Below are 115,343 nucleotides of genomic sequence, written 5' to 3' on the forward strand. Positions count from 1 at the left end.
CGCAGACCCTCGGACTGGTGAAGCTGCTCTCCGTGTACGTGGAGCACCGGATTGATGTGGTGCGCCGGCGGACGGCCTTCCGGCTGGGCAAGAAGAAGGACCGCCTGCACCTGGTGGAGGGCCTGCTGATCGCCATCGTGGACATCGATGAGGTCATCCAGATCATCCGTTCCTCGGATGAGGTGGCGGCCGCCAGGGTCCGCTTGATGTCCATCTACGATCTTTCCGAAATCCAGGCCAACTACATCCTGGAACTGCGGCTGCGGCAGCTGACCAAGTACTCCCGGATCGAGCTTGAAAAGGAGCAGGAGGAGCTGCGCCGCGAGATCGCGGAGCTCGAAGCCATCCTCGGCTCCGAGGAGCGGCTGCGCGGACTTGTGTCCTCCGAGCTCGGCGAAATCGCCGAAAAATACGGGACGCCGCGGCGGACCGTCCTGCTCGAATCCGAGGCCGTCTCCCCCACAGTGGCCGCGGCCCTGGCGGCCGCCCCCAACGGCAAGGGCAAGGCAGCGCCGCTCGCCCTGGAGATCTCGGACGATCCCTGCTGGGCCATCCTGACGGCGTCGGGCCAGATCGCGCGCACGTCCAACCAGGAGCCCCTCGCCGAGTCCGGGCCGCGGGCCAAGCACGACGTTTTCCGCTCAGTGGTCAAGACCTCGGCCCGCGGGGAAATAGCGGCGGTCACCTCACAGGGCCGGATGCTGCGGCTTCAGGTCATGGACATGCCGGTGCTCCCGCCGATGTCCGGCCTGCCCAACCTCGCCGGCGGTGTTCCGGCCAAGGACTTCATCACGCTACTGAAGAATGAAACGCTGGTGGCGTTCGCCCCGCTGGATGAAGTCCTGGCCATCGGCACCGCCCAGGGTGTGGTCAAGCGGGTCCAGCCCGATTACCCCCTGAACCGCGAGGACTGGGAAGTCATCGCGCTCAAGGACAAGGACGAGGTGGTGGGTGTGGCGCCGGCCGGGTCTGAGGAGACCGACCTGGTGTTCCTGACCCGTGAGGCTCAACTGCTCCGTTTCAGCGCTGCCAACGTCCGGGCCCAGGGCAGGACAGCCGGCGGCATGGTGGGTATCAAGCTCGGCGCCGGGGACCAGGTGCTGTTCTTCGGGGCGGTCACCGCCGCCGACGACGACGCCGTGGTGGTCACCATTGCCGGCACGAACGGCGCCCTGCCGGGCACCGCTCCGGGTGCGGCGAAAGTGACGGCCTTCGCCGAATACCCTGCCAAGGGCCGTGCGACAGCTGGCGTTCGCGCCCACAGGTTCCTCAAGGGCGAAGACACGCTGCTGCTGGCGTGGGCCGGGCACGGACCCGCGAAGGCCTCATCGCTCGCCGGTATTGCCAGGTCGCTGCCGCAGGAGCACGGCCGGCGGGACGGTTCGGGGATTCCGCTGTCCCAGGCAGTGGACGCGGTGGGTCCGGCCATGGCCTGGAGCGATCCGTCCTAGACTGCTGCCATGCCTATCATTCCTGATGAAAAGGACTGGACCTGGGTCCTCTCCCGGCCGTGCCCCGAGTGCTCCTTCGACGCTTCCACCGCCACACCGGCCACGGTGCCGGGCAGCGTGGAAAACATGCTCCCGCGCTGGCGGGCCGTCCTCCGCCGGCCTGACGTTGCAGAACGCCCGGATGACAGGACGTGGTCGGCGCTGGAATATGCCTGCCACGTCCGCGACGTCTTCACGCTGTTCGACCAGCGGCTGAACCTTATGCTCGACGCCGACGGCGCCCGATTTGAGAACTGGGACCAGGACCGCACGGCAGTCGAAAAGGATTACGCCAATGCCGATCCCGCCGTGGTCAGCGCCGAACTGACGGCAGAGGGCAAGCAGATTGCCGAGTCCTTTGCCGGCGTCCGGGAGTCAGAGTGGGGACGGCGGGGCCTGCGCAGCAACGGTTCCGGATTCACGGTCCTGACGCTGGCCCAGTACTTCCTGCACGACGTCGTCCATCACCTCCACGATGTGGACGGCTGAGGGGACTCAACCCACCAGCGAAGCAGCCGTGCCCGTCCGGGACACTGCCGAGAGCTCCAGCCGGGCGTCATCCGGCTGGATGTCGGCCGGATTGTGGGTGACCATGACCACTGTGCGGTCTTTCAGGCCGGCGCGGAGGTCTGCCAGCATTTCCCGTCCCGACTGTGCGTCCAGATGAGCCGTGGGCTCGTCGAGCAGGATAACCTCGGCCCGCGTCAGCAGGGTCCGCGCCACGGCCAGCCGTTGCCGCTCGCCGCCGCTGAGGAAGGAACCACCCGGCCCGATCCGGGTGTCCAGCCCGGCCGGCAGCCGCGACACCAGGGCGCTGAGGCCGACGGCGGCCAATGCCGCTTCCAGCTCGGCGTCAACGGCGGCAGGCGCACCCGCGGCAGGCCCACCCGCTGCACCCAGCGCTCTTGCTGCAGCCGCACCAACGTCGTCGCGGACGCTGCGTACCGGGGACCCGCCCGGCACCGCTTCCCGGGAGGGGACGCCAAGCATCAGGTTGCCCCGCAGCGTGGAATCGAACAGGTGTGCCTCCTGCGGGCACCAGGCCGTCGTCCCGGTCACCGCCGCGCGGCCTGTGGCGGCCGGCAGGAATCCCAGCAGTACGGCGAGCAGCGTGGATTTCCCCGCGCCGGACGGTCCCGTGACCGCCAGCCAGGTGCCCGGTCCGGCCGTTGCGGAGACCCCGGAGAACACAGGTTCCCCGCCGGGCCACGCCGCCCCGACGCTTTCCAGTTCAACGCCCGCGGCGGCGCCCGAACGGGCGGGGACAGCATGCAGGCCGTCGCCGGCCCCGGTTTCCGTGGCGCCGCCATCCAGCACCCCTGACTCAGCGACCCGGCGCATAACGCTGCGAAGGGCCGGGTACTGGCGCGCCGCCGTCGTCATCGCTGCGTACGGTTCCACGAGTGCAAGCTGCAGCAGGACAACAACCGCCGCGGTGGCGGGCTCCAGGGTTACTGCCAGCACCTGGGGTGCGGTCAGCACGGCAGCAGCCAAAGCGGCGGTGCCGCAGGCGGCGACGGTGATGGCTTGGCCGAGGCCTTCGGCCCAGGCGGAACGCTGCGATGCCCGGGTGGCCAAACGGTCCTCGGAGCGCAGCGCGTCCAGGACGGTGCCCGCGATGCCGTTCGCGTGCAGCTCTGCCCGGGCATCCAGCGCAGCGGACGTGCGCCGCAGGACGCCTGCGCGCAGGCTCTGTTCCGCTGTGGCCGAGCGGCGGTCCCCCCACAGGGCGGCGGCCGGCGCCACGAACAGGCTGAGCGCTGCTGCCAAGGCAATGGCCGGCAACGCGGCAGGCGCCACGAGGGCGGTTGCCACCAGCGCTGAACCGGCCACGGCCAGCGCCGTGACGGGCGGCAGCACAACCCGCGGCAGCAGGTCCCGGACGGTGTCGACGTCGTCAATCACCGTGCCGAGGACATTGCCGCCCTGCAGGAGCCGCCGGAGTGAGAGTGCCTTGCGGCTCAGTGATTCCCAGAGCCGGCCGCGCAGGCGGGTGAGGGCGCCAAAGACGGCGTCGTGCAGCAGGAGCCGTTCCCAGTAGCGCAGGACGGCGCGCCCGATCCCAAAGAACCGCACGCCGACGATGGCAGTGAGCAGGTACAGGATGGGCGGCTGTTCGCTGGCCCTGATGATGAGCCAGCCTGAGAGGCCGGACAGGGCAACGGCGAAAAGGGCGGCAAAAGTCCCCACCACGGCGGCGCCGGTGAACCGGCCAGCGACCGGTGACAGCAGGCCGGCCAGGAGGCGGACAGTCCCGCTTGGGCGGGAATCCCCGGCCGCATGGTTCTGCGTTCTCGCCGGGCGACGCCCGGCAGTCTCCGGAGCCGTCTTATGCTCCACGGTGGACACGATTCCGGACGGCCCTGTCCCTGCTGACAGCACAGCTCGGTCGGAGGGCGCTGTGATGCCGTGGGCCGATACGGGCACCAGATGGTCAGCCAGCTCGCGGGTCTGCTGGTCGTGAGCCACCAGGATGACGGTGACCTGGCCCCGGAGCGCACGGATCGAGTCCTGCACCACCGCCGCCGACACCCCGTCAAGGTGTGCGGTGGGCTCGTCGAGCAGCAGAACCGTGGCACCGGACCTGATGCGGGCCAGGCCGCGCGCCAACGCAACGCGCCGCAGCTCGCCGGGGCTCAGTTCGGCCGGGTGGTGGCCGGCGAGGTGCCCGGCAGCCGCCGCCAACAGGCAATCCTCAGCCACTTCGGTTGCTGCCGGAGTATCAGAGCTCCTTCCGCCACCGAGGTACAGCATGACCTCCTCGAGCACGGAGTCCGCCACCATGACCGGGTGCTGCGGGACCCAGGCGATCGCGTTGCGTGCCAGGCCGGAGAGGCGGCCGGACACTGTGGTTCCGCCGCCGTCCCCGATGGTCCCGGCCAGCACACCAAGGACGGTGCTTTTGCCGGCGCCGCTGGGGCCGTCCAGGGCGGTGATCAGCCCGTGCGGGGCAGTGAACGTTAAGGGCCCGACGGCGGGCGCGGGCCGTCCGGAGTACGTGACGGTGAGGTCGGTGACCGTCACTCCCCCGGACCCGGGCACGGAACGCCGGCTGCCGTCGTCGTACGCGGCAGCTTCGCGTCCCTGTACGGGCAGCGGACGCGGCTCGGGTACTTCAGTGACTTTCCTGGTCTCGGCCAGGGCCGCCCGGCCGTCATCGCTGGCGTGGTGGGCCGTGCCCAGCTCGCGGAGCGGCAGGTAGCAGTCCGGCGCGAGGATCAACGCCAGCAGGCCGGCTTCAAGCGGCATGTCGCCGTGCACCAGGCGGACGCCGATGAATACGGCAACCACTGCGACGGAAATCGTAGCGATGAGTTCCAGCGCCAGTGCAGACAGGAATGCGGTCCGCAGTGTCCCCATGGTCCTGGCGCGGTATTCCTCCGAGATCTCTTCGAGGGCCTTGCGTTGCGCAGTGGCACGGCCCAGTCCCACCAGGACGGGCAGGCCTTTGGCCAGCTCCAGCATGTGTGCGGACAGCCGGGTCAGGGTTTCCTGGGCCTCGCGGACATGGTCCTCCGTGTACCGGCCAATCAGCACCATAAACAGCGGGACGAGCGGAACTGTCAGGACAATCACCGCCCCACTGACCCAGTCGGTGAACAGGATGCGTGCCCCGAGCAGCAGCGGGATCGCGGCGCAGTTCACCAGCGCGGGGAGGAACTGCGTGTAGTAGCTGTCCAGCGCATCCAGTCCGCGCGTGGCCAGGACAGCCAGCCCGCCGTCGGCCGGGCCGGTGCTGCGTGCACCGTTCCGCAGGGCCCGGGCCAGCAGTTCTGAGCGGAGTTCCTCCTTGATGCCCAGCGCGGCGCGGCGCGCGGCGATGCCCTGGGCCCACACGGTGGCGGACCTGAGGACAATGCCCGCCAGGCCCCAGGGCAGCTGCTCGGCCCAGGACCCGTTTCCGGTGGCCAGCCCGGCCAGCATAGCAGCCACGGCCTGCCCCATCAGGACCAGTGACACTGCCTTCAGCGCTGCCAGCAGGCCAAGCCAGTAGATGGCGGAGCGGGTGGCCGGTCCGGCCGGAAAATCTGGGCGCACGGCCGGTCAGCCCTTCGTGGTGAATGCCCTGACGGCAATGGCTGGCAGGAAGCTGTGGGCCGCGGGGATCTGGGACGCGCTGACCCGGCGCCGGAACACCCAGTAGGTCCACGCCTGGTAGGTGATCACGAGGGGCAGGCCAACGGCTGCCACCACGCTCATGAGCCCAAGCGTGTAATCGGATGACGACGCGTTGTCGATGGTGAGGTCAAACGCAGGGTCCAGGGTGGAGGGCAGCACCACCGGGAACGCGGCACCGAAGATTGACGCGCTGCCGAGGAGGAGGAAGACCCCCATCGCCATAAACGCCCTGCCTTCGGATCCCCGCCGCGCCAGGAACCACGCGGCTGCTGCGGCATTGACGGCCACGATCACGGCGGCCCAAGTCCACGGCTTGCCGTCCAGGAACTGGATGATGAGTGCCCAGCCCGCCAGAGGGAGCAACAGGACCGGAAGCAGCCGGACGAACCAGCGGCGCGCGCGGTGGCGCACATCGCCGTCGGTCTTCAATGCGAGGAACGCAAGCGCGTGCAGCAAGGAGAACCCCACCACGGCCAGCCCGCCCAGCACGGCGTAACCGCTGAACCAGGCGAACGGACCGCCTACGCGGTCACCGTTCGCGTTCAGCGGGAGGCCGGTAGTGGTCAGGGCCAGGGCGGCGCCGACGCCGAAGGCGGCAAAGAAGGAGCCGAGGGCTATGGCCCAGTCCCAGCGCGCCCGCCACTTGTCGGTGTCACCCTTGCCGCGGTATTCGAACGCCACGGCACGGAAGATGAGGGCAACCAGCACCACCAGGAGCGGGAGGTAGAGGGCGGAAAACAGCGAGGCGTACCACAGCGGGAATGCCGCAAACGTTGCGGCCCCGGCCGTGATCAGCCAGACCTCGTTGCCGTCCCAGACCGGGCCGACGGTGTTCAGCAGCACCCGGCGCTCGGTGTTGTTCCGCGCGAACAGCTTCATCAGCATTCCCACGCCGAGGTCAAAGCCTTCAAGGAAGAGGTAGCCGGTCCAAAGCACCGCGATGACGATGAACCAGATGGTGGGCAGCAGTTCCATGCTCGAGTATCCTCTGCTCTTCTTAGTAGGCGAATGCCAGGACGTCGTCGGCGGGCTTGCCAGTGCCGTGGCCCTTGTTGGCGTCCCCGTTTTCGTCGGCCGGGGTGTGGGCAAGTTCCGGCATCGCGGATACAACACCGCCCCGGATGAACTTGACCAGGAGCTTGACCTCAACCACCAGCAGTGCGGCGTAGACGGCGGTCAGGACGATCAATGACGTCAGCAGCTCACCGGCCGAGACTCCGGGCGAGACTGCGGCCGCGGTGAACATAAACACCTGGTCGATGCCGTTCAGGTCCGGGTTGGGGGCCACCACAAACGGCTGCCGGCCCATCTCGGTGAAGATCCAGCCGGCCGCGTTGGCGCCGAACGGGGCAAGGATGCCGAACACCGCCAGGCACATCAGCCAACGGGACGCGGGCACGGTGCCCTTCCGCGTCACCCACAGCGCGATGAGCGCCGCCAGCGCCGCAAGGCCACCGAAGCCGATCATCATCCGGAAGCCCCAGTACGTGACTTCCATAACCGGGACGTACTCGATTTCCTGGCCAGCCCGATCGCCGTAGATCGGGTTGTCCGGCAGGTGGGTTCCGTAGTCGGCCTTGTACTGGTCCAGGAGTCCGTTGACGCCCCTGACCTCCGTGGTGAAGTCGCCATTGGCCAGGAAGGAGAGGATGCCCGGAACCTCGATCAGGGCTACAATCTCATCGCAGTTCTTGGAGCCAAGGTTCCCGACGCTGAGCACGGAAAAGCCGGTGCCGTCATGGCAGGCACCCTCCGCCGCGGCCATCTTCATGGGTTGCTGCTCAAACATGAGTTTGCCCTGCAGGTCGCCAGTCAGGGCGGTGCCGGCGAACGAGATCATAGCGACGACGGCGCCGATCCGCAACGAGCGGATCCACACTTTGTAATCGGTCCGGTCCCGGCCGGGGATGGCGGCTTCGCCGGGAATCACCTTCCCGTCGGCACCGATGGTATCGATGCCGTCCGTGCGCCTGCGCCAGAGATGGTACCACGCGATGCCCAGGAGGAAACCGCCGGCAACGGCCAGCGCTCCCATCAGGGTGTGCGGAAAGGCCACCAGGGCGGTGTTGTTGGTGAACACGGCCCAGGCGTCCGTCATGACCGGCCGGCCGTCAATAATCTCCGCGCCCACCGGATGCTGCATCCAGCTGTTGGCCACGATTATGAAGTACGCGGAGAACACCGATCCCACTACGGCCACCCAGAGGCAGGCCAGGTGGATGGCCGGCTTCAGCTGCTTCCAGCCGAAGATCCACAAGCCCAGGAATGTGGACTCAACAAAGAAGGCCAGCAGCGACTCCAAGGCCAGCGGCGCTCCGAACACGTCTCCAACGAAGCGGCTGTACTCGCTCCAGGCCATGCCGAACTGGAACTCCTGCACAATGCCGGTGGCCACGCCCATGATGAAGTTGATCAGGAAGAGCTTGCCCCAGAACTTGGTCATCCGGAGGTATTCCACCTTGCCGGTGCGGTGCCAGAGCGTCTGCATCACGGCCACCACCAGGCCCAGTCCGATGGTGAGAGGCACCATCATGAAGTGGTAGACGGTGGTGATGCCGAATTGCCAGCGTGCGATTTCCAGAGCTTCCACAGCAGTCCCTCGGGTTGGCGGTGCAACTTTTCTACGATACGTAGAACTTTGACTTCTACAGAGTGTAGAACAATGCGGCGGGCACTGTAAACCAACAGTTCCACCTGGAAGTGGCTCCCACAAGGCCGCGGCGCGCCCAGTGTTCTACCGTACGTAGAAACTCAGGCGAAAAACAGGTAAATTTGTTTTGTATCTGTAGCGCAAAGTGCAGTCACCGCTGCCGTCCACGGCCCGGTGCGGGGAAATCGAAGGAAGTATTGCAATGGCAAGTCTTGGCGAACTGGAACGGGCAGTGATGGATCTGCTTTGGGCGGGCCACGAAGCAGCCACCGCGAATACCCTGCGCGACAGACTGGCAACAACCACCGAGGCAAAAGGGGATGCTGCCGGGCATGAGGGCAAGGAGCTCGCCGTCACCACGGTCCTGACCGTCCTCTCACGGCTTGAGAAGAAGGGCCTTGTGGAGCGGGAACGCGGTACGCGGCCGCACCGCTACCAGGCCGTTTCCAGCAGGGAAGACCACACGGCGGAGCTGATGCACGAAGTGCTGGGCTCAGCGCCTGACCGTGAAGCCGTGCTGGCACGGTTCATCGGCTCCGTGACGAACAGTGAAGCGGAAACACTGCGCAAACTGCTTGGCCACATCTAGCGGACCATGTTCTGGACCTCGTACCTGCTGGCGGTCCTCGCGGTAGTCTTGGCGTGGCCAGTGCCTATCCTGCTTTCCCGTGCCTCGTGGCCTGCCCGGTCACCGTTCACGGCCATGCTGCTGTGGCAGGCAATAGCACTTGCGGGCGGGCTGTCCATGATCGGCGCCATGCTGGTCTACGGGCTTGAACCGATCGGTGACAACCTCATCTCCGGGCTTCGCGGGCTGGCGGATATGGTCCTCTTCAACGCGCCCACCACGGCCTTGGGCTTCTGGCATCTGTTCGCCCTGTCCGCCGCGGCGCTGCTCACCGCCCACCTGGTCTTCACCCTCTTGCTGACCTACTACAAGATCGAACGGCAGCGGCGTAGGCACCGGGAACTCCTGGCCCTGTTGGCCGCCCCGTCCGTCGACGCGGCCCGCACGGTGGTCATCAGCCACGATTCACCCGTCGCCTATTGCCTGCCCGGCGGGGCCCGCTCCGTCACGGTGCTCTCGGACGGCCTGATGGCCGCGCTGGAGCCGGCTGAGTTGCGGGCCGTCCTGAGCCACGAGAATGCCCACCTCAACCAGCGCCACCATCTCCTGCTCTGGGCGTTTGCCGCGTGGCGCCAGGCGCTCCCCTGGCTGCCCACCACCCGCCTCGCTCAGGAGGCGGTGAACTCGCTCATCGAAATGCTGGCGGACGACGTCGCGCTGAAGACGGAAAGCAAGGCCACGCTCATCAAGGCGATCGCCATTGTTGCCAGCGGACCTACCGGAGGTATGACGGCAGGGATTGGGGCGGGGATGGCGGGAAGCATCGCGGCCGCCGCCATACCGTCCGCGCACCCCGGCCTTGCCCTAGACGGGCTTGAGGCGCCCACAGGCGCCGTCTCAGGTTCTGCCCGGACCACTATCTCCCGGGTCAGCCGGCTGCTGTCCCCTGAGCCGCAGCTGCCTGCCGCCGCCCGCGGGATGGTGCTTGCCGGCTCCGCCCTGCTCCTGGCCGTGCCCACCGCCCTGCTGATCGTGCCGGGCCTTCTGGACTGAACCGACGCCGTGGACTAAACCCGGCATGGGCTGTGCCGACGCCGGCCTAGCCATCACAGGGCTGTGCCGCTCCGGACATCAGGCGTCGATCCGCTCCCGGTCCAGGCTGGAGGCGCCGGCGATGATGAAGTCTTTGCGGGGGGCAACATCGGACCCCATCAGCAGGTCGAACGTGTCTTCCGCATGCTTGGCGTTCTCGATCCCCACCTTGCGCAGCGTCCGGTGCCGCGGGTCCATGGTGGTCTCGGCAAGCTGTCCGGCGTCCATCTCGCCCAGGCCCTTGTACCGCTGGATCGGTTCCTTGTAGCGCTTGCCTTCCTTGGCCAGCCGGGCCAGGAGCACGTGGAGTTCCGCCTCCGAGTAGGTGTAGATCATGTCGTTGGCTTTCTGCCCGGCGTTGATGACCTCCACCCGGTGCAGCGGCGGCACGGCAGCATAAACCCTTCCGGCGTCGATCATGGGGCGCATGTACCGGAAGAAGAGTGTCAGCAGCAGCGTCCGGATGTGGGCGCCGTCGACGTCGGCGTCGGTCATCAGAATGACTTTGCCATAGCGGGCCGCGTTGATATCGAAGCTGCGTCCGGATCCCGCACCCACCACCTGGATCAGCGCAGCGCACTCCGTGTTGGACAGCATGTCCCCCACGGACGCCTTCTGCACGTTCAGGATCTTGCCCCGGATGGGCAGCAGCGCCTGGAAGTCCGAGGACCGCGCCAGCTTGGCGGTTCCCAGTGCGGAGTCGCCTTCCACGATGAAGAGTTCGGAACGGACGACGTCGTCCGTCCGGCAGTCGGCAAGCTTGGTGGGCATGGACGAGGTTTCCAGGGCATTCTTGCGCCGCTGGGTTTCCTTGTGCACCCGCGCGGAAATCCTGGACTTCATCTCGCTGACGATTTTTTCCAGGAGCAGCGCGGAGTGGGCTTTGTCGTTCCGGTTGGCTGAATTCAGCTTTGCGGTGATCTCCTGCTCCACCACCTTCGAGACGATGGCGCGGACGGCGGAGGTGCCCAGGATTTCCTTCGTCTGGCCCTCGAACTGCGGTTCGGCCAACCGGACCGTCAGGACAGCCGTCAGGCCGGCGAAGATGTCATCCTTCTCGATCTTGTCGTTGCCGGCTTTCAGCTTGCGGGCGTTGGCCTCCACTGCTTTCCGGAACGTCTTGACCAGCGCCTGTTCGAAGCCCGACTGGTGGGTTCCGCCTTTGGGCGTGGCAATGATGTTGACGAAGCTGCGGACGGTGCTGTCATAGCCGATGCCCCACCGGAGAGCCACGTCCACTTCACAGTCACGTTCAACCTCGGCGAGCTGGCTGTGGCCCCGTTCGTCGAGTACCGGCACGGTTTCCTTGAATTTGCCTGAACCGTGCAGCCGCCAGACGTCGGTCACGGCGGGATCGGCGGCGAGGAACTCGACGAACTCGGACAGGCCGCCGTCGTGGTGGAACACCTCTTCGTGGCCTGCTGCCTCACCGGGAGTTCCGGGCAGCCTGCGCTCATCGCGGACGGTGAGCTTGAGTCCCGGTACCAGGAAGGACGTCTGTCGCGCCCGTGCGGCCAGTTCGTCGTAGGAGAACTTGGCGTCCGGCGTGAAAATCTGGCGGTCCGCCCAATAGCGGATCCGGGTCCCGGTCACACCACGCTTCGCCTTGCCCACCACATCCAGCACCGAGCCGTCCACAAACGGCGCAAACACTGCCGACGGGTCCAGCTTGGATCCCTGGTCCTTGAAGCGCCCAGGCTCGCCGCGGCGGAACGACATTTTGTAGGTCTTGCTGCCGCGGTCCACTTCAACGTCCAGGCGCGCGGACAGGGCGTTCACCACGGAGGCGCCCACGCCGTGCAGGCCGCCGGAGGCCGTATAGGACCCGCCGCCGAACTTGCCGCCCGCATGGAGCTTGGTGAAGACCACCTCGACGCCGGTGAGCCCCGTCTTGGGTTCCACGTCCACGGGGATGCCGCGGCCGTCGTCGTGAATTTCCACCGAGTTGTCCGCGTGCAGGATGATCTTGATGTCGTGCCCAAATCCGGCAAGCGCTTCGTCCACCGAGTTGTCGATAATCTCCCACAGGCAGTGCATCAGCCCGCGCGAATCGGTGGAACCGATGTACATGCCGGGGCGCTTGCGGACGGCCTCGAGGCCCTCCAGGACAGAAAGGTGCCGGGCGGTGTAATCAGAACTTGGTGCCACGGGTTGTGAACTCCTTCAGTGACGGAACAGCTGGCGCTGCGGGCGCTCCATCAAGTTTAGTCGGCGCGGCAGCTGACGGAGGGCTGCCACACTTCCCACGGCTGTGGGCAACGCCACTCGTTATCCTTCCGTGACCGAAACCGGAGGCTTGATCGATTCTTGTGGCTACGCGGACAGCGAACTTGACCCGTCCTTGCGATGCGACTGGTACGAATACTGGTTATATAGACATACAGATCTACTTAGGAGGCCGACATGACAACAGCAGTGGCAGACCGCACACTCAACGCACTGGACCGGTGCGATCGCTGCGGAGCTCAGGCATATGTCCGCGTTGTACTCGAGTCCTCCGGCGGTGAGCTGCTGTTCTGCGGCCACCATGCCCGTGCCATCGAGGCTACGCTGAGGCCGTTGAGCTCCGACTGGCACGACGAGACGGGCAGGCTTCACGAGAAGGCTCCCGTGGCCGTCGACTGACCAGGCGCACCACGGCCTGATACACCTCGAAGAGGACCCCTCCAGCCGGAGGGGTCCTCTTCTTTGTCATGAATTTGTTCATGCAGCCCAGACAGGAAAACGCGGGCCCCCTTCACATCCATCGATCCGAAGATGTTGGGCGGAAGGGGACCCGCGCTGCCTCAGTCCTGATCTAGTCCAGGTAGTCCCGCAGCACCTGCGACCGTGACGGGTGGCGGAGCTTGGACATGGTCTTGGATTCGATCTGGCGGATGCGCTCACGCGTAACACCGTAGACCTTGCCAATTTCGTCTAAAGTCTTCGGCTGGCCGTCGGTCAGGCCGAAACGCATGGCCACCACGCCGGCTTCGCGCTCGGACAGGGTGTCGAGGACGGAGTGCAGCTGTTCCTGCAGGAGCGTGAAGCTCACGGCATCGGCGGGAACCACGGCCTCGGAATCCTCGATGAGGTCACCGAACTCGGAGTCACCGTCTTCACCCAGCGGGGTATGCAGGGAGATCGGTTCGCGGCCGTACTTCTGGACCTCCACGACCTTCTCCGGAGTCATGTCCAGTTCGAGGGCCAGCTCTTCGGGTGTGGGTTCGCGGCCCAGGTCCTGTAGCATCTGGCGCTGCACGCGGGCCAGCTTGTTGATGACTTCAACCATGTGCACCGGGATGCGGATGGTGCGGGCCTGGTCCGCCATGGCGCGGGTAATGGCCTGGCGGATCCACCACGTGGCGTACGTGGAGAACTTGAAGCCCTTGGTGTAGTCGAACTTCTCGACAGCGCGGATCAGGCCCAGGTTGCCTTCCTGGATAAGGTCCAGGAACAGCATGCCGCGGCCGGTGTAGCGCTTGGCCAGCGAGACCACCAGGCGGAGGTTGGCTTCGAGCAGGTGGTTCTTGGCGCGCTTGCCGTCGTGGATGACGAACTCAAGTTCACGTTTGAACTTGGGGTCCATCGAGCCGTCGTCGGCATTGATTTTCTCTTCGGCGAAGAGTCCGGCTTCGATCCGGAGCGCGAGGTCAACTTCCTGCTCGGCATTGAGCAGCGCAACCTTACCGATCTGCTTGAGGTAGTCCTTGACAGGGTCAGCCGTGGCGCCGGCCGACATCACCTGCTGGACAGGGGCATCGTCATCATCGGCATCCGAGTAGACAAAACCCTTGCCCGTGGCTGCTGATGCGGCCTTAGCGGCGTTGATCTCGCTGTCATCCGCGATGTTGATGTCGTCGAGGTCTTCCTCTACGTCCTCATCATCGTCCGATGCGCCGCGGGCTGATTTTCCGGCTGCTTCGGCAGCGGCTTTGGCGCCGGGCTTGGGCCCGCGCTTCTTGGGCTCAGGCTTGCCGTCCAAACCGGTGTCACCGGCGGCATCCTTGATGGCTTTGTTGGCTGCCCGCGTCGCTGCTCGCTTGGCGTTCGTTGCAGCCTGCTTCGCCTCAGGGGACAAATCGTCCTGGGCGGCGGGTTCCTTCTTCGCGGAAGACGGGGTCACAGAAAACCTTTCTAGCGGCGGTCTGTGGAATCACCATACGGGCAACACCACTATGACCCTGTCAAGTCCGTGATGGATATCAGGTGCAACCACGGCCGGCAGATTCTATAAGTAGAACTGCCGGGGCGGCTGTAATGTTCCCGACTGGGCTTCACCACATGCACTTGATTCACGGACCCAACCGGGTCTCGGCAACCATTGTCTCACGGTTTTCCCAAACCCGACCTCAAGGCTGCCCCCATCCAAACCGGTCATGCGGAATCCGGTCAGGCGGAATCCGGTTCGAATTTCCGCCAGGCGGCCTCCTTCCGTGCAGCCCAGCCGCAAAGGGTGCCGCGCCGCACCAGCTCAAGCATGAGTTCGGCGAGCCGGTAGCCTGGCTCCTCGTCAAGGGCGCAGCCGAGGTACGCAGCAGCGTAGGAGCCCCTCCCCCTGCACCACGCGATCCACCCACGCCCGGTCAGCGCGGCTGCACCGGCCTGCCCGCCGCACGCCGACAGCTGTTCCAGCACTTCGTCCAGGCTGTTAAGGGTGTGCCATGCAGGAACCACCGGGTCCAGTCCCAACAGGACTTCGCCATATCCTGGAATGCCCGGCATGCCTTTGGTATCCGGTCCGGCAGGCTCCCGTCCTGGCAGTCCGGCTCCCGACGCTGGAAGTCCGGATGGTAAGGGCCCCGGGAGTGCGGGCCCCGCCGGATCCAAGATGCAGCCCGCGTCGAAGATGCCGAACATCTCGGCCCCCGCCAAGGCAGCCGCCTGACCGGCGGCGGCCATCACCAGGACGGCGTCACGCCAGGCGGGGACCCGGAGCGACGCGCGAAGGAAGGCAACGTCATTGACGGGCAGAGGCTGACCAGGCACGTTGGCCAGCAAGGCCTCCCACTGGACCATCAGCTGGCCGAACTGTTCCCTGCTCCCCCGTCGCCGGTCCAACTGCGCCGCCCACGTGGCCTCAGAGGCAAGGACGGCGGCCCTGTCCTCGCCGGAAAGCGAGGGCGGAGTGTGCGCGCCGTCCTCCGGCGCGGGCCCGACGCTGCTGCCGCGGAAGACCATCTCGGCATTAATCATGCTGTCCCGGATCGCCTGAACAGACCGGACCGGTGAGGGGCAGCAGGACGGATCGGTGCAAAAAGCATCACGCCAGAAGGAGTTACCGACATACCAGGCGTCCCGCACCGGCATCCCCGCGGCCCCTAGGACCGTCTGGAGTGCATCCAATAGCCCGCGGTAGGTTCCAGGTGGTTCCATCCAGCCGTCGTTGGTGAAGCATGCCAGCAAGGCGGCGTCGGCATTCTCGTCAGCCAGAAGATAATCGCGCACCGTGCGCGCGTACTCCCGCGGGTCCGCGAGGGTTTCCGGGCCTGGAAGATCCAGCCTCAGGGTTGCTCCCAGCCGGTTCCCCTGCAGGGTCATCGCAACCAGGCTGTCGGCAGGCCAGTAGCCCAGGGAATGCGGAATGAACCCGAGGATGTCTTCAGGGCCTCGGACGGTCAGGTGTTCTGAAGGTTTCATGATTCCAGCTTTGGCGAACCACCGGCGGGGCTGAAGTGGCAACTTCCGCTATGTCAACAACCGCCCCAGGAGGGCCGATGTGGAGGACAAGTGTCAGTCTTTGCCCGCGCGGTCGCGCTGACGCCGCTGTGCCAGGCTCACCCGCCGCTGCTGCGCCATGGCCCGAAGCAGCGGCGCCACCACAACACCCTGCGCGGCCATCTGTCGCCGTACTTTGCGCCGGCAAACAAGCGTCATGGCGGCGCCAAAGCCCAGCAGCAGGAACTGTACGCTGAGTGCGATCCGGAACGGTTCGAGCCCGTACAGGACGCCCTCGGAATAGCCGCTGGCAAGCAGGACGTCCAGCACCAGGCCAATCAGGAAGATGGCCACAAGGGCCGCGATGAAGCCGCCCACATTCACGATGCCCGTTGCGGTACCGATCCTGTGCGCCGGATTGAACGTCCGCGCGAAATCAAACCCGATCATCGATCCCGGCCCCCCGATGGCCAGGACTACCACCAGGCACGCCAGCAGCCACAGCGGGGAGCGGCCAGGCGTCAGCAGCACCGCGGCCCAGGCAGCGGCCGTGGCGCCGGCGATGAGCAGCACCATCGTTGACCGCCGAAGCGGGTGACGGGAAACAAACTGTCCAATGAAAGGGCCCACGGCCATCGCCGCCGCAACGTACAAGGTCATCAGGCCGGCCACGGTTGCGGCATCCATGCCCTGCCCCGAGATCAGGAACGGATATCCCCAGGTCATGGCGAAGACGGTGCCGCTGAACTGGATGGTGAAGTGGCTCCACATCCCCAGCCGGGTACCCGGCTGGCGCCAGGCCCGCGCGAGCGAGGCGCCCGTGGCTTTCAACCCCTGCTGCGCCTGCGGCGCGGGTGCACCGGGCGGGTGGTCCTTCAACAGCACCAGCACCAGGACAACCGCCACGCCCGCCATGCCCGCGAGCATCAGGAAACCGGGGGTCCAGCCGAAGGAATGCAGGACGAACGCGAAGGGAAGCACACTGAAAAGCTGCCCGAGCTGGCCCGACATGCCCGTCAGCTGGGTGACCAGGGGAACCCGGGCCGGCGCGAACCACAAGGGAATCAGGCGGATCACGGAAATAAAGGTCATGGCGTCCCCGGCGCCCACCAGAATCCGCCCCGCCACACCGCCGGGGATGGTGTCGGCGAAGGCCAACTGGAGCTGGCCAAGACCCATCAGGACGGCTCCGCCGGCGATCATGGCGCGCGAGCCGAACCTGTCCACCAGGAGGCCTACGGGGATCTGCAGGCCTGCGTAGACCAGCAGCTGCAGCACCGTGAAAAATGAGATGGCGGACGCGCCGGCATGGAACCGCTCGGTGGCCTCAAGTCCCACCACACCGAATGACGTACGCTGCGAGACGGCCACAAGGTAGGCGAAGATGCCGATGGTCCAGATCAGCCAGGCTCGGGGTGCAGTCACCCCCTCATTATGCCGGGCTGCTGCCCGGACCAGGGCAGGCGTCTGCCAGGCGGACGCCGTGGGGCGGGCTACGGGTGCGGGTTCTCGCGGGCCAGGTAGGCCTCCACGGCCGCGCCCAGCTCGTCCCCGTTGGGCAGTTCGTCATTTTCATCGGCCAGGAGCGAGCGCCGGACGGTGCCTTCGGCCTTCTCGTCGTAACGTTCCTCCAGCCGGGTGACCACCTGCTGCACATCTTCCGAGGCGGCCACCTGCTCGGCGATCTGGCGGCCCACTTCCCGGCCCGCTTCGCGCAGCCGGTCCGCAGGCAACATCAGGGACGTCGCGGCACCGAGGAATTCAAGTCCGGCTACAGCGGCTGGCGGGTATTCCGCCTCAGCAAGGTAGTGCGGAACGTGGATCACGTAGCCGGCAACATTGCGCTCAGCTTCCATCAGCCGCAGCTCCAGGATATGGCCCACGGCCGCCGGAACGTCAACCGTGGGCTTCCAGACCGAAATGCCCTCGATCAGTTCCGGACGGTTGCCGTGGACGGTCACACCCACTGGGCGAGTGTGCGGCACCGGCATGGGAATGGAGTGGATCCAGGTCACGAGGTTCACGTCCAGCTTTTCCACAATGCCGACGACGGCGCGCGCGAACCGCTCCCATTGAAGGTCAGGTTCAAAGCCGGCCAGCAGCAGGAAGGGGCTGCCGAGCCCGTCCGTCAGCTTGTACAGCGCCAGCTTCGGCTGCTGATAGTCCTGAAGATGATCCTCCACGAAGGAGATGTGGGGCCTCCGCGACCGGTAGTCGATGAGCTGGTCGGCGTCGAACACAGCCACCGTCTCGGCGTCGAGGGTATCCAGGAACTCCGCATTGATCTGCTTCACCACGTGGCCGGCATCGGCAAAGCCGGTGAAACCCATCACCAGGTTCAGCCCGCGGAGCGCCGGGCTGTGGAACAGCTCGATGTTGCTCGCATAGAGCGCATCGGGGTCCAGCAGGGAACCGGAAATCCGTTCAAGCACGGCGTTCGTCCTTTCAAGGAGTCGGGTGAATATCTTGTACAACGCGGCCAGGCACCCCGGAATTCCGCCAGCCGGTGTGGCGCAGGTCTCAGGAGATTCCGCTGCCTCGGCCCGCAGCGGCTACGATCGTGAATGGCCCGCCGGACGGGTTAACCGGCACCCCGGCGACGTCCCGATCGGACGGCCGCCGGATTTCCATGGCCGGGCGCCTGACATCCATACCAGCGCGAACAGCCTTTTCGAGAATTGAGGACTTACCCCGTGGTCAAGAATACTGAAATCAACCTTAGTACCCTCGCTAAGGACCTGAAGAGGACCCCCAGTGACGCCGTTGTCATCGGCGTGGGACAGGGATCGGACGGACCTGTCCTGCTTGAGAACCCGCTGACCGCAAAATCTGCTGAAGCGCTGACCGATTCCCTGAAGGTCCTGGGCGTCACCGGCGCCGCTGACCAGATCGTTCGGCTGCCCGGCCTGCCGGAAACGGGTGCCGGGGTCCTGGTTCTCGCCGGCGTTGGCAAGGTGGCCGCTGGCCGTCCGCTGACCGAAGAGGCCCTGCGGCGGGCCGCAGGTTCCGCCGTCCGCCAGCTCGGCGGCCTGCCCACTGTCGTCCTCGCGCTCCCGACGGCGGGAGTCGCCGACGTCGCGGCGGTCGCGGAGGGTGCCGCCCTGGGAGCCTATTCCTTTACCGAATACCGGTCGTCCAACGACGGGCTGAAGGAACCGGTCCGCAACGCAGTGATCTACACCGATGTTGCTGCCAATGATGCGCTTCGCTCTGCACTGACGCGTGCGGGCCTGATCGGCAAAGCCGTCAACGCGACTCGGTCCCTCGTCAACCAGCCGCCCAGCCACCTGTATCCCGAGTCCTTCGCCGAGGCCGCTAAGGAGCTGTCCAAGGGCCTGCCTGTTAAGGTGACGGTCTGGGACGAAAAGCGCCTCGAAAAGGAAGGCTTCGGCGGCATCATGGGCGTGGGCAAGGGGTCCACGCGCCAGCCCCGCCTTGTGAAGGTCGAGTACGCCCCCGCAAAGGCCACCGCAAAAATCGCACTGGTGGGCAAGGGCATCACGTTTGATACCGGCGGAATCTCGATCAAGCCGGCCCTTGGCATGGGTGACATGAAGAGCGATATGGCGGGCGCCGCCGTCGTCCTTAATACTGTGCTGGCGATCGCGGGACTTGGCCTTCCGGTGAAGGCGACCGCCTGGCTCTGCATCGCAGAAAACATGCCCTCCGGTGCGGCCTCACGGCCGGCGGATGTCCTCACCATGTTCGGCGGCAAGACCGTTGAGGTGCTGAACACCGATGCCGAGGGCCGCCTGGTTATGGCAGACGGCATTGTCGCGGCGAGCCTCGAATACCCTGACGCCATCATCGACGTCGCCACCCTCACCGGTGCGCAGCTCATCGCCCTCGGCAACAGGACCGCCGGCGTGATGGGCTCTGACAGTGTCACCGGGCCACTCAAGGCCGCCGCCGACCGTGCGGGCGAACTGGTGTGGCCCATGCCGCTGCCGGAGGAACTGCGCCCGAGCATCGACTCCCAGGTGGCCGACCTCGCCAATATTGGTGAGCGCCACGGCGGCATGATGACCGCGGCTGTTTTCCTGCGCGAGTTTGTGGGCAAGGGCAAGGACGGAGAGCAGATCCCCTGGGCCCACATCGACATCGCCGGCCCGTCCTTCAACAACGGAAGCCCTTACGGATACACCCACAAGCAGGGCACAGGCTGCACGGTCCGCACACTGGTGGCCTACGTGGAGGACATCCTGGCGGCTGCCGCCTGACCCCGGGGGAACCCGCCCTTTGCTGTTGAGTTGTCACGCGGCTGTTTGTCCTGCGACCGCAGAACCGGCCGTGATCCCTTGGCCACATGGCCGCGTGACACTCGACACAAGCGCCCCACAAAGGCGGCGCCAAGGTGGAGCATGGATGAGGGGTTCGCTAAGGTGAACCCCGGTAGTCACAAATGCACGAGAACCTGCCTGCTGGCATAATCACGGCAGTACAAGTTCAAGACCAGATGATGCGCACGATCGCGTCATCGTTCACGCGAGGGAGCGTCTAAGTGGCCGATCAGGCAACTGCGCAAGAATTCGACATCCTGGTACTAGGTGGCGGCAGCGGCGGATACGCCACAGCCCTGCGGGCCGTACAGCTTGGCTTGACCGTTGGTCTGGTTGAGAAAGCCAAACTGGGCGGCACCTGCCTGCACAACGGCTGTATCCCGACCAAGGCCCTGCTGCACTCCGCAGAAGTTGCCGACCACGCCCGCGACGGCGCCAAGTACGGCGTCAACGTGGAGCTCCAGTCCATCGACATGACCGCCGTGAACGCCTACAAGGACGGCATCATTGCCGGTAAGTTCAAGGGCCTGCAGGGTCTGATCAAGGGCAAGGGCATCACCGTCATTGAGGGCGAAGGCAAGCTCACCGCCCCGGACACCATCACCGTCAACGGCACGGCCTACAAGGGCAAAAACATCGTCCTCGCCACCGGCTCCTACTCCCGCTCCCTTCCGGGCCTGGAAATCGGCGGCCGCGTAATCACCTCTGACGAAGCCCTCAAGATGGACTACGTGCCCAAGAGCGTCATCGTCCTGGGCGGCGGCGTCATCGGCGTCGAATTCGCTTCAGTATGGAAGTCCTTCGGCGCGGACGTCACCATCGTTGAGGGTCTGCCGTCCCTGGTGCCCAACGAGGACGCATCGATCATCAAGGTCCTGGAGCGCACCTTCAAGAAGCGCGGCATCAAGTTCAACACCGGCACCTTCTTCCAGGGCGTCGAGCAGGACAACGACGGCGTCAAGGTCACCCTGGTGGACGGCAAGACCTTCGAAGCAGACCTCCTGCTCGTGGCTGTCGGACGCGGACCGTCCACGGCGGGCCTGGGGTTCGAAGAAGCGGGCGTCACTGTTGACCGTGGCTTTGTGATCACCAACGAACGCCTCCACACCGGCGTCGGCAACGTCTACGCCGTCGGCGACATCGTTCCCGGCGTGCAGCTGGCACACCGCGGATTCCAGCAGGGCATCTTCGTCGCCGAAGAAATCGCCGGCCTGAAGCCCGTGGTTGTCGACGACATCAACGTCCCCAAGGTCACCTACTGCGATCCCGAGATTGCCTCGGTGGGTTACTCCGAGAAGGCCGCCAAGGAGAAGTTCGGCGAGGACAAGGTTGAAAGCACGGAATACAACCTGGCCGGAAACGGCAAGAGCGCCATTCTGGGCACGGGCGGCATCATCAAGTTCGTCCGCGAAAAAGACGGCCCTGTTGTTGGCGTCCACATGATCGGCACCCGCGTCGGCGAGCAGATCGGCGAGGCCCAGCTGATCGTCAACTGGGAAGCCTACCCGGAAGATGTTGCCGGACTCATCCACGCGCACCCGACGCAGAACGAGGCACTCGGCGAGGCCGCAATGGCCCTGGCCGGTCGCCCGCTTCACGGCTAATTACAGCCAGCAGCACAGCAAGACAACAGGGCTTAGTGCACCCGGCGCGACCCGCCGGGTGCACTAAGCTCGAACAAGCCAGCCATCATCCGCACAAAAGATCAATAAGGAGAACGGGGACGACATGTCTGAATCCGTTAACTTGCCCGCCCTCGGTGAGAGCGTCACCGAAGGAACCGTCACCCGCTGGCTCAAGCAGGTAGGTGACCGGGTAGAGGTGGACGAACCGCTGCTCGAGGTCTCCACCGACAAAGTAGACACTGAAATCCCCTCTCCGATTGCCGGCATCATCGAGGAAATCCTCGTTGCCGAAGACGAGACCGCCGAAGTAGGCGCTCCCCTGGTCCGTATCGGCGACGGCTCCGGCGGCGGCGCAGCCCCCGAAGCAGCAGCGCCGGCCGAGGAAGCCCCCGCCGCACCGGCTGCAGAGGCACCGGCCGCAGAAGCACCGGCTGCAGAAGCTCCCGCAGCGGCAGCACCCGCCGCTTCGGACGGCGAAAGCCACGACGTCACCCTCCCGGCACTGGGCGAAAGCGTCACCGAAGGAACCGTTACCCGCTGGCTGAAGGCCGTGGGCGACACCGTTGCAGTGGACGAACCGCTGCTCGAGGTATCCACGGACAAGGTTGACACCGAAATCCCGTCCCCCGTCGCGGGAACGCTGCAGGAAATCCGGGTCAACGAAGACGAAACCGCCGAAGTTGGCGCCGTCCTCGCCGTCATCGGCTCCGGCGCGGCAGCCTCCGCACCGGCCCCAGCTGCAGCGCCGGCACCCGCCGCCGCGCCTGCCGCACCGGCGCCCGCAGCGGCAGCGGCACCGGCACCGGCACCCGAAGCACCCAAGGCAGAGCCTGCACCGGCGGCACCTGCCGCGGCAGCAGCACCTGCTCCCGCTACGGCCCCGGCACCCGCAGCCGAGCCTGCTGCCGGCGGCGAATCCGGCTACGTGACTCCCCTGGTCCGGAAGCTGGCCAACCAGCACGGCGTGGACGTCGCATCACTGTCCGGCACCGGCGTCGGTGGGCGCATCCGCAAGCAGGACGTCCTCGCCGCGGCAGAAGCCAAGGCCGCTCCCGCTGCAGCAGCACCGGCCAAGCCGGCCGCCGCTCCGGCCGGCCCGGCTGCCTCCTCCCTGCGTGGCACCACGCAGAAGGCACCCCGCATCCGCCAGGTCATCGCCCGCCGTATGCGCGAATCCCTCGAAATCTCCACGCAGCTCACGCAGGTGCACGAGGTGGACATGACCAAGGTGGCCAAGCTCCGCCTGAAGGCCAAGAACTCCTTCCTGGCCCAGAACGGCGTCAAGCTCACCTTCCTGCCGTTCATCGCCAAGGCCGTGGCCGAGGCCCTCAAGCAGCACCCCAAGCTCAACGCTGCGTACGACGAGGACAAGCAGGAGATCACGTACCACAACGCCGAGCACCTGGCGATCGCAGTGGACACCGACAAGGGCCTCCTGGTTCCGGTCATCTCCGATGCCGGCAACCTGAACCTGGCCGGACTGGCCGCCAAGATCGCCGACGTTGCCGGGCGCACCCGCGACGGCAAGATCGGCCCGGACGAACTGTCCGGCGGAACGTTCAGCATCACCAACATCGGTTCGGTCGGCGCCCTGTTCGACACCCCGATCATCAACCAGCCTCAGGTCGGCATCCTGGGCACCGGTGCGATCGTCAAGCGCCCCGTGGTGGTGGCCGATGAGAACGGTGACGACTCGATCGCCATCCGCTCCATGATGTACCTGTCCCTCACGTACGACCACCGTCTGGTGGACGGCGCGGATGCGGGCCGCTTCCTCCAGACCCTGAAGGCCCGCCTTGAAGAAGGCGCCTTCGAGGCCGACCTGGGACTCTAGCCCCAGGCCAGAACCGCACGACGGCGGTGCACGCGCCGGTGGGAAACCACCGGAAGGCGTGCACCGCCGTCGCGGTTTAAGGCGCAGCGATGTCTCCGCCGACACACAAACTCTGCGGCCGGCCTTACTACATGATGTAGAACCCCTGCGTAGACTGATCGCATGATTATCGTGTACAACTTCGTGGTCTTCCTGCACATCGTCGGCGCCGCCATGATCGTCGGAATCTGGATCGGGAACATGAAAACCCCCACTGTCCACCCCCGGCAGTTCGACGGCGCAGCTCTTCAGCTCATCACCGGCATTGTGCTGATGGGCCTGATCCCGTCCCTGGACATGGACGCGAATTACTTCAAGCTGGGCATCAAGTTCGCGATCGCCCTGGCCGTCGGCGTGCTGGCTTTCATCGGCCGCCGCAAATACAAAAAGGGCGGAGACATCAGCAAGGGCCTGGCCCACGGAGTTGGCGGACTTGCACTGCTCAACGTGGCCATCGCCACGCTGTGGAACTGAACGCCGGCTGAACCACTCACGACGGCGCCGCTCCCCTTCTTTGGGGTGCGGCGCCGTCGCTGTTTAACGGCCAAGCGGTGACCGCCACGCAGCCGCCAGGCGGCTGGGTTGCACAGTCACAATCCACTGAGAGCGGACACCCTGTGCACGGCCGCCGCTCAATCCCTAGGATTGGAACCGGCGGGGCCAGGCAACGGCCGGTCCCGGTTCGAACCGACTTTGAGGAGTGGACATGACAGCAACACGCACCGCGCACACAGTATGGAACGGCGACCTGATGACAGGGTCGGGTCAGACCACGCTGGACAGCTCCGGCCTGGGCACATTTGAGGTTACCTGGAAGGCACGCACCGAAGCGGCCGAGGGCAAGACCAGCCCGGAAGAACTGATCGCCGCAGCGCACGCGAGCTGCTTCTCGATGGCGTTCAGCAATATGCTCGCCCAGGCCGGACATGCTCCGGAAGAAGTCAACACCAAAGCCGACGTGACCTTCGTTCCCGGCACGGGCATCACGGGGAGCCACCTGACGATGTCGGCAAAGATTCCCGGCATCTCCGAAGAGGAGTTCCAGCGGATCGCCGGCGAGGCCAAGACCGGCTGCCCGGTTTCCGGCGCGCTGGCCAGCATCGAGATCACCCTGGACGCGTCCCTGGAATCCTGATCCGCTCCGGCGGCTGCCGCGTTCGCTATGGACGCTGACGGTTCCTGAGACAGAGCAGGCCCTGCCCCGCCCGGACTGACCGGGAGGGGCAGGGCCTTCTTTGTTCTGTTGCTGCCTGGCTGGCCCTATTCGCCGTGCCGGCGGGCCGGAAGCGGTGCGGGCTTGAGGCGACGGTAGCCTTCGCGGACCGGGGGCTTGTCCGTGGGCAGCTCCTGGATCATTTCCTTGAGCGCACCGATCCCGTATTCCAACTGGGGGTCCCTGCCGGCGGCATAAGCGTGCGGCGGGTAGAGCACTTCGATGTCGGGATCCACGCCGTAGTTTTCCACGGACCAGCCCACGCCGCCACCGAACCAGGTGGCATACCGCGGCTGGGTCACTCCGGTGCCGTCAGCCAGGGAGAACCTGTTATCGATCCCCACCACACCGCCCCACGTGCGCGTGCCGATCACCGGGCCGATCCCCCGCAGTTTGGAGACCTGGGTGATGATATCGCCGTCGGAGCCGGCAAATTCATCGGCGAGGATGATCACCGGACCCCGCGGCGCGTGGTGCGGGTACGTCCGCGGACGTTCGCCGCGGGGCATGCTCCAGCCGGTGACCTTCCGGCCAATCAGTTCCGCCACCAGCTGGGACGTGTGGCCGCCACGGTTCCGGCGGACGTCCACGATGAGGCCGTCCAGGGCAGTTTCGGTGTCCAGGTCGCGGTGCAGCTGCGCCCAGCCGTTGGCCATCATGTCCGGGATGTGCAGGTACCCGTAGCGGCCGCCGGAGGCCTCCCGGACGGTCAGGCGGTTCGCGGCCACCCACTCCTGGTAGCGCAGGCGTTCCTCGTCCTTGACCGGGATCACGGCGATCCGCCGCTGCTCCCCTGCCTCGGCTCCATGCGCGGCTCCGTTGCGCAGTGTCAGCTCCACAGCCCGTCCGGCGGCGCCCACCAGCTGCATCGCGGGGCTCAGCTTGGCGGACAGCGGCACTCCGTCAATGGCCAGAACTACATCCCCGGCCATGGCGGCAGCGCCGGGCCTGGTCAGCGGCGAAGTGGCCAGCGGGTCCGAGGACTCCCCGGCCAGGATCCGGGTGATCTCCCAGCCCGCCGCTGTGAAGGCAAAGTCTGCGCCAAGCCGTCCCTGGCCGTTGCTGCCGTTTTCCGTGACCGATGCGGGCCGGACGTAGGCGTGCGAGGTGCCCAGCTCCCCGTGCAGCTCCCAGAGCAGGTCCACCAGATCATCGTGGGACCCCAACCGGTCAACGATCGGACGGTACCGCTTGTGGATCGACTCCCAGTCCTGTCCTGCCATGTCTTCGGCCCAGAAGAAATCGCGCTGCAGGCGCCAGGCTTCGTCGAACGCCTGGCCCCAGACGCTGAGCGGATCCATCATCACGCGGATGCGGCCCAGGTCCACCTTGACCAGCTGGCCCGATTCCTCATCGGCTTTCGCAGCAGAGGGAACCACGCTGATCTGCTTGTCGTTGACCAGCACCACCTTCTTGCCGTCGCCGGAGAGCCGGTAGCTGTCCAGGGCTTCCACCAGTGTGGCGGACTTCCGGCGGGCCAGGTCGAACCGGACCAGGCTGGGGCGGGCGTCCTTGTCTTCCTGGCTGGCTTTGCCGTCGCCGGTGACGCCTGCCAGGGCCCAGTCCAGCCACAGCAGTGCACCCTCCGTTGACGTGAGTGACGTGTAGTTGCCCTGGGGCACCGGAACGCCGATGACCCGGTGGGCCAGCCTGGCCGGATCCACGCGGACCGCGGGACCTGCCGCGGTGTCTGTGTCCGTGGTGTCCGCGCTGTCCGTGTTTGCGGCAGGGGACAGGTCAACAGCGGGGCCAAACGGCGACGGCGTCGTGGCAGCCAGTGCCACCAGGTACGGCTTGATGGGGCTGGGGAAGGACAGGTCGAACGAGTGGCCGTCGTACACCGGGTCAAAGCTGCGGTTGGACAGGAAGGCCAGGAACTTACCGTCCGGCGTGAAGCTTGGGGACCCGTCGCAGAAACGGCCGTCAGTGACCTCGACGATGCCGCCCGCCAGGTCTGCGGCATTGGCTAGCCGGAGGCGGCTCCGGGAGCCGAACGAGGTGACAGGTTCGGACCAGGCCAGCCACTGGGAGTCAGGAGACCACGCGAGTTCCGCGATGCTGCCCTCGCCGATGCTGGTGACCAGGGACAGGTCCCCGGTGGCTGTGTCCGCTACATAAATGTCGCCGAAAGAGGTTCCCACGGCAATCCACCGGCCATCGGGGCTCGCTTCCAGGGCGCTGGCGCGTGACGGCTTGGGGAAGGCGATGCGGGTCGGCAGACCGGACCGTCCTGCGTTGACGTCGGCTTCCGCCGGGGAGTGGGCGGCGTCGGCCGGCGATTTATCGGCCGGGGAGTCATCAGGCACTGGAACAACGACGTCGGCAATCACCGGTGCGGATGATGCCGCCGCGGGAACCGGGCGCGGCAGTGGCGCTTCCGATTGGTCCCGAGCGGCTGCAGCGGGTACGGCAGCCGGGGCTGCCGTGACGGCAGGGACCACGGTGTCGGGGACCTGCGCGGCAATCTCCTTGATGTAGATTGCCTCCACGCCGTCGTGATCGGCGACGTAAGCGAGACGGCCGCCGTCGAGCGGCCTGGGGAGCCGTGCCCGGACACCCGGGGTGGCCTCGACGATACGGGAGGGGCCGTCCTGGTGACGGAGCCAGTGAAGAGTGCCATGGGCCTCCACTGCGCTGGCGGAGCCGCTGTCATCCGGCACCACCGTGCCCAGATGCTTGGAGGTTTTCAGCAGGCCCGGGCGACGCGATTGCGACGCGGAACCCAGCGAGATGTCCAGCCGTACCGCGGCAGAGGACAGATCGTGCAGGATCCAGAGCTCACCGGCAGATTCGAAGATGACCCGCCCACCGTCGGTGGACGCGTGCCGGACGTAGAAGTCCTCGTGGTCGGTGTGCCGTCGAAGATCGCCGCCGCCGGGCAGCACCGAGTACAGGTTTCCGTAACCCTCGTGGTCTGACAGGAACGCGATGCGCCCGTCCACCCACAGCGGATCTGCGAGGTTTCCGTCGAGGTGGGGAACCAGACGCTCGAACTCGCCGTTTCCGTCCGCATCAATCCAGAGCTTGCCCGCTGTGCCGCCGCGGTACCGCTTCCACCAGGCCGGTTCGCGGGAGAGCACGCTGGCCAGGACAACCGGCCGCTCGTCCCCTACTTCGGTACCGAAGGCCACGGATTCGACCGGCCCGAAGGGGAGCTCCTCAGCCGACCCGCCGTCGATCGGGACGCTGTAAGCATAGGTGTGCCGGCTTTCAGCCTGGCGGAACGCGCTGGTCACTACTACATCGCCGGCTGCCGTGAAGCCTTTGACCTTGGTTGTGGCGTGGCCGAAATACGTCAGTTGCCGGTAGCCACCGCCGTCCACATCCGCCGAGACCACTTCCGGGGCGGTTCCCTGGATGACAGTCCAGACCAGCCGTTTGCCGTCAGGCGTAAACCGCGGATTGCGGGCGGGCAGCTGCAGTGACGAAACCCGCCAGGCGCGGCCGCCGCTGAGCGGCGCGATCCACACGTCGTCCTCTGCCACAAACGTGACCAGATCGCCGTGGACATGCGGAAACCGGAAGTAGCTCGAAGAAGTCATCGTTCGATCATAGTCAACTCCCGGTACGGTCCCGGGGAGGTACCGACGGCGTGCGGGCCGTGGTGAGATGGATCATGCACATCGTCATTGCCGGGGCCTCAGGGCTGATCGGGACCCATTTGTCCGCAACGCTGCGAGAGGCCGGCCATGACGTGACCGCCCTCGTCCGACGCGAGCCCACGTCCTCAGCCGAAATCCGCTGGGACCCCGCAGCGCGCCGCCTGGATCCGGCGGCGCTGGCCGGCGCGGACACCGTGATCAACCTGTCCGGTGCCGGGATCGGGGACAGACCTTGGACAAGACGCCGAATCGACGAGCTGTTGACTTCGCGCTTGGCCGCCACCGGCACCCTGACCGCGGCCATGGCCACGCTTGACGACCCGCCGCGCACGTTTATCAGCCAGTCGGGATCCAACTACTACGGCGATTCCGGGTCCGCCCAGCTCCGGGAGAACGCGTCGCCGGGCTCGGGTGTTCTGTCACGTATCTGCGTCGAGTGGGAGGCCGCCGCCCATCAGGCGCCGTCCGGCGTCCGCGTGGTCACACCACGCACCGGTGTTGTCCTCAGCCCCACAGGTGGCGCACTAGGCCGGCTGCTGCCGCTGCTTCGCCTCGGACTGGGCGGTCCACTCGGCCACGGCCGGCAGTACTGGCCGTGGATCACACTTCCGGACGTCGCCGCAGCATTTATGTTCCTTGCTGACTCCGGGCTCCACGGACCGGTCAACGTCTGCGCCCCCGAAAGCGCTGACGTCAACGCGTTGGTCGGCGCCTTGGCATCCGCGCTCCACCGGCCGGCATTTTTCCGGGTACCTTCGCCGGCCCTGCGCCTGGTCCTGGGTCAGTTGGCCGATGAACTCATCCTTCCCAGCCAGCGGATGGAACCGGCGGCACTGGAAGCAGCCGGCTTCCAGTGGCAGCACCCGTCACTGGCCCAGGCCGCTGCCTGGGTGGCCGGCAAGCACTGAGCCTGAGCCAATGGGCTGAGCAACGGGCTGAGGCAACCAGTCAGGTCCCGGGAAGGACGTCCGTGATCCGCCAGCGGCCGTCAACGGAGACCAGCACCAGCCGGAGGTTCTGGGCGGCCACCGGTGCGCCGGCCGCCACGATCGCTCCGGAATCGTCCCTTTCCTCATAGGGCGACGTGGCTGACGTGACACTGACAACAACCTGGCCGGATGGACTGCCGGGCTGGACCTGCAGATCCGCTACGGAACTCGTGAATCCGGCCAGGACGTGGCCTGACTCCTGGAGCTCGGCCTTAAGGCCTGCATCCGTGGCAGAGGCCGCCGATCCCGGGGCATTAACCAGATCCAACAGCTCCAGCCGGCCGGAGCTGAAGGCCAGGGACCTCACGGCGGCCAGTCCCTGGACTGCTTCGAGCGGGTCCGCAGAGTCCAGCTGGGCCGCGGCGTCTCCCGGGACGCCTGCGGCGGCGAGCATGGTGTCCAGCTCGCCGGTGACCACCTCGCCGGTCTCCGCACTCTCCGCTTCTGCCCGTGCGCCGGTCCTGTCGCCGGCACTGGCAGCCACCGCCCCTGGTCCGCCGGACACCGCCCACGGCCCCTCCGGCCCAAAGGCGCCAGCGGCCCAGATGGCTCCTGCCACTATGGCGCCGGCTCCCACCGCCAGCAGCACCGTGCACCGATTGCGTCCGGCCATCCCCGCACGCCCGCCGCGCCGATCCGGTTCGGGGCGAACCATGTTCTGCGTCGCCACTTTCCTACGCTTCGCACCGATGTGGTCTTGATGTTTCGGGCCGGGTTCCACCACCTTCTGTGACGCCACCGTCCGTCGTTTCGCCCCCGGTTTTGGTTGGGGATCCTTCGGGCCAGGTTCCACGGCATGCCTGCCGCGCGGCGCCGGCTTTTCACCGTCGACCGCCTGGACCGGTGCGGCGAGGCCTCCGGCCGCTGGTGCGCTGGCCTCAGGTGCGCTGACCTCTGGTGCGCGGGGCTTCGGTGCGCGCACCACGGGCATCTCCGCTTTCTCCCCAGCCGGGAACGGAAGGACCTGCCGCACCCCCATCAGCCCGGACCAACGCGACGTCGAGATCCGGCGCCGCCAGGCCCGGAGACCATTCCGGAGCGCGCCGCCGGGATGTTCCGGGACGGGGCGCCGCGTCAGCAGCTGCGGGATAACCGTGGCGTGGACGGAGGACGCGAGGTCCACCGGCAGCGGCGGGGCACTGCGGTAGACCGCCGTCGCCAGCTCAAGAGCCGTGGGCCGGAGCCGCCGGTCCTCATTAAGGCCAGCTTCCAGAGCCGCGGCCAGCTCGACTGGAACGTCAGGGAGCAGGAGGGAAAGAGGCGGGCGGTCGGCGGTACGGCGTGGCGGCTGGCCCGTAAGGCAGTACCACCCCAGCGCCGCCACCGAGTAAACGTCGCGTTCCGGCTGCAGCCCCGCCCTCACGGCGTCCACCGGTGCCGGATCCATGAACCCCGGGGTGCCATGGTCCGGCACTGCCGAAACATCACCCACCATCCTGGCGATGCCGACGTCGGACAGCATTGGCTTGCCATGGCCTGTAAAGAGGACGTTCCCGGGCGATACGTCACCGTGGGTGAACCCCTGGCCGTGCAGGTAGCCAAGTACCTGGGCAATAGGAGTGAGCACGGTGACCGTCTCCCCGATGGTGAGCTTGGCCCTGCTGCCGACCAGCTCTCCGAGGGAACCGCCAGGCGCGTAATCCAGCAGCAGCCCGATTGTCCCTCCGGCCGACACTGCTGATCCGGCCGGCCCGCGAAGACGGAAGGCGTCGTGGGCTTTGATGAGGTGGTGGTGGTCAAGGACAGAAAGAATGCGGATTTCACGGCGGATGGCCTCCTCGGAGTCGGCCCCGGCTTCCCTGTGTTCGCCGGGACCGGTCGCGCCGCTGTGCCCTGCACCGAGCCATTTCAGCGCAAACTCGCGGCCGGACCTTTCGTCAGTAACCAGCCACACCGTTGAACTTCCGCCTCGGCCCAACACGCGGCCCACCAGGAACCCGGGAACTACGGGAGCAGTGAAATCATCCATGACTCATGTCTAGCGGAATCCGGGAATGCCTGCAGAAGTTATCCACAGGCCATGGGCCTCCACCGGATCCGCCAGTGCATGAGTCAGTGCATGAGAGGTCTGACACTATAACCGGACCCCTCGCGGATCGGGGTCTAAGCTTGACGGCATGACTCTTGAGTTTTCACAGGTGGGTCTCGCCCCGGACTTCGTTGACTACACGCGCGGCTGGGATCTGCAGCGCGGGATCCACAGCAAGGTCGTCACAGCCGAAGCACCCAGCACTGTCCTCATCCTTGAACATGCCGCCGTCTATACAGCGGGCAAGCTCACAGAAGAGCACGAGCGCCCGTTGGACGGCACGCCCGTCGTTGCGGTGGACCGCGGCGGAAAGCTGACCTGGCACGGCCCCGGCCAGCTGATCGCGTATCCGATCCTCAAGCTGAAGAACCGGTCAGGCATCCGAGACTACGTTGAGCGGCTCGAAGCCGTGATGATCGCGGTTATGGCTGACTATGGCATCAACGCAGAGCGCATCAAGGGACGCGCCGGCGTGTGGATCACGGCGGACAGCAAGGGTCCGGACCGGAAGATTGCAGCAATCGGCATCCGGGTCCTGGACGGGGTCACAATGCACGGCGTCGCCATTAACTGCAACAATGATCTGGCGCCTTATGCCCAGATCATCGCCTGTGGCATCACCGACGCCAGCGTCACCACAATGTCCATCGAAACCGGCAGGGACATCGCCCCGGGCGATATCGCGGACCGGTTCGTGGAAGAATTTCGCAAGCACGAAGAAGCACTCGTTTCAAGCCCTGAGGGAGCACTCCTGTGACACTGGCACCAGAAGGCCGGAAGCTGCTGCGCGTTGAGCAGCGCAACTCTGCAGTACCCGTGGAGCGGAAGCCGGAGTGGATCAAGGCGAAGGTCCAGATGGGTCCTGAGTATGTCCAGCTCAAGAACCTGGTCAAGAAGGAAGGCCTGCACACGGTGTGTGAGGAGGCCGGCTGCCCGAACATTTTTGAGTGCTGGGAAGACAAGGAAGCCACGTTCCTGATCGGCGGGTCCGAATGCACGCGGCGCTGTGATTTCTGCCAGATCGACACGGGCAAGCCGTCCCCGGTGGACATGTTCGAGCCCACGAAGGTGGCCCGCTCGGTCCTGGCCATGCAGCTGCGCTACGCCACGGTGACCGGTGTGGCCCGGGATGACCTGGCCGATGAGGGTGTGTGGCTGTACGCCGAGACGGTCCGGAAGATCCACGAGCTGAACCCGGGCACCGGCGTCGAACTGCTGATCCCGGACTTCTCCGGCAAGCCCGAGCACATCGCGGCGATCTGTGATTCGAAGCCGGAGGTCTTCGCGCACAACGTCGAGACCGTGCCCCGGATCTTCAAGCGCATCCGGCCCGCGTTCCGGTACGACCGGTCCCTGGATGTCATCACCCAGGGCCGCAAGCTCGGGATGGTGACCAAGTCCAACCTGATCCTGGGCATGGGCGAGACGCGCGAGGAAATCTCCGAAGCCCTGCGCGACCTGCACGAGGCCGGCTGCGACCTGATCACCATCACCCAGTACCTGCGCCCCTCCGAACGGCACCTGCCGGTGGACCGCTGGGTCAAGCCGCAGGAGTTCGTGGACCTCCAGGACGAGGCCAACGAAATCGGGTTCCTCGGCGTCATGAGTGGCCCGCTGGTCCGTTCCTCCTACCGGGCCGGCCGGCTCTGGGCCACCGCGATGCGCAAGAAGGGCTGGGAAATCCCCGCCCAGCTCGCCCACATCGAGTCCTCCGGCAGCACCCGCCAGGAAGCCAGCTCACTGCTCGCCGCACACTCCTAAGCCATAGTTTGGTATCCCTGAGGGCCCGCACCGGACATTCTCCGGCGTCCGGCCCTCAGGCATAAATCACGTAGAATTGAGGAACTATGGCGAACTCCCCTGATTCCAGTAACAGCACTCCGGCGGCCTCTGACGTCCCGAAGCGTGGCCTCTTCTCGCGCAAGCCAAAAGAAGCAAAGGTCAAGAAGCCCAGCCGGCTCAAGCAGATCGGCGAAGTCTTTAACATGACCCGCCGCCATGACCCCATGGTCCCGTGGCTGATGCTGCTGGCGTTCCTGGGTGTTGTGGCTGTCAGCTTCCTGGTGGGTTTTTGGCTGGACAACTGGATCACCGGCCTGCTCATCGGTATTCCGCTGGGCCTCCTCGGCGCCACCCTGATCCTCTCCCGGCGTGCCGAGCGCGCTGCCTTCGCCCAGATCGAGAACCAGCCCGGAGCCTCAGGCGCGGCCCTGGGCACGCTTAAGCGCGGCTGGATCACCGAGGACCAGCCGGTCGCGGTAAACCCGCGCACGCAGGACGCCGTGTTCCGCGCCGTCGGCCGTCCCGGCGTCGTTCTCGTCAGCGAAGGCCCCACCATCCGCGTCAAGCCAATGCTCGACGCCGAGCGTAAGCGCCTTGCGCGCATCCTCCCGAACGTCACGGTCCACATGATCGAAAGCGGCCGCGGCGAGGGCCAGGTTCCCATCAGCCAGGTAGCCAAGAAGATGGGCAAGCTGAAGAACGAACTGACCAAGCTTGAGGTGAATGCGGTATCCAAACGCATTTCCTCGCTGGGCAACCGCCTCCCGATTCCCAAGGGAATCGACCCTTACAAAGCACGCCCCAACCGCGGACGCTAAAACTCTTGAACCGCCCCGGTTCCCGGCTTGGCCGGAACCAGGGCGGTTTTTGTCTGCCGGACGCCGCCCAACCAGGCGGGACATTGATTGGAAGCAGCTACATGACGAGTCCTGCTAGAACCCTTGTTATCCGGGCCTTCCGCGTCCTGGCGGTTGCCGAAGCCTTCAGCTGGGCCGCGCTGCTGGCAGGCATGTACTTCAAGTGGATCGCCAAAACCACCGAACTGGGTGTGGAGATTGCCGGACCTATCCATGGTGCGCTGTTTGTGGGCTACGGCATCGCAGCCCTCACCCTGTGGCGGCTCCAGCGGTGGCCCTTCGTTGTGGCCCTGTTCGCGGGACTGTCGGCGGTGTTCCCGTTCGCCACTGTCGCGTTCGAACGCTGGGCCGGAAAGCGCGGCTACCTGACGCCAGGCACGGCCGTTCCTGCCGGGACAAAGGAAACAGCGGGGGTCTGACGGCGCATTGCCCTGTATTCCGGCGCCGTCTGAGCCGGCATGCCGGGGCTGCCAACTGCCTGGATACTGCTAGCGCCGTACGAGAACGGTATTCATCGCCTTGTCGTGCAGTCCCCGCTGGTCCGGATCGAAAATTACGGCGGGAATCACCAGGCACAGCAGCACTGACCTCACCACGGCAGCCATCGGACCCGCGGGCCCACCGCCCAGGCGCAGCACATGGATCCCGGCCACGCGGTGGCCGATGCTGTAACCGAGGGTACCCACAAGCAGCATCTGTTCCGCGGCGAAAATCGCCAACGTGGCCCAGGAATCACCGCCAAAGGCAAAATTGCTGATCAGCAGGGCAATCCCCCAGTCAAGGACGATGGCGAGGATGCGCCTGCCCGCCCTGGCGATGGAGCCGGAACCGGATTCGGGCATTCCCAGGCGCTCCCCCGGGTACTTTGAGATGCCGGACGTGTCCGGTCCGCTGAGCCAGGAGCCAATGTCATTGCGATCTACCACCGTCCAAGCTTACCGACTCACCGCCGACCACAGAGTGGAAACCGTTGGACCGCACTACGGACACCGGATAGCGTTACCTGATCAGGACAATTCTGTAACCTGAACAGGGCATTCTGTAACCTGCCCGAAACAATGTGGACACTGTCGGGAAATGACGTGTCCATAGGCTGATAGCAGTTTCAAGCAATACCTGCCAAGCAGGGAAACTTGGTTTCCCTGCCCTTCGGATTGCGCTGGATCAGTTGGCTTGCCAGCCAGTTATTACATATGCGTAAGGAGCATAGATGTTCAAGACTGCGGACGAAGTCCTCAAGTTCATCAAGGACGAAGATATTAAATTCGTCGATATCCGCTTCACCGATCTCCCGGGTGTGCAGCAGCACTTCAACGTGCCGGCAAAGAGCGTCGACGCGGACTTCTTCATCAACGGCCAACTCTTCGATGGTTCCTCCATCCGCGGTTTCCAGGGCATCGCCGAATCCGACATGCAGCTGATCCCGGACGTCACCACCGCATTCCTGGACACCTTCCGCATGGAGAAGACCCTGGCGCTGAACTTCTCCATCGTGAACCCCCGCTCCGGAGACCCTTACCACCGCGACCCCCGCGGCGTGGCCGAAAAGGCTGAGGCCTACCTCGCCTCCACAGGCATCGCCGACACCGCGTTCTTCGCTCCGGAAGCCGAGTTCTTCGTCTTCGACAACGTCCAGTACCAGTCCTCCCCCGAGGGCAGCTTCTACAAGATCGACTCCGAAGAAGCACACTGGAACACCGGCCGCGAAGAAGACGGCGGAAACCTCGGCTACAAGACCCCCATTAAGGGCGGCTACTTCCCGGTTTCCCCCACCGACAAGCAGGCTGACCTCCGCGACGCGATGTGCATCGCCCTGGATGAGGCAGGCCTCGAGGTCGAGCGCAGCCACCATGAGGTAGGCTCCGCCGGCCAGGCTGAAATCAACTACAAGTTCACCACCCTGACCCACGCCGCAGACGACCTGCAGAAGTTCAAGTACGTCGTCAAGAACACGGCCGACGCTTGGGGCAAGTCCGTGACCTTCATGCCGAAGCCGGTCTTTGGCGACAACGGTTCGGGCATGCACTGCCACCAGTCGCTGTGGACCAACGGCGAGCCGCTGTTCTACGACGAAAAGGGCTACGCCGGCCTGTCCGATATGGCCCGCTGGTACATCGGCGGCCTGCTGAAGCACTCCTCGGCCGTCCTCGCCTTCACCAACCCGACGGTGAACTCCTACCGCCGCCTGGTCAAGGGCTTCGAAGCTCCGGTCAACATGGTGTACTCGCAGGGCAACCGCTCCGCCGGTATCCGTATCCCCATCACGGGCTCCAACCCCAAGGCCAAGCGCATCGAGTTCCGCGCTCCGGACCCCTCGTCCAACCCGTACCTGGCCTTCGCTGCCCAGCTGATGGCCGGCATTGACGGCATCCGCAACCGCATCGAACCGCCGGCTCCGATCGACAAGGACCTCTACGAGCTGCCCGCCGAGGAAGCCAAGGACATCCCGAAGGCTCCGGGCTCGCTGGAAGAGGCACTGGAGGCCCTGCGTGAGGACAATGAGTTCCTGCAGGCCGGTGGCGTGTTCACCCAGGACCTGATCGACACCTGGATCGAGTACAAGTACGAGTACGAGATCCGCCCGCTGTCCCTGCGCCCGAACCCGTACGAGTTCGAGCTCTACTACGGCGTCTAGCCCGATCCGCGGCTGAACCCGTTCAGTCCGCCAAAAAGTCCGCCCGTGCTGCCAGCATCAACGCTGCAGGCCGGGCGGACTTTTTTTTCCCTAAGGTGGGGGCTGGCTCCAGACGTGCTGAGACCGGGAGCCAGCCCCCTGGCATGTGCTCCCCGAGACGAAGACTTTTCAAGCCTTCCCCCCAACAAGGTTTGAAGAACACCGCCAATCCACATGATCGGTCAATGTGGAGCCGGAGGCAATGCCCGGGACCGCCGTGTCTGGACGAATTATCCCGTGAAGCTCCGGTACATGGTCCGTTGCGGTCCGGAACTGCCGCCCAGGTATTGCCCCTGGTCCACAAAGCCGGCGGTCCTGTACGCGGTCAGTCCGGCCGGGTTGGATTCATTGACGGAAAGCACGACGCCGGCCTCGTGGGTTCCGCGTCTGGCGGTCAGTTTCGCGGCGGCCTCCACTGCGGACGTTGCCGCCAGAGGCCCGAGGCCCTGCCCCTGTTGGCGTCTGTCGATCAGGAAACCGCGTAGCAGCCACGCAGAATCATCGTCCGGCCAGCCGGCCAGGCGCGCGGCACCGGCCTGGAGGGTCAGCACACCGACGGCGTAGCCCGTAGCCTCCACGACATAAGGGAACCGGGAATCCTCCTCCAGTCCCGCCAGGACCATGCGGAGCGGGTCACCGACGAAGCTGCTTTGGCCCGGGCCCAGTTCCATGTTGGCTACCTCACCCAGCTGGATGGCAAGCGCATCAGCATTGAGGTCATCCAAGGCGATGAGCCAGACAGAATCAACCCGGTTTTTCAGGTCGGCTGTCCGTCGGATCCGGCCGGAGCTCCGCCGTCGGCCGATGGGCCGGCAGGGTCCATCCACATGACTTCCCAGAGGTGGCCGTCCGGGTCCTGGAAACTGTGGTTGTACATAAAGCCGTAGTCCTGGACCTCCTGCGACGGTGTGCCTCCGGCGGCCAGCGCCTTGCGTACCGTTTCGTCCACGGCTTCCTTGCTGTCCACCGAAAACGCCATGATGGCCTCGGTGGAACTGGTGGCATCGGCCACGTCCCTAGAGGTGAACGTTTTGAAGAAACCCTCCACCAGGAGCATCACAAACGCGTTGTCGTTCATGATCATGCAGGTCGCGTTTTCATCCGTGTAGTCCGGATTGAAAGAGAAGCCAAGGGCGGTAAAGAAATCGACGGACCGCTTCAGATCCTTCACGGGCAGGTTCAGGTAGATTTGCGTAGCCATGGCCCCCAACCTAGCATCGCACCGCGGCGGCTGTCTGCTGCCCTCCGGGAGAACCTCAGGCAGCCGCTAATGGCCGTAGAAGGCTTTCTCGAACACCGCACGGGCCCGCCGGCTCAGGCGGAGGTAGTCCTCTTCTAGGGCGGCCGCGTTGCCAGGTTCGTAGCCGCACCAGCGGGCCACCGCCTCAAGGTCCCCGCGTGCGGACGGCAGCGTGTCCGACGCCCTGCCGCTCCAGATGACGTTGGCGGACCGGATCCGGCTGGCGAGCCGCCACGCGTCGGCCAGCAGCTTCGCGTCAGGCCCGGCGAGCAGGTCCAGCGCAGCCGCCGCTTCCAAGGCCTCCACCGTGGACGTGGTCTGCAGGTCCGGGTGCTTGGCCGCATGCTGGAGCTGAAGGAGCTGCACCAGCCACTCGACGTCGCTCAGTCCTCCGCGACCAAGCTTCACGTGGCGTGCCGGATCCGCCCCGCGCGGCAACCGCTCCGCTTCCACCCGAGCTTTGACCCTGCGAACCTCCCGGACATCCTGCTCCGAAATCGACTCCGGGTACCTGATGGGGTCGATGAGGGCCAGGAAGTCCTCGGCCAGGGCATCGTCGCCCGCCATGGGCCGGGCCCGCAGCAGCGCCTGCGCTTCCCAGATCAACGACCAGCGGCGGTAATATTCGGCGAACGAATCGAGGGAGCGGACCATGGCCCCGTTTTTGCCCTCGGGCCGAAGATCCGCGTCCATCTGCAGCACCCGCTCGGCCATGATGGCCGGCTTGAGCGGCTGCGTGAGCAGGCTGGAGACCTTGGCGACAATCCGGGCCGCCTGATCCTGTGCTTCCTCGTCCGTATAGCCCGGCAACGCGCGGTGCACGTACATCACGTCGGCGTCGGAGCCGTAGCCGATCTCGCGGCCGCCCTGGCGGCCCATGGCCACCACCAGCACCGCGGTCTTGAGCGGTGCCTCAACAGAGACGATGCCTTCGGCCACGCGCAGGGCGCCCAACACCGCCGCCCGGTCGGTGTCCGCCAGCGCCGCGCCCACCTGGTCCTGGTTGAGAAGCCCGGCAGAATCGGCGATCGCGATCCGGAGGATCTCCCGGCGCCTAATGAGCCTGATCAGCCTGATGGCGTTTTCCGGGTCCGAGTGCCGCGACATTTTGGACGTGATCTCCTGCCATTGGGCTTCGAAGCCCAGCGGCACAAGGTCTTTGTTGGTGCCCAGCCACGCCACCGACTCCGGCGACACCTCCAAAAGATCCGCAATCAGGCGTGAGTTGGAGAGGACGTTGCATAGCCGTTCAGCCGCCGCTGTGGAATCCCGGAGCATGCCCAGATACCAGTGGGTGGTGCCAAGGGCCTCACTGACGCGCCGGAACGCGAGCAGCCCGGCGTCGGGATCAACACCTTCGGCGAGCCAGTCCAGCAGGATGGGCAGCAGCTGGCGTTGCAGGGCTGCCCGCCGGCTGACACCGGCGGTGAGTGCCTCGATATGCCGCATGGCGCCCCGCGGGTCACGATAGCCCAACGCGGCGAGACGGCCCTGGGCGGCCTCCGGCGTCAGCCTGGCGTCCTCGCTGCTGAGTTTGGCCGCGGTGTTAAGCAGCGGACGGTAGAAAATACGTTCGTGCAGTTCGCGGACAGAGCGTTTGGTCTTCTGCCAGGTGGCCAGCAACGAAGCCGGCGGCGGCCTGTCATTGGAGAACGGGCTAAGCACCGCCTTTGCCAAGGCGCGCTGTGCCGCTTCGCTGACGGGCATCAGGTGTGTCCGCCGGAGCTGGAACAGCTGGATGCGGTGTTCCAGGAGGCGAAGGTAACGGTACGCGTGATCGAAAGCGGCGGCGTCGGACCTGCCGATGTAGCCCCCTGCCGAGAGGGCCGCTATTGCTGCAGTGGTATCCCTGCGCCGAATGGTTTCATCGGATTTTCCGTGTACCAGCTGGAGTAACTGCACGGTGAACTCCACGTCCCGGAGGCCGCCGCGGCCGAGTTTGATCTGCCGCTGTTCCTCCGCCGCCGGGATATGCTCGGTAACCCTGCGGCGCATCGCCTGCACGGATTCCACGAACCCTTCACGGCCCGCGGAGCTCCAGATCAGCGGGGCCACCGCGTTTTCGTAGCGCTCCCCCAGGTCCCTGTCGCCGGCAATGGTCCGCGCCTTCAGGAGCGCCTGGAATTCCCAGCTCTCGGCCCACCGGGCGTAGTAGCTTTCGTGCGAGGCCAAAGTTCGGACCAGGGGCCCGGACTTGCCCTCCGGCCGCAGGTTGGCGTCCACTTCCCAGAGGCCTGGTTCACGTGCCACGGAGGAGATCGCCCGGGAAATGCCGGTGGCCAAGGCTGTGCCGATAGTACTGGCACGGGCGTCGTCCAGGTCGCCGGAGTCGATCACGTAGATGACGTCGACGTCGGAAATATAATTCAGTTCCCGCGCTCCGCATTTGCCCATCCCGATGACGGCCAGGCCAACGGCGGCCACCTCCCCGGCGCTGAACTGCTCAGCAGCCTCGGCACGGGAAACTGCCAGCGCAGCTTCGATCGCGGCCCCTGCCAGGTCAGCGAGTTCAGCTCCGACGGCGGGCATAAAGTCCAGCGGGTCAGCAGCGCACATGTCCTTGACCGCCAGGTCCACCACCCCACGGCGGTAGGCCGCCCGCAGGGCGGCATAGGCGTCGGCTCCGGTCATTCCCGCCACGGGCCGGGCTGACCCGGGCTCCGCGCGGACGGATTTCAGGAGGACAGAGCGGAGGTGTTCCGGATCTGCCTGAAGTGGCTCGGGGCTGGCCGTGACGTCGAAGGCGTCGAGGTGTTCAGGGTGCCGGATGAGGAATTCGCCCAACGCTTCGGAGGCCCCGAGCACCCGGTAGAGCGGCTCGCTGGTCTCCGGAGCGGCCGAGGCCAGCTCCCGGAGACCGGGGTGCTTTTCGATCAGCCGCACCAGTGACTGCAGTGCGGTGTCGGGGTTGGCGGCCATTTGCAGCCCGGCGAAAATCCTGTCCGGGTCCAGGCCGTCCAATTCCGGGGCAGCCAGGAAGCGCTCACCCTTCTCCAGGTCACTGAAGCCGGCTGAGATGAGGCGCCGTGCGAGGCTCACCGCCGCCTAGAGAATGCCGAGGTTGCGCTGCAGTTCGTAGGGCGTCACTTGGAGCCGGTAGTCCTGCCATTCGGCACGCTTGTTGCGCAGGAAGTGCTCGAAGACCTGCTCGCCGAGGATCTGCGGCATCAGTTCGGAGTCCTCCATGGACCGGATGGCATCGTGAAGGCTGGCGGGCAGGGGGTCGTGGCCCATCGCACGGCGCTCGGCGGAGCTCAGTGACCAGACGTCGTCCTCGGCTGCGGCGGGCAGGTCGTAGCCTTCTTCGATCCCCTTCAGTCCGGCACCCAGCAGGACGCCATAGGCCAGGTAGGGGTTCGCTGCAGAATCAATGCCGCGGTATTCGATGCGGGCCGACTGGCCCTTGCCGGGCTTGTACAGCGGGACCCGGACCAGGGCCGAACGGTTGTTGTGGCCCCAGCTGAGGTAGCTTGGCGCTTCGCCGCCGCCCCAGAGCCGCTTGTAGGAGTTCACGAACTGGTTGGTCACAGCCGTGAACTCGGGAGCGTGCTTCAAGATGCCTGCGATGAACTGGCGGGCCGTCTTGGAAAGCTGGAATTCGGCGCCCGCCTCGTAAAAAGCGTTGGTGTCGCCCTCGAACAGCGAGAAGTGCGTGTGCATCCCGGAGCCGGGGTGGTCGGTGAACGGCTTAGGCATAAACGTGGCGTAGGTTCCCTGCTGGAGGGCCACTTCCTTGATCACCGTGCGGAACGTCATGATGTTGTCCGCCGTCTGCAGGGCGTCCGCATAGCGCAGGTCGATCTCGTTCTGGCCGGGACCGGCTTCATGGTGGCTGAACTCCACCGAAATACCCACGGATTCCAGCATGGTCACGGCCGTGCGGCGGAAATCCTGCGCCACTCCGCCGGGAACGTGATCGAAGTAGCCGCCCTCGTCAACGGGTACCGGCGCGCCGTCGGGCCCGGGCTGCTGGGACTTGAGGAGGTAGAACTCGATCTCCGGGTGCGTGTAGCACGTAAAGCCCATGTCCGCAGCCTTGGCCAGGGTGCGCTTGAGGACATTGCGCGGATCGGCGGCTGACGGTTCGCCATCCGGAGTCAGGATGTCGCAGAACATACGCGAGGTCTGTTCGGTCTCGCCACGCCAGGGCAGGATCTGGAACGTGGACGGATCCGGCTGCGCCAGCATGTCCGATTCGAACACGCGTGCCAGGCCTTCGATAGCCGAACCGTCGAAACCGAGCCCTTCCTCAAAAGCACCTTCAACCTCGGCCGGGGCGAGTGCTACCGATTTGAGTGAACCTACGACGTCGGTGAACCACAAACGTACGAACCGTACGTCGCGCTCCTCGATTGTGCGCAGGACAAACTCTTGCTGGCGGTCCATGATGGCCTCTTCTCCGGTCAATCGTTCATGCCCCGGGTCCGCGGAAGCGGCGGCCGGCAGCAGTTCACCATCACTTTACTAAGCAATCGGCTCCAATGCGGGCGACGGCGCCGCACGTAACACAGCGTTAACACAGCAACCATTGACGGCCGCGCCCACAGGTGGCAAAAATGCCCTTGGCGGGCACGTGAATATGACGCGGATCACGGTCCGCCGGCCCGTCTGCGGTGGCTAGGACTGCTGCTGCCGCATTACGCTCTTGCCATGGCCTCCACCAATAGCTCTGAGTCAAGCGCGTCCGCTGAAGTACACGCACCTTACGGAAACGGACCTGCAGCGGTGCGGCCGCCGTCGCCGGAAGAGAACGCGAAGCCCGCACCCAGGGTGCGCATCCACCACCTGCAGCAGGCCAAGCGGGACGGCAAACGCTTTGCCATGCTGACCGCCTACGAGCAGTACAGTGCGGAGATCTTCGACCAGGCCGGTATCGAGGTCCTCCTGGTGGGCGATTCGGCGTCCAACAATGTGTTCGGCAACGAGACCAGCCTGCCGGTCACGGTGGATGAACTCCTGCCTCTCTGCCGCGCCGTGGCGCGGTCCGCGAAGCGCGCCCTGGTGGTGGCAGACCTGCCCTTCGGCAGTTATGAAGTCTCGGCGCAGCAGGGTGTGGAAACAGGCGTCCGGTTCCTCAAGGAAGGGCTGGCCCATGCCGTCAAGATCGAAGGCGGAAAATACTACGCGGAAACCGTCCGGGCAATGGTCCAGGCCGGCGTCCCCGTGATGGCCCATATCGGCTTCACCCCCCAGAGTGAACACGCGCTGGGCGGATACCGGGTCCAGGGCCGCGGGGATGACGCACAGCGGCTGATTGACGACGCCGTGGCGCTGGTTGAGGCGGGGGCGTTCGCCGTCCTGATGGAAATGGTTCCGGCGGACACGGCAGCCGCCGTTGACGCGGCGGTCAGCGTGCCGACGGTCGGGATCGGCGCCGGCAATGCCACCACGGGGCAAGTGCTGGTGTGGCAGGACATGGCTGGGTTCCGCGGCGGCCGGATGGCGAAATTCGTAAAACAGTACGCTGACCTGCGTACTACCCTCAGTGACGCGGCGAAGGCGTACGGCGACGAGGTCCGTTCAGGCCAGTTCCCCGGACCGGAACACTCCTTCTAGGCAGGCCAAGGTACAGGGCCGGGCCAGGCTACGGCTCAGTCCTCCTCGCCCTTTTCCCAGGCCTCGTTGCGGGCCCGGACTTTTTCGAGGGCGTGTTCGGCCTCTTCCCGCGTTTTGTAGGGGCCGATCAGCTGGCTCCAGTCTGAGAGTGCGTCCTCTTCCACCTCGTGGGTGTTCACGTTGTACCAGTACTCAGTCATCGGTGCTCCTCGTTCCGGCTGGCGGGGGCCCGGCCGTGACCCACGTAACTTACACGCGGATGCGGACAGCTTGGGGCTTCCAGTTACTTGGCCTAATGCGGTGCCTTATATGATCAATCTATGCCTTCCCTAGCCTCGACTGCACCCGTCGGCACCCTTACCCGGGGAACCGTCAGCCGGCAACTCCCCGTTCCCGCGTCCATCCCGCGCCCGGAATACGTGGGCAAGCCCGGCCCGGCCAAGTTCACCGGCTCCGAGATCAAATCCGCCGAGACCGTTGAGAAAATCCGGGTCGCCAGCCGGATCGCCGCACAGGCCATCGTTGAGGTGGGCAACCACATCAGGCCCGGCGTGACCACCGACCAGTTGGACAAAGTGGGTCACGAATTCCTGCTGGACCACAAGGCCTACCCGTCCACGCTTGGTTACCGCGGATTCCCGAAGTCCCTGTGCTCTTCGCTGAATGAAGTGATCTGCCACGGCATCCCGGACAGCACCGTGGTCCAGGACGGCGACATCCTCAACATCGACATCACCGCTTTCATCAACGGAGTCCACGGCGACACGAACCACACCTTCCTGGTAGGCGACGTCGACGACGAGTCGCGCCTGCTGGTGGAGCGCACCCGGGAATCCCTCAACCGGGCCATCAAAGCCGTGGCTCCCGGCCGGGAGATCAACGTGATCGGCCGGGCCATCCAGTCCTACGCCAAGCGTTTCGGCTACGGCGTGGTGCGGGACTTCACCGGCCACGGCGTCGGCGAAGCGTTCCATACGGGCCTGATCATCCCCCACTACGATGCAGCGCCGGCCTACAACACAGTCATCGAGGCCGGCATGGTGTTCACCATCGAACCCATGCTGACCCTCGGCACCATCGAATGGGACATGTGGGAGGACGACTGGACAGTTGTCACCCGCGACCACAAGCGGACCGCCCAGTTTGAGCACACACTGCTGGTGACAGAGTCCGGCGCCGAAATCCTCACGCTCCCCTGAAATTTTCCGGTCAGCCGCCCGGCCGACCTGCCGCCCTGCCACGAACGGAATAACATTGGCCAAGAAGGACGAGAAGTCGCACAAGAACGCCCCGCTGATCGGCATCGACATCGGCGGCACGGGAATCAAGGGCGGCATCGTCGACCTGAAAAAAGGCAAGCTGCTGGGTGAGCGGTTCCGCGTGCCTACGCCCCAGCCCGCCACCCCTGACGCCGTAGCCGACGTCGTGGCGCAGGTCGTTGCCGAGCTTTCAAGCCGCCCGGAGGCTCCGGCCGCGGATTCGCCCGTGGGCGTCACCTTCCCCGGCATCATCCAGCATGGCGTGGTCCATTCGGCGGCCAATGTGGACAAGACCTGGCTCCACACCGACATTGATGCTTTGCTGACGGCACGGCTTGGCCGCCCGGTGGAGGTCATTAACGACGCCGACGCCGCCGGGCTGGCGGAGGCCCGTTTTGGTGCGGGTCAGGGGGTGGACGGCACTGTCCTGGTGATCACCCTGGGCACGGGAATTGGCTCTGCATTCATCTTCGACGGCCGCCTCGTCCCCAACGCAGAACTGGGGCACTTGGAGATCGACGGCTTTGACGCCGAAAGCAAAGCCTCAGCCGTGGCCCGCGAACGGGACGGACTGAGCTGGGAGGAATACAGCGTCCTGCTGCAGCGCTACTTCTCCCACGTCGAATTCCTGTTCTCGCCCGAGCTGTTCATCGTGGGCGGTGGCATCTCCAAGCGCGCAGACGAATACCTGCCGCACCTCAAACTGCGCACCCGGATCGTGCCGGCCGAACTCAAGAATGAGGCCGGGATCGTCGGTGCCGCCGTCGAAATTGCCGTAAAGCACAAACTCACAAAGTAGCCGGTGGCTGCCCGGCGCCGAGGGGCAGCCGGTGCCGGTGGTGGCGGCGGCTTCCCCTCCGCGGCCACCACCGGAGCTTACAGGGGGCTCTTTTCGGAGCTCTTCGCCGGCGCCGCCGCGGGTTGCGTGCCTTCTTCCACGGACTCGTGGCGGAGCAGGGCAATGGCGGTCTCGAAGTCCTCAAGGGATTCGAAGGCCTGGTACACGCTGGCAAAACGTAGGTAGGCCACCTGGTCAAGCTTCTGCAGCGGACCAAGGATGATCAGGCCAACTTCATGGGCGTCGATCTCGGCCGCGCCCGAGGCACGGATCTGCTCCTCCACCTCCTGGGCAAGGAGCGCCAGGTCATCTTCGCTGACAGGCCGGCCTTGGCATGCCTTGCGCACGCCGTTGATGACTTTGCTGCGGCTGAAGGGTTCGCCCACCCCGGAGCGTTTGATCACCGAAAGGCTGGTGGTTTCCACGGTGGTGAACCTGCGGCCGCATTCGGGGCACTGCCGGCGGCGGCGGATGGCCGAGCCGTCATCGGCCATGCGGCTGTCCACGACACGGGAGTCCGGATTGCGGCAAAATGGACAGTACATGGTGTCCCCTCCCTCGATGTCTTCCGGCGCCGATGTTTCCGGCCCCGACGGACCTCTCCACCTCTCAGTTTACGACTACATGTAGCGGAATAACAATCCTGTAATTACCACATGTAGTGGTGCCTGCGGCCTGCCCCGCAGGCCTGCTGCGTCAGTTGGCCTCGCGGAAGCGCGCCGTGACCGCTTCACCGTGCGCCGGCAGGTCCTCGGCACCGGCCAGGCTCACGATGTGGCCGCTGACTTCCTGCAGCGCGGCCCGGCTGTAGTTGATGACCTGGATGGCGCGCAGGAAAGTGGTGACGTTCAGTCCGGAGGAAAACGCCGCGGTCCCGCTGGTGGGCAGGACGTGGTTGGAGCCAGCGCAGTAGTCGCCCAGGCTGACAGGACTGTAGTCCCCCACAAAGATCGCCCCGGCGTTCCGGATCCGGGCAGCGACCGCCGGCGCGTCAGCGGTCATGATTTCAAGGTGTTCAGCGGCGTAGGCGTCGCAGGCGGCAATGCCTTGTTCCATGTCCTCTACCAGGACAACTCCCGACTGCGGGCCGGAGAGCGCCTCGCATACGCGTGCGGAGTGCTTGGTGTCGGCCGCCTGCCGGTCCAGTTCGGTACGGACTGCCGCGGCCAGGTCCTCCGAGTCCGTGATGAGCACGGAAGCTGCCTGGGGGTCGTGCTCCGCCTGGCTGATCAGGTCTGCTGCCACCAGGTCAGGTTGCGCCGTTGAATCAGCCAGAATGGCGATTTCGGTGGTCCCCGCCTCGGAATCAATTCCCACCACACCCTTGACCAGGCGCTTCGCCGTAGCCACAAAAATATTTCCCGGACCCGTGACTACATCAACAGGCTCCAGCGCCGGCCCGACGTCGTGTGCCGGCACGCCGTAGGCGAACGCAGCGATGGCCTGGGCCCCGCCGATGGCGTAGACCTCGTCGATGCCGAGCAGGGCCGCTGCCGCGAGGATCGTGGGGTGCGGGAGGCCGCCGAAGTCCTTCTGCGGCGGCGATGCCAGGGCGATGGACTGCACTCCCGCGGCAAGCGCCGGTACAACATTCATGATGACCGACGACGGATAGACGGCGAGGCCGCCGGGGACGTACAAGCCGACCCGCGATACTGGCACCCAGTTCTGGCTCACCAGCGCACCGTCGCCGAGTTCGACGTCGAGATCCCGGGGCCGCTGCCCGTCCGCGAAGCGCCGGGCTCGGCTGATGGATTCTTCCAGCGCGTCGCGCACAGCCGGATCCAGCTCCGCCAGCGCCCGGGCCAACGAGGCCGCCGGGACGCGCGGATGGACCTGCTGCACTCCGTCGAAACGAAGTGCCAGGTCGCTGAGGGCTGCGAAGCCGTCCTCGCGGACGTCCTTGATGATGTCCAGCACTTTCTGTTCCGCATCCGCCACGGTGTGCTGCCGGGCGCGGGGAACAGCGGCGCGCAACCCGGCAAGCGTCAGGCCCCTGCCCCGAAGGTCGACCGTCCGGAAGCTGACAGCGGCGGCAGGCGGGGTGGCAGGAAGTTCAGGAGAAATGGTCACCGGTCCATTTTACGCGCCGGGCGCGTTGCCTTCGGCTACCGGCGTGCCCGCACTCCCGGGCCCGCTCTTGAGCAGGTTTATCAGGCTCAGGACAAACACGGACGTGGCAGTCGCGGCCGGCCACAGGATAAGCACGGGCAGGGACCGGAGCGAGAACGCGACGCTGGCATTGACAGACGTATCTGCGGGGCCGCCCCACAGCTGGCCGGCAAGCACGCCGGTCAGCCACGCGATCAGGGCGCCGCCCAGTCCGCCGGCCAGGCCCAGGAGGAAGGCCGCCTGCGCATCGCGGCCGCCTTTATCGGTCAGGAAGACGGCCACCAGGCACCCTGCGAAAACACAAAGCCCAGCAAGGGTGAGGTCCCTGAGCAGCCATACCTCCGGATTGGTCCCGTCGGCCAGGGCGGGGTTGCGCGTGATCAGGTTCATCCCCCCCGGGGCGAGCAGCCACCACAGCAGGCCGACGGGAACGCCACCGGCAGCAGCAGCGGCAAACCATTTCCACGGCGGCCGGGAAGACCGGCGGCTGATGTGTTGTCTCATGACATAAACCTTAACAATTGTCGGGCATGGCCGATCAAATGACGTGGGCAGTCTTGACAGATGACGTGCCGGGTCCAGCGATTGCTCCCTCTCCGGCGGGGACTAATACCCTTAAGGAAGAGTCCACTTCAGCCTGCTTTTCAGGGAGCAAATCTCAAGATGACAGACAAAACGCCGTTCGAGGGCACCTTCAAGGAAATGTTCCGGCGGCATGCTGCCGGAGTCGCCATCATCACCGTGAACTACCAGGGCGAGCCCTACGGCTTTACCGCCACGTCCGTGGCGTCACTGTCAGCACAGCCGCCGCGGTTCACTTTTAACATGGCCCGCAGTTCAAGTTCCTGGCCGGCCGTGGCCAATGCCAGCCACCTCGGCGTCCACATGCTGGGCCTGGAAAACCAGGCGCTGGCGGACCGTTTCGCGCGCACCAAGGACAGGTTCGGCGGGGACCACTGGGAACTTGGCCCGCACGAGGTCCCGATCCTCAAAGACGTCGCGGGCTGGCTGATCGGCAAGATCCAGATGCGGCTGTCCTTCGAGAACAATGCCGTGGTGGTGGTTGAAGTTGTGGACGGCGAAGTGGGCGACGACGGTTCGCCGCTCCTGTACCACTCCGGCGGCTATGGCCAGCCGGTCCCGCTGGACTACGAGATCTGACTATCGGGACCTAGTTATCAAGGCAGGTTGGGCCCAGGAGCACCTTCAGGTCGCCGAACAATGACGGACTGGGGTTGACCCTGAGATGGACGGGGAGGCCCATGACTTCCGTCCGGGTGTCCCCCTGCAGGTGCAGCCGGACTTCCGAGTTCCCCCGGTGGTTCCGAAGGACATCGCCCAGTTCGGTGACAACAGCCTCGGTTGCCTTGTGGGTAGGCATCGAAATGAGCACGGGGCCGTTGGTTCCTTCACTGAGGTCGGGAACGGACAGTTCCATGCAGTTCAGCGTCACGGCGCCGTCGTCCCGCCGCTGCAGGCGGCCCTTGACCACCACGATCAGGTCCTCGGCAAGGACCGAGGCGATGGGGCCGTAGACCTGGCCGAAGAACATCACCTCCATGGAGCCGCCGAGGTCTTCGATTTCGGCACGGGCATAGGCGTTGCCACTCGCCTTGGCGATCCTGCGGCTGAGCGAGGTGATCATGCCGGAGATGGTGACGATGGCGCCGTCGTGCGGCCCGTCTTCGCCGATGATCGAGGTGATGGACTGGTCCGCGTGCTGGCTGAGGAGTCCTTCCAGGCCCTGCAGCGGGTGGTCTGACACATACAGGCCGAGCATGTCGCGCTCAAACGAGAGCTTGTCCTTCTTCTCCCATTCCGGCAGGTCGGGAATCTCGATGCTCAGCGACGCTTCGGATTCGGCCTCCTCGAAACCGGCGAAGAGATCGAACTGGCCGATCGCTTCGTTTCGTTTGAGGGTGATGACGGAGTCGATGGCCTCTTCATGGATCATCGCCAGCGCGCGCCGGTGGTGGTTGAGGGAATCGAAGGCTCCGGCCTTGATCAGGGATTCAATGGTCCGCTTGTTGCAGACCACCGCGGGGACCTTCATGAGGTAGTCCTTGAAGGAAGTGTAGGCGCCTTCCTTGTCGCGCGCGGCCACCATCGCTTCGACGGCGTTGATTCCCACGTTGCGGATGGCGCCCATGCCGAAGCGGATGTCGGTGCCCACCGGGGTGAAGTTCAGCGCGGATTCGTTCACATCCGGCGGCAGCACGGTGATTCCCATGCGCCGGCATTCGTTGAGGTAGATTGCCGATTTGTCCTTGTCGTCACCGACGGACGTCAGCAGCGCAGCCATGTACTCCGGAGCAAAGTGCGCCTTCAGGTAGGCGGTCCAGTAGGAGATCACGCCATACGCGGCGGAGTGGGCCTTGTTGAAGGCGTAGTCGGAGAACGGCAGCAGGATGTCCCACAGGGTCTTGACGGCCGCCATGGAGTAGCCGTTGTCCTGCATGCCCTGGGAGAAACCTGCGAACTGCTTGTCCAGCTCGGATTTCTTCTTCTTACCCATGGCGCGCCGCAGGATGTCTGCCTGCCCCAGGGAATAGCCGGCGAGTTTCTGGGCTACGGCCATCACCTGCTCCTGATAGACGATCAGGCCGTAGGTTCCGCCGAGGATTTCAGCCAGCGGTTCCTTGAGTTCGGGGTGGATCGGGATGACTTCCTGGATCCCGTTTTTGCGCAGCGCGTAGTCGGTGTGCGCGTTGGCGCCCATCGGACCGGGGCGGTAGAGCGCGAGTACGGCGGAGATGTCTTCGAAGTTGTCAGGCTTCATCAGCTTCAGCAGGGAGCGCATGGGGCCGCCATCCAGCTGGAACACGCCCAGGGTGTCGCCCCGGGCCAGCAGTTCATACGAGGCCACGTCGTCAAGGGCCAGGCTGTCCAGGTCCAGGTCCAGTCCGCGGTTGAGTTTGATGTTCTCCAGGGCGTCGGAAATGATCGTTAGGTTCCGCAGGCCGAGGAAGTCCATCTTGATCAGGCCCAGGCCCTCGCAGGTGGGGTAGTCGAACTGCGTGATCACCTGGCCGTCCTGGATGCGCCGCATGACCGGGATGACATCGATGATGGGGTCCGAGGACATAATGACGCCGGCGGCGTGCACGCCCCACTGGCGCTTCAGCCCCTCAATGCCGAGAGCCGTCTCGAAGACCTTGGCGGCCTCGGGATCAGTTGCGATCAGCTGGCGGAAGTCACCGGCCTCGCTGTAGCGCTTTGAGTCCTTGTTCTGGATGTCGGCGAGCGGGATGTCCTTGGCCATCACGGCCGGCGGGAGCGCCTTGGTCAGCTGCTCGCCCATGCTGAAGGGGTAACCCAGCACACGGGAGGAGTCCTTCAGCGCCTGCTTGGTCTTGATGGTGCCGTACGTGACAATCATGGCCACGCGCTCGTCGCCGTATTTCCGGGTCACATAGTCGATGACCTCGGACCGGCGTCGGTCATCGAAGTCAACGTCGAAGTCAGGCATGGACACACGGTCCGGGTTGAGGAACCGTTCAAAGATCAGGCCGTGCAGGAGCGGATCCAGGTCCGTGATGCGCATGGCGTACGCCACCATGGACCCGGCTCCGGAGCCTCGGCCCGGACCGACGCGGATGCCGTTTTTCTTCGCCCAGTTGATGAAGTCGGCCACCACCAGGAAGTATCCCGGGAACCCCATGGAGGTGATGACTTCGAGCTCGTAGTCAGCCTGGGTGCGGACTTTGTCCGGAACGCCGCCCGGGTACCGGTATTCCAGTCCGGTGGCAACTTCCTTGACCAGCCAGGATGTCTCGTCCTCGCCCGGCGGGCACGGGAACCGCGGCATGTAGTTTGCGCCGGTGTTGAACGAGACATCGCAGCGCTCGGCGATCAGCAGGGTGTTGTCGCAAGCATCCGGGTGGTCCCTGAACAGCTCCCGCATCTCCTGCGGGGACTTGAGGTAGTAGCCGCTGCCGGAGAACGCGAACCGGGAGCCGCCGTTGTCATACGATGGCTCCAGCAGCGTGGAACCCGACTGGATGGCTAGGAGGGCCTCGTGCGCCTTGGCGTCGTGTTCGTGGGTGTAGTGCAGGTCGTTGGTGGCCACCAGTGGCAGGTTCAGATCCTTGGCCAGCCGCAGCAGGTCCCCCGTGACCCGGCGTTCGATGTCCAGGCCATGGTCCATCAGTTCGCAGAAATAGTTCTCCGCACCGAAAATGTCACGAAATTCCGAGGCGGCTTCCATGGCCTCGCGGTACTGGCCCAGCCGCAGCCGGGTCTGGACCTCCCCCGAAGGGCAGCCAGTAGTGGCGATCAGGCCTTCGGAGTACGTGTTCAAGAGCTCACGGTCCAAACGCGGCCACTTGCCGAAAACTGCGTCGAGCGAGCCAATGGACGAGGCCCGGAAGAGGTTTCGCATGCCGACGTTGTTATAGCTCAGCAGCGTCATGTGAGTGTAGGAACCACCGCCGGAGATGTCGTCCTTGCGCTGGTGTTCCTCGCCCCAGCGGACACGGCTTTTGTCCGTCCGCGCGGTGCCCGGGGTGACGTAGGCTTCGACGCCGATAATCGGCTTGATCCCCTGGTCCGTGGCCCGCTTCCAGAAATCGAAGGCCCCGAACAGGTACCCGTGGTCGGTGGTGGCCAGGGCCGGCATCCCGAGGCGTTCAGTCTCGTTGAAGAGCTCACCCAGGCGGGCTGCGCCGTCCAACATGGAGTATTCGGTGTGGTTGTGGAGATGGACGAACGAGGCATTGCTGGAAGTCACCGCACCATTCTAAGCGCTGGCGGACCACCAAGGGCCCAGCGACCCAGCCGCTAGGCCTCCCCGGACTCCAGGACCTGGAGGGCAAAGGCCAGATCCTGCGGGTATTCGCTGGTAACGGTCACGCGCTCCCCCGTTGCCGGGTGGTCGAAGCCGAGCTGCCGGGCATGGAGCCATTGCCGGGTCAGGCCCAAGGTGGCGGCGAGCCGAGGATCCGCCCCGTAGGTAAGATCTCCGGCGCATGGGTGCCGCAACGCTGAAAAGTGGACACGGATCTGGTGTGTGCGCCCTGTCTCAAGGTGCACCTCCACCAGCGTGGCCTTGCCAAAAGCCTCGAGCACCTCATAGTGCGTGATCGACGGCCGGCCGTCTTCGATCACGGCAAAACGCCAGTCGTGTCCGGGGTGGCGCCCGATTGGTGCGTCGATGGTGCCCTCGAGTGGGTCCGGGAGCCCCTGGACCACCGCGTGGTAGACCTTCTCCACGGTGCGCTCCTTGAAGGCCCGCTTCAGGGCCGTATAGGCGCGCTCCGTTTTGGCCACCACCATCACCCCGGACGTGCCGACGTCGAGCCGGTGCACGATACCCACCCGCTCAGGGGAACCCGACGTCGAGATCCGGAAGCCGGCTCCGGCGAGTCCGCCAACCACGGTGGGCCCTACCCAGCCGGGCGAAGGATGCGCGGCAACGCCCACCGGCTTGTCCACAACGACAAATTCGTCGTCGTCCAGCAGGATTTTCAGGCCTTCCACAACTTCCTCCACCACTTCGAGCGGGTCCCGTCGTTCAGGCACCGTCACTTCCAGGACATCGCCGGCAACCAACCGCGCGGACTTGCCGAGCTTCTTGCCGCGGCTCACCACGTTGCCTTCAGCAATAAGGGTCGCGGCCATTGACCGGGAAATCCCCATCAGCTTGGCGAGCCCTGCGTCCGCCCGCGTTCCACCGAATTCGTCGGCGACCACCACACGCTCAGACACCGTCCGTGTCCTTCGGCTGGGCCGCCTCTTTCCGTGGCGCCGCGACGTGCCGTGAACCGTCAAGGGCGATCCCCCGCAACGTAAGGATACAAATGATGACCACTGCTGAGACCACCGCGGAATCGGCAATGTTGAAGATCGCAAAATTCGGCAGCTGGATGAAATCCACCACATGCCCCATCCCGAACGAGGGCTCCCGGAAGAGCCTGTCCGTCAGGTTGCCCAGGGCCCCGCCCAGGAGCAGACCCAGTGCCAGCGACCACCATCCCGAGCCCAGCTTGCGCACTTGGAACAGGATGGCGATGGAGACGCCGGCCATGATGATGGAGAACACCCACGTGACATTTTCCCCGATCGAAAATGCGGCGCCGGAATTGCGGATGAAGTACCAGTGCAGGAGAGGCGGCAGCACCGGGATGCGTTCACCTTCCACCATCGAGGACGTCACCCACAGTTTTGTCAGCTGGTCCAGGACGTACGCAAAGACCGCAAAACCGGCGAAGAGCGAGAGCAGGAGTGCCCGCCGGGGGCGGGCCGATGAAGGAGAAGGGTTTGCGGCGTCAGCGGCGAGGTGGTCAGTCATGGTGCTTTCATTTTGTAAAAACGATGTTAAATCCCAAAAACCGGCGGCCGAGGAATCCTCAGCCACCGGTTCTCAGAATACGTGCTTGACGAACTAGTTCGCTTCAACCTCAGGCGCCGCCACGGAACCGCGGGCGTCAAGGTCGCGCAGCTGGCCTTCAATGTAGGCCTTCAGGCGTGAGCGGTAGTCGCGTTCGAAGCCACGGAGCTGCTCTACCTTGCGTTCCAGGACGGAGCGCTGCTGCTCGAGGGCACCGAGGATCTTCCGGGACTTCTCCTGGGCATCGTTGACCAGGCTGCTGGCCTCGATCTGGGCCTCTGCGATGATCTTGTCCTTCTGGGACTGACCGTCGGCGACGTGACGGTCGTGCATCTGCTGCGCCATGGCGAGCAGACCGGCAGCGGACTCGGCCGAAACCGTGCTTCCGTTGGACGCGGCGGGCGCAGCAGCCTGGACGGCTGCAACAGGTGCTGACGGCTCGGCTTCCTTCTTCTTGGCGGCGTCGGGAGCTTTCGCCTCGACCTCGGCCTTCGCCGGGGACTCAACCTTGTCAGCCTTGACGGGTGCGGGAACCTTCTCGACCACCGGGGCGGACGCAGCGGAGCTGGCCGGCACGCCGGAACCTGATTCTGCAAGCTTCTTGCGGAGCTCGTCGTTCTCCTGGTTCAGGCGCCTGAGTTCCACAACGATCTCGTCCAGGAAGTCATCAACTTCATCCTGGTCGTAGCCTTCGCGGAACTTGGTCGGCTGAAAGCGCTTGTTGACAACGTCTTCTGGCGTCAAAGCCATCTGGTCACCTCATTGGTCTAGTTAGTCAGTAGGCCTTCCGGCCGTCAAAACTACGGTACCTAAATATTGTCTGGTTCCTCTAATTCAACACTGGGTGTCAAACCGGAGATTTCTTCGCGGCTCAGAGGGAGTTCAAATTCCAGGAACTTCGCCTGCGCCGCTAGGTCTTGTCGAAGATTACGCGAAACCCCTGGTGACCGCCATCGCGATGCTGACGGCGATGAACAGGACCAGAAACCCGAGGTCCAAAGTCACGCCGCCGAGCCTCAACGGCGGGATCAGCCTCCGGAGCCCCTTGAGTGGCGGATCGGTGATCGAGTACACCGTGTGGGCCACCACGAGGGCAACACCACGCGGACGCCATTCCCTGGCAAACATCTGGACCCAGTCAAAGACCAGCCGGATGATCAGCGCCACGAAGAACAGCAAAAGGGCGATATAGACAAGTCCGAAAACAATTCCCATGACTTAACTCATATCTCCATGTCCATTCCGGATACCGCGGTGCCCTGCCAATGTTTCTTGTCTATTTCAGCACAGATGCCAGACAGGTGTACCTGTCTGGCATCCGGAATAAGCTCAGGGCTAACTTTGATTGAAGAAGCTGGCCTGGGTCTCGCTGACCTTCTTGTCATCGCCAATGACCTCAATGTACGACGGTGACAGCAGGAAAACCTTGTTGGTGACCCGTTCGATGCTGCCCCGGAGACCAAAAACCAGGCCGGCCGAGAAGTCAACGAGACGCTTGGCGTCCGCTTCGCCCATGTCGGTGACGTTCATGATGACGGGGATGCCGTCCCGGAAACTCTCACCGATGAGCTTGGCGTCATTGTAGGACCGCGGGTGGATCGTGGTGATCTGCCGAAGCCCGGACGGTTCTTCGCGGCTTGAGGCCGCACGCTTGATGGGGGTCACTGGTGCGCGGTATTCCTCTTCGGGGGCGTGTGATGACTCGCGGCTGACGTCGCGGACGGGTGCCGGTGAACGGCGTTCCTCGCGGTCAACTTCCATCGAATCGTCCTCGTCCTTACGTGTTGTGGTGTGCTCGGACTCGTAGTGTTCATCGCCATCGGCGAGCCCAAGATAGATCATTGTCTTGCGCAGAGCGCCGGCCATGGTCGACTCCTAATCGTGTCCGTAGGCGGGCCGCCCAATGACTTGACAGCCTTTGAATCCCCCGCCACTCACTTCCTATGGGTTCGACGCTACCCCACGTCAGGACGCGATCCGAGAATATCGGAACCGATTCGCAGGTGTGTCGCACCGAAACGGATGGCCGCTTCCAGGTCCTGGCTCATGCCCGCCGAGATGGCCGTCGCGCCGGGATGCTCCGCTACCAAGGCTGCCGAGATGGCTGCCAGCTTTTCGAACGCCGCCTGCGGACTGGCGCCCAACGGGGCGACAGCCATAACGCCCGCCAGTTCCAGTCCTGCCGCAGCCGCCAGCCGCTCGGCCAGGAGTGCTACCTCCGCCGCGGCCACGCCGCCGCGGTGCGCGCCGGCGTCGTCGTCGAGGCTGACCTGGATGAAGCACTCCAGGGCTCCCCGGCCCGTCCGCTCCTGTTCCGCGGCGATGGCGCGCTCGAGGCTGTCCACCAGGGCCAGCCGGTCCACGGAATGGAGCGCATGGGCATACTTCACCACGGATTTCGCTTTTTTGCTCTGCAGCTGCCCGACGAAGTGCCAGTTGAGTCCGAGGCCTGCCAGTTCGGCCGCCTTCGAGGAGGCTTCCTGGTCCCTGTTTTCGCCGACGTCGCGGACGCCCAGCGCAGCCAGGCGCCTGATGTCGGCGGCCGGATGGAACTTGGTGACCACAATCAGCGTCGGCAGTTCCCCCGCCCGGCCTGAGTCTTCGACGGCGGCTTCAATGCGCCGCTGCACGGCGGCGAGGCGCTCCGCCAGATCAGCCATCCGTTCGGCGTTGTCCTCCACAGTGCCCTCATTCATGCGACCACACCAGTCCCGCGAAGCGCCCGGTGGTGTTGGACCTGCGGTAAGAGAAAAGCTCTTCGTTTTCAAGCGTGCACGGACCCGCATATTCAATGACGACGCCGGCAGCTTCAAGTTGGCTCTTCGCCCCCGCCGGGAGATCCAGTGCCGGCGTGCCCCAGGACGTGGCAGCCCAGGTCGCCGGCACCTGGGCAGCTACTTGGGCGCGCAGTTCGGCGGGCACCTCATAGCAACGCCCGCAGATTGACGGGCCCAGCCAGGCACGGATGGCGGTGGCCCCAGCTGAGCGCATCCGCTCCACTGCCGCCGGGAGAATGCCGTTTTCTATCCCCGGGCGGCCTGCGTGCACGGCGGCGAGGACCGGACCGTCTGGTCCTTCCCCTACGAGTACTGCCGGGATGCAGTCGGCCACCATGACCGCCAGCGGCAGTCCCCGCGACACCATGGCATCAGCGGTCGGCGCAGGCGTGGCCGGCTCCATCATTTCCACGGCCGTGCCGTGGACCTGCTCCATGAACCGGAGGGAACCACGGGCCATGCCGGCCGCGTTCTCCAGCGCCTCCCGGCGCTGGAGAACGTCAACGGCGTTGTCCCCGACGTGCAGGGCGAGATTGCCGGCCCGGGTGTCTGTAAACGCCACACTCACGCCAGCAGACACTTCGGCCCGCCAATAGAACAACCCGGGCCCTACTTCAGGAAGTCGGGGACATCCAGGTCATCGACGCGGTTCCCTGAGAGGTCCGGCTCCACTACCGAGGGCAGGTCGACGTCGAAACCTGAATCGGCAGGGACCGACGACGGGCGCTGCTGGCCCCAGTTGCTTAGGCCTGACGCGCCGACTCCGGCGTGGACTGGCTGGACGTTGTGCTGGTGGCTGCCGCCCGAGGTGGGAGCCTGAGCCGGCGCGGGCGCCGCTGCGGGCCGCTGGGGTGCGACGTGCGGCTGGGACTGGTCCATGGAGGGAGAGGTGGCCTTGACGTCGTCGAAACCGGCGGCAATGACCGTGACACGGGCCTCGTCACCGAGGGCATCGTCAATCACGGCACCGAAGATGATGTTGGCTTCGGGGTGGGCCACTTCCTGGACCAGGCGGGCAGCTTCATTGATTTCGAACAGGCCAAGATCTGAACCGCCCTGGATGGAGAGCAGGACACCATGGGCGCCGTCGATGGAGGCTTCCAGCAGCGGCGATGCAATGGCGAGCTCGGCAGCCTTCACCGCACGGTCTTCACCGCGGGCGGAGCCGATGCCCATCAGCGCGGAGCCTGCACCCTGCATCACGGACTTGACGTCCGCGAAGTCGAGGTTGATCAGGCCGGGGGTGGTGATGAGGTCCGTGATGCCCTGGACACCGGACAGCAGGACCTGGTCAGCGGAACGGAAAGCGTCCAGGACGGAGACGTTGCGGTCGCTGATGGACAGAAGCCTGTCGTTCGGGATGACGATCAGCGTGTCCACTTCGTCGCGGAGGGCGTCGATGCCCGCCTCTGCAGAACCCGCACGACGGCGGCCCTCGAACGTGAACGGGCGGGTCACCACACCGATGGTCAGCGCTCCGAGAGACCGGGCGATGCGTGCCACCACAGGGGCGCCGCCGGTGCCCGTGCCGCCACCTTCGCCGGCGGTCACAAACACCATGTCCGCGCCGCGGATGACCTCTTCGATTTCGTCGGCGTGGTCCTCCGCAGCCTGCTTGCCCACCTCGGGGTTGGCGCCTGCACCGAGCCCGCGGGTCAGCTCACGTCCGATGTCGAGCTTGACGTCTGCATCGCTCATCAACAATGCCTGTGCATCGGTGTTGACCGCGATGAATTCGACGCCGCGAAGACCGACCTCGATCATGCGGTTGACTGCGTTCACGCCACCGCCGCCGATGCCGACGACCTTGATGACGGCCAAGTAATTCTGCGGAGCTGCCACGTTACGTGTCCCTTGTTCGTGTCCTATTGCGAAAACTGTGGAGTCGGGCTTGAAGCTTCGAACCTTAACCTTCGAGTTGAAGGTTATAGTTATGTCAAGTAACTCATGTCTGGAACGCTATTTCCTATGGTTCGGACATTCAATAACCGGAGCCGCGTGTCGCGGGAATACCGAGTAAATAAAGCGTTCAGCGCGTCACCGGATGCCGGGGCGCGCTCACATCGTACACACGGACGGGGTTCTTCGGGTCCGCGGGAACTTTGAGCAAGGCTTCAAGCACCTTGGCCTTGAGCTCCTTCTCCCCCGCATTCCCCCAAATGATGGTCTGACCGTCCACCAGTTTGAGCTCAACGGCGTCCACAGACTGGGCGGACGCGTTGGACAGCTTCGACAGCACGTCCAGCGGGAGTGCACCGAGGACCGCTGCGGTGGCCTGGAAGAGGTCCTTGCCGATGGTTCCGGCGCCGCCGTCGATCACGGGCAGGGCAACTGCGGCCGGGTCCGCAGGGCTGGCCAGGACCACGCCGTCCACATCCACCAACTGGTACTGCTCCCCCTGCTTGACCAGGGCCACCGGGACCCGCTCCAAAACCTGGACCATCAACCCGGACGGCGGGCGCGCCTGGGTTGAGACGGACTTGATCTGGACGAGCGGCGCCAGGAGGCGGCTGACCTCCTCATCGCTGATCTGGGGCAGGGGTCTGCCCTTCAGGGGCTCCAGTGCGGCCTGCACCTGTTCCGTGGTGACGAGCCGGGTCCCGGACACCGTAACGGTGCCTACGGCGAGTGCCGGCGAAAAGATTGCGGCGGCCAGCAGCGCGCAGACCAACGCCAGGACAGTGCCCAGGGTCACCAGGATGTTCCGCTTAAGGCGTTTTCCGGGCGGCTCCGGGAAGGCCAGCACATTGTCGGTGCCCGCCGGCGCCTTGCCTGCCGGCACCTTGCCTGCTGGTGCCTTGTCTGCCGGTGCCTTGTCTGCCGGCGGGTTCCGGTCCGCGAACTTCGCATTCTTGCGGCCGGGCAAAGACGGGGTGTCCGCCTCGGGGGCGCGTTTGGAGGCCGAGATGACCTCCGGTTCCGCTGGCGCGGGTGGCTGCCGCCTGCCCGGTGAAGCGTAGGTGGGCCGGCGCGGACTACCCACTGAGAGCCTGCACGATCTGCGGTCCGAAGGCCGTGACATCCCCTGCCCCGACGGTCAGGATGATGTCGCCGGGCCCGGCGGCGTCCGTAAGGGCAGCAACCGCCCCGCCCGGCTCCACCAGGCGTCCGCCGGGCGACAGGTGCTCGGCGATGAGCTGGCTGCTGACTCCTGGGATGGGATCTTCGCGCGCGGGGTATATGTCCAGGACCAGGGCGGTGTCTGCCAGGTTCAGCGCTTCTGCGAACTCCCTGGCGAACTCCCTGGTGCGGGAGAACAGGTGCGGCTGGAACAAAACATGGACGCGGTGCCCGCCGGCCACGGACCGTGCCGCCGTCAGGGCGGCCCGGACCTCGGTGGGGTGGTGGGCGTAGTCGTCATAGACGCGCACGCCGCGCGCCTCCCCTTTCAGTTCAAAGCGCCTGGAAGCGCCCGAGAAGTGCGCCAAGGCACGCGCGGCAGCTTCGGCGTCGACCCCCAGCTCCAGCGCGACGGCGACGGCGGCGGCGGCGTTCAGCGCGTTGTGCCGGCCCGGGACCTGCAGGTCCAGGGCGAACCGCCCGGCGGGTGAGGAGACCGCCACATCCCCCGGGCCGCCGTCGTGCAGCACCAGGTCCGACCCGTCAGTGGTGCCGTAACGCACCACCCGGGTGTTGCCACGCGCGAGCGTGCGCTCTGCCAGGGCTGCGGCGCCGGCGTCATCAGCGCAGGCAATCAGGACGCCGTCGGCCGGAAGCAGCTCCGTAAAGCGGTCGAAGGACTCGTAGACGGCCTCGGCGGTGCCGTAGTGGTCCAGGTGATCGGGTTCGACGTTAGTGACCACGGCTATCTTTGGCCTGTAGTTCAGGAAGGACCCGTCGGACTCGTCCGCTTCGGCCACAAAGACCCCTGACGTGCCGTGGGCGGCGTTGACGCCGAGCGCAGGCACGTTGGCGCCGATGGCAAACGACGGATCCATCCCGGCGCCCTGGAGCAGGACGGTGATCATGGAGGTGGTGGTGGACTTGCCGTGGGTTCCTGCCACGGTCACCACGAGGTCGTCCCCCATGGTGGCCGCGAGCGCCTCCGAGCGGTGCAGCACGGGCAGGCCGGCCGCACGCGCGGCCACCAGTTCGGGGTTGTCCGCACGGATCGCCGAGCCGGCCACCACGGTCTGGGCATCGCCCAGATTGGCGGCGGCGTATCCGACGGCGATCCTCGCCCCGGCGGCAGCCAGCTCCGCCATCACCGGAAGGTCCTTGGCATCCGACCCGCTGACGGCGACGCCGCGGGCCACCATGATGCGGGCCACGGCGGACATTCCCACCCCGCCGATGCCGATGAAATGGACGCGGCCCAGGGACTCCTGGCTGCGGATGCTTGCGGGGATCATGCGGATACCGCTTCCAGGACAAGATCAGCCATGCGCTGATCGGCGTTTCTGATGCCAAGGCGGCGCGAGCTGGCGGCCATGGTGGCCAGACGGCCGGGGTCGGTGACCAGGGGGATGAGCTGGCCCGCCACCCACTGCGCGGTGAAGTCCTTATCCTGGACCAGGAGTGCGCCACCGGCGTTCACGAGGCCCGCCGCGTTGAGCGCCTGCTCGCCGTTGCCGATGGGCAGCGGGACAAACACTGCCGGTACACCCACGGCGGCCACTTCGCAGACCGTGGCTGCGCCGGACCGCGCCAGCAGCACGTCCGCGGCGGCGTACACCCGTTCCATGCCGTCCACGTACTCCACCTGCCGGTACCCCGGCGCGGCGAGCGGGCCGCCGTCGGGCCCTAAGACCGTCTTGCCGCGGCCGGTGATGTGAAGTGTCTGGATTCCCGCCGCGCCAAGGTCCTGGACGGAGGCGGCGACCGCGCGGTTGATGCTCTGGGCCCCGGAGGAACCGCCGGTCACAATCAGCGTGGGCGAGGTGTGATCCAGGCCCAGTGCTTCGCGCGCGGCGGCGCGGGCAGCGTCCCGGTCCAGGCTGGAGATTTCGGTCCGCATGGGCATGCCCACATGGCGGGCGTGACGCAGGCGCGTGGTGTCGAAGGCAGTGGCCACGTGACGGGTCAGGAACGATCCCACCCGGTTGGCCAGGCCGGGCCTGGTATTGGCCTCATGGATCACGATGGGGATTCCCCGGCGCCGGGCGGCGAGGTACAGCGGTGTGCAGACGTAGCCGCCGACGCCCACCAGGACGTCGGCCGAGGCGTCGTCGAGGATGCGTCCGGACTGCCTGACCGCCCCGGCCAGGCGTGCGGGCAGCTTGAGGAGGTCAACGGAAGGTTTCCGCGGAAACGGCACCCGGTCGATGGTGGCCAGTTCCAGGCCGGCGGCGGGCACCAGCCGGGTTTCCATGCCGGCGGGCGTGCCCACAGCGAGCAGCCTGGCACCGGGCGCGGCGGCACGCAGGGCGGCCGCGATGGCCAGCAGGGGGCTGATGTGGCCGGCGGTTCCGCCGCCCGCCAGGACAATGGACAGGTTCTGGGAAGTCATTTGGTGCTACGTACGCTTTCTTGCGGTTGTTTTGGGGCTGGCGGTTTTGCGGGCAGCGGTTTTCTGGCCAGCAGGTTTGCGGCCAGTGGCTCCCCCGGCCTTCTTTGCGCCGAATTTGAGCAGTTTCTTCGGCCGGAGGGCAGGCGCCATCTGTTCGCGGGCGAGCGACAGCACCACCCCCACGGCGCATAGCGACATCAGCAATGCCGAACCGCCGTATGAAATGAACGGCAGCGGCACGCCGATCACAGGCATCAGCCCTGTCACCACGGCCATGTTGACCGTGGCCTGCCCCAGCAGCCACACCATGATGGTGCCGGCCAGCACCCTGTGGAACATGTCCTCCTGCGCCACCACTACGCGGTAGATGGCGGCGCCAAGGATGGCAAAAAGGACAAGCACGACGACGGTGCCCACCAGGCCGAGTTCCTCGCCGATGATGGCGAAGATGAAGTCGTTGTGGGCTTCCGGGATCCAGCTGTACTTTTGCCGGCTTTGGCCGAGGCCAACGCCGAACCAGCCGCCGGAGGCAAGCCCGTAGAGGCCATTGGTGGCCTGGTAGTTGGCGTCAATGCCGTCGGCACAGGACTGGCCCGTCCACCACGAGGTGATGCGGCACATGCGGTTTGAGCTGGTGATGGCCATGACGGCTGTACCGGCGGCGGCGGCCAGGGCGGCGAAACCGAACAGGTAGAGCGGTACTCCGGCGAAGAAGAGGGCGGCCGCAGTGATCATCATGATGATCATGGCCGTGCCCAGGTCATTGCCCAGCAGGACCAGGCCGATTACCCCGCCCGCCAGCGGCACGGCCGGGATCAGCACGTGGGGCCAGCGCCGCAGCAGCTTCCCTTTCCTGGCCAGGACAGTAGCCATCCACAGTGCAAGCGTCAGCTTGGACGCCTCGGACGGCTGGAAGGTGATGCCGCCCAGGTCGATCCAGTTCTTGTTGCCGTTGACTTCGTCACCGATCAGCTGCACCAGGACCAGGAGGACAAGGGCGGCGCCCAGCCCCGGCCAGGCTAGGCGCTTCAGCCAGACCACGTTGATGCGCGAGAGGACAAACATGGTGAAGATGCCAATGGCGGCGAACATTCCCTGCTTCAGGGCGTCGCCGTAGGGCGATTTTCCGGCAGCGATGGATTCGACGCTTGAGGCCGACAGCACCATCATGATGCCGATGGCGGTCAGGGCCAGCGTGGATCCAAGGATCAGGTAATACGTTGAGCCGTTCTTGGAGGTGCCGGTTCCTTCCAGCGCGGACCAGAAGGCCTGGTACCAGTCCCGGATCCGGTCCGGCAGGGTGACGGTGGACTTAGCGGGAGAAGTGGGTTGCCCGGCGCGCGGCCGTGAGGCCGGCGTCCGGGTGGGCGTGCTGACCATTGTTACTCCTCGCTGGTCTGGGCCTGCCCTTCCACCAGCTCGCGGACAGCTTCAATAAAGGCGTCGCCGCGGTGAGCATAGGAAGAGAACTGATCCATAGAAGCAGCTGCCGGGGCCATCAGCACAGTGTCGCCTGATGCCGCCAGCTGCGCTGCTGACGCAACGGCCCGGAACATCACGGCCGCACCGGAATCCGGCGAGCTGTCCGTGGTGGCTCCGCCCGTTACGGCAGTCTGCATATTTTCAGTGTCGCCCGGCGCCGGCATGATCACGGGGACATCCGGCGCGTGTCGCTGCAGGGCGTCCGCAAGCGCGGCGGTGTCCGTACCGATGAGTACCACAGCCTTGAGCCGGGCGGCGTGGTCCCGGACCAGGTGGTCGTAGCTGACGCCCTTGGACAGGCCGCCCGCGATCCAGATGACGTTTTCAAAGGTGGCCAGTGACGCGGCTGCTGCGTGCGGGTTGGTGGCCTTGGAATCGTTGACCCAGAGCACGCCGTTCTCCTTGGCGACCGGCTGGATGCGATGGTTGCCTGGCACGTAATCCTGGATGCCCTGGCGCACGGCCTTCGCATCCACACCGTAGGCCCGGACGAGGGCTGCAGCCGCAAGGGCGTTGGCCACCATGTGCCGGGGCGCAAACTGCCCCAGGTCGGTCATCGAGGCCAGCTCGGCGGCGCTGTCCCTGCGTTCCTCGATAAACGCGCGGTCGACGAGCAGGCCCTCCACGACGCCGAGCATGCTGATGGCCGGCGTTAGTGTGGTGAAGCCGACGGCCCGGCAGCCCTCCACAACGTCGGCGTCCTCAACCATCCGTTCGGTCTCGATTTGCTCCGCGTTGAAGATGCAGGCCTTCTGGGTCCGTGCGTAGACCTTGGCTTTGTCCGCGAGGTAAGAGTTGTAGGAACCGTGCCAGTCAACGTGGTCCTCAGCCACGTTCAGGCAGACGCTGGCCACCGGCGAAAGCGATTCAGCCCAGTGCAGCTGGAAGCTGGAAAGTTCAACGGCGAAGACGTCGTACTCCACGGGGTCGCGGAGGGCGTCCAGGATGGGGGTTCCCACGTTGCCGACCGCGATTGCCTTCAGTCCGGCGGCCTGCAGCATCGACGCTGTCAGGCCCACCGTGGTGGTTTTGCCGTTGGTCCCGGTGATGGTCAGCCAGTCAGCGGTTTTGTGCCCGTCCCGGACCCGCAGGCGCCAGGCAAGCTCGACGTCGCCCCAGACCGGAATGTGGGCGCGTGCAGCGGCCGCTAGGAGCGCCTGGTCAGGCCGCCAACCCGGGGAGGTCACGATAAGTTCGGGGAAGCTGCCATCGATCTTGGGGATCCTGTTGACGGCTTCCTCGCCCAGGAGCACGTTCACGGCGCCGACGATCTTCAGGGTGTCGGCCTGTGCCTTGGCTGTCCCGGACGTGGCGGCGTCAACCACCACCACCCGGGCACCGAGTTCGATGAGGGTATCTGCCGCGGCGAACCCGGACACTCCGATGCCGGTAACTGCAACGCGCAGTCCCGCCCAATCAGAGTCCCAACTGACCAGGTTTTGCAGGCGGGGAGAAACAGTCACAGGAGCACAACCCATTCAGCGTAGAAAACACCCAGGCCCACGGCCACAAAGAGCCCGCCCAGGATCCAGAACCGGACCACCACCGTGACTTCTGCCCAGCCCTTGAGTTCGAAGTGATGTTGCAGCGGCGCCATCTTGAAGACGCGTTTACCGCCGGTGGCCTTGAAGTAGCCCACCTGGATGATCACGGACAGGGTAATGAGGACGAACAGGCCGCCGATGATTCCCAGCAGCAGTTCCGTCCGCGACAGGATGGCGAAGCCGGCGATTGCGCCGCCGATGGCCAATGACCCGGTGTCACCCATAAAGATCTTGGCCGGGGAGGTGTTCCACCAGAGGAACCCCACGAGGGCGGCGCTCAGAATGGCTGCCAGGAGCGCTAGGTCCAGGGGGTCGCGGACGGAGTAGCAGCCGCTGCCAGCTTCCCGCGGTGACCCGCAGGCCTGGTTGTTCTGCCAGATGCCCATCAGCGTGTAGGCACCGAAGACCATGACCGAGGCGCCGGCAGCGAGACCGTCCAGGCCGTCCGTCAGGTTCACGCCGTTGGTTGCCGCCGTGACGATCAGGTTGGACCACAGGACAAAGAGGATTGCGCCGACCACCGTGCCGGCGAAGGCCAGGTCCAGCCAGGGAATGTCGCGGACCAGGGAGATTTTGGTCGAGGCCGGCGTGAGGCCGTCCGGGTCGGGAAAGTTCAGTGCCAGGATGGCGAAGGCTATGCCTACCGCGGCCTGGAGGATGAGCTTGGCCTTCGCGTCCAGTCCCAGGCTCCGCTGGCGGGAGATCTTGATGAAATCGTCCAGGAAGCCCACCAGCCCCATGCCGACCATCAGGAAGAGCAGGATCAGGGCCGAGGCGGAGGGGCCCGCCGAGTCCGGGTTCATCATCCACATAATCAGGTGGGTCAGTCCGTAGCTGAGCAGGACCGCGCCCACCACCACGGTGCCGCCCATGGTGGGCGTACCGCGTTTGGTGTGGTGGGACGTGGGTCCGTCATCACGGATGAATTGGCCGTAGCTCTTGCGGACAAGCAAGCGGATAAACAGCGGCGTTCCCACCAAGGCAAACAGCAGGGCAAGTCCTGCGCCGATAAGTAGTGCAATCACAGCAGCTCGCTCCCTTCGTCGGTGGGTTCCGTGGATTGTGGGGGTAATGCTATCCGATCGCCCAGATGCCGCAGTCCAACGCTGTTGGACGACTTGAAAAGCACCAGGTCGCCGGGCTCAAGCTCGGCGTTCAGAAGCGCATAGGCGTCCTCGGCGGTTTCGGCAAAGACGCATTCGTCGCCCCAGGAACCCTCCTGGACGGCGGAAACGTAAAGTGCGCGGGCTTCGCGGCCGACGACGACCAGCCGGGAAATGTTCAGGCGGACCACCTGGGTGCCCACAACGGTGTGTTCACGGATTGAATCGGGTCCCAGTTCCAGCATGGCGCCCAGGACGGCCCAGGTGCGCCGTCCGCGGCCCAGGTCGGCCAGGGTGCGCAGGGCCGCCCGCATGGACTCCGGGTTGGCATTGTAGGCGTCGTTGATGATGGTCACGCCGTCAGCACGTTCGGTGCGTTCCATGCGCCAACGGCTTGCTGCTGACTGTGTGCTCAGCGATGCGGCGATGTCCTTGCCGGATACCCCGGCCGCGTACGCGGCCGCTGCTGCGGCGAGGAGGTTGCCGGTGTGGTGGGCACCGATGAGGCGGCTGCTGACGTGCAGGCCTGATTCGGCGCCGGGCAGGACGAGCCCGAATTCCGGGTTGCCCTCAGCGTTTGTGTCTGGATTCTCGGCCCGAACGGTCGCGTCAGGGCGTCCTTCGGCCGAGAAGCCCAGCACGGTGGCGCCGGTGCGGCTGCGCATGGCAGCGACGCGGTCGTCGTCGAGGTTGATGACGGCGGTGCCGCTGGCGGCGAGGGCCTCCACCAGTTCGCCCTTGGCCTGGGCAATGTTTTCCACGCCGCCGAACTCCCCGGCGTGAGCAGTGCCGATGCCGAGGACGACGCCGATGTCAGGCTTCACCATGTCGGCCAGGTATCGGATGTGCCCGATGCCAGTGGCACCCATCTCGATCACCAGGTAGCGCGTTTGGGTGTCGGCTCGGAAGACGGTGAGCGGCACGCCCACCTCGCCGTTGTAGGACCCCTGCGGGGCAACGGTGGCGGCCTGCTGGGTGAGGATGCCGGCGAGGAGGTCCTTGGTGGTGGTCTTCCCGGCGGAACCGGTGATCCCGATGACGGTCAGGGCGTCGCCTGCAGCAGACCGGGCCAGGCGGATCCGACGGACCGCTTCGGCCGCCAGCGCGCCCATGGCCAGCACGGCATCCTCAACCAGGACAGCCGGATAGTTAACGCCGTCCGGCCCCGTCACGGGGCGCTCAGCGAGAACCAGCACCGCACCGCGGCTGAAGGCGGCGGCAACGAAGTCGTGGCCATCGGAATGCTCGCCAGGTTTCGCCACGTACAGCGACCCAGCGGCAGCCTCCCGCGAATCAGTGACCACCGAAAGGGGCGTGATCCCCGGATCGGCGTCCAGGCGGCCGTGTGTGATATCGGCGATTTCCGCCGCAGTAAGTGCAATCATCTCGGTCTAGGACTCTATCCGGTCGTCTCGGAGAACGGTGAATCCCCTGGCTGTCAAGGCGTTCCGCAGTTCCACCCGGTCGTCCAGTGCAAGATTGACGCCCTTGACTTCCTGCCAGACCTCATGTCCCCGGCCCGCCACCAGGATGGTGTCGCTTGGACCGGCCAGTTCTACGGCGCGCCGGATGGCGGCGCCGCGGGGATAAACCTCTTCGATGACACACCCTGGCGATTCCTGTTCGCGCGCTGACCGCGCGCCCGCCAGCACATCTGCCCTGATGGCCGCAGGGTCCTCGTCGTGGGGGTCGTCATCCGTGACGATGACGATGTCGGCCATCTTTGCGGCAACGGCTCCCATGGCGGGCCGCTTGCCCTGGTCGCGCTGTCCGGTGGCTCCGAAAACCACGATCACCCGGGAGCCGGGCAGCGGTGCCCTGACCGCTTCCAGTGCGCGTGCCAGGGCATCAGTGTTGTGGGCGAAGTCCACTACGGCCGCCGGTTCTTCAGAGACGAGCTGCATCCGTCCCGGTACAGCCACGGTGAAGGGGTCCTGGTGGTCCAGGGCGGCCTGCACGGTGGCGGCGTCCATTCCGCTGGCCATGACCATTACCGTGGCCAGCGCGGCGTTGGCCACGTTGAAAGTGCCCGGCAGGCCGGTGTGGACGTTGAGGTTAACGCCGTCGGGTCCCCGCAGGCTGAAGTCGGTTCCCAATCCGCGCGCATGGGTGGCCGTAACGGTCCAGTCGCTGGGAGCTCCACCGGGTGTCATCGAGAGGGTGGTGACCGGGATCCGTGCCGTGGCGGCAAGCCGGCGGCCCCATTCGTCGTCGACCGTCACCACAGCCCTGCGGGCACGGCCCGGCGAGAACAGCTCCGCCTTTGCGGCGAAGTAGTCCTCCATGGTGCCGTGCAGGTCCAGATGGTCCTGCGTCAGGTTCGTGAAACCGGCGATATCGAAGAGCACACCGTCCACCCGCTGGAAGGACACGGCGTGGGAGGAGACTTCCATGGACGCGGCGTCCAGTCCCCGTTCCCGCATGAGGGCGAGCAAGCCGTGGAGATCCGGTGACTCAGGTGTGGTCAAGAGGCTGGGAACCGGTTCTCCGCCGGCCACGATTTCGATGGTTCCGATCAGGCCCGTCTGCTGCCCGAGCGCACGGAGCAAGGCGTTGATGAAGTACGTGGTGGTGGTCTTGCCGTTGGTTCCCGTCACACCATACAAGCGCGGCGTCCGCCCAGCTGTTGGCTGGCTCTGGTAGATCATGGCGGACAGCGGCCCCACCACGTTGCGCGGTCCGTCCACCACCAGGACGGGGACGGCGGTGTCCGCGGACAGCGCGAGAAGGCGTGCGCCGGCGTCGTCGGTCAGTACTGCCACCGCTCCCCTGCCGACCGCCTGCGACACGAAGTCAGCTCCATGGCGGGAAGCACCCGGCAGCGCCACATACAGGTCGCCCTGTTCCACTGTTCGCGAATTCAGTGAAATTCCCGTGACGCTGATGGCAGCGGAGGCACCCGGGACCTGCACCCCGATTGCGTCGCCGATCGTGTCCAGACGGACCGCAGCAACTGCCGTAGGCCTGAACCGCGCGGCGGCCGGTTCCCCTGCCGGCCCCGCCTTGCTAGCTGATGCCTTCTGCTCTGACAAGGAAATCTCCGATGGTGGTGCTAGTGGATCATGCCCGCGGGAGACTGCTTCCGCTGCGGGCGTTAAGGGAACTGCTGCCTGGTTTGATGCTACTTGGCGTACTGCGGCAGCCTGGCCGGTTCGCCCGTGGACGGCTGCACGTTGTAAGTGCGCAGCGCCTGGCTCATGACCGAACGGAACACGGGCCCCTGCGTAATGCCGTAGATATTGCCCTTGGGACGCTGCAGCACCACCTCAACAATAAACCGGGGATCATCCATCGGCGCCATCCCCACAATTGAAGCGGTGAAGCCGCAGAACCCTGACTTCCCGTCGTCGCACGGCGATTCAGAGGTTCCGGTTTTTGCCCCCACCCGGTATCCGTCGATCGCGGCGTCCTTGATCTGGCCTTCGGTCACCGCGCTTTCCAGGATGTCCTGGACCTGCTGCGCGGTGCCGTCCGACACCACCTGGCGGGAAGGCTGCGGGGCGACTTTCTCCTCTGTTCCGTCCGGTGAAACGTACGCGTCAATCAGGCGCGGCTGGAGCATCACACCGTTGTTGGCGATCGTCTGGAAGGCTCGGACTGTCTGCAGGGTGGACTGCGATACGCCCTGGCCGAACAGCACCGTGTATTCCTGGCGGCCGTCCCACTGGTCCGCCGGTGTGAGAATGCCGGAGGCCGTAGCCGGCAATCCAATGTCCGGGGCTTCGCCGATGCCGAATTTCTTAAGCCACTCGTACCGTTGTTCCTTGGTCAGCCGCGACCCGGCCGCCACGGTGCCGGTGTTCATTGACCAACCCAGGATGCCGGCGAGCGTGCGCTCTTCGGTGCCATGGGTAAAGGCGTCTGTGAAGGTCTGGCCGTCCACGGTGTACGACGGTCCGAGTGTGAAGGTATCCAGGGGGCTGGATTTTCCTTCTTCAATCAGGGCCGCGGCCGTGATCATCTTCTGTACCGAGCCTGGCTCATACGCTGCGGTCACGGAGCGCACGCCGCGGTCCTTGGCGGCTACCCGCCCGGGATCGTTCGGATCCGGGGCATTAGTGTCCGCCATCGCGACAATGTCACCGGTCTTGGCATCCATCACGGTGATGACACCCCACTCGGCGCCCTGTTTGTCTGACTGGCTCTGAATGGCCTGCTGGGCGAAATACTGGAGATCGGAATTGAGCGTGAGCTTGACGTCCTTGCCGTCCTCCGGCGGTGTCAGCTCATCCACGCCGACCGGAATCCGGAGACCGTCGGCACCGATCTCGAAGAGCCGCTTGCCGTCCTTCCCGCGCAGCAGCCCATCCTGCGTCTGCTCGATCCCCGCCTGGCCCGTGTTGCCATCCTGGAGGAAGCCGATAATACCGCCGGCCACGGAACCGTTGGGGTACACGCGTTTGCTGACGCCCTCAGTGACGATGCCGGGAATACTGAGATCCGAGACCCTGAGCTCAACGTCCGGCTTCAGGTCCTTAGCGACGATGTGGTACTTCGATTCGCCCGTCACGGCGTTCCTGAGTTCGTCAGCGTCCATGCCCAGGACAGCCGCGAGCTCGCTGATGCCCTGGTCCCGGCTGACTTCAACAAGTTTGTCCACGCCCTCCTCCAGGCGCCAGAACTTCTCTGTCTTGGTGTTGGTGGTTTGGTCCACCACAACGTTGTAGCGGATCACACTGTTGGCCAGGACCGTCCCGTTGGCGCCAAGGATGCTGCCGCGTTCGGCGGGGAGGGAAGTCTCGCGCATCCGGTAATCGAGCGCAGCTGCGGCCATCCCGCCGACGTCGAGCCCTTGGACGAAAAAGAGCTTGCCGCCCACCACTAATAGCAGCGTCAGCATAATGCCCAGGCCGAGGCGCAGCCGCTTGGTGGCGTTAGGGGCCTTGCCGCTTTTTGCCTTGCCGGTCCTCTGCGCCACCGTGATTCCCTTGCTGCTCGCCTGTTGCCTGTTTATTACCTGACTGGCTACCCTTCAGCGGCTACCGGTTAGACCCGGGCACCTTCTGTTCGGGTGCTGGAACCGAACCGCCGTGGAGCTCCACGGCACGTGCCGGTGGTGCGGGCGCTTCAGCCGGCGGTGCTGCAGCGGCAGGTGCCGCTGCCGGGGCCGGTGCAGGGGCCGCAGCAGGGGCCGCAGCAGGGGCCGGTTTCTCGGCAGCCGGTTTACGGTTCGTCAGCGGCTCCCACTTCGTTGCCGGGGGAACCACGGTGAGCACTCCCTCTACGGCTGGAGCAGGGATAACCGATCCAGCCGCGCCACCCTTCACCGCCGGAGTTGCCTTGCCCGTGACGGCAAGGGTGGAGAGGTCGATCTGGCCTTTGACGGTCGAAGCCACCATGCCCAGGTCTGAGGCCTTTGCCGCCAGGTTCTGGGGCGCCTCGAAGTTCTGGACCTGCTGTGTCAGGTCCTGGTTCTGCTTGGTCAGCGTGCTTTGCTTACCCCTCAGTTCCACGAGCTGGTACTGGGAGGTAGAAACTGAGATGTTCAGGACCAGCACGGCTACGAGCGCAACAGCGAGCAGGGCGAAACACATCACCACAAACGGCGCACGGCGCTTCTTGGGGGCGGAACGCACCACAGACAGGGGTGTGCGTTCCCTGCGGCCGGGGCCAGAGGGAAGCGACCTGATCGCCGGGGCGCTGCTGCCGGAGACGACCGGAAAGTTCTTGACGGCGGCAGTGCTCATGCGTCTCTCCTGGCTCTGATACGTTCCACGGCCCGCAGCCTGGCGGAGGCCGCGCGCGGATTTTCTGCAATCTCGACGGCGGTGGGTACCTCGGTGCCCTTGGTCAGGGTTTTGAGGAAGGCCTTGTGTTCCTCAAGCTCCACCGGAAATCCGAGCGGCGCGGAGGATTTGGAGCCAGCCTGGAAAACTGATTTGACGATTTTGTCCTCGAGGGAATGGTAAGACATCACCACAATGCGTCCGCCCAGGGCCGTTGCTGCCACGGCGGCAGGAACAGCGCGCTCGAGCACGTCGAGTTCCTCGTTCACTTCAATGCGCAGTGCCTGGAACGTCCGTTTGGCCGGGTGGCCGCCCGATTTGGCGGCTGCCGCCGGCACCACGGAGCGGATCTGTTCCACGAGTTCCCCGGTGGTGGCGAAAGGCTTAACTGTCCTCGCCGCGACAATCCTGTTGGCGATCCGGCCGGCGAACTTCTCCTCGCCCCACTTCCGGATGATCCTGACGAGATCCTCTTCGCTGTAGTTGTTGACCACATCTGCTGCGGTCTGCCCGCGGCTGGTGTCCATCCGCATGTCCAGCGGAGCGTCAAAGGAATAGGCGAAGCCTCGCTCACGCTCGTCCAGCTGCAGGGATGAAACGCCCAGGTCCATCAGGATGCCATGAACCTGTGCCACGCCCAGGTCTTCGAGGACGTCGGCGATTTCGTCGTAGACGGCGTGGACCAGGTCAGTCCGGGAAGCGAAAGGCGCCAGCCGCTCCCCGGCCAGTGCCAGGGCTTCCTCATCACGGTCGATGCCGATCAGGTGCAGATCCGGGAAACGCTCCAGCATAGCTTCGGAGTGGCCGCCCATGCCGAGGGTCGCATCAATCGCGATGGGGGTTTCACCTCGGAGGCGGGCAGCTTCGAAGCCGGGGGCCAACAAATTGATGCACCGGTCCTTGAGGACCGGCACATGGCGTTCGGACGTTGGCTTCGGGTCATCGTTCATGCCTTCGTCCTTTCCTGCCGTGGGTGCTGGTGTGCTGCTTCTTGAGCCAGATCCCCATCCGCGCCTATCGACCTGCCGGCCTGGCTCCGGGGAAGTGAGCCAGGTTGACTGTCCGATGGGCGGCTGGAGATCTCGTTCAAGAAGCGTCCGCCGGGCCGTTCAGGTGATCACAGGATCCCCGGAATGGCATCGTCGGTTTCGGAGAAGGCGGTTTCCTTCTCCGCGAGGTACTCGTTCCAGGCCTGGGCATCCCAGATCTCGGCCCGGGTTCCTGCACCGATAACGGCCAGTTCCCTGCCGAGGCCTGCGTACTCCCGGAGCGCAGCCGGAATGGTTATGCGCCCCTGCTTGTCAGGTACCTCGTCCGAGGCTCCAGAGAGAAAGACGCGGATGTAGTCCCGGGCCTGCTTGGAGGAAATGGGCGCCTCCCGCATTTGCTCGTGGACACGTGCAAATTCCTGCTCACTGAAGACGTAGATGCACCGTTCCTGTCCCCTGGTGAGAACAAGCCCGCTGGCAAGCTCCTCACGGAACTTCGCAGGGAGGATAATTCGGCCCTTTTCGTCCAGACGTGGCGAGTGTGTGCCCAGAAACACTGGCCCACCGCCTGTCTGCCGTCAGGAACTGCACATCCCCTGTGTTGCAACTACCCTCTTATGTCCTCCACATTACTCCACTTTCCACCACAGTCAACGCAAATCAGGCCAATATTCCCCCATTTCAGGCCTTCGTCCCCCAAATGGCGCGGGAGCAGGCGGTGGATGGAAGTGGAGGGCCCGGCGCCGTTTCGGCGCAAACCATAACTGCCCGACGGCGGTGCCAGGCCGCCGTCGGGCTCTCATCTGATGCCGGCGGCGGATCCGCGGTCCCCGGGCTCCCCAACCACGTAGGAGTAGGTGCCGGTTTGAGCGCTCAAACAGACCCCTAGCGCTACCTGCCTCCGGGTTAAAAGCAGAAGACCCGCCGGGGCGGGTCTTCTGCTGCGGTCATCCTGACCGAGGGGAGGGAAATGGAGGACGGCACGGCCTATCGCCGTGGAACCGTTCCTGCTGGCGCTGCCTTAGGATTCGTCGCGGCGACGCTCGTCCCAGCGTTCTTCCAGGCTGGACATAAAGGAACTCCGGGGCTTCCCGGACTTACCAGTGCCAGGTGCGGAGCGCTGCTTGCCGCCGGACGCGTTACGCATTGTGGCGAAGTACACACCCGCGCCCATAACCACGAAGCCCAGGACACCGACGAAGATGTTCTGGACTGTAACGCCGACCAGGAGCAGGGCGATCCCCGCGAGGGCGCAGAGCACCCCAATCACGATGTGACGGGTGGACCACGTTCGTCCAGGGTCCGAACCCATGGAATTCGCGAACTTCGGATCGTCCTCGTGCAGCTGCTTCTCCAGCTGCTCCAGCAGCTTCTGTTCGTGCTCCGAGAGCGGCATCACGACCTCCTTAAGTAGGCCAACGTCCGGGCTGGTCCCATCCCGTACTACTGCTCCGATAACGACCGACATGCCCGGGAGGTTCCCGCCCCGCCGACGATGGCGGAAGGCGAACACCGGCATGCGGGCCATTGGAACTGCAGCATGTCCAAGAAGTCCGGCAATAACTGAAAACTATGTACATATAAGGATAGTTTGTCAGGGGCCGTTCTGAAAGACGGCCATCACCTCCCTGAAACTCGCAGGAAAGGTGCCGGCGCCCTGCTAAGACCCGTTTCCGGAATCCAGCAGACTGGCGGGGAGGACGGATTTGCTTCCGAATTTTCGGCTGACCTCGTCCAGGGCCTGTTCTGCTGCCCGCCAGTTGTCATCCCGGCGGTCAAGGCTCAGCTGAAGGGACGTGTGGGCGGTGGCTTCGAGCTGCTCGGCCCGGATGCCAACAAGCCGCACTGTCATGGGACGGCTCCCCAATGATTCCAGGAGCTGGATGGCCACGGCATAAATCAGCTGGGCGCTGTCCACGGGTGTGTGCACAGTGCGGCTCCTGGTGATGGTGGAAAAGTCGGCGTAGCGGAGCTTCAACGCCACCGTCCGTGCCACCATCCCCGAACTCCGCAGCCGTCCTGCCGTCCGGTGGGAAAGCCGCAGCAATTCCCGGGCGATCAGCCCGTCATCGCCTGTGTCCACGGCGAACGTCTCCTCAGCCCCGATGCTCTTCTCGAGCCTCACGGGGGTCACGGGCCGCGGATCGATCCCCCACGACAACCGGTACACGTGCTCACCCGTGGCACCCAGCATTTTCTTCAGGGAGGACACCGGCGTGGCCGCCACGTCCGCCACCGTCCGGATGCCCATCCGGGCAAGGACCTCCGTAGTCTTCGCGCCGATTCCCCACAAGGCCCCGACGGGCAGGCTGTGGAGGTAGGGCACTGTCTCGTCGGGTCCAATCAGCAACAGCCCGTCCGGCTTGCAACGCGTGGAAGCAATCTTGGCTACGAACTTACTGGCTGCAATGCCCACGGAGGCCGTAATGCCCAGTTCGGCAGCCACCCGGCGTCGGATCAATTCACCGATGACGCGTGGGGGTCCCAACCGGCGGATGGCGCCGCCGACGTCCAGGAAGGCTTCGTCCACGCTCAGCGGTTCCACCAGATCGGTGATGGACTCGAAGATTTCCATCAGCTGGGCGGAAACCTCGTAGTACAGCTTGTGGCGCGGTTCAATGATGACCGATTTGGGGCACATCCTGGCGGCGACCACCATGGGCATGGCGGACTTCACCCCGAACGCGCGTGCTTCATACGACGCCGAGAGGACCACGGAGCGGTCCGCGGGAAATCCAACGATTACCGGTTTGCCGCGGAGTTCCGGCCGCGTGCGAAGCTCCACGGAGACGAAGAAGGCGTCCATGTCCACGTGCATGATGCAGTTACGCCGGAGCTCACGAAGACCCGCTTCGGTGTACTGGTTGTTCCGCTCAGGCCCCACACCGGCAATTGTATCGGTTGGTACTGACTAAACTGGAGGCTGAATCCGGCATCAACACCAGGAGGACAGTCCCTGTGACCGTCATGAGAAGTCTTAAGCCAACAGGATTAGCGGCACTGGCCGCGGGCGCAATACTGGCCCTCGCCGCCTGCAGCCCCGCGGAGCCCGGAGTGACGTCATCCTCCTCATTTACATCCGCACCAGCGTCGGACAGCGCCAGCATTACCGCCTCCGCCAGTCCGACGGCGTCGCCCGGAACGTCCGCCACTGTGGGGACAATCGTTGCAGGGTTCCCGGAAACGCTGCTTCCCCTGATGCCCGGCGCCACGGTGGTTTCGAGCAGCTTTGACAAGACATCAACGCCCGCCACCGCGGCACTCGTGGCCAGCATCAACGCCCCGACTGCCGCCGTCGTGGATTTCTACACCAAGCACCTGGAGGGGCAGGGATTCAAAGCCGTCCCCGGCGACGCTGTGGGCGCCGTTGCTTCCAAGGATTTCGTCCGGAACGAGTCCGAGACGGTCAACATCGCCGCCGTGGAAGCGGCCGGTGTCTCGACGTTCACCATCGGCGCCAACGTGGCTGCTGAGTCAGCCAAGTGAGCGTTTCGGAGCAGTTAAGGATTGAGCAGACTGAATTCGTCGCCGCCGTTGCCGGTGAGCTGACAGACTTCCTCACCACGCGGCAATCCCTGATGGCCGCCATTTCACCCGATATCGATCCCATTATGGGTTCCATTTCCAACCTGGTGACCGGCGGCAAAAGGCTCCGCGCGCTTATGTGTTATTGGGGGTGGCGCGGCGCGGGCGGCGAGCCGTCGGCCCAGGAAATCGTGACGGCGGGATCGGCCCTGGAGCTTTTCCAGGCAGCTGCCCTGATCCATGACGACATCATTGACCGCTCGGACACGCGGCGGGGCGGCCCCAGCGTGCATCGCCGCTTCAGCCAGCTGCACCACGCGCAGGGCTGGGCGCTGGACAGCGAGCGGTTTGGGCATGCAGCCGCGATCCTCACCGGGGATCTTTGCCTCTCGTTCAGCGAGGAGGCCTTCACGGACATCGGCGCACAGGCGGCTGCAGGCAGCAGGGCTCGGCTGATCTTCAACCTCATGCGTGCCGAGGTGATGGCGGGGCAGTATCTTGACATCCTGGAGGAAGTGGCCGGTCCTGTCCGGGACCGGGCCGGAGCAGTGACGCGGGCACAGTCCATCATCAGGTTCAAGTCCGCCAAATATTCAACTGAGCACCCGCTGGCGCTTGGCGGCGCCTTGGCGGACGCGCCGGACGAGTTGCTCCGGGGCTACTCGGCCTTCGCGTTGCCGCTGGGCGAGGCGTTCCAACTGCGCGACGACGTCCTGGGCGTCTTTGGGGACCCTGTCACTACGGGCAAGCCGGCAGGTGACGATCTCCGCGAAGGCAAGCGGACCGTACTCATTGCCCTCGCGCTGGGCCAGGCATCTACCGCAGAATCGGCGTTTATCGATGCGAAGCTGGGCAGCCCTGACCTGGGCGACGCCGATGTGGCCGAGATCCGCCGGATCATCGAACAGTCGGGGGCGCTTCAGGCCACTGAAGTGCTGATCAACGAATTTGGCGCCGCGGCGTATGATGCGCTGGAACAGCTACCGCTGGAAGAACTGCCCAAGACCGCCCTGCGGAAGCTGGCGGAAGCGACGGTCAGCCGCGCATCCTGACGTTGGCGCCCGTCGTCTTGGCCACGTCCGCGGGCCCGGCGCCTTCCGGGCCCTTGTGCTGCTTACCAGGCCAGGGTCTGGGCCCGGCGCCTGATTTCCGTCTTGCGGCCTTCCCGCAATGCATCAATCGGCCGGCCGCGGAGCGACTCGTCGGGGGTAAACAGCCAGACGATGAGGTCCTCATCGGAATAGCCGGCGTCCGCCAGGACCACAATGGTCCCTTTGAGGCTGTCGACAACCTGGCCGTCCAGGATAAACGCGGCCGGAACTGAACGTATCCGGCGCTCCCCGACCCGCAGGGCCGCCAAAGCGCGTTCATCAATAAGGCCATGGACTCTCGTAATCGAAACGTCCAACAACTGCGCGACATCCGGCAGGGGCAGCCACTCGCCCACAAGGCTTTCTACGTTACTCACGGATCAAGGTTGCCACGGCCGGAGCCCTGCCGCCTAGTCGGGATTGGCCGCCACTGCCGCGAATCACGCGACACTCCATAAAACTCTTCATTCTGCGTGGGGCGGAATTCTTGTGCTAAGCGAACTTTCGTGAGAGATTCACATAGATCACATTTGAAACATCAATAACTTAAGTAACACTAGTATCAATAGTCACATCGCATCTCCCGCCCCCGGCAGTTGAAGAAGAGGATTCTTTCCATGACGACGTCCCGCTCGCCAAAGCAGCCTTCCAGGCAGAGCCTGCCCATGATTGCTGTCACCACAGCAGCGCTTCCTGCGGTTGTCCTGTCGTCGTTGGCCCTCGCCCAGCCTGCTGCCGCAGAGGCCCCTGCCCGCGCTATCCCGGCAACCCTTGCCGCCGCGATGAAGGCCCAGGCAGCCGAACCTAAAGCTGCCCTGATCCCGGCGGCCTCGGTTTCCACTACTATTCCGGCTGCCTTCCAGCCCATGCAGCCGGCGGCTCCCGCGGAATACACCATTGCCCGGGGCGACACCATCAGCGGAATCGCCGGCAAATTCGGGCTGGACACGTACGAGGTCCTTAAGCTCAACAACCTCCAGCCGAACACCATCATCTACCCCGGCCAGAAGATCAAGCTGTCGGGCACGGGTTCCGCCCCCGCCCCGGCTCCTGCGGCCCCTGCCGCGGCCGCTCCGGCCAATGCCGGAGGCAGCTACACCGTAAAGTCCGGCGATACGCTCGGCGCCATCGCGGCCCGGCACAATGTCAGCCTGTCGGACGTTTTCAGCTGGAACGGCCTGAACATGCGCTCCATCATCTACCCCGGCCAGAAGATCAAAGTCGGCGCTGGTGCTCCCGCAGCCCCGGCTGCACCGGCTTCGGCAGTCCGGCCTTCTTCCGCTCCCGCAGCGCCGGCTCCCGCGCCTGCTCCTGCTCCTGCTGCGCCTGCTCCCGGCGGTTCATACACGATCAAGGCCGGCGACACCCTGTCAGCGATCGCCTCCCGGCACGGCGTGAAGCTCTCGGACATCCTGGCGGCCAACCAGCTGAGCATGACTACTGTCATCTACCCCGGCAACAAGCTGGTCATTCCCGGCGCCTCCATTCAGCCCGCTTCCTCCACCCCGGTCGCCCCGGCGGCCCCCGCCGCGCCGCTGGTGCCGAGCTCCTTCCTGGGGTTCACCTACCCCGCGGCCGTTGTGAGCTCTGCCAACGAGAACAAGGCCTTGCTGAACGCCTCTCCCGTACCGTCCCGGGCCGAGATGCGCGCCATTGTGGCCGACACGGCCCGCCAGATGGGAGTTAACCCCTCCCTGGCCCTCGCCTTCGCGCACCAGGAGTCGGGCTTTGACCAGCGTGCGGTTTCACCCGCCAACGCGATCGGCACCATGCAGGTCATACCGTCCTCCGGGCAGTGGGCCTCAGACCTCGTAGGGCGGAAGCTGAACCTGCTGGACCCCTACGACAACGCAACGGCCGGCGTGGCGATCATCAAGCGGCTTATCGCCACCAGCAAGGACCTGGACACAGCAATTGCGGGGTACTACCAGGGCCAGTACTCTGTCAGCAAATATGGCATGTACGACGACACCAAGGCCTACGTAGCTGCCATCAAGGCGCACCAGAAGAACTTCGGCTAAAGCCGCCGCGCCATGATTCCCCGGGCCTGCTGAAGCCGGCCCAAGGGGGTAACGATAAGGGTCCGGACCGCACGTCGGTTCGGACCCTTTTCCATGCGGGATTAGGATCGTAGGGTGCAGGAACAAGTGTCAGACCGTCTCGTTGGAACGCTGGTGGACAACCGCTACGCCGTTCGCTCCAAACTCGCGCGCGGCGGCATGTCCACCGTATATCTGGCAACCGATCTCCGGCTGGAGCGCGATGTTGCCCTCAAGGTCCTCCATCCCCATCTCGCCACCGACGAGACGTTCCTGGACAGGCTGGGCCGCGAGGCGAAAGCCGCCGCGAAGCTGTCCCACGCCCACGTTGTGGGGGTCCTGGACCAGGGTAACGACGGCCAGACGGCCTATCTGGTGATGGAACACATCAAGGGTCACACCCTCCGGGACGTCATCAGATCCAAAGGTGCGCTGCCTCCCCGCCTGGCCCTAGCCCTGATTGATCCGGTAGTGCAGGGCCTCGGCGCGGCCCATGCCGCGGGGCTGATCCACCGGGACGTGAAACCGGAGAACGTCCTGATCGCCGACGACGGCCGGATCAAGATCGGCGACTTTGGACTGGCCCGTGCGGTAACGACGTCCACGAGCACCGGGACGCTGATCGGTACGGTGGGATACCTTTCCCCCGAGCTTGTGCTGGGAAAGCAGGCTGACACCCGAAGTGATATCTATTCGGTGGGCATCATGCTCTATGAGATGCTGACCGGCCAGCAGCCGTACGACGGAGAGGTCCCCATCCAGGTTGCGTACAAGCACGTGAATGAATCGGTCGGTCCGCCGTCGGCCTTGGTGCCTGGCCTCGCCGCCGAGGTCGATGAACTCGTCCAGTGGTGCACCGCAAACGATCCCGAGAACCGCCCGGTGGACGGCAACGCCCTGCTGCAGGAACTGCGCCACATCCGGACCAACCTCACGGACGCCGAGCTGGACCTCAGGCCGCCTGCCGCGGCCCCGGCAGGGCAGCAGAACCCCACCGAGATCATCGCCCGCACCAACAACCCCACCGCCGTGATGTCGTCCTTCTCCCGGCCGCAGCCACCGCACCCACCGCACGCTCCGCATGCCCTGTATCCGCCCGACGCCGACTACCGGCCAGGCGAACAGTTCCGGCCGGAAGCGCACTACAGGCCATATGCTCAGGACGCCGTCCCGGCAGCGATACCCCTCAGCAAACGCGCCCGCCGCAAGCTCGACAGGGAGGACGAGAAGGCAAGGTCCCGGGCTGCGGCGACACCGGTCCGGAGCCTGCGGGAGGGGAACCCGCGGCGCCGCGGCGCCCTCTGGGTGGTGGTCCTGGTCATCATCGCGTTGCTTGCCACGGGAGCCGGCTGGTTCTTCGGCATGGGTCCCGGGTCGCCGGGCACCATTCCGGCGGTCGCCAACAAGCCGGTGGCCCAGGCCCAGCAACTGTTGAGCGAGGCGGGGTTCCAGTCGCGTACCAACGATGTCTTTGACGACGACGTTCCCTCCGGCCTCGTAGTGGGCTCCGACCCGACTGCCGGCACCGAGACCAGGAAGTTCCAGCTCGTGTCCCTGTTTGTTTCCAAGGGCCCGCAACTGTTCGAACTCCCGAAACTGACCGGCGGAACGCTCGACGATGCGAAAAATGCACTGAACCAGGCCGAAATGGCACTGGGTACCGTCACTGAACAATTTGACGACGCCGTTGCCGCCGGAGTTGTGCTCTCCCAAGACCCGGCCGCCGCGACTCCCGCACGCCACGGCACACCGGTGAATCTCCTGGTCTCCAAGGGGCCGCAGCCGATCCCGGCTCCGTCAGTGGTGGGACTGGCGGAGGACGCCGCCGTCGACGCCATTGAGGCGGCCGGCCTCAAGGCTGATATCGCGAAGGACAAAGTCAACGATCCCAAGGTGCCCAAGGGGTCAGTTGCCGCGCAGTCGCCCGCGACAGGCACCCTGACCAAGGGCGGCACGGTGACGCTGACCATTTCCGACGGACCCAAGCTCGTTGAAGTCCCCAGCTTCATCGGCAAACAAGCCAAAGAAGCCGAAGAAGCGCTGCGTGCGCTGGGCTTCGAGGTACGGGTGAACAATATCCTCGGCGGCTTCTTCGGCACGGTACGGGATCAGGACCCGGTGAAGAAGAAGGTGCCTGAAGGCTCCGTCGTTACCCTCACGGTGGTGTAGCCGGCGGACTGCCGGCCACACCACCGCCGCGGAAGTCCGACTCCGCGTAGAGCGGTCAGTGCTTGGCCAGTGCTCCGGCCACCAGGAACGCCATTTCCAGGGACTGCATGTGGTTCAGGCGCGGATCGCAGACCGACTCGTACTTGTCGAGGAACGCTTCCTGGTCCACAGGATCGGCACCGCCCAGGCATTCGGCGACGTCGTCACCGGTCATCTCCACGTGAAGGCCACCGGGAACCGTGCCCAGGGCCTGGTGGACTTCGAAGAACCCGCGTACTTCGTCAATGACGTCGTCGAAGTTCCGGGTCTTGTAGCCGTTGGGCGAGGTGACGGTGTTGCCGTGCATCGGATCGGTGACCCAGAGAACCTTTGCGCCGGAGGCAGTCACCTTCTCCACAATGGCGGGAAGCTTCTCGCGGATATTGCCCGCGCCCATACGCGTGATGAACGTCAGCCTGCCCGGCTCCCGCTCGGGATCCAGCTTGTCGATGAGGCGGAGGGCGTCGTCGCCGGTTGTCGACGGGCCCAGCTTCACGCCAATGGGGTTCCGGACGCGTGAGAGGAAGTCAACGTGCGCGTGGTCAAGTTCGCGCGTACGCTCCCCGATCCACAGGAAGTGCGCCGAGGTGTCGTACGGGAAACCGGTCCGCGAATCGATGCGGGTCAGTGCACGCTCGTAGTCCAGCAGCAGGGCCTCGTGGCTGGCGAAGAATTCCACCCGCTTGAGCGCTTCGAAATCAGCGCCGCAGGACGCCATGAACTTGATGGCGCGGTCGATGTCACGGGCCAGGGATTCGTAACGGGCGTGCGCCGGGTTTTCGGTGAAGCCCTTGTTCCACTGGTGCACGGAGCGCAAGTCCGCGAAGCCGCCCTGTGTGAAGGCCCTTATGAGGTTCAGGGTGGAGGCGGACGTGTGGTAGGCCTTGAGCATCCGGGCGGCGTCATGGCCACGGGACTCGGGAGTGAACTCGTAGCCGTTGACAATGTCGCCGCGGTACGCCGGGAGGGTCACGCCGTCGCGGGTCTCGTCGTTGGAAGAGCGGGGCTTGGCGAACTGGCCGGCCATCCGGCCCATCTTGATGACTGGCATCGCTGCACCGTAAGTGAGCACCACTGCCATCTGGAGGATGGTCTTGACCCGGGCGCTGATCTTATCCGCCGTTGCGGCTTCAAAGGTCTCAGCACAGTCGCCACCTTGCAGCAGGAAGGCTTTGCCATCCGCCGCAGCAGCCAGCCGTTCACGGAGAACGTCCACTTCGCCGGCGAAAACCAGCGGCGGGAGCACGGAAAGTTCCCCGACAGATGCGTCGAAAACGTCCTGGTCCTGCCAGCTGGGCTGCTGGGAAACGGGAAGGTCACGCCAATCATCAAGGCCAGGATAATTGGCTGCTCCGCTCTGGGCGGTGCTGGACAGCGAAAAGGCAGGTTTTGCAGATAGCTCAGTCACTATCTAAGACTAATGTGCGCGGCTGGCTTCAGGACACCTGACCGTCACGCGTACCGAGAGCGGCGTCACAGTCAGCCCGCTGCCGGGTCCTTGCCGTCGGAATCAGTGCCCTCAGCGCCGCCGTCAGGATCGGCGCGTTTCGCGGTGGCGCCCCCAGCCTCGGTGGCTGCTGCGCTCGTAAGGCGGAGCTTCACCACGGCAGCGTACTCGTCCACGTACTCCTGGCCGGAGAGCCGCATCAGCTCAAACATGATTTCGTCGGTGACCTTGCGCTGGACCAGCCGGTCCTCCGCCTGGTCTGCGTACTGGCTGAAATCCAAGGGCGCACCGAAAATCATGCCGATGCGCCGGATATTCGGCATCCGCTTGCCGATAGGCTGAACCTTGTCCGTGCCGATCATGGCCACTGGAATCACGGGCACACCGGCCTGCAGGGCCAGCCTGGCGACGCCCACTTTGCCCCGGTAGAGGCGAGCGTCGGGGCTGCGGGTCCCTTCAGGGTAGATGCCCAGCAGTCCTCCGCTTGTCAGGACATCCATGCCGGCGTTGAGCGAAACAGCCGATGCCGCCCCGCCTGACCTATCCATGGGCAGCTGGTTAGTGAGCCTGAAGAACATGGCCGTCAGCCTGCCTTTGATTCCGGTGCCGGTGAAGTACTCGGACTTGGCCAGGAAAACAACCGGCCTGCGGACCATCAGCGGCATAAAGATGGAGTCGGAGAAAGACAGATGGTTTGAGGCGATAATTGCCGCGCCCTGCGCCGGAACATTGTCCAGGCCCTTGACCCAGGGGCGGAAAAGAAGCCGCAGCACCGGCCCCAGGAAGATCCTCTTCATGACCCAATAGAACACGTGACGAACCTCTCCGGAAGCCGGCCAGCCGGCCCTTCGTCGGGCTGGGCGGGCACTCCAGTGCAACCCTACTCTAGTGAGATTTGTCGAGAACAATGACACGATGGTGTTATGACAGAAAGCAGCATCGCGCCGCGGCCTGCCGCTTTCAGCTACCCCGGCCACGGACCCAATGCCACTACCGGGATTGCCATCTGCCATGGCTTCACCGGCAGCCCGCTCAGCGTCCTGCCCTGGGCAGAGGACCTCGCCGCCCAAGGATTCGCCGTGTCGGTGCCGCTCCTGCCCGGCCACGGTACGGATTGGCGGCAGCTCGCCCGCTCGAACTGGCGTGACTGGTACGGGACTTTCGAATCGGCGTATCTGGAGCTGAGCGCCCGGACAGAGCAGTGTTTTGTGGCCGGCCTCTCGATGGGCGGCGCCATTGCGCTGCTGACTGCCGGCAGGCATCCCGTGGCTGGCGTCTCTTTGGTGAATCCCGGCCTCAGCTTCTACGACCGCCGCGTGCGGGTCATCGGAGTGCTCAAGTATTTCCAGCGCACCACGCTGCCCATCCAGGAGGAACAGCCGACGGCGGGAGTCACCAATGACGGCGACTATTCGCGGACTCCGTTGGCAGCAGTGCACGAGCTCAAGAAACTTTTCGGCATAGCCACCCGCGGGCTACACCGGGTCACCGCCCCGGTGCAGGTGTTCAAATCCCAGTCGGACGTCGTTGTGCCGGCCACCTCACTCCTGATGTTGCGGCAGCGTTTGGGCCCACGGCTGGTGGAGGTAGTGAACCTGCACAACAGCGGTCACGTGGCCACCCTGGATGTTGATGCGCCCGAGATTTTTGCCCGTTCCAGCGCCTTCTTCCTTGCCCATACACCCAGCACTGCACCGTCAGCCCGAACTGCGGCCCCACCTCACACCACCTCGGAGACTTCATGACCGGCGTACCGGACCACAGCCCTTTCAGCAGCACCGTCAACGGCGACGGAGCCCGGATCGGGGTGGTCCTCTCACACGGATTCACGGGCAGTCCGCACGGGCTGCGCGCGTGGGCCCAGTCGCTCGCCGACGCCGGCTTCGCCGTACGCATGCCGCTGCTGCCCGGGCACGGCACCAGTTGGCAGGACCTTGCGCGCACGCGCTGGCCGCAGTGGCACGGCGCCCTGGACGACGCCTACCTGGAGCTGGACTCCCACTGCGACCACGTCTTCGTCGCCGGGCTGAGCATGGGCGGTGCCCTGGCCCTGAGAATTGCCGCCACCCGGCCCGTCGCCGGGGTGATCGTGGTGAACCCCGGACTGGTGATCGATGATCCCCGCGCTCCACTGGCCGGCATCCTGAAACTGGTCCTGAAGAGCACCCCGGCCATTGCCAACGATATCCTCAAGCCCGGGATGGACGAGGGCGCCTACCCGCGAACGCCCGTAGCTGCGGCCCATGAGCTGAACAAGCTGTTCAAAGACACCACCCGGCTACTCCCTCGCATCACCGCGCCTGTACGGGTCTTCCGGTCCACCGTGGACCACGTGGTTTCAGACACGAGTGTGGCAGCGCTGCGCCGCGGCCTGACCAACGCCCCGCTGACACTGACCACCCTGGAGAACAGCTACCACGTGGCAACACTGGATAACGACGCCGAGGAGATCTTCCGAGGGTCCGCCGACTTCATCCGGGCGGTGGTTGCCGGCACGGCAGCAGCCCAGGTCCAGGAGGGCACCGCCCATGAATAGGCCCGACTCCGGCTCACCGGACCAGAGCGCAAACCAGGACGATGCTGTGTGGCTGGACCTTGTGGCACGGCTCGAAGAGAAACCTGCCACCCCTACCGGCACAGCGGACCCTGGCATCGCCGCCTCCCCAGGCCCTGACGCCACGGGCATTGACCCTGAAACTCCTGGTCCGGCCGGCCCGGAGGCCGTGGCCGGGTCCGGCCGGTCCGCGACGTTCCGCGACTTTGATCCGCTGGGTCTGGCGGGAACAGCCCCCACCGAACTGTCCGCAGCCGAACGGCAGGCGGCGACGCCGGGCGCCGGTGACGGCGGGCAGGTCGACGCCGGCGAGGGGACCGGCGGTTACGGCCAGGGCGGCACCGCCGCCTTCGGCCCGCGTGACTATGCCGTGGAGGACGACGCCGGGGACTTCGTTCCGGAAGAACCGCCAAGCCTTGCCGGGACGGATCCCCTGACCATGCTTGCCTGGCTGGGCGCAATTGGTGCGCCCATTGCCTTGCTGCTGGCCGTCATGTTCTGGCGGTCCGCGCCGCTGCTGGCGATTGTGGGCATGGTGGCGGTGTTCATCCTTGCCGTGGTTTACCTCATCATGAAGCTGCCCCAGGAAAAAGACGAGAACGACGACGGCGCCCGCGTCTGAGGAGCGTCCGTCACCGCATGCGGCTGCTGACGCGGGACAGGTCAGCTGCCCCGATGAGCCCCGCGTTAGGTCCGAGCGCTGCCAGCTCGATGCCGGCCGCCGGACGGAAGCCGCGGCCGGTAAGGTTCCGCGCGAATGCTTTACGGGCAGGCTCCACCAGCAGGTCCCCTGCCGAGCAGAGTCCCCCGCCGATCACAAACAGCCCCGGATCCAACGAGGCCGCCAGGTTCGCCAATCCCAGGCCCAGCCATTCGCCCACTTCATCCAGGAGTTCGCGGCAGGCCGCATCGCCGGCGAGTGCCAGCTCGGTAACAATCGCCCCGGTGATCTGCTCCACGTCGCCGCCGACGGTTGCCAGCAGTTCCTGGGCAACTGGCGAATTGGCGCGCGCCAGAATCCTCGCTTCCCGGCCCAGGGCGTTGCCTGACGCGTACTGCTCCCAGCAGCCCCGGTTGCCGCACTCGCAACGCTGCCCGCCGGGCATGATGATCTGGTGGCCGAATTCGCCGGCTACACCAAACCGGCCGCGCTCCACCCGGCCGTCCATCACCATGGCACCGCCGATGCCGGTACCGAGGGTGATGCACACCAGCCTGTCCTCGCCCTGCCCCGCACCAAATCGCCATTCCGCCCAGGCCGCGGCGTCGGCGTCGTTCGTCAGCAGCACAGGCCGGCGCAGCAGTCGCTGCAGGTTTGCGCGCAACGGCTCGTTGCGCCAGGCGAGGTGCGGACTGAAAAGCACGGTTCCGCCGTCCAGATCCATCCAACCGGCCGCACCGATGCCTACTGACCAGACCCTGTGGCCGGCTCCGAGTTCGTCCACGAGCTCTACGATGACCTGCTCTACCGCACGCGGGTCGCTGCCGGGGGTGGACCGCCGGGCCTCGCTCAGGATCCTTCCGTCGGCGTCCACCACGCCGGCGGCGACCTTGGTGCCGCCGATATCGATGCCGATTGCCAGCCCCTTGCGCCCGAGCCGCAGGTGCTCGCGGAACGTTTCCACCTGCCGGGGCCGGGCCCTCAAGGCCAGCGGCCGCCGTCGCCAGGGGGCCGGACGTCGGGGCGGGGCGGCTGGCTCGCCGGGGGGCGTTTCGTACATAGTGCTTCATTCTAGGGCGCGCCGGGCGGAGGCCGGGCCCATGGCTTCCCCACTCCTCTTTGACTCATATGTTACTGGCCAGTAGGTTTGTTTCTGCACGGCCAAGTTGCAGGCGTATTAGTCTTTAGGCATACCCTGTGCGGGTCTATGGATATCAAAGGAGCTATAGTGCGCGAATTCAGTGTTCCGCCCCTGGTTGTTGTCCCACCGGAAACCAACATCACCGATCTTGTGCTTCGGCAGGCAGCCAAGCCCAGCAACCCGGCGCTCTTCTCGCGGCTGGACTCCGCAGGCGCCTGGCGGGACGTCACCGCCACAGACTTCCTGGCGGACGTCTCAGCCCTTGCGAAGGGCCTGATGGCCAGCGGCGTGGGAGCCGGCGACCGGGTGGGCATCATGTCCCGCACACGCTACGAGTGGGCCCTCATCGACTTCGCCATCTGGTTCGCCGGCGCCGTCTCAGTGCCCATCTACGAAACCTCATCGCCGTCGCAGGTTGCCTGGAACCTCGGTGACTCCGGTGCAGTGGCCGCCTTCGGCGAGGCCGCCCACCACGAGGACATCATCCGGCAGGCGGCCACCTCGGAAGGCCTCACCGCCCTCCAGCACGTCTGGCAGCTCGAAGGTGGCGGACTGGACGCCGTCCGTGAGGCCGGCCGGGACGTCAGCGACGCCGACCTTGAGGCCCGCCGCTCATCGGCGCGGCTCAGTGACGTTGCTACCCTGATCTACACCTCCGGCACCACCGGCCGACCCAAGGGCTGCGAGCTGACCCACGGCAACTTCGTTGAGCTGTCCGACAACGCCCTGGCACTGCTTGGCGACGTGGTTAACGAGCAGGCCAAAACCATCATGTTCCTGCCTTTGGCGCACGTCTTTGCCCGGTTCATTTCGGTGTTGGCCGTGGCCGCCGGGGCCACTGTGGCGCACACCCCCGACATCAAGAACCTGCTGGCTGACCTGCAGAGCTATCAGCCCACGTTCATCCTGGCCGTGCCGCGCGTCTTCGAAAAGGTGTACAACTCGGCCCTGACAAAGGCAGAGGACGGCGGCAAGGGGGCCATCTTCCACAAGGCCACGGAGACCGCCATCGCGTTCTCCAAAGCCCGCCAGGCCGGGCACGTTGGCCTGGGGCTGAAACTCAAGCACACCGTGTTCGACAAACTCGTTTACGGCAAGCTGCGCGCTGCGATGGGCGGGAACGTGGCCCATGCTGTGTCCGGCGGCGGTCCGCTCGGCGAACGGCTGGGCCACTTCTTCCAGGGCATCGGCCTGCAGATCCTTGAAGGGTATGGCCTGACCGAGACCACCGCCCCGATTTCCGTCAACACGCCGGCCCTGATCAAGATCGGTTCCGTGGGCAAGCCCCTGCCGGGCAACTCCGTCAGGATCGCCGAAGACGGCGAGATCCTGGCCAAGGGCGTCTGTGTGATGCGCGGCTACTACAAGCGCGATGACCTGATGGCGGATACGTTTGCCGATGGCTGGTTCCGCACCGGCGACATCGGACGGCTCGACGATAGCGGCTTCCTGTGGATCACCGGCCGGAAGAAGGAAATCATTGTCACGGCCGGCGGTAAGAACGTGGTTCCGGCCCTGCTGGAGGACCAGATCCGGGCGGATTCGCTGGTCTCCCAGGTCCTGGTGGTGGGCGACAACCGGCCGTTCATCGGCGCGTTGGTGACCCTGGACCAGGAGGCCCTGCCGGGCTGGCTCCAGCGGCACGGACTGCCGGCCGCCACCACGCTCGACGAAGCCGTCGGGAACCCGGTGGTCAAGGCCGCCGTGCAGGACCTCATCACGCAGGCCAACGCCTCGGTGTCGCAGGCGGAGGCCATCAAGTCATTCCGGATCGTCGCTTCGGACTTCACGGAAGCGTCCGGCCATCTGACGCCGTCCATGAAGGTGAAGCGGGCCCAGGTGATGAAGGACTTCGAGACAGTCATCGAGGAAATGTACGGCGCGCCGCGCGGCTAAGCGGCAACGCAAAACGAAGGGCCCTCCCGACGGAAGCAATCTTCCAAGCCGGGAGGGCCCTTCCTTTTGTCTGGACTGCTTAGCCCTGCTCTACGACCAGCAGGAGGTCCCCGCCCTGGACCTGCTCCACCGCTGAAATGGCGAGCCGTGAGACTTTGCCTGCCGCCGGCGTCGTAATGGAGGCTTCCATCTTCATCGCTTCGATGGTGGCCACCGTGTCACCGGCGTTGACCGTGTCGCCGGCCTTGACGGTCACGGTGACGGCGCCGGCGAACGGCGCGGCGACGTGGCCCGGCTGGGCCGGGTCTGCCTTCTCGGCGGCCTTGACGTTGCTCACCACGGAGCGGTCACGGACCACAACGGGGCGGGACTGGCCGTTCAGGGTGCACATGACCGTCCGCATGCCCTTTTCGTCGGGCTCGGAAACAGCTTCCAGCGAGGCGATCAGCCGGACACCCTTCTCCAGCTGGATCTCGTGCTCGGCGCCGCGCTGAAGGCCGTAGAGGTAGTCGCGGGTGTCGAGGACGGAAATGTTGCCGTAGGTCTCGACGCTCTTGAGGTAATCCTTGGTGGGGCCTTCGAAGAGCAGGCGGTTCAGCGTGCTCTGGCGGGTCTTGGAATCGCCCTGGAGCGCGGCGCTGTCCTCGGGGCTGAGGTCAACGTCGCGGACCTTGATGCTGCGGCCCTGGAGCGCCTTGGTGCGGAAGGGTTCCGGCCATCCTCCGGGCGGGTCACCGAGTTCGCCGGACAGGAAGCCGATGACGGAGTCCGGGATGTCGTAGTTCTGAGGGTTTTCGTTGAAGTCCGCCGGATCTGCGTTGAGGCCCACGAGGTGCAGGGCGAGGTCGCCCACCACCTTGGACGACGGCGTGACCTTCACCAGGCGGCCCAGGATCCGGTCCGCCGCGGTGTACATGTCCTCGATCGCCTCGAAGCGCTCCCCCAGACCCAGCGCCATGGCCTGCTGGCGCAGGTTGGACAGCTGGCCGCCCGGGATTTCGTGCTGGTAGACACGGCCGGTGGGGCCTGGCAGGCCTGATTCGAACGGCGCGTAGACGCGGCGCACGGCTTCCCAGTACGGCTCAAGGGAGCTGACTGCGGCAAGGCTCAAGCCGGTGTCCCGCGGGGTGTGCGCCAGCGCCGCCACCAGGGCGGAGGCGGACGGCTGGCTGGTGGTCCCGGCCAGCGAGGCGGAGGCAACGTCAACAGCGTCCACGCCGGCGTCAACTGCCGCCATCAGGGTGGCCAGCTGGCCGCCTGCCGTGTCATGCGTGTGGAGGTGGACCGGGAGGTCGAAGCGTTCGCGCAGTGCGGCCACGAGCTTGGCGGCCGCTGCCGGGCGGAGCAGTCCGGCCATGTCCTTGATGGCCAGGATGTGCGCGCCGGCGTCCACAATCCGCTGGGCCAGTTCCAGGTAGTAGTCCAGCGTGTACAGCTTCTCGTCCGGGTTCAGCATGTCGCCGGTGTAGCACAGTGCTACCTCGGCTACTGCGGTGCCGGTGGCACGGACGGCGCGGATGGCCGGGGCCATCTGGTTCACGTCGTTCAGGGCATCGAAGATGCGGAAAATGTCGATACCCGTGGCAGCGGCCTCGTTGACGAAAGCCACCGTCACCTCTTCCGGGTACGGCGTGTAGCCCACCGTGTTCCGGCCACGCAGCAACATCTGCAGGCAGATGTTGGGCAGCGCCTTACGCAGGGCGGCCAGGCGGTCCCAGGGGTCCTCGCCGAGGAAGCGCAGGGCCACATCGTAGGTGGCGCCGCCCCAGGCCTCAACGGACAGGAGTTCCGGCAGGAGGGCTGTGACCGCGGGACCGGCGGCCACGAGGTCGCGGGTACGCACGCGGGTGGCCAGCAGGGACTGGTGGGCGTCGCGGAAGGTGGTGTCGGTGACGGCCACGGCGGTCTGCTCACGCAGGGCCTTGGCGAAGCCTTCGGGGCCAAGCTCCAGGAGGCGCTGGCGCGATCCCGGCGCTGCCTGCTGGTCCCCAACGGCCGGGAGTTTGGCGGCCGGATCCGAGTGCACGGTCAGCTCGCCGTTGGGCTTGTTGACCGTGACTTCGGCCAGCCAGGTCAGGAGCTTGGTGCCGCGGTCGGCGGAGACCCGGGCCTTCAGCAGCTGGGGACGCTCGTCGATGAAGTTGGTGGCGACGTTGCCGGCGATGAAGTCAGCATCGTCGAGCACGGCCTGGAGGAAGGAAATGTTGGTGGACACACCCCGGATGCGGAACTCCGCGAGTGCCCGGCGTGCCCGGGCCACGGCGGCCGGGTAGTCGCGGCCGCGGCAGCTCAGCTTCACGAGCAGGGAGTCGAAGTGAGGACTGATTTCGGCACCCGAGTACACGGTGCCGCCGTCGAGCCTTACACCGGCGCCGCCGGCAGAGCGGTAGCCGGTGATCTTCCCGACGTCGGGCCGGAACCCGTTGGCCGGGTCCTCGGTGGTGATGCGGCACTGCAGCGCTGCGCCCTTAAGCTGGACCGTTTCCTGGGAGAGGCCAAGGTCCGCGAGGGTCTCGCCGGAAGCGATCCGAAGCTGTGCCTGCACCAGGTCAACGTCCGTCACTTCCTCAGTGACGGTGTGTTCGACCTGGATGCGGGGGTTCATTTCGATGAAGACGTGCTGTCCGGCGCGTTCGCCGACGGTGTCCACCAGGAACTCTACGGTTCCGGCGTTGACATAGTTCAGGGCCTTGGCGAACTTCACCGCGTCACGGTAAAGAGCCTGGCGGATGCCTTCGTCCAGGTTGGGCGCGGGGGCGATCTCAATGACCTTCTGGTGACGGCGCTGGATGGAGCAGTCACGTTCGAAGAGGTGGATGACGTTACCCTCGGCGTCGGCCAGGATCTGCACCTCGATGTGGCGCGGGCGGAGCACGGCCTGCTCCAGGAACATGGTGGGGTCACCGAATGCCGCATCGGCTTCGCGCATGGCGGCCTGCAGGGCCTCGGGAAGGGCTTCCCTCGTGTCGACGCGGCGCATGCCACGTCCGCCGCCGCCGGCGACGGCCTTGGCGAAGATGGGGAAACCGATCTCGTCGGCTGCCGCGATCAGCTCATCCATGTCCTTCGAGGGTTCACTCGATTTCAGGACCGGAACACCGGCCTCACGGGCAGCCTTAAGCGCTGCCACCTTGTTGCCGGCCAGCTCAAGCACTTCAGCCGGCGGGCCAACGAAGGTGATGCCCGCTTCTTGCGCAGCGCGGGCCAGATCGGGGTTTTCCGAAAGGAAGCCGTAGCCGGGGTAGATGGCGTCGGCGCCCGACTCCTTGGCGACGCGGACCACTTCGGCAACATCCAGGTAGGCCCGGACCGGATGCCCCACTTCGCCGATCAGATATGCCTCATCGGCCTTCTGGCGGTGGATCGAGTTTCGGTCCTCATTGGGGAAGACAGCAACGGTCTTAGCGCCCAGCTCGTAGCCGGCACGGAAGGCCCTGATCGCGATTTCGCCGCGGTTGGCCACCAGAATCTTGGAAAACATAATTCTCCTGCATCATTGCGGGTGTATCGGTAAGTGGTCACAGTGTCTAAGACCCGCGCTTAGAAATACAAATCGTTGTGGCCACAGTCACAGAAGCTTCCGTCATGTCCCGCGTGCATCGACGGAGGCTGGCAGAACCAGCCACCCATACCATCGCCGTGCCATGCCGCGTCCCCATAAGACGGGATTCACCGGCGCAGCCACATATGATGAGTAAGGCGGCTCGAGCCGCTGGCTTCGGCAGTGCCGGAGCAAACATTACCCCCAACACGGCAGCCGGCGTTAGGTTTTGGTCTCACAAGTGCAAGTAGTCAGCATCAGCAGCCTCAAGGGCGGAGTCGGCAAGACGTCCGTCACCACAGGATTGGCGTCTGCGGCGCTTGCCGCGGGCATCCCCACACTGGTGGTGGACCTCGATCCCCATGCGGACGCGACCACTGCTTTGGGCGTCCAGGCCGGCGACCAGCTGGACATCGGCAGGATGCTCAAGAGCCCCCGCCGGGCCAAGCTAGCAGACAATGTCGCGGGCAGCTCCTGGACGGCACGGGCGCATCCCAACGGATCCGGACCGGCCGTCCTGGACGTCGCCGTGGGTTCGGCGTACACCGGCATCTACGACCGCCCCGACCTTGGCCGCCGGGACCTTCGCAGACTTTCCGCAGTCCTGGCTGGCGCCGACCGCTACGAGCTGGTCCTCATTGACTGCCCGCCGTCGCTGAACGGGCTGACCCGGATGGCCTGGTCCGCGAGTGACAAGGTGGCGCTCGTGGCCGAGCCGGGACTTTTCTCGGTGGCAGGAACGGAACGGACCATGCGGGCCATCCAGCTGTTCAAGCAGGAATTCGCGCCGAACCTTTCCCCCGCAGGCATCGTGGCCAACCGCGTGCGCACGGGCTCCTCCGAACACACGTACCGGCTCGCGGAAATGGAATCGATGTTCGGTGACCTGCTGCTGAGCCCGCGCATCCCTGAACAGGCGAACTGGCAACAGATCCAGGGCGCGGCGCACCCGGTGCACCACTGGCCCGGCGAATCCGCGAAGACATCCGCTGCGTTGTTCGACGCCCTCCTTGTCAACCTCCTGGCGACCGGAAACGGCCTGCGAAACCGAACCCAGCGTTAACCCTTTGGCTGCAGCCCCGCTGCAGCCAAAGGGTTCCGCGGACAAAAAGAAGAGGCCACCCCGCCGGGGATGGCCTCTTCTTGTTGGTGTTGTGTCAGCCCGTTGTCAGCCGATCTTGCGGGCAGTGCGCCGCTTGCTCAGTTCGTCGTCGGGAAAGGACTGTTCGGCAGCGTGTTCGCTCGGCAGGGAAGCCAGGCTGCCCTCGACTTCGCGCCAGACCCGGCCCACGGCGATGCCGAAAACGCCTTGGCCACCCTGGACAAGATCGATGACCTCGTCTGCGGAGGTGCATTCGTAAACGCTCGCGCCGTCGCTCATGAGCGTGATCTGTGCCAGATCCTCCACGCCGCGTTCGCGCAGGTGTTCCACTGCCGTGCGGATCTGCTGAAGGGAAACACCGGTGTCCAGAAGCCGCTTGACTACCTTGAGGACGAGAATGTCCCGGAAGCCGTAGAGTCGCTGCGAGCCGGAGCCTGCGGCGCCGCGGACTGCGGGCTCAACCAGCCCGGTGCGTGCCCAGTAGTCCAGTTGGCGATACGTGATGCCGGCCGCCTTGCAGGCCGTGGGGCCGCGGTAGCCGGCGTCCTCATCCAGGACGGGAAGGTCTTCGGTAAACAGGAGGCCCTGGGCACCGCTCGCGGGCACAGCCACACCAGCCGTTGTGGGCTGTTTCAGCCCGCCTGCTTCGCCTTTGGGACTCACCTGGATCCTCCTTGTCATAAGCTCCCGGGGACCACTGCATCAGCCGGTGCGCGCATGAAGTCCATGCATGTAATTTCGCGGGGGTCGTACTTTTACAGTGTGACTTGCGCGGCTGCTGTAAGCAATGGGAGCTTGTACCTTCGACGTTAGGCCCGCTGCGCCCCAAGGTCAAAGATCTAGGCCGCTTGGCACAGGCGTGTCGGAACATTCAGGCTCAACTTTAACCTTAACGTGACCTCAGCCGTCGAAGTCTTCGGGCTCCACATCGTCCAGGAACTCACGGAAGCGCCGCAGTTCGCGCTCCTCGTCCACGGTGGGGCCCGGGTCAGTGTCCTCCCCCTCGTCATGCTCGGTAATACGGACTCCGGCTTCATCCATTACCGAGTCGGCACACCAGATGCGGCATTTGGCCCGCAATGCGATCGCGAGGGCGTCCGATGCCCGCGAGCTGACGGTGGTGCCGTTCTCGAACTGGAGCTGGCCATAAAAGATGTTGTCCTCAACGGCCACAATGTTGACGCTGACAACCGAATGGCCCAGGGACTCCACCACGTCCACCAGGAGGTCGTGGGTCATCGGGCGCGGAGGCACTACCCCTTGCTGGGCCAGGGCGATGGCACTTGCCTCTGGAGTCCCGATCCAGATGGGCACGTGACGTTCGCCGTGGATCTCGCGCAGCAGCACGAGCGGCTGGTTGGACGGCAGTTCGATGCGAACGCCTACGATCTCCACTTCGATCATCAGATGTCCATACGTGAGATACGGTCCTGGACCAGTGCCCGGTGCAGGACCAGGCAGAGGTCGCTGATTTCGCGGGCCGCTTCCGCAGCCCGCGCCTGTGACGCGGAATCGCGCCGGGACGCGAGCGGCGCAACTGCGCGCTCCACGAGTCCGAATTCACGTTCCGCGGCGGCCTGGAACGGCCGCAGGTGGCGCGGCTCAAGGCCGTGGCTCTCCAGTTGCACGCAGGCACGGGCCACCTGGAGGGCGTGCTCGTCGAACTTGCCGTTGCTGTGGCTGATCAGCCCGAAGCTCAGCAGCGATTGGAGTAACGGAACGCTGGCGCCGGACTCGGCCCGCAGCTGTTCCTCGCTGAATTTCCGGCCGCGGTTCTGAAGCTCTACGGCCAATTCATCCGAAACGATCCTCGGCGAAACCACGACGCCGGGCGGCAGGTTCTCGGGCCGCTCTCCCCTGTCGATCGCATCAAGGTAGTCCTTGATGACTTTCAGTGGAAGGTACTGGTCCCGCTGCAGCGCCAGCACAAAACGGAGACGTTCGACGTCACTGTCCGAGTACTGCCGGTATCCGGCCGGAGTGCGGCGCGGATTAATCAGTCCCTTTTCCTCGAGGAACCTGATTTTCGACGCGGTCATACCCGGAAAGTCGCCGCTAAGTTGCGCGAGGACTTCCCCGATGTTCAGAACTTGGGGCCCCCGGCGTTCCGGTTGTGCCATTGCCACGGGCAAGTGTCCCGAGATCAGGCGCGGCCTGCTGCGCGGGCAGGGCTCAGGTAGAAGGTGAGTCGGAACTTGCCGATCTGGACTTCGTTCCCGGACTTTAGCTCAACACTGTCCACGCGGTCGTGGTTGACGTAAGTGCCGTTGAGGCTGCCGGTATCCACCACTTCAAAGCTCCGCGCCGTGCGGCGGAACTCGACGTGGCGCCGCGAGACGGTGACGTCATCCAGGAAGATGTCGGCGTCAGGATGACGGCCGGCCGTGGTGGTGTCCGTGTCAAGCAGGAAGCGGGCACCCGCGTTCGGGCCGCTGTGGGCCACCAGGAGCGCGGAACCGGCCGGCAGCGCCTCCACGGATGAACGCTCGTCCGTGGACAGCATGGGGGCGATGGTGGGCTCGTCGGAGACGGGGGTGAGATGGATCGAGGTGGTCTCCGAAGCCCGGGCCGCACCTGTGCCGTACTCGCCTTCGGCAGGGTCCTGTTCGTGGCCAACCATGGATTCCTCCTCTTTCGCTGCAGCTCTCACGCCTGCAATCAACTTTTGCCCTGACGGATCCGCCTCGCGGATCCGATGCCGGGCTCCGATCCGGCCACTGACGTGCGAAGACGCCCGTTGGCCGGACCGGATGAACCCGTTAGCTTCAGCCTACCTGCTGTTCGTACTCGGATGCACTGAGCAAGGATTCCACAGCGTCCGCTTCTGCTAGCCGGATCTCGATCAGCCAGCCGTCGCCGTACGGATCGGAGTTGATCAAGGCCGAATCGGTATCGAGGGATTCGTTGCGTGCCACGACTTCGCCGCTGACCGGAGCGTAGATATCGCTGACGCTCTTGGTGGATTCGACCTCGCCCACGACTTCGTTCGCGGTGACTTTGGTGCCGGCTTCCGGCATCTGGGCATAGACAACATCTCCGAGTGCGTCCTGCGCGAAGTCGGTGATGCCCACCCGGACCACGCCGTCGGCGCTCGGTGCGGATACCCACTCGTGCTCGGCGGTGTAGGACAGGTCTTCGGGAATGTTGCTCATCAGGGGCCTTTCATCGGGTCAATCACCAATGTCAACGGGGCCTGGAAAACAAGCCGCCGCTGAAAGTATAGGCACAACTCCACGGGCGTTCGAGGAGGATTCTGACATGATGAGACGCATGAGAACACACTCAGAGGAATCGCCCGCGAAAAAGGCGAACTGGGCTGCGCGGATCATCCTCGTTGTGGTGGCGTTGGTGGTCCTCGCTATCGCTTACTTTGCCTTTGCGGCCATCCTCCCGGTCTGGTGGGCGAATGTTATCCGCAACCAGGTCCAGGGCAATCTTGGGGCGGGCATCCTGGTGGGGATGTTTTACGGGTTCGTTTTCACGTTCGTCCCCCTCCTGGTGGCCTGGCAGGCGACGCGCAAATCCGTGAACTGGCCCTGGAAGCTGACCATCGTCCTCGCCGCTGTGGCTCTCGCGTCCCCTAATCTGCTGACCGCCGGGATCATGTTCGGCAGCTCGCAGGCCGCCCACAACGGACAGCGGATCCTTGGCACCGAGGCAACCTGGTTCCCGCTGTGGACACAGATCTCAGCCATCGCAGCCGCCGTCATTTTTGTGGTTGGCGTGATCCTATGGAGGGTCTGGCGGCAGCGCGGGAAGAAGATGAAGGTGCTCAAGAAGGCAGATGCCGAGCGTTCCCTGGCTGCGAAGGCAGCCAAGGACTCCGCCGCCAGCTCACCTGCCCCTGAGGCGCAGTCCGCAACCGACAGCCAGGCTGACCGCAGGTAAACCATGCCGGAGCTTCCCGAGGTTGCAGGCCTGGCCGGTTTCCTGGACGAGCACCTGCGCGGAGCGGTGGTGCGGAAGGTCCAGATCGTTTCTTTTGCCGTTCTGAAGACAGCGGATCCGCCGTTCACAGCGCTGGAGAACTGCACCGTCGCAGGCGTGCGGCGGTTCGGAAAGTTTGTCAGCATTGACACCGACGGTCCGTCGTTTGTCTTCCACCTCGCCCGGGCGGGCTGGGTCCGCTTCACGGACGCCCCCACAGACACCCAGCTCCGGATGGGAAAGGGCCACATCGCCATGCGGCTGGCGTTCACCGGGCCGGACGGTGCCCATGGCATGGATCTCACCGAGGCGGGGACCAAAAAGAGCCTTGCCGTGTACGTGGTGCGCGACCCCCACGACGTGCCGGGCATCGCGGCGCTCGGGCCGGACCCGTTCAGCGCAGCGTTCGACGCCGACATGCTGGCGGATATTCTCGGCTCCACTTCCCAGCAGATCAAGGGCGTCCTACGGAGCCAGAGCGTGATCGCGGGGATAGGGAACGCCTACAGCGACGAGATCCTGCATGCTGCGAGGATCTCCCCCTTTGCCACCGCCAAGTCCTTGGACCGCGGCATGGTGCAGGTGCTGTACGACGCCATCCACAGCGTGCTCGGAACAGCCCTGGCCGAAGCCGAGGGCAAGCCACCAAGCGAGCTCAAGGACGTCAAACGCAGCCACATGCGGGTCCATGCCCGCACCGGCGAGGCTTGCCCGGTGTGTGGTGACACAGTCCGGGAGGTGTCCTTCGCGGATACTTCCTTGCAGTACTGTCCCACGTGCCAGACCAAGGGAAAGATCCTGGCGGACCGCAGGACATCGAAGTTCCTGAAATAGGCCAGGCCGCTAAACATCCGAAAAGGACGGCACAAAACAGAAGCGTCCCGGAGAAAATTCTCCGGGACGCTTCTGTTTTGGTCGGGCTGACAGGATTTGAACCTGCGACCCCTTGACCCCCAGTCAAGTGCGCTACCAAGCTGCGCTACAGCCCGTTAGTTCCGCCGTTCTCCGCTGCGTTTACTCCTGATGTTAGCCAGGATTTCAACTCAGCAGTCCGGCCGAACCACCTTGAAAAGCTTACACGATCCCGGAGGGTGCAAGTGACACTTTGCCGCCTGCACACCCCCCCGTGTGTCCTAATTAACGCTTCTTGCCGCGCTTTTCACGGACGCGCATGTTGACCTCGATGGGCGTGCCCTCAAAACCGAACGTTTCGCGGAGCCTGCGGGTGATGAAGCGGCGGTAGCCCGGGTCCAGGAATCCGGTGGTGAACAGCACAAACTTCGGCGGCCGGCTGGACGCCTGCGTGCCGTACAGGATGCGCGGCTGCTTTCCGCCGCGGACCGGGTGCGGGTGCGCCGCCACAAGCTCACCGAGGAAGGCATTGAGCTTGCCGGTGGGGATGCGCCTGTCCCAGTTCTCCAGCGCCAGGTCCAGGGCGGGAACCAGGCGGTCCTTGTGCCAGCCGGTCAGCGCGGAAATGTTGACCCGGGGCGCCCAGGCCACGTGGGCCAGGTCCTGCTCGATTTCGCGCTCCAGGTAGGTGCGGCGTTCGTCGTCGAGCAGGTCCCACTTGTTGAAGGCCAGCACCAGCGCGCGGCCGGACTCGATGGCCAGCTGCAGGATGCGGACGTCCTGCTCGCTGAGGACCTCATCCACCGCGAGAAGAACGACGGCGACCTCCGCCTTTTCGAGCGCGGCCTGCGTCCGGAGGGAGGCGTAGTAGTCGGCGCCCTGCGCCATGTGCTGACGGCGGCGGATGCCTGCCGTGTCCACAAAGCGCCAGGTGCGGTCGCCGAGTTCAATGAACTCATCCACCGGATCACGCGTGGTGCCGGCGGTGTTGTCCACTACGACACGTTCGGACCCTGCCAGCTTGTTCAGCAGCGATGACTTGCCCACGTTCGGGCGGCCGATCAGTGCGATGCGGCGCGGGCCGCCCGAGCGTTCCAGGCCCTCAATCGTGGAGAACTCCGGCAGTGTGTCCATCACGTGGTCCAGGAGGTCGGCCACGCCGCGCCCGTGCAGGGCGGAGACGGGGTAGGGTTCACCGAAGCCGAGGCCCCACAGGCTGGCGGAGTCCGCCTCCTGGGCGAAGTCGTCCACCTTGTTGGCCACCATGATGACCGGCTTCTTGCTGCGGCGGAGCATCTTCATGACGCCTTCGTCCGTTGCGGTGGCGCCCACCGCAGAGTCGACGACGAAGAGCACGGCGTCAGCCAGTTCCACGGCCATTTCGGCCTGTTCTGCCACCCGGGCGTGGATGCCGCGGGCATCGTGCTCCCAGCCGCCGGTGTCCACCACGGTGAAGTTGCGCCCGTTCCAATGTGCCGAGTACATGACCCGGTCCCGCGTCACGCCGGGAGTATCCTCGACCACGGCTTCGCGGCGGCCCAGGATGCGGTTCACAAGGGTGGATTTACCCACGTTGGGACGGCCGATGATGGCAAGCACGGGATCGAGCTTGACCGGACCGTCAAAGTCCTCGTCCTCGTAGTCCCCGCTCAGAAGGGCGGCGTCTTCCTCGTCGAGTTCGTAGTCGGCCAGGCCGGCGCGGAGCGATGCGGCACGCATCTCCGCTTCGTCGTCGTCCATGGCGGCCAGCCGCTCGGCCACCTGGTCCGTGCCGGTGGGCGTGTATTCGTCTTCGCCGGCGCCGAAGTGGCCGGAGGTTTGAGTCGTATCGCTCATTGCACTTTCCTTAGTGGTCATCTGCCGGCGTCCCGGCTACTGCTGTGAAGTTCGTGCGGAAATCCGCGTGGGGCAAAGGCTGCCCACTGTGTTGGATGGTCTCCTGGACGTGCCCAGCAAGCGCAGCGCGGATTTCCATTCCCGCCCTGTCCATTGAAGCACGGCCCGTTTCGCCGGGGTTGCGGCTGAGGGTCAGTGCGTTGCCGAAGCTGACGTGGAACCGCCGCCCCGGCCTGGGTACCGTGTCGAGGTGTTCGTTGCCCGTCCGGGTGCCGAGGATCGCCACGGGAACCACGGGGGCTCCCGAGTTCAGCGCCAGCCAGGCCACCCCGTTGTTGATGTCTGTTGCCTGGCCGCTCCCCCGCGTACCTTCCGGAAGAATCCCGATGCAGCGGCCGGCGTCGAGCATGTTCTTGCCCAAAAGCAGCGCAGCCCGGTCCCCGGAGCGGTCCACCGGCAGCTGGCCGGAAGCCCGAAGGACCCGACCCAGCAAGCCCTTGAACATCTCCTTCTTGACCAGGATGTGCATGGGACGCGGCGACGCGCCGAACATCACCGGCCCGTCCAGGAAACTGATGTGGTTGCCGGCAAAAATCACCGGCCCGCCTGTAGGCACATTGTCCCGGCCAGTGACGGATGTCCGGTACACCACGTGGTCCAGGAGCCAGCCGACGGGTCGGCTCCAGGTCATGGTCAGGCCGGAGGGAAGCCGCACGCCGCGGTCAGTCACGGTTAAGCACCTTCGTGACGATCACGAGCGCCGCGTCCACGGTCTCGGCGAAGTCCAGATCGGAAGAATCCAGGGTGACAACACCGTCGGCAGCCTGGGTGAAGTTCACCACCGTGGAATCCTTGGCGTCGCGCTGGGTGACCTGGGCGGCGAGCTGCTCCGCATTCTGCGTGCCGCCCAGCTGGATGCCGCGGCGGCGAAGCCGGGCCTCCTCACTGGCAGTCAGCAGCATGCGGACTTCCGCACCCGGGGCCACGACAGTAGTGATGTCCCGGCCTTCCACCACGATGCGGCGGTGGTGCTTTTCAATGAGCTCACGCTGCCGGCGGATCAGTTCGGTCCGGGCACCAAGGGTGGTGGCCACCGCACTGACCGCCGAAGAAATTGCCGGTTCACGAATGGCGTCCGTGACGTCGGCGCCGTTCACGCGGACGTATTCCTCCCGCGGCGTGGTGCTCAGTTCCAGGACCAGATCCCGGGAAGCCTGCTCTACGGCGGCGGCGTCGCTGAGGTCAATTCCGCTGGTGACGCAGAACCAGGTCAGGGCCCGGTACATGGCACCGGTGTCCAGGTAAGCAAGGTGCAGCCGGCGGGCCACTTCCTTGCTCACGCTGGACTTGCCGGAGCCTGACGGCCCGTCGATGGCAACCACCAGGGGCCTGCCGACGCGCAAGGCCGGAAGAGTGTCAAGAAGTTCTTGTGTCATTACTGCAATACCCGCCATCCGCGGTCGTTGAGTGCTTCGATCAGATGGTCATGCTTGTTCGGCAGCACCGACAGTTCCACCATGCCCACGTTCTGGCCCGATGAATGGTCCAGCCGAAGGTCCTCCACGTTCACGCCGATCTCACCGATTTCGGTGAGGAGCTGCGCGATCTGTCCCGGCCGGTCATCCACGAGGACCGTCAGCCAGGAGTAGGCCTGCGGCGGGCCACCATGCTTGCCCGGAATACGGGCCTGCCCGGCATTGCCTTCGCTGATCAGCTGGGCCAGGTCAAGCCTGGCGCCCGGCGCAAGCGGTTCCTCGAGCGTGCCGATGAGCCGGTTCAGGTCCTCGCGGACTCCGTAAAGGATCTCCACGACCTTCCCCGCGTTGCCGCCCAGGATCTGGACCCACAGCGTGGGATCGCTGGCGGCGATCCGCGTGACGTCCCGCAGCCCGTTGCCGGCGAGGGACAGCGCGTGAAGCGGCGTCCCCTGCAGCCGGCTGGCCAGCAGGGACGACATGATCTGGGGCAGGTGCGATACCAAGGCCACGGCTTCGTCGTGTTCGTCGGCAGTGAACTGGGAGACCACAGCTCCCAGGTCCGATGCCAGGGAGCGCGCAGTCTGCACGGCAGCCGCGGATGACTCCGGGCCCGGACAAACCACCCACGGCATGGACGTGAAGAGCTCGCCGCGGGCCGCAACCGGCCCGGACTTTTCGCGCCCTGCCATCGGGTGGGTGCCCACATAGCGGGTGAGGTCCGCGCCGCGGCCGCCCAACTCCGCCAGGATGGCGGCTTTGACACTGGCGATGTCAACCACCGCGGAATCCGGGTAGTCAGCAAGCGCACGGGCCACGACGTCGGCAGTCACGTCCGGCGGTGCTGCCACCACCACAAGCTCCGGCGCCTCGTCCCCGAGCTGGACCAGGGGCTGGCCGGCACCGATGTCGACGGCCACCGCCTGGTTGGTCGGCGACGGGTCAGACAGGAACACGGGCACGCCGCGCCCACGCAGGCCCAGCCCGATGCTGGCACCGAGCAGGCCGGTGCCAATCACCACGACCGGCCCGTTGAGGTGTCCCCGCCCGCGGGAGCGAAATGCGGACATGCCTCAGAGTCCTACGGATGCCAGCAGGTGGCCGACTTCCTGCTTGCCAAGGTTGCGGATGCTGCCCTGGCGCTGGTCGCCCAGGCCAATGGGACCGACCTTGACGCGCACCAGGCGCAGGACCGGGAACCCAACGGCGTCGAACAGGCGACGGACAATCCGGTTCTTGCCCGAGTGCAGGATCACTTCGATCAGCACGTGGCCCGGAGTGGAGTCCACCAGCTTGAAGGAGTCAACGGAGGCAAAGCCATCCTCGAGTTCCACACCTTCCCGGAGCTGGGCGCCGACTCCCTGCGGGAACGGGCCGCGGACCTGGACCAGGTAGGTCTTCGGGACCTCGTAGGACGGGTGTGTCAGCCGGTTGGCGAGTTCGCCGTCGTTCGTCAGCAGCAGCAGACCTTCGGTGGCGACGTCCAGCCGGCCCACATGGAACAGGCGTTCGCCCTGGTGGGTCTTCCGCACAAAATCGCTGATGCAGGGACGGCCATCGGGGTCCTCCATGGTGGACACCACGCCCTTGGGCTTGTTGAAGACCATATACACGAGGTTTTCATCCAGCTGGATGCGCAGGCCGTCAACGTGGATGACCGCTGTCTTGGGGTCCACGCGGACACCAAGCTCAGTGACCACCTGGCCGTCGACTTCTACCCGACCTTCGGAGATCATCTCTTCGCAGACGCGGCGCGAAGCCACGCCGGCCTGGGCCATGACCTTCTGCAGGCGGGTGCCATCGGCGTCGTGCATTTCAGACTGCGGAGCGGAACCGCGGGGTCCACGCTTGCGGGCAGGCTTCCGCACGGGGCCAAGGTTCTGGCCGAAACGTTCGCTGCCGAAGGCGCGTGACGCCGCCGCCCCGGGCCTGCCGGTGCGTGGCTTGGGCTTGAGCGCGCCCGGAGTGCCGGGAGCTTTGTTGGCACCCGGCTTGCGGGCGGCAGGCTTGCGCGCCGAGGCGCTGGCAGCGGGCTTCCAGTCGGAGGCACCGCGGCCGGCCGGCGGCGACGCAGGAGCATCGCCGGGATCCACAAATGGCTCCTCGCGCGGCCTCGGGGCCTTGTACGGCCGGTCCCCGCCACCGAATCCGGCGTTACGCTTGCCGGCGCCGGCGCGGAATCCGCCGCCTGCCGCGCTGGGGCGGCCGCTGCCGCCCTGTGCAGAGTTACGGCTTGCGCCGCCCTGCGCCGAATTACGGCTGGCCGCTGGATTGCGGCTCGCGCCGCCCTCTCCGGCATTGCGTTCTGAACTGTTACGTCCCGAACTGTTACGTGGTGAACCCTGGCGTCCCGCCTGTGTCATGACCCGTCCTTCGTTATTTGGCCGGCTGGTTGTCCAAGAACAACCCTAGCCAGCCATGCAGAAATTATCTGCCCTTATGAATATTCGTGTGCGCACGCGGGATTTCCCGCCTACATTCTGTCGGCGTCGTAGAACTCCGCGATGCCCTCAAGCCCCGGAAGATGGGGTGAGAGCTGAGGCAGTTCCGCTGCGGAGCCGATTCCCATCCGTTCCAGGAAATACGACGTGGTCCGGTAGAGGATGGCACCCGACTCAGGATCATGTCCCGAATCTTCGATCAGCCCGCGCTGGGTCAATGTCCGTACGACAGAATCGACATTGACTCCTCGAATTGCAGACACCCTGGCCCTGGAGACAGGCTGGCGGTATGCGATGACAGCCAGTGTTTCCAAAGCCGCCTGCGTGAGCCTGGCCGTCTGACCCTCAAGCACAAACCGTCCGACGATCTCGGCGAAGTCTGCGCGGGAGTAGATCCGCCAGCCACCGGCGATGTTCCGCAATTCAAAACCCCGGGGGCTGGCGCTGAAACCAGCATCGCTGGCATCGTCCATGTCCGGGGCTTTAACAGTATAGCCGCTATACTCCCGCTGCAGTTCCGCCAGTAACTGCTCGACGACGTCGACGGTCAGGTTAAGCCCGGCGGCCAGCTCAGTAGCGCTGGCCGGTTGGTCCAGGACCATCAGGACCGCCTCGAGTGCAGCCCTCGCACCGCCGGGCAGATCCCGGACGTCCATGCCCGGCTCCGCCCCAGGCTCCGGAAGTTCTTGGCTCACGACAGTTCCTCGTATTCTTCGCTTAGGTTCTCCGTTGACCAGTCCCGGCCATCCACCGCCCAGTGCACCGTGAGATCACCCAGCGGCGATACCTGGTCGAAGGACACTGCCCTGTCCCGGAACATCTCCAGCAAGGCCAGGAACCTGGCCACCACCACGAGGGTGGAATCGGCGTCGGCGATCAACGCGCGAAAAGTCAGGGGCTTTCCCAACTGGAGCCGGAGCCCCAGGATCTCCGCCTGTTCCTTCACGCTGACGGCACTCCCGTGCAGGTGGGCCAAGCCCACCTCGGTTGGCCTGGGCGTTTTGGGCTTCAGTGCGGACTCGGCCAGGCGGGCGAACTGGTCCGGTGTGTGCTTCCACACGAGTTCCGGAAGCATCGCGGCAAAATGTTCTTCCAAGGCCACCTGACGCGGAAACCGGCTGCCTTCCTGTTCCAGGGTTCCAGCCATCAGGGCTGCCACCTGCTTGAACGCCTTGTATTGGAGGAGCCTCGCAAAAAGGAGGTCCCGCGCTTCCAGCAAGGCGATGTCCTCATCGTCCTCGACTTCGCCGGCGGGCAGGAGCCTGGCCGCCTTGAGGTCCAGGAGGGTGGCGGCGATGACCAGGAATTCGCTGGCTTCATCCAGCGCCCATTCCTCGCCGAGCTTCTGGAGCTTCCTGATGTACTTGATGAACTCATCAGTGACGGTGGCAATGGCCACTTCGGTAATATCCAGCTGGTGCTTGGCGATCAGGCCCAGCAAAAGGTCGAACGGGCCGGTGAAGTTGGCCAGCCGCACCTCAAAGCCGGGTTTGGACTCGGCCACGGCGTCTTTAGGGTGCGCCGCCGCGCGAAATCAGCTCTTTGGCCAGGCGGCGGTAGGCATCGGCGCCGATGTGGCTGCCTGCGTAGCTGGTAATCGGTTCGGCCGCGACGGTGGCGTCCGCGAACTTGATGGAACGTTTGATGACGGTCTCGAAGACTTTGTCGCCGAAGGCTTCCACCAGGCGGGTGATGACTTCGCGGCTGTGGAGCGTACGGGCGTCGTACATGGTGGCCAGGACACCATCAACCTGCAGGCCGGGGTTCAGCCTGTCCTGGACCTTGTCGATGGTTTCCACCAGCAGGGCTACAGCACGGAGGGCGAAAAACTCGCAGATCAGCGGGATGATCACGCCGTGGGCGGCAGTCAGGGCGTTGACCGTCAGAAGTCCCAAGGACGGCTGGCAGTCAATCAGGACGACATCGTAATCGTCTTCGACTTTTTTCAGGGCCCTGTCCAAGACCTGCTCACGGGCTACTTCATTGACCAGCTGCACTTCCGCGGCGGAGAGGTCAATGTTGGCCGGCAGCAGGTCCACGTTTTCGACGCCGGTCTGGTGGATGGCGTCGCGGATGTCCACCTTGCGGTCCATGAGGACGTTGTAGATGGTGAGATCAAGCTCGTGCGGGTTGATCCCCAGGCCTGCTGACAGGGCACCCTGGGGATCAAAGTCAACCAGGAGGACACGGCGGCCGTATTCGGCCAGCGCTGCTGCAAGGTTGATGGTGGATGTGGTCTTGCCTACGCCGCCTTTTTGGTTGACCATGGCGATCACGCGCGCGGGACCGTGGGACTGCAGCGGGGCGGGTTCCGGAAATTCGCGGTAGGGGCGCCCTGTGGGACCCATCACGGCGTCTTCCAGATCGAGTTCCGTGCCTTCCAGAGTTGCTGAACCCTGTTCGCTGCTCACGTATCTCTCCACACTTTCGATGACGGTGATTGTTCTGCCGCTGACTGACCAGCGCCCATGCTTCTTTCCACCCAAGGCTACAACGCCCGACACGGCATTCTGTGGAACTTGACTTTTGATGGTGTTTGAGCCTTGACCTTTTACCTGAGGTCGAAGGTTGATCAGTCCCGACGCACAACCGCCCGCACAGGTTGTCTGTGCGGGCGGTTTTGCGCGCCTGGCGCTTGTCCCTTAAGGACTTGTGCTCTAAGGACTAGGCGTTTGCCGGAACTGGCTGCGCCGGGGTTTCGTGTACCTCGTGGTGGCCGGCGATCATGGTCTGCTCGTCGAAGGGCTCTTCGCCGGACAGGACGCGCTGGACCTGCTCGCCGTCGATCTCCTTGACCCAGGTCCCGATCAGGAGCGTGGCCACAGCGTTGCCCGTGAAGTTGGTCAATGCGCGGGCTTCGGACATGAAGCGGTCGATCCCGACGATCATGCCTACGCCGCCGAGGAGCTCGGGCTTGTGTGCCTGGAGGCCAGCGGCCAGTGTGGCGAGGCCTGCACCTGTGACACCGGCTGCACCCTTCGAGGCGATGATCATGAAGATGAGCAGGGATACCTGGGCGCCGAGATCCAGAGGGGTTCCCATGGCGTTGGCCACGAACAGCGATGCCATGGTCAGGTAGATGGCCGTGCCGTCGAGGTTGAAGGAGTAACCGGTGGGCACGGTGACGCCGACGACCGGCTTGGACACGCCCAGGTGCTCCATCTTGGCGATCAGACGGGGCAGTGCGGCCTCGGAGGAGGAGGTGGAGAAGATCAGGAGGTATTCGCGGGCCAGGTACTTCATCAGCTTGAAGATGTTCACGCCGGTCACCACCTGGAGCAGACCGCCGAGGATCACGACTATGAAGAGGGCACAGGTGATGTAGAAGGCCACCATGAGGGTGGCCATGCTCACGATTGCCGCGACACCAGTGGCGCCGACGACGGCGGCGATGGCACCGAAGGCGCCCACCGGAGCAAGCCACATGATCATGATCAGGATCCTGAACACCACTACCTGGCCGTGGCCGATGGCCTTCAGGACAGGAGCGCCCTGCGCACCCATCTTCTGGAGGGCGAAGCCTACGAGGATGGCAGCGAAGAGTGTTGGCAGAACGGGAATGTCGCCCGGAATGATGCCCAGGAGGAAGGCAACGGTGCTGTCTACTTCTGCCTTCTTACTGGGGTCGTACGCCGCCAGCTTCAAACCTTCACCCGGGTGGATCAGGTTGCCTACCACAAGGCCGATGCCCAGCGCGAACGTGGACATAACCATAAAGTAGCCCAAGGCCAGGCCGCCCACCTTGCCTACGGTGGCTGCCTTGGCTATGGAGCCAATGCCCAGGACGATGGTGCAGAAGATGATCGGCGCGATCATCATCTTGATGAGCTTGATGAAGCCGTCGCCGAGCGGTTTCAGCGATTTGCCGACCTCGGGAAACAGGAGGCCGACGACGGCGCCCGCGATCACGGCGACAATGACGGCGATGTAAAGGTAATGGGATTTGTCCAGCCCCTTGCGGGCGGCCTTTGCAGGCGCTGCAGACTCTCCTCGTTGAGAGGTCATGATATGTGTCTCCTTCATGGGTAATCTGGTAGACGCTGCGGCGCACTCTCTGGGCTCGTTGCGTCGGTGTGGTGTGATATCCATCATTAGGTACACCGTGACTTGGCTCACCCTTGCGTTCATATTGGTCATGGGAGGTACTGATGATCCACCGCTGGAGTATCGCCCGCAGGCTGTTTGTGGCGAATCTGTTGATTGTCCTGGCCTTAACGGCGATCGTCGGATCCGCGACGTTTATTGATGCCCGGGACCGCGCCTATGACGAGGCCGGGCGGCGCATGGCCGGGGTGGCTGCCGCGGTTGCCGCCAACCCCCTGGTCCTCCAGGCCGCGGACGAAACAGATCCGACGGCGCTGCTGCAGCCTTACGCGCTGGATGTCATGGCCGGATCTGGAGCGGATTTCATCACCATCATGGCGCCGGACAGGACCCGGTGGACGCATCCGCGCAGCGAGGAAATAGGCAAGCCGTACATCGGCTCCATCGAGGCGTCGCTGCGTGGCGAGGTGTTCACCGAGGTCACGGCGGGAACGCTGGGGCCGTCGGTGCGGACGGTTGTCCCGGTCAAGGATGCAGCGGGCACCGTCAAGGCGCTGGTTGCTGCCGGCGTCACGGTCCGGACAGTGGACGTGGCGCTCACCGGCCGGCTGCCCGCCCTGCTGGCCCTCGGCCTGGCCCTGCTCGTGGGCGGATCCTTGGCGTCCTGGCTGTTGGGCCGCTACCTGCGCCGGGTGACCAGGGGGTGGGGGCCCGAGCAGCTGGCTCAGCTGTTCGCGTATTACGAATCGGTCCTGCATTCCGTGCGTGAGGGGCTGATCCTGATCGACACCAAGGGCCGGGTGGTGATGTACAACGACCAGGCCGCTGAGCTGCTGGGCCTGGAGCCGCGCGATTCGGACGGTGATCCGTCCCGGCCGCCCCTCCTGACGGACCTCCCGCTGGCCCCCAGCCTGAAGGAACTCTTTGAATCCGGCCGCACCGCCCACGATGAAATCCATCTCACGGGTCCGCGGATTGTGGTGGTGAACCAGGGCCCGGCCGTGGGTCCCGACTCCCCCGGCCTCCGCCGGCCGGCGGTGTTCGGCACCGTGGCCACGATCCGCGACCGGACGGAAATCGAGTCGTTGGGCAGTGAACTGGAAACAATGCGGACGCTGTCCGACGCCCTCCGCGCCCAGACCCACGAGCACGCCAACCGGCTGCACACCATGGTTTCCCTGCTGGAGCTGGGGCGGACCCGGGAGGCCCTGGAATTCGCCACCAAGGATCTCGAACTGAGCCAGCAGCTGACCGACGAGATGGTGAGTTCCGTGGACGAGCCTGTCCTGAGCGCCCTGATCATGGGCAAAGCTGCGGAAGCGAATGAGCGCGGAGTGAAGCTGACGCTGTCCACGGAGGGCTCCGCATCCGTTGCGGGCCTGGCCGTCCAGGACCTTGTCACCATCCTGGGAAACCTCCTGGACAACGCGATCGACGCCGCCGCAGATGGAGCGGCTCCCAGAACTGTGGAACTGACCGTGGAGTCCGACACCGAGGGGCTGGACATCACGGTGGAGGATTCCGGACCGGGCGTGGACCCTGCAGCGGTGGAGGATATTTTCCGGCACGGCTTCAGCACCAAGGCGTCCGGCCCGTTCGGACGCGGCATTGGCCTGGCCCTCGTCCGCCAGGCCGTGCAGCGCCTGGACGGGACGATGACCATCACAGGCACGGACGGCGCACGCTTCCAGGTCTTCCTGCCGGCCATGTCCGCCGGAACCGACAAAGAGGAGCAGTTTCAGTGAGCGATATCCGCGTCCTCGTGGTGGAAGACGAGCCGGTGGCGTCGGCCGCGCACGCAGCCTACGTCGGCAGGATGGCAGGATTTATGCTGGCCGGGACGGCCCCTGACGGCCAGTCAGCGCTCAGGCTGCTGGGGGAACTCGCGGCTGCCGGCGAGCCGGCGGAACTGGTCCTGCTCGACATGAACCTTCCGGACCTGCATGGCCTGGACATCGCCCGCCGGATGCGTGCGTCAGGAATCCTGGCGGACATTATTGCCATCACCGCGGTCCGGGAAGTGGCGATTGTCCGGAGCGCCGTGGCCATCGGCGTGGTCCAGTACCTGATCAAGCCCTTCACCTTTGCCACGTTCGAGGACAAGCTCTCCAGCTACCGGCTGTTCCGGCAGCAACTGGCCTCCCCCGGGTCCGGAGCCGGGAGGTCCGGCGCATCCCAGAGCGAAGTTGACCAGGCCTTCGCAAGCCTCCGGGCGCCGTCGGAAATGCCCCTCCCGAAAGGCCTTTCCGTCTCCACACTGGACTCGGTCCGGGACTACCTGAAACAGCATTCGGGATCCGTTTCGGCCACAGAGGTCATGGCGGCGCTGGGAATGTCCCGCGTGACGGCCCGCCGCTACCTCGAATACCTCGCCGACGCCGGCATCGCCTCCCGGGCACCCCGCTACGGCACGCCCGGCCGGCCGGAGAATGAATACGGCTGGAAGCGGCCCTGATACTACAGCAGTGTTTCCCCGAGAATCCTTGGCTAGGCAGAGGCGATGGCTTCCTTGAGAGCCCCCAGCGCCAGGGTCACTGACGCGGCGCTTGCGTTGGGTCCCATCATTCCGATCCGCCAGATGCTGGAAGCGTACTTGCCCGCCCCTGAGCCAATCTCGATGCTGAAGTGCTCCAGAAGATGGCGGCGTACGGCCGCGGAGTCGATACCGTCTGGGACCTTGACAGTGGTAAGGCTGGGCAGCCGGTGGCCCTCGGCCGCGAACAGCTCAAGTCCCATCTCCTGGAGCCCCGCCTGCAACGCGGCCCCTGCCGCGCGGTGGCGCGCCTGGACCGCGTCCAGTCCTTCGGCCAGGATTCGTTGCAAGCCCGCCTCGAGACCGGCGATCATGGTGACTGGCGGCGTGTGATGGTAGGTTCGACCGCTGCCGCTGGCGGCCCCGACGTAACCGCCCAGCAGACCAACGTCCAGGTACCAGGAGCGGGGATTCTCGATCCTTCGCTCGAAGGCCCTACCCGACATGGTGAAGGGCGATAGCCCTGGCGGCACGCCGAGGCATTTCTGAGTGCCGGCATAGCCGACGTCGATTCCCCAGTCGTCTGCAAGGAGTTCCAGCCCGCCGATGGACGTCACGGCGTCGACAATGAACAGCGCATCGCCCTTGTTCTGCCCGAGCGATGCGACGTCGGACAGCACACCGGTCGACGTTTCGGCGTGGACCGCCGCAATCACCTTCGGTCGCGGGTGGGCCGTCAGAACGCGTTCGACGTCGATGGGCGCGCCCCATTCGTGGTCTACACGAACCACGGTCGCGCCGCAGCGGCGGGCCACCTCACACATACGCTCACCGAAGAGGCCGTTGACGGCGATCACTGCCACATCGCCTTCGTCCACGGTGTTCACAAAAGCCGCTTCCATGCCGCCGGAACCGGTGACGCTCAATGGCAGTGTGCGGGCATTCTGAGTCCCCCAGACCGTGCGGAGGCCTTCGCAGGTGTTGTCGAGCCGTTCAATGAAGACCGGATCCAAGTGCCCAATCACCGGATGCGCCAACGCGGCGGTCACTTCCGGGTAGCAGTTGCTCGGTCCCGGACCGAACAGGAACCGCGAGGTCAAAGCCTGTGGCATTGGAACTCCTCCGTTGGGGGACTCTTTGCCCCTGTCGGGCCGGTCAGTGCTTCGGTGCGACGGCGATATCCTCGCCGTCGACGGCGTGGAACGGCGTACGGCGATCCATGATCAGCAGGTAGGTGACGGCGGCCAGGATCGCGCCGACGAACCAGGAGAAGCCGGAGATATACGTGAACGCAGGGACGAGAGCAAGCACCAGCGCGACGATCGCAGCCGGTGTGCCCGCGATGACAGCCTTCCGGTTGACGCCACGGGTGTAGGCATACTCCCCGTCGGGAGAATCCGAGTACAAATCCGGAATGTTGACCCTGCCCTTACGGACCAGCCAGTAGTCGGCCATGATGACGCCGAACAGTGGTCCCAGGAGGGCGCCCAGCCCGCCGAGGAAGTAGACGATGACCACGGGCGAGTTGTACAGGTTCCACGGCAGGATCACCAGGCCGATCACCGCGGAGATAATGGCTGCGCGGCGGAAGTTCAGCGTCCGCGGGAAAAGGTGGGCCAGCGTATATATGGGCGCCACGAAGTTGGCCATGAGGTTCACGGCCACCGTCAGGATGATCAGGGCCAAGCAGGCCAGCACCAGCAGGAGCGTGTTCGGGATGGCGTTGACGACGTCGGTGGGCGACTCGATGACCGTGCCGTCGATCTTGTACTGGGCGCCGGCGAGAACAACGACGATGGCGGCGAAGAAGAGCATGTTGATGGGGATGCCGAAGAAGTTGCCCCGCACCACCGACCGTCTGGAGGGCGCGCCCCGCGTGAAGTCGCAGAAGTTCAGTACGAACGTCCCGTAAACGACCACCCATAGCGCGGCCGACTGGAAAATCCGCACCCACATCACGGGGCCCGTCAGCGAGTCGACGGTGGACCAGGCGATGGTCCCGCCGGCTTCCACCAACATCCAGACGGCCAGCGTGAGCATGGTGACCAGGATGATGGGGCCTGCGAAGGCCTCGTACTTGCGGATCATCTCCATGCCGAAGCTCACGATCACCGTCTGCATCGCCCACAGCCCAACGAACGAGATCCAGCCCAGGGTCGAGAGCCCGAGGAATGAGTCTGAGTCGAGCGGTGCCAGGGACGGTGCGAGGGCTAAGATCAGCACCCGGAGCACCACCGAGGCCAGATAGGTCTGGATGCCGAACCAGGCCACGGCCACGGCGCCGCGGATGATGGCGGGGATATTGGAGCCCCGGATGCCGAACGCGATCCTGCTCATGACCGGGAACGGTACGCCGGTACGCTCGCCCATGAACCCCGAAAGGTTCAGGAGAAGGAACAGCAGGACCGCGCCGAGTAGGAAGGCGAGCATGATCTGCCAGGCGCCCAATCCCAGGGCGAACAGTCCGATGGCAAACACGTAATTGCCCAGCGAGTGCACGTCGTTCGCCCAGAGCGTGAAGATGCTGTAGGCGTGCCATGTGCGCCCCTTGCGCGTGGTGGGCGCCAGGTCCTCGTTGTAGAGCCGGGGGCTCACGCCCGCGGGCACCTGGACCCGAGTGGCTGGCTCCCCCCTCACGATTTCCTCGACCGCGGGGTCACCGGTGCCCCACGGCTCAGGGTCAATCAGATGCGGATGCCCGTGCTCGTCATGCGCGCCGGGATCGTTTTGGTGGGACATGATGCAGACCTCCGTAGGACGGAAACGGCATTGCCGGCAAAAAATCGGACTTTCCGCTTATTTCTTGATCTCGTAGCGCAGAAGTACCACGCCGTTTTCGAACCCGGTGGCCTCGACCAGCAACAGGTCCTGCCGATCCTCGAAGATGCGCGTTCCCTTGCCGCGTGACGCCGGGCAGACCAGCATCCGGACTTCGTCGACGATGCCCGCGTCCAGAAGGGAGTGCATGAGCTTCAAGCTCCCCCAACAGCCAGGTGTCCTTGCCGCTCTGCTCCTTGAGCTCCCGGATGGTAGCGGCCGGGTCGCGCGTCACGGTCGCGGCGGGAAAGTCGCCCCAGGGGGCGTCATCCAGCGTCGACGAGGCAACGAACGTGGTGAGGTTGTTGAGCTTCTCGCCGTACTCGCCCTGCTCTTCGGCGTACGGCCAGTAGTCCTTGGACTGGGCGTAGGTATTCGCGCCGAGAATCATCGTGTCGACCGAGTCGATGAACCCCCTCACGCTTGCCTTGAACGCCTTGTTGGTGGTCTCGGAAAAGGGCTCCCCAGACACGAAGCTAAGCCCGCCGTCCTCTTCCGCGGCGATGTTGTCGACGGTAACCCACTGCTGGACGATGCGTTTTCGCATGGCGCCAACTGTAGTCCGCTGGCGCGCGGTCAACGAGCCCCATCTCGTAGCGCTGGTCCGGGCTGGACGAGGGACCAAAGGTATTTGTATACACTAAGCACGTGATAGCGTCGGTTTTCGCTAATTTGCTGGGCTAAATGGCAATTCGTGTATACACTGATGCTAAGCAACGGATTGAAGGGAGGGACCATGCGGGCCAGCGACCAAGCTTACGCAACGCTGCGCGAAGACATTATTGAATGGCGGCTGCTCCCCGGAACGGTCCTTGCCGAGGTGGAGCAGTCCGAACGGCTGGGCATCTCGCGCACGCCCCTTCGGGAGGCGCTGAGCCGGCTCACGGCGGAAGGGCTGACGACGGCGGCGGGCGGCCGCGGCGTCGTCGTCACCGATATCTCGCTGGAGGACATCGACGAACTCTTCGAGCTCCGCGAAACGCTCGAAGGTCGGGCCGCTGCCCTGGCCGCCGAACGGGGCGATCCCGCCACTTTCCTGCAGCTCCAGGACGAACTGCTGGGAGCGCCGGCCCTGATCAACGGCACGGACCCGGCCCGTCACGACTACTACCATTTGGTGGGACGCCTCGACGCGGCAATCGACGCAGCCATCACCAATTCCTACCTGGCCCAGGCCATGCGCAGCCTCCGCGTGCACCTCGTGCGGGTCCGCAGGCTCGCTGCCGATGACGCCGCCCGCCTGACGGCCGCCGCCGCCGAACACGCGGCCATTGCCGAAGCGATCGCCGCAGGCAACCCGCGCCTGGCGGAAGCCGCCACCACTGTCCACCTGCACCGCAGTCTTTCCCACGTCAAAGCTACCCACCCACAGCACTAAGAAGGAGCACCA

99 protein-coding genes, 1 tRNA gene and 1 pseudogene (3 of these 101 running past the window's edge) are annotated in these 115,343 nt (G+C 65.3%); 36 read left to right on the plus strand and 65 right to left on the minus strand.

The annotated features are described in order from the left end of the window. Together NG701_RS17455 and NG701_RS17460 are read left to right on the plus strand one after the other, a co-directional pair. A protein-coding gene (locus NG701_RS17455) for a DNA gyrase/topoisomerase IV subunit A (RefSeq protein ID WP_252569204.1) crosses the window boundary here: on the plus strand, positions 1–1,451 show its 3' portion. 1,060 nt of this gene lie to the left of the window's left edge; only the last 1,451 of its 2,511 coding nucleotides appear in the window; its start codon lies off the left edge, out of view; its stop codon occupies positions 1,449–1,451. 9 nt (positions 1,452–1,460) lie between these two features. Beyond that, positions 1,461–1,979 carry a DinB family protein gene (locus NG701_RS17460; protein WP_252569206.1) on the plus strand — a complete coding sequence of 173 codons (519 nt, stop codon included), beginning with the start codon at positions 1,461–1,463 and terminating at the stop codon, positions 1,977–1,979. A gap of 6 nt (positions 1,980–1,985) precedes the next feature. Here the strand turns inward: NG701_RS17460 and cydD are convergent, their stop codons facing one another. From cydD to NG701_RS17475, 3 genes are read right to left on the minus strand one after another with little or no spacing between them, the layout of a single operon-like run. Continuing rightward, positions 1,986–5,528, minus strand: a complete 3,543-nt coding sequence (gene cydD / locus NG701_RS17465; RefSeq protein ID WP_252569209.1) for a thiol reductant ABC exporter subunit CydD — start codon at positions 5,526–5,528, stop codon at positions 1,986–1,988. A 6-nt stretch (positions 5,529–5,534) separates the two neighbouring features. Next, positions 5,535–6,584 carry a cytochrome d ubiquinol oxidase subunit II gene (gene cydB, locus NG701_RS17470; RefSeq protein WP_252569211.1) on the minus strand — a complete coding sequence of 350 codons (1,050 nt, stop codon included), beginning with the start codon at positions 6,582–6,584 and terminating at the stop codon, positions 5,535–5,537. A 22-nt stretch (positions 6,585–6,606) separates the two neighbouring features. Further along, complete coding sequence (locus NG701_RS17475) at positions 6,607–8,199, minus strand: cytochrome ubiquinol oxidase subunit I (protein WP_252569214.1); 1,593 nt, start codon at positions 8,197–8,199, stop codon at positions 6,607–6,609. A 262-nt stretch (positions 8,200–8,461) separates the two neighbouring features. On the opposite strand from NG701_RS17475, the gene NG701_RS17480 reads away from it, so the two are divergent. After that, positions 8,462–8,848: a BlaI/MecI/CopY family transcriptional regulator gene (locus tag NG701_RS17480; protein ID WP_252569215.1), complete on the plus strand. Its 387-nt coding sequence runs from the start codon at positions 8,462–8,464 to the stop codon at positions 8,846–8,848. A 6-nt stretch (positions 8,849–8,854) separates the two neighbouring features. Then, a complete protein-coding gene (locus tag NG701_RS17485; protein WP_252569218.1) occupies positions 8,855–9,880 on the plus strand; it encodes a M56 family metallopeptidase in 1,026 nt (341 codons plus the stop codon). 78 nt (positions 9,881–9,958) lie between these two features. On the opposite strand, the gene NG701_RS17490 is transcribed toward NG701_RS17485, so the two are convergent. Next, positions 9,959–12,067, minus strand: coding sequence for a DNA gyrase/topoisomerase IV subunit B (locus NG701_RS17490; RefSeq protein ID WP_252569220.1), 2,109 nt, complete (start codon positions 12,065–12,067; stop codon positions 9,959–9,961). A gap of 255 nt (positions 12,068–12,322) precedes the next feature. On the opposite strand from NG701_RS17490, the gene NG701_RS17495 reads away from it, so the two are divergent. After that, positions 12,323–12,544, plus strand: a complete 222-nt coding sequence (locus NG701_RS17495; protein ID WP_160670061.1) for a DUF7455 domain-containing protein — start codon at positions 12,323–12,325, stop codon at positions 12,542–12,544. Positions 12,545–12,716: 172 nt separating this feature from the next. On the opposite strand, the gene NG701_RS17500 is transcribed toward NG701_RS17495, so the two are convergent. From NG701_RS17500 to NG701_RS17515, 4 genes are all read right to left on the minus strand, one after another. Further along, complete coding sequence (locus NG701_RS17500) at positions 12,717–14,024, minus strand: RNA polymerase sigma factor (RefSeq protein WP_252569222.1); 1,308 nt, start codon at positions 14,022–14,024, stop codon at positions 12,717–12,719. A 266-nt stretch (positions 14,025–14,290) separates the two neighbouring features. Beyond that, positions 14,291–15,538 carry a DUF4192 domain-containing protein gene (locus NG701_RS17505; protein WP_252569225.1) on the minus strand — a complete coding sequence of 416 codons (1,248 nt, stop codon included), beginning with the start codon at positions 15,536–15,538 and terminating at the stop codon, positions 14,291–14,293. Positions 15,539–15,631: 93 nt separating this feature from the next. Then, the gene (locus tag NG701_RS17510; protein WP_252569227.1) at positions 15,632–16,981 is read right to left on the minus strand and encodes an MFS transporter; all 1,350 of its coding nucleotides are present in this window, start codon (positions 16,979–16,981) and stop codon (positions 15,632–15,634) included. A 68-nt stretch (positions 16,982–17,049) separates the two neighbouring features. After that, a complete protein-coding gene (locus tag NG701_RS17515) occupies positions 17,050–17,988 on the minus strand; it encodes a proteasome assembly chaperone family protein (RefSeq protein WP_252569229.1) in 939 nt (312 codons plus the stop codon). Positions 17,989–18,013: 25 nt separating this feature from the next. Here NG701_RS17515 and NG701_RS17520 point away from each other — a divergent pair, with 25 nt between their 5' ends. The 6 genes from NG701_RS17520 (at position 18,014) to NG701_RS17545 (ending at position 24,469) form a co-directional block, all read left to right on the plus strand. Continuing rightward, positions 18,014–18,238 (plus strand): hypothetical protein, encoded by a 225-nt coding sequence (locus tag NG701_RS17520; RefSeq protein ID WP_252569231.1) that lies wholly within the window; start codon positions 18,014–18,016, stop codon positions 18,236–18,238. Positions 18,239–18,249: 11 nt separating this feature from the next. Continuing rightward, on the plus strand, positions 18,250–19,776 hold the full coding sequence (locus NG701_RS17525) for a leucyl aminopeptidase (RefSeq protein WP_252569233.1): 1,527 nt from the start codon (positions 18,250–18,252) through the stop codon (positions 19,774–19,776). Between the two features lie 281 nt (positions 19,777–20,057). Next, positions 20,058–21,440, plus strand: a complete 1,383-nt coding sequence (lpdA, locus tag NG701_RS17530; protein ID WP_104061944.1) for a dihydrolipoyl dehydrogenase — start codon at positions 20,058–20,060, stop codon at positions 21,438–21,440. A 124-nt stretch (positions 21,441–21,564) separates the two neighbouring features. Continuing rightward, positions 21,565–23,295, plus strand: coding sequence for a 2-oxoglutarate dehydrogenase, E2 component, dihydrolipoamide succinyltransferase (sucB, locus tag NG701_RS17535; RefSeq protein ID WP_252569235.1), 1,731 nt, complete (start codon positions 21,565–21,567; stop codon positions 23,293–23,295). A gap of 162 nt (positions 23,296–23,457) precedes the next feature. After that, positions 23,458–23,808 carry a hypothetical protein gene (locus NG701_RS17540; protein ID WP_252569237.1) on the plus strand — a complete coding sequence of 117 codons (351 nt, stop codon included), beginning with the start codon at positions 23,458–23,460 and terminating at the stop codon, positions 23,806–23,808. 232 nt (positions 23,809–24,040) lie between these two features. Further along, positions 24,041–24,469, plus strand: coding sequence for an OsmC family protein (locus NG701_RS17545; protein ID WP_252569239.1), 429 nt, complete (start codon positions 24,041–24,043; stop codon positions 24,467–24,469). Positions 24,470–24,594: 125 nt separating this feature from the next. Here NG701_RS17545 and NG701_RS17550 read toward each other — a convergent pair whose 3' ends face one another. Then, positions 24,595–28,089 carry a S41 family peptidase gene (locus tag NG701_RS17550; RefSeq protein WP_252569241.1) on the minus strand — a complete coding sequence of 1,165 codons (3,495 nt, stop codon included), beginning with the start codon at positions 28,087–28,089 and terminating at the stop codon, positions 24,595–24,597. A gap of 74 nt (positions 28,090–28,163) precedes the next feature. Between NG701_RS17550 and NG701_RS17555 the strand changes: the two genes are divergently transcribed. Continuing rightward, positions 28,164–29,057, plus strand: coding sequence for a TIGR01777 family oxidoreductase (locus NG701_RS17555; RefSeq protein WP_252569242.1), 894 nt, complete (start codon positions 28,164–28,166; stop codon positions 29,055–29,057). 40 nt (positions 29,058–29,097) lie between these two features. Here NG701_RS17555 and NG701_RS17560 read toward each other — a convergent pair whose 3' ends face one another. Further along, complete coding sequence (locus tag NG701_RS17560) at positions 29,098–31,107, minus strand: serine/threonine-protein kinase (RefSeq protein ID WP_252569244.1); 2,010 nt, start codon at positions 31,105–31,107, stop codon at positions 29,098–29,100. A gap of 148 nt (positions 31,108–31,255) precedes the next feature. Between NG701_RS17560 and lipB the strand changes: the two genes are divergently transcribed. From lipB to NG701_RS17580, 4 genes are all read left to right on the plus strand, one after another. Further along, entirely contained in the window at positions 31,256–31,924 is a 669-nt protein-coding gene (gene lipB, locus NG701_RS17565) for a lipoyl(octanoyl) transferase LipB (RefSeq protein WP_252569247.1), read from the plus strand. Continuing rightward, complete coding sequence (gene lipA / locus NG701_RS17570) at positions 31,921–32,928, plus strand: lipoyl synthase (RefSeq protein ID WP_252569249.1); 1,008 nt, start codon at positions 31,921–31,923, stop codon at positions 32,926–32,928. Before lipB ends, lipA begins: the two co-directional genes overlap by 4 nt. A gap of 86 nt (positions 32,929–33,014) precedes the next feature. Next, positions 33,015–33,767, plus strand: a complete 753-nt coding sequence (locus NG701_RS17575) for a DUF4191 domain-containing protein (protein WP_252569252.1) — start codon at positions 33,015–33,017, stop codon at positions 33,765–33,767. Between the two features lie 101 nt (positions 33,768–33,868). After that, entirely contained in the window at positions 33,869–34,225 is a 357-nt protein-coding gene (locus NG701_RS17580) for a DUF3817 domain-containing protein (RefSeq protein ID WP_252569254.1), read from the plus strand. A 69-nt stretch (positions 34,226–34,294) separates the two neighbouring features. Here the strand turns inward: NG701_RS17580 and NG701_RS17585 are convergent, their stop codons facing one another. Beyond that, positions 34,295–34,732: an RDD family protein gene (locus NG701_RS17585; protein WP_252569256.1), complete on the minus strand. Its 438-nt coding sequence runs from the start codon at positions 34,730–34,732 to the stop codon at positions 34,295–34,297. A gap of 284 nt (positions 34,733–35,016) precedes the next feature. On the opposite strand from NG701_RS17585, the gene glnA (NG701_RS17590) reads away from it, so the two are divergent. Continuing rightward, a complete protein-coding gene (gene glnA, locus NG701_RS17590; RefSeq protein ID WP_252569258.1) occupies positions 35,017–36,441 on the plus strand; it encodes a type I glutamate--ammonia ligase in 1,425 nt (474 codons plus the stop codon). Positions 36,442–36,710: 269 nt separating this feature from the next. Here glnA (NG701_RS17590) and NG701_RS17595 read toward each other — a convergent pair whose 3' ends face one another. From NG701_RS17595 to glnA (NG701_RS17610), 4 genes are all read right to left on the minus strand, one after another. Then, entirely contained in the window at positions 36,711–37,259 is a 549-nt protein-coding gene (locus tag NG701_RS17595) for an N-acetyltransferase (protein ID WP_374208711.1), read from the minus strand. Beyond that, positions 37,238–37,681 (minus strand): VOC family protein, encoded by a 444-nt coding sequence (locus NG701_RS17600; protein ID WP_252569260.1) that lies wholly within the window; start codon positions 37,679–37,681, stop codon positions 37,238–37,240. The genes NG701_RS17595 and NG701_RS17600 overlap by 22 nt, the downstream gene beginning before the upstream one ends. Positions 37,682–37,747: 66 nt before the next feature. Beyond that, positions 37,748–40,759: a bifunctional [glutamine synthetase] adenylyltransferase/[glutamine synthetase]-adenylyl-L-tyrosine phosphorylase gene (locus tag NG701_RS17605; RefSeq protein WP_252569262.1), complete on the minus strand. Its 3,012-nt coding sequence runs from the start codon at positions 40,757–40,759 to the stop codon at positions 37,748–37,750. Between the two features lie 6 nt (positions 40,760–40,765). Next, positions 40,766–42,106: a type I glutamate--ammonia ligase gene (gene glnA / locus NG701_RS17610; protein ID WP_252569265.1), complete on the minus strand. Its 1,341-nt coding sequence runs from the start codon at positions 42,104–42,106 to the stop codon at positions 40,766–40,768. A 264-nt stretch (positions 42,107–42,370) separates the two neighbouring features. Here glnA (NG701_RS17610) and panB point away from each other — a divergent pair, with 264 nt between their 5' ends. Further along, on the plus strand, positions 42,371–43,276 hold the full coding sequence (gene panB, locus NG701_RS17615; RefSeq protein ID WP_252569268.1) for a 3-methyl-2-oxobutanoate hydroxymethyltransferase: 906 nt from the start codon (positions 42,371–42,373) through the stop codon (positions 43,274–43,276). A gap of 35 nt (positions 43,277–43,311) precedes the next feature. On the opposite strand, the gene NG701_RS17620 is transcribed toward panB, so the two are convergent. Beyond that, entirely contained in the window at positions 43,312–43,476 is a 165-nt protein-coding gene (locus NG701_RS17620) for an SPOR domain-containing protein (RefSeq protein WP_252569270.1), read from the minus strand. A gap of 120 nt (positions 43,477–43,596) precedes the next feature. On the opposite strand from NG701_RS17620, the gene map reads away from it, so the two are divergent. Together map and ppgK are read left to right on the plus strand one after the other, a co-directional pair. Next, positions 43,597–44,475 (plus strand): type I methionyl aminopeptidase, encoded by an 879-nt coding sequence (map, locus tag NG701_RS17625; protein WP_252569273.1) that lies wholly within the window; start codon positions 43,597–43,599, stop codon positions 44,473–44,475. A 55-nt stretch (positions 44,476–44,530) separates the two neighbouring features. Then, positions 44,531–45,334: a polyphosphate--glucose phosphotransferase gene (ppgK, locus tag NG701_RS17630; protein ID WP_252569277.1), complete on the plus strand. Its 804-nt coding sequence runs from the start codon at positions 44,531–44,533 to the stop codon at positions 45,332–45,334. Between the two features lie 77 nt (positions 45,335–45,411). Here ppgK and nrdR read toward each other — a convergent pair whose 3' ends face one another. From nrdR to NG701_RS17645, 3 genes are all read right to left on the minus strand, one after another. Beyond that, on the minus strand, positions 45,412–45,918 hold the full coding sequence (gene nrdR / locus NG701_RS17635; protein ID WP_104063550.1) for a transcriptional regulator NrdR: 507 nt from the start codon (positions 45,916–45,918) through the stop codon (positions 45,412–45,414). 151 nt (positions 45,919–46,069) lie between these two features. Further along, positions 46,070–47,446 carry a histidinol dehydrogenase gene (gene hisD / locus NG701_RS17640; RefSeq protein WP_252569279.1) on the minus strand — a complete coding sequence of 459 codons (1,377 nt, stop codon included), beginning with the start codon at positions 47,444–47,446 and terminating at the stop codon, positions 46,070–46,072. Positions 47,447–47,455: 9 nt separating this feature from the next. Next, entirely contained in the window at positions 47,456–47,989 is a 534-nt protein-coding gene (locus tag NG701_RS17645) for a hypothetical protein (RefSeq protein ID WP_252569282.1), read from the minus strand. A gap of 159 nt (positions 47,990–48,148) precedes the next feature. Between NG701_RS17645 and NG701_RS17650 the strand changes: the two genes are divergently transcribed. Continuing rightward, the gene (locus tag NG701_RS17650) at positions 48,149–48,646 is read left to right on the plus strand and encodes a flavin reductase family protein (protein ID WP_252569284.1); all 498 of its coding nucleotides are present in this window, start codon (positions 48,149–48,151) and stop codon (positions 48,644–48,646) included. Between the two features lie 10 nt (positions 48,647–48,656). Here NG701_RS17650 and dnaE read toward each other — a convergent pair whose 3' ends face one another. The 23 genes from dnaE to dinB form a co-directional block, all read right to left on the minus strand. Beyond that, entirely contained in the window at positions 48,657–52,214 is a 3,558-nt protein-coding gene (gene dnaE, locus NG701_RS17655) for a DNA polymerase III subunit alpha (protein WP_252569286.1), read from the minus strand. Positions 52,215–52,264: 50 nt separating this feature from the next. Further along, complete coding sequence (locus NG701_RS17660; RefSeq protein ID WP_252569289.1) at positions 52,265–53,191, minus strand: RluA family pseudouridine synthase; 927 nt, start codon at positions 53,189–53,191, stop codon at positions 52,265–52,267. Beyond that, the gene (gene lspA / locus NG701_RS17665; protein WP_252569291.1) at positions 53,184–53,774 is read right to left on the minus strand and encodes a signal peptidase II; all 591 of its coding nucleotides are present in this window, start codon (positions 53,772–53,774) and stop codon (positions 53,184–53,186) included. The genes NG701_RS17660 and lspA overlap by 8 nt, the downstream gene beginning before the upstream one ends. Before the next feature lie 93 nt (positions 53,775–53,867). Next, entirely contained in the window at positions 53,868–54,563 is a 696-nt protein-coding gene (locus NG701_RS17670; protein ID WP_252569294.1) for a DivIVA domain-containing protein, read from the minus strand. 177 nt (positions 54,564–54,740) lie between these two features. Further along, complete coding sequence (locus NG701_RS17675) at positions 54,741–55,028, minus strand: YggT family protein (protein WP_056342216.1); 288 nt, start codon at positions 55,026–55,028, stop codon at positions 54,741–54,743. Positions 55,029–55,148: 120 nt separating this feature from the next. Further along, positions 55,149–55,679, minus strand: a complete 531-nt coding sequence (locus NG701_RS17680) for a cell division protein SepF (protein WP_252569297.1) — start codon at positions 55,677–55,679, stop codon at positions 55,149–55,151. Between the two features lie 89 nt (positions 55,680–55,768). Further along, on the minus strand, positions 55,769–56,509 hold the full coding sequence (locus tag NG701_RS17685; protein ID WP_252569299.1) for a YggS family pyridoxal phosphate-dependent enzyme: 741 nt from the start codon (positions 56,507–56,509) through the stop codon (positions 55,769–55,771). After that, entirely contained in the window at positions 56,502–57,191 is a 690-nt protein-coding gene (locus tag NG701_RS17690) for a purine nucleoside phosphorylase YfiH/LACC1 family protein (protein ID WP_252569301.1), read from the minus strand. The genes NG701_RS17685 and NG701_RS17690 overlap by 8 nt, the downstream gene beginning before the upstream one ends. 8 nt (positions 57,192–57,199) lie before the next feature. Further along, positions 57,200–58,432, minus strand: a complete 1,233-nt coding sequence (gene ftsZ, locus NG701_RS17695) for a cell division protein FtsZ (protein ID WP_252569303.1) — start codon at positions 58,430–58,432, stop codon at positions 57,200–57,202. 187 nt (positions 58,433–58,619) lie between these two features. Beyond that, the gene (locus NG701_RS17700) at positions 58,620–59,573 is read right to left on the minus strand and encodes a cell division protein FtsQ/DivIB (RefSeq protein WP_252569305.1); all 954 of its coding nucleotides are present in this window, start codon (positions 59,571–59,573) and stop codon (positions 58,620–58,622) included. Continuing rightward, positions 59,566–60,942 carry a UDP-N-acetylmuramate--L-alanine ligase gene (murC, locus tag NG701_RS17705; protein ID WP_252569306.1) on the minus strand — a complete coding sequence of 459 codons (1,377 nt, stop codon included), beginning with the start codon at positions 60,940–60,942 and terminating at the stop codon, positions 59,566–59,568. The genes NG701_RS17700 and murC overlap by 8 nt, the downstream gene beginning before the upstream one ends. Next, on the minus strand, positions 60,939–62,039 hold the full coding sequence (gene murG, locus NG701_RS17710) for an undecaprenyldiphospho-muramoylpentapeptide beta-N-acetylglucosaminyltransferase (RefSeq protein ID WP_252569308.1): 1,101 nt from the start codon (positions 62,037–62,039) through the stop codon (positions 60,939–60,941). Before murG ends, murC begins: the two co-directional genes overlap by 4 nt. Before the next feature lie 6 nt (positions 62,040–62,045). After that, positions 62,046–63,419 carry a putative lipid II flippase FtsW gene (gene ftsW, locus NG701_RS17715; RefSeq protein ID WP_252569310.1) on the minus strand — a complete coding sequence of 458 codons (1,374 nt, stop codon included), beginning with the start codon at positions 63,417–63,419 and terminating at the stop codon, positions 62,046–62,048. A gap of 2 nt (positions 63,420–63,421) precedes the next feature. Further along, on the minus strand, positions 63,422–64,999 hold the full coding sequence (murD, locus tag NG701_RS17720; protein ID WP_252569312.1) for a UDP-N-acetylmuramoyl-L-alanine--D-glutamate ligase: 1,578 nt from the start codon (positions 64,997–64,999) through the stop codon (positions 63,422–63,424). Beyond that, entirely contained in the window at positions 64,981–66,090 is a 1,110-nt protein-coding gene (gene mraY, locus NG701_RS17725) for a phospho-N-acetylmuramoyl-pentapeptide-transferase (protein WP_056342244.1), read from the minus strand. Before mraY ends, murD begins: the two co-directional genes overlap by 19 nt. After that, a complete protein-coding gene (locus tag NG701_RS17730; RefSeq protein ID WP_252569315.1) occupies positions 66,087–67,553 on the minus strand; it encodes a UDP-N-acetylmuramoyl-tripeptide--D-alanyl-D-alanine ligase in 1,467 nt (488 codons plus the stop codon). Before NG701_RS17730 ends, mraY begins: the two co-directional genes overlap by 4 nt. Positions 67,554–67,559: 6 nt before the next feature. Next, on the minus strand, positions 67,560–69,200 hold the full coding sequence (locus tag NG701_RS17735) for a UDP-N-acetylmuramoyl-L-alanyl-D-glutamate--2,6-diaminopimelate ligase (RefSeq protein WP_374208707.1): 1,641 nt from the start codon (positions 69,198–69,200) through the stop codon (positions 67,560–67,562). A gap of 89 nt (positions 69,201–69,289) precedes the next feature. Then, positions 69,290–71,086, minus strand: coding sequence for a peptidoglycan D,D-transpeptidase FtsI family protein (locus NG701_RS17740; protein WP_252569317.1), 1,797 nt, complete (start codon positions 71,084–71,086; stop codon positions 69,290–69,292). A gap of 61 nt (positions 71,087–71,147) precedes the next feature. Next, complete coding sequence (ftsL, locus tag NG701_RS17745) at positions 71,148–71,855, minus strand: cell division protein FtsL (RefSeq protein WP_252569319.1); 708 nt, start codon at positions 71,853–71,855, stop codon at positions 71,148–71,150. Continuing rightward, positions 71,852–72,844 (minus strand): 16S rRNA (cytosine(1402)-N(4))-methyltransferase RsmH, encoded by a 993-nt coding sequence (rsmH, locus tag NG701_RS17750; protein ID WP_252569320.1) that lies wholly within the window; start codon positions 72,842–72,844, stop codon positions 71,852–71,854. Before rsmH ends, ftsL begins: the two co-directional genes overlap by 4 nt. 167 nt (positions 72,845–73,011) lie before the next feature. Beyond that, positions 73,012–73,440, minus strand: coding sequence for a division/cell wall cluster transcriptional repressor MraZ (gene mraZ, locus NG701_RS17755; protein WP_058929387.1), 429 nt, complete (start codon positions 73,438–73,440; stop codon positions 73,012–73,014). Between the two features lie 464 nt (positions 73,441–73,904). Next, a complete protein-coding gene (locus tag NG701_RS17760; RefSeq protein ID WP_056342262.1) occupies positions 73,905–74,279 on the minus strand; it encodes an SCO2097 family morphological protein in 375 nt (124 codons plus the stop codon). A 264-nt stretch (positions 74,280–74,543) separates the two neighbouring features. Continuing rightward, complete coding sequence (gene dinB / locus NG701_RS17765; protein WP_256472283.1) at positions 74,544–75,701, minus strand: DNA polymerase IV; 1,158 nt, start codon at positions 75,699–75,701, stop codon at positions 74,544–74,546. A gap of 140 nt (positions 75,702–75,841) precedes the next feature. Between dinB and NG701_RS17770 the strand changes: the two genes are divergently transcribed. Next, positions 75,842–76,369, plus strand: a complete 528-nt coding sequence (locus NG701_RS17770) for a hypothetical protein (protein ID WP_252569325.1) — start codon at positions 75,842–75,844, stop codon at positions 76,367–76,369. Next, positions 76,366–77,460 (plus strand): polyprenyl synthetase family protein, encoded by a 1,095-nt coding sequence (locus NG701_RS17775; protein ID WP_252569328.1) that lies wholly within the window; start codon positions 76,366–76,368, stop codon positions 77,458–77,460. The genes NG701_RS17770 and NG701_RS17775 overlap by 4 nt, the downstream gene beginning before the upstream one ends. 62 nt (positions 77,461–77,522) lie before the next feature. Here NG701_RS17775 and NG701_RS17780 read toward each other — a convergent pair whose 3' ends face one another. Next, positions 77,523–77,876 carry an Rv2175c family DNA-binding protein gene (locus tag NG701_RS17780; protein ID WP_058929391.1) on the minus strand — a complete coding sequence of 118 codons (354 nt, stop codon included), beginning with the start codon at positions 77,874–77,876 and terminating at the stop codon, positions 77,523–77,525. A gap of 240 nt (positions 77,877–78,116) precedes the next feature. Here NG701_RS17780 and NG701_RS17785 point away from each other — a divergent pair, with 240 nt between their 5' ends. Next, on the plus strand, positions 78,117–79,520 hold the full coding sequence (locus tag NG701_RS17785; RefSeq protein WP_252569330.1) for a lytic transglycosylase domain-containing protein: 1,404 nt from the start codon (positions 78,117–78,119) through the stop codon (positions 79,518–79,520). Positions 79,521–79,634: 114 nt separating this feature from the next. After that, complete coding sequence (gene pknB / locus NG701_RS17790; protein ID WP_252569332.1) at positions 79,635–81,707, plus strand: Stk1 family PASTA domain-containing Ser/Thr kinase; 2,073 nt, start codon at positions 79,635–79,637, stop codon at positions 81,705–81,707. Positions 81,708–81,762: 55 nt separating this feature from the next. Here pknB and NG701_RS17795 read toward each other — a convergent pair whose 3' ends face one another. Together NG701_RS17795 and NG701_RS17800 are read right to left on the minus strand one after the other, a co-directional pair. Further along, positions 81,763–83,154 carry a class II 3-deoxy-7-phosphoheptulonate synthase gene (locus NG701_RS17795; RefSeq protein ID WP_252569334.1) on the minus strand — a complete coding sequence of 464 codons (1,392 nt, stop codon included), beginning with the start codon at positions 83,152–83,154 and terminating at the stop codon, positions 81,763–81,765. A 71-nt stretch (positions 83,155–83,225) separates the two neighbouring features. Further along, positions 83,226–84,005 carry a lysophospholipid acyltransferase family protein gene (locus NG701_RS17800; RefSeq protein ID WP_252569336.1) on the minus strand — a complete coding sequence of 260 codons (780 nt, stop codon included), beginning with the start codon at positions 84,003–84,005 and terminating at the stop codon, positions 83,226–83,228. Between the two features lie 111 nt (positions 84,006–84,116). Here NG701_RS17800 and NG701_RS17805 point away from each other — a divergent pair, with 111 nt between their 5' ends. From NG701_RS17805 to NG701_RS17815, 3 genes are read left to right on the plus strand one after another with little or no spacing between them, the layout of a single operon-like run. Beyond that, positions 84,117–84,938 carry an alpha/beta hydrolase gene (locus NG701_RS17805; protein ID WP_252569337.1) on the plus strand — a complete coding sequence of 274 codons (822 nt, stop codon included), beginning with the start codon at positions 84,117–84,119 and terminating at the stop codon, positions 84,936–84,938. Further along, entirely contained in the window at positions 84,935–85,729 is a 795-nt protein-coding gene (locus NG701_RS17810) for an alpha/beta hydrolase (RefSeq protein ID WP_252569339.1), read from the plus strand. The genes NG701_RS17805 and NG701_RS17810 overlap by 4 nt, the downstream gene beginning before the upstream one ends. Continuing rightward, positions 85,722–86,369 carry a hypothetical protein gene (locus tag NG701_RS17815; protein WP_252569341.1) on the plus strand — a complete coding sequence of 216 codons (648 nt, stop codon included), beginning with the start codon at positions 85,722–85,724 and terminating at the stop codon, positions 86,367–86,369. Before NG701_RS17810 ends, NG701_RS17815 begins: the two co-directional genes overlap by 8 nt. Before the next feature lie 10 nt (positions 86,370–86,379). On the opposite strand, the gene NG701_RS17820 is transcribed toward NG701_RS17815, so the two are convergent. Continuing rightward, positions 86,380–87,468, minus strand: a complete 1,089-nt coding sequence (locus NG701_RS17820; protein ID WP_252569344.1) for an ROK family glucokinase — start codon at positions 87,466–87,468, stop codon at positions 86,380–86,382. A 168-nt stretch (positions 87,469–87,636) separates the two neighbouring features. Here NG701_RS17820 and NG701_RS17825 point away from each other — a divergent pair, with 168 nt between their 5' ends. Beyond that, a complete protein-coding gene (locus NG701_RS17825) occupies positions 87,637–89,445 on the plus strand; it encodes an AMP-dependent synthetase/ligase (protein ID WP_252569346.1) in 1,809 nt (602 codons plus the stop codon). 79 nt (positions 89,446–89,524) lie between these two features. On the opposite strand, the gene NG701_RS17830 is transcribed toward NG701_RS17825, so the two are convergent. Continuing rightward, on the minus strand, positions 89,525–92,926 hold the full coding sequence (locus tag NG701_RS17830; RefSeq protein WP_252569348.1) for a pyruvate carboxylase: 3,402 nt from the start codon (positions 92,924–92,926) through the stop codon (positions 89,525–89,527). A 301-nt stretch (positions 92,927–93,227) separates the two neighbouring features. On the opposite strand from NG701_RS17830, the gene NG701_RS17835 reads away from it, so the two are divergent. Further along, positions 93,228–94,049 (plus strand): ParA family protein, encoded by an 822-nt coding sequence (locus NG701_RS17835; RefSeq protein ID WP_252569351.1) that lies wholly within the window; start codon positions 93,228–93,230, stop codon positions 94,047–94,049. Positions 94,050–94,154: 105 nt separating this feature from the next. Here NG701_RS17835 and NG701_RS17840 read toward each other — a convergent pair whose 3' ends face one another. The 5 genes from NG701_RS17840 to gcvH all read right to left on the minus strand — a co-directional run bounded on the left by NG701_RS17840 (position 94,155) and on the right by gcvH (position 97,240). Next, positions 94,155–94,751, minus strand: a complete 597-nt coding sequence (locus NG701_RS17840) for a MerR family transcriptional regulator (RefSeq protein ID WP_252569354.1) — start codon at positions 94,749–94,751, stop codon at positions 94,155–94,157. A gap of 237 nt (positions 94,752–94,988) precedes the next feature. Continuing rightward, positions 94,989–95,492: a bifunctional nuclease family protein gene (locus tag NG701_RS17845; protein WP_056342311.1), complete on the minus strand. Its 504-nt coding sequence runs from the start codon at positions 95,490–95,492 to the stop codon at positions 94,989–94,991. Further along, positions 95,492–96,208, minus strand: a complete 717-nt coding sequence (ftsR, locus tag NG701_RS17850; RefSeq protein WP_252569480.1) for a transcriptional regulator FtsR — start codon at positions 96,206–96,208, stop codon at positions 95,492–95,494. Before ftsR ends, NG701_RS17845 begins: the two co-directional genes overlap by 1 nt. A gap of 23 nt (positions 96,209–96,231) precedes the next feature. Beyond that, a complete protein-coding gene (locus NG701_RS17855) occupies positions 96,232–96,708 on the minus strand; it encodes an FHA domain-containing protein (protein ID WP_252569356.1) in 477 nt (158 codons plus the stop codon). A gap of 145 nt (positions 96,709–96,853) precedes the next feature. Further along, entirely contained in the window at positions 96,854–97,240 is a 387-nt protein-coding gene (gene gcvH / locus NG701_RS17860; RefSeq protein WP_056342321.1) for a glycine cleavage system protein GcvH, read from the minus strand. Positions 97,241–97,358: 118 nt separating this feature from the next. Between gcvH and NG701_RS17865 the strand changes: the two genes are divergently transcribed. Both NG701_RS17865 and NG701_RS17870 read left to right on the plus strand, forming a co-directional pair. Beyond that, positions 97,359–97,976: a hypothetical protein gene (locus NG701_RS17865; protein ID WP_252569358.1), complete on the plus strand. Its 618-nt coding sequence runs from the start codon at positions 97,359–97,361 to the stop codon at positions 97,974–97,976. Between the two features lie 3 nt (positions 97,977–97,979). Continuing rightward, the gene (locus NG701_RS17870) at positions 97,980–98,849 is read left to right on the plus strand and encodes an Fpg/Nei family DNA glycosylase (protein ID WP_252569360.1); all 870 of its coding nucleotides are present in this window, start codon (positions 97,980–97,982) and stop codon (positions 98,847–98,849) included. A 78-nt stretch (positions 98,850–98,927) separates the two neighbouring features. Here NG701_RS17870 and NG701_RS17875 read toward each other — a convergent pair. From NG701_RS17875 to NG701_RS17920, 10 genes are all read right to left on the minus strand, one after another. Further along, positions 98,928–99,004, minus strand: a tRNA-Pro gene (locus tag NG701_RS17875). 148 nt (positions 99,005–99,152) lie between these two features. Continuing rightward, a complete protein-coding gene (gene der / locus NG701_RS17880) occupies positions 99,153–100,703 on the minus strand; it encodes a ribosome biogenesis GTPase Der (protein ID WP_252569363.1) in 1,551 nt (516 codons plus the stop codon). Positions 100,704–100,713: 10 nt separating this feature from the next. Further along, a complete protein-coding gene (locus NG701_RS17885; protein ID WP_058932703.1) occupies positions 100,714–101,394 on the minus strand; it encodes a lysophospholipid acyltransferase family protein in 681 nt (226 codons plus the stop codon). 31 nt (positions 101,395–101,425) lie between these two features. Beyond that, positions 101,426–102,139, minus strand: a complete 714-nt coding sequence (gene cmk, locus NG701_RS17890; protein WP_252569366.1) for a (d)CMP kinase — start codon at positions 102,137–102,139, stop codon at positions 101,426–101,428. Then, complete coding sequence (locus NG701_RS17895) at positions 102,139–103,248, minus strand: prephenate dehydrogenase (RefSeq protein ID WP_252569369.1); 1,110 nt, start codon at positions 103,246–103,248, stop codon at positions 102,139–102,141. The genes cmk and NG701_RS17895 overlap by 1 nt, the downstream gene beginning before the upstream one ends. 3 nt (positions 103,249–103,251) lie before the next feature. After that, a complete protein-coding gene (locus tag NG701_RS17900; protein WP_252569370.1) occupies positions 103,252–104,541 on the minus strand; it encodes a pseudouridine synthase in 1,290 nt (429 codons plus the stop codon). A gap of 110 nt (positions 104,542–104,651) precedes the next feature. Further along, positions 104,652–105,275 (minus strand): SMC-Scp complex subunit ScpB, encoded by a 624-nt coding sequence (gene scpB / locus NG701_RS17905; protein ID WP_252569481.1) that lies wholly within the window; start codon positions 105,273–105,275, stop codon positions 104,652–104,654. Between the two features lie 35 nt (positions 105,276–105,310). Next, positions 105,311–106,123: a segregation and condensation protein A gene (locus tag NG701_RS17910; RefSeq protein ID WP_252569372.1), complete on the minus strand. Its 813-nt coding sequence runs from the start codon at positions 106,121–106,123 to the stop codon at positions 105,311–105,313. Between the two features lie 7 nt (positions 106,124–106,130). After that, entirely contained in the window at positions 106,131–107,030 is a 900-nt protein-coding gene (locus tag NG701_RS17915) for a ParA family protein (RefSeq protein ID WP_252569374.1), read from the minus strand. A 253-nt stretch (positions 107,031–107,283) separates the two neighbouring features. After that, positions 107,284–108,624 (minus strand): cation:dicarboxylate symporter family transporter, encoded by a 1,341-nt coding sequence (locus tag NG701_RS17920; RefSeq protein ID WP_252569376.1) that lies wholly within the window; start codon positions 108,622–108,624, stop codon positions 107,284–107,286. Between the two features lie 143 nt (positions 108,625–108,767). Here NG701_RS17920 and NG701_RS17925 point away from each other — a divergent pair, with 143 nt between their 5' ends. Next, the gene (locus NG701_RS17925; RefSeq protein WP_252569378.1) at positions 108,768–110,408 is read left to right on the plus strand and encodes a sensor histidine kinase; all 1,641 of its coding nucleotides are present in this window, start codon (positions 108,768–108,770) and stop codon (positions 110,406–110,408) included. Beyond that, positions 110,405–111,118 carry a response regulator gene (locus NG701_RS17930; protein ID WP_252569380.1) on the plus strand — a complete coding sequence of 238 codons (714 nt, stop codon included), beginning with the start codon at positions 110,405–110,407 and terminating at the stop codon, positions 111,116–111,118. The genes NG701_RS17925 and NG701_RS17930 overlap by 4 nt, the downstream gene beginning before the upstream one ends. A 32-nt stretch (positions 111,119–111,150) precedes the next feature. On the opposite strand, the gene NG701_RS17935 is transcribed toward NG701_RS17930, so the two are convergent. From NG701_RS17935 to NG701_RS21530, 3 genes are read right to left on the minus strand one after another with little or no spacing between them, the layout of a single operon-like run. Next, positions 111,151–112,248 (minus strand): pyridoxal-phosphate-dependent aminotransferase family protein, encoded by a 1,098-nt coding sequence (locus tag NG701_RS17935; RefSeq protein WP_252569382.1) that lies wholly within the window; start codon positions 112,246–112,248, stop codon positions 111,151–111,153. 43 nt (positions 112,249–112,291) lie between these two features. Beyond that, positions 112,292–113,875 (minus strand): NCS1 family nucleobase:cation symporter-1, encoded by a 1,584-nt coding sequence (locus tag NG701_RS17940; RefSeq protein ID WP_252569384.1) that lies wholly within the window; start codon positions 113,873–113,875, stop codon positions 112,292–112,294. Then, complete coding sequence (locus NG701_RS21530; protein WP_445260473.1) at positions 113,844–114,500, minus strand: dihydrofolate reductase family protein; 657 nt, start codon at positions 114,498–114,500, stop codon at positions 113,844–113,846. The genes NG701_RS17940 and NG701_RS21530 overlap by 32 nt, the downstream gene beginning before the upstream one ends. Positions 114,501–114,689: 189 nt before the next feature. Between NG701_RS21530 and NG701_RS17950 the strand changes: the two are divergent. Beyond that, positions 114,690–115,343, plus strand: a pseudogene (locus NG701_RS17950) (GntR family transcriptional regulator); it runs 7 nt beyond the window's last position. Then, position 115,343, plus strand: a 1-nt sliver of a protein-coding gene (locus NG701_RS17955; RefSeq protein ID WP_252569389.1) for an MmgE/PrpD family protein. It continues 1,520 nt past the right edge of the window; just 1 of its 1,521 coding nucleotides falls inside the window; its start codon straddles the right edge of the window (only 1 of its three bases is visible, at position 115,343); the stop codon falls past the right edge of the window. Before NG701_RS17950 ends, NG701_RS17955 begins: the two are co-directional and overlap by 8 nt.

Source organism: Pseudarthrobacter cellobiosi (assembly GCF_023913815.1).
GTDB lineage: Bacteria > Actinomycetota > Actinomycetes > Actinomycetales > Micrococcaceae > Arthrobacter > Arthrobacter cellobiosi.

Excerpts from the sequence above, each read along its gene's own strand:
- NG701_RS17460 (WP_252569206.1), top strand. The coding sequence starts at position 1,461 with ATGCCTATCATTCCTGATGAAAAGGACTGGACCTGGGTCCTCTCCCGG.
- cydB (WP_252569211.1), bottom strand. The coding sequence starts at position 6,584 with ATGGAACTGCTGCCCACCATCTGGTTCATCGTCATCGCGGTGCTTTGG.
- NG701_RS17480 (WP_252569215.1), top strand. The coding sequence starts at position 8,462 with ATGGCAAGTCTTGGCGAACTGGAACGGGCAGTGATGGATCTGCTTTGG.
- NG701_RS17485 (WP_252569218.1), top strand. The coding sequence starts at position 8,855 with ATGTTCTGGACCTCGTACCTGCTGGCGGTCCTCGCGGTAGTCTTGGCG.
- NG701_RS17495 (WP_160670061.1), top strand. The coding sequence starts at position 12,323 with ATGACAACAGCAGTGGCAGACCGCACACTCAACGCACTGGACCGGTGC.
- NG701_RS17505 (WP_252569225.1), bottom strand. The coding sequence starts at position 15,538 with ATGAAACCTTCAGAACACCTGACCGTCCGAGGCCCTGAAGACATCCTC.
- sucB (WP_252569235.1), top strand. The coding sequence starts at position 21,565 with ATGTCTGAATCCGTTAACTTGCCCGCCCTCGGTGAGAGCGTCACCGAA.
- NG701_RS17540 (WP_252569237.1), top strand. The coding sequence starts at position 23,458 with ATGATTATCGTGTACAACTTCGTGGTCTTCCTGCACATCGTCGGCGCC.
- NG701_RS17545 (WP_252569239.1), top strand. The coding sequence starts at position 24,041 with ATGACAGCAACACGCACCGCGCACACAGTATGGAACGGCGACCTGATG.
- NG701_RS17550 (WP_252569241.1), bottom strand. The coding sequence starts at position 28,089 with ATGACTTCTTCGAGCTACTTCCGGTTTCCGCATGTCCACGGCGATCTG.
- NG701_RS17555 (WP_252569242.1), top strand. The coding sequence starts at position 28,164 with ATGCACATCGTCATTGCCGGGGCCTCAGGGCTGATCGGGACCCATTTG.
- NG701_RS17560 (WP_252569244.1), bottom strand. The coding sequence starts at position 31,107 with ATGGATGATTTCACTGCTCCCGTAGTTCCCGGGTTCCTGGTGGGCCGC.
- lipB (WP_252569247.1), top strand. The coding sequence starts at position 31,256 with ATGACTCTTGAGTTTTCACAGGTGGGTCTCGCCCCGGACTTCGTTGAC.
- NG701_RS17575 (WP_252569252.1), top strand. The coding sequence starts at position 33,015 with ATGGCGAACTCCCCTGATTCCAGTAACAGCACTCCGGCGGCCTCTGAC.
- NG701_RS17580 (WP_252569254.1), top strand. The coding sequence starts at position 33,869 with ATGACGAGTCCTGCTAGAACCCTTGTTATCCGGGCCTTCCGCGTCCTG.
- glnA (WP_252569258.1), top strand. The coding sequence starts at position 35,017 with ATGTTCAAGACTGCGGACGAAGTCCTCAAGTTCATCAAGGACGAAGAT.
- NG701_RS17600 (WP_252569260.1), bottom strand. The coding sequence starts at position 37,681 with ATGGCTACGCAAATCTACCTGAACCTGCCCGTGAAGGATCTGAAGCGG.
- glnA (WP_252569265.1), bottom strand. The coding sequence starts at position 42,106 with ATGGACCGCCAGCAAGAGTTTGTCCTGCGCACAATCGAGGAGCGCGAC.
- panB (WP_252569268.1), top strand. The coding sequence starts at position 42,371 with ATGGCCTCCACCAATAGCTCTGAGTCAAGCGCGTCCGCTGAAGTACAC.
- NG701_RS17620 (WP_252569270.1), bottom strand. The coding sequence starts at position 43,476 with ATGACTGAGTACTGGTACAACGTGAACACCCACGAGGTGGAAGAGGAC.
- map (WP_252569273.1), top strand. The coding sequence starts at position 43,597 with ATGCCTTCCCTAGCCTCGACTGCACCCGTCGGCACCCTTACCCGGGGA.
- nrdR (WP_104063550.1), bottom strand. The coding sequence starts at position 45,918 with ATGTACTGTCCATTTTGCCGCAATCCGGACTCCCGTGTCGTGGACAGC.
- NG701_RS17645 (WP_252569282.1), bottom strand. The coding sequence starts at position 47,989 with ATGAGACAACACATCAGCCGCCGGTCTTCCCGGCCGCCGTGGAAATGG.
- NG701_RS17650 (WP_252569284.1), top strand. The coding sequence starts at position 48,149 with ATGACAGACAAAACGCCGTTCGAGGGCACCTTCAAGGAAATGTTCCGG.
- lspA (WP_252569291.1), bottom strand. The coding sequence starts at position 53,774 with ATGACTGACCACCTCGCCGCTGACGCCGCAAACCCTTCTCCTTCATCG.
- NG701_RS17670 (WP_252569294.1), bottom strand. The coding sequence starts at position 54,563 with ATGGCTTTGACGCCAGAAGACGTTGTCAACAAGCGCTTTCAGCCGACC.
- NG701_RS17675 (WP_056342216.1), bottom strand. The coding sequence starts at position 55,028 with ATGGGAATTGTTTTCGGACTTGTCTATATCGCCCTTTTGCTGTTCTTC.
- NG701_RS17680 (WP_252569297.1), bottom strand. The coding sequence starts at position 55,679 with ATGGCCGGCGCTCTGCGCAAGACAATGATCTATCTTGGGCTCGCCGAT.
- NG701_RS17685 (WP_252569299.1), bottom strand. The coding sequence starts at position 56,509 with ATGAATGAGGGCACTGTGGAGGACAACGCCGAACGGATGGCTGATCTG.
- murC (WP_252569306.1), bottom strand. The coding sequence starts at position 60,942 with ATGATCCCCGCAAGCATCCGCAGCCAGGAGTCCCTGGGCCGCGTCCAT.
- murG (WP_252569308.1), bottom strand. The coding sequence starts at position 62,039 with ATGACTTCCCAGAACCTGTCCATTGTCCTGGCGGGCGGCGGAACCGCC.
- ftsW (WP_252569310.1), bottom strand. The coding sequence starts at position 63,419 with ATGGTCAGCACGCCCACCCGGACGCCGGCCTCACGGCCGCGCGCCGGG.
- murD (WP_252569312.1), bottom strand. The coding sequence starts at position 64,999 with ATGGGTTGTGCTCCTGTGACTGTTTCTCCCCGCCTGCAAAACCTGGTC.
- NG701_RS17730 (WP_252569315.1), bottom strand. The coding sequence starts at position 67,553 with ATGATTGCACTTACTGCGGCGGAAATCGCCGATATCACACACGGCCGC.
- ftsL (WP_252569319.1), bottom strand. The coding sequence starts at position 71,855 with ATGAGCACTGCCGCCGTCAAGAACTTTCCGGTCGTCTCCGGCAGCAGC.
- rsmH (WP_252569320.1), bottom strand. The coding sequence starts at position 72,844 with ATGAACGATGACCCGAAGCCAACGTCCGAACGCCATGTGCCGGTCCTC.
- NG701_RS17760 (WP_056342262.1), bottom strand. The coding sequence starts at position 74,279 with ATGCCGCTCTCGGAGCACGAACAGAAGCTGCTGGAGCAGCTGGAGAAG.
- dinB (WP_256472283.1), bottom strand. The coding sequence starts at position 75,701 with ATGCACGTGGACATGGACGCCTTCTTCGTCTCCGTGGAGCTTCGCACG.
- NG701_RS17785 (WP_252569330.1), top strand. The coding sequence starts at position 78,117 with ATGACGACGTCCCGCTCGCCAAAGCAGCCTTCCAGGCAGAGCCTGCCC.
- NG701_RS17805 (WP_252569337.1), top strand. The coding sequence starts at position 84,117 with ATGACAGAAAGCAGCATCGCGCCGCGGCCTGCCGCTTTCAGCTACCCC.
- NG701_RS17810 (WP_252569339.1), top strand. The coding sequence starts at position 84,935 with ATGACCGGCGTACCGGACCACAGCCCTTTCAGCAGCACCGTCAACGGC.
- NG701_RS17815 (WP_252569341.1), top strand. The coding sequence starts at position 85,722 with ATGAATAGGCCCGACTCCGGCTCACCGGACCAGAGCGCAAACCAGGAC.
- NG701_RS17820 (WP_252569344.1), bottom strand. The coding sequence starts at position 87,468 with ATGTACGAAACGCCCCCCGGCGAGCCAGCCGCCCCGCCCCGACGTCCG.
- NG701_RS17830 (WP_252569348.1), bottom strand. The coding sequence starts at position 92,926 with ATGTTTTCCAAGATTCTGGTGGCCAACCGCGGCGAAATCGCGATCAGG.
- NG701_RS17845 (WP_056342311.1), bottom strand. The coding sequence starts at position 95,492 with ATGATCGAAGTGGAGATCGTAGGCGTTCGCATCGAACTGCCGTCCAAC.
- ftsR (WP_252569480.1), bottom strand. The coding sequence starts at position 96,208 with ATGGCACAACCGGAACGCCGGGGGCCCCAAGTTCTGAACATCGGGGAA.
- NG701_RS17855 (WP_252569356.1), bottom strand. The coding sequence starts at position 96,708 with ATGGTTGGCCACGAACAGGACCCTGCCGAAGGCGAGTACGGCACAGGT.
- gcvH (WP_056342321.1), bottom strand. The coding sequence starts at position 97,240 with ATGAGCAACATTCCCGAAGACCTGTCCTACACCGCCGAGCACGAGTGG.
- NG701_RS17865 (WP_252569358.1), top strand. The coding sequence starts at position 97,359 with ATGAGAACACACTCAGAGGAATCGCCCGCGAAAAAGGCGAACTGGGCT.
- NG701_RS17870 (WP_252569360.1), top strand. The coding sequence starts at position 97,980 with ATGCCGGAGCTTCCCGAGGTTGCAGGCCTGGCCGGTTTCCTGGACGAG.
- der (WP_252569363.1), bottom strand. The coding sequence starts at position 100,703 with ATGAGCGATACGACTCAAACCTCCGGCCACTTCGGCGCCGGCGAAGAC.
- NG701_RS17885 (WP_058932703.1), bottom strand. The coding sequence starts at position 101,394 with ATGACCTGGAGCCGACCCGTCGGCTGGCTCCTGGACCACGTGGTGTAC.
- cmk (WP_252569366.1), bottom strand. The coding sequence starts at position 102,139 with ATGACACAAGAACTTCTTGACACTCTTCCGGCCTTGCGCGTCGGCAGG.
- NG701_RS17895 (WP_252569369.1), bottom strand. The coding sequence starts at position 103,248 with ATGTCCGCATTTCGCTCCCGCGGGCGGGGACACCTCAACGGGCCGGTC.
- NG701_RS17900 (WP_252569370.1), bottom strand. The coding sequence starts at position 104,541 with ATGACACAGGCGGGACGCCAGGGTTCACCACGTAACAGTTCGGGACGT.
- scpB (WP_252569481.1), bottom strand. The coding sequence starts at position 105,275 with ATGGACGTCCGGGATCTGCCCGGCGGTGCGAGGGCTGCACTCGAGGCG.
- NG701_RS17920 (WP_252569376.1), bottom strand. The coding sequence starts at position 108,624 with ATGACCTCTCAACGAGGAGAGTCTGCAGCGCCTGCAAAGGCCGCCCGC.
- NG701_RS17925 (WP_252569378.1), top strand. The coding sequence starts at position 108,768 with ATGATCCACCGCTGGAGTATCGCCCGCAGGCTGTTTGTGGCGAATCTG.
- NG701_RS17935 (WP_252569382.1), bottom strand. The coding sequence starts at position 112,248 with ATGCCACAGGCTTTGACCTCGCGGTTCCTGTTCGGTCCGGGACCGAGC.
- NG701_RS17940 (WP_252569384.1), bottom strand. The coding sequence starts at position 113,875 with ATGTCCCACCAAAACGATCCCGGCGCGCATGACGAGCACGGGCATCCG.
- NG701_RS21530 (WP_445260473.1), bottom strand. The coding sequence starts at position 114,500 with ATGCGAAAACGCATCGTCCAGCAGTGGGTTACCGTCGACAACATCGCC.